Source organism: Corynebacterium sp. ACRPF, assembly GCF_022347395.1.
Taxonomy (GTDB): domain Bacteria; phylum Actinomycetota; class Actinomycetes; order Mycobacteriales; family Mycobacteriaceae; genus Corynebacterium; species Corynebacterium tuberculostearicum_D.
The window spans coordinates 1-111,908 of the sequence record NZ_JAKRNB010000008.1; the positions used below are offsets into that span (position 1 = coordinate 1).

Sequence of the window (111,908 nt, forward strand, 5' to 3'; positions counted from 1 at the left end):
ATTCCGATGGATTGAACACGAAACGCGCGGATATAAGCACCAAGACCTTATATCCGCCCGATTTACCCAACCTGAGCAGCAAGATCACTGTAACTCAGACACACTTTTTGCTACTTAACCCGCGAAAATTTAGCGCGCTTGATGTCCACATTCGGGTTACACTTAATGCATGGCTGATATTAAAGACGACGACCTTCCCGAGATCGACCTGGCAAAAACTGACGGCTACGTCGTCGATGGAACCGATGAGGATGATCCCTCGCTGATCATGCCGGATGGTTCCCCGGTTCAGACTTGGCGGGAAAATTACCCCTACGATGAGCGCATGACTCGTGATGAGTACGAGTCTGTCAAGCGTGCGCTACAGATTGAACTGTTGAAGTGGCAGAACTGGACCAAGGAAACTGGTCAACGCCACATTATTATCTTTGAAGGTCGCGATGCAGCCGGTAAGGGTGGCACTATCAAGCGCTTTAATGAGCACTTGAACCCGCGTGGTGCCCGTACTGTGGCCTTGGAAAAGCCCTCGCCGCGTGAATCTACCTCGTGGTATTTCCAGCGCTATATTGAGCATTTCCCGGCCGGTGGCGAGATTGTCTTCTTTGACCGCTCTTGGTACAACCGCTCCGGTGTGGAGCGCGTTATGGGCTTTTGTACCGAAAGTCAGCATGCGGAGTTCCTCCGTGAGGTGCCGATGCTGGAGAATATGATCCTCGGCTCGGGTATCTCCCTGACTAAGCTGTGGTTCTCGGTTACCCGTAAGGAGCAGCGCACCCGCTTCGCTATTCGCCAGATTGACCCGGTACGCCAGTGGAAGCTTTCGCCTATGGACTTGGCTTCGCTGGATAAGTGGGATGACTATACCCGTGCGAAAGAGGAGCAGTTCCGCTACACGGATACGGAAGAATCGCCGTGGATTACCATTAAGTCCAATGACAAAAAGCGTGCCCGTATTAACGCTATGCGCTACGTGCTGTCCAAGTTCGAGTACACCAATAAGGATCATGAGCTGGTGGGCGAGGTTGATGAGAATATCGTCAAGCGCGGTCGCGACCAGATTGGTGACTAGGTTGATTTAGATTAGCCGCAGCAGGGGCGGGAAACTCGGTAACTCCGAGTTTCCCGCCTTTTGTTTTAGGGGTACTAAAGGGGGGTAAATGCGGGCAATAAGTTTCGGGGGAATTGTTGATTTCTAAAAGGTGTTTTCCCTGCGGTTATGTTACGCAACCGTAGGTATTATTATTGAAAATTATTTGTGTCCTGGGTTGTCCGAAATTTAGCATCACTGTTATCTCAATCTCATCTTGCCAATCGATATGAGTTACAACACCTCAAGGAGATAGTGATGATGAAGAAGCACCTAACCGCTTACCTAACGGCAGCGGCAGTAGTGGCGGCACCAGTGACGGTATCTGGCACGCTTACGGCAGGAGCAGTCGCGCAGGAAGCCCCAGCGCCTGCGCCAGCGGCGGACCACAAGCCGGATGTGTTGGGACGCCCGACCGTCTCGGAGAAGCAGGTATCTGATGAAGAAGGCTACTTTGACAGCGCACACGGCCAAGGCATCAAGATTTACTACCGCACGCAAAAGGTGGCCAATCCGCGGGGAGCAGTGGTCTTGGCCCACGGCGTGTCTGAGCACTCGGGGCGTTACGATTACGTCGCTAAGCGGCTGCTGGATGCGGGCTACAACGTCTACCGCGTAGATCACCGCGGGCACGGCAAGTCCGCCGGCGGCAGCGTGCCACTGGGGCACATCGATAATTTCCAGTACATCTTGGATGATTTCGACCATGTGGTGGACATGGCGAAGGAGGAAAATCAGGGCGTTAAGACCTTCCTGCTGGGCCATTCGATGGGCTCGCTGACCGTAGAGGCCTATGGCATCCGTAACCCGGGCAACGTAGATGGCATCATCACCAATGGTGGTGGCGCCCCGCTGAACCTTTCGGGCAAGAATGTTGCGGGAAAGAACATCACGCCGGATGATATTTCTGAGACCCAAAAGAAACTGGATCCCACCATCTTTGAGCGCCTGCCGCTGGCCCAGCTCACCAGTTTCAATGCCCGCTACGCGCAGAACCTAATCCCGCATCGCACCGAAATTGGTGTGGACTCGCCGGAGTGGAGCAAGGGCATCGTGATGTCCAATCCGTTTACAGATGGCATCTCCACTAACCAAGCGGTGAAAGACGAGTATGCCTCGAGCCCGCTTATCGCACAAAAGACCAGTGCCGGCACCGCCTTGCAGCTGGCGGCAATTGCGAATTATGACGCCGTCAATGCAGACCTCTTCACCGCTCCGACGCTAATCATGCACGGCACCAAAGACGGCATCGTTCCGCCGTACTTCTCTCAGGATTGGTACAACTCCATTTCCTCCAAGGATGTGGAGTATGTGACCTGGGAGGGCCAGAAGCACGAGGTCTTTAATGAGCTGGCGGCCGACCAGGCCCTCGATACGGTCGTGGATTGGCTGGACCGTCACGCCTAGATAGCAAGGAACATAAGCCAGGACTCTTGGTAGGCATGTAGTGCTTGCCAAGAGTTTACGTATCTGTAACCGCCGCGTTGCCCAGGTCAGATAGAAATTGAGTTATGAAAAATAAACTCTATGCTTTCTCTTCTGTCCTGGCGCTTACTGGAGTCTTGGCTGCCCCTATGGCCGCGGCGCAGTCATCGCTGCCAGGTTCGTCCCTTGGTTCTTCATTGGGGTCATCATTCGGCTCTTCGCTTAGTTCTGCACCGGGCTCCTCCGCAGGAGACGATGCGCAGCCGGAGAAAGCCCCCGAGTCGCGGGTGCTGTGGCAGGAAAGCTTCGACGGGGTGGATACCCCGGCATGGTTTACCCACCGCGCGCCGGAGGGGTGGAAGACCGACGTGCACGGCGTGGACTCGGGCGAGGCCCGTTGGAAGGGATGGACTTTTGGCGATATGCGCCACTGGACCTGGGCATCTGGTACCGATATGCGCCATTATTTCACCCAGGCGCATGACACTTTCGCCATCATCGACAACAAGCAGCAGCGCCTAGCCGAAGGCGATTCCATGACCGCCAAGCTGGAAAGCCCGGCCATCCCGGTGGCGGGGCAGGAGCGGGTGAATGTGGAATTCGACCACCATTACCGCCAGGGCAAGGACGGGCAGAATGCCACGGTGACGGTCTCCTTCGATGGTGGGGAAGCACAGGAAATCGCCGCCTTTGATAAGGATGTCTTCTCCAAGCACGAGTCCATTGGCGTGGACGTGCCGGCCGGCGCTAAGAAAATGCAGGTCCGCTTCAGCTACAACAACGGCAATGATGACTGGTGGTGGGCGGTGGACAACGTGGGCGTCGTCAAGCCGCTCGGTGAGCTGCAAGGCTCGCCGCAAGCTACCGTGGACGTGCTTTCCGACGTCCAGGGCGACCCCCAAGACTACAAAGACGCCGTCCGCCAGTTGAACGGCATGGAGGAAAAGGCCGGGGCGCTGGTGCTCAACGGAGACCTCGTGGACGATGGCTCGCAGCAGCAGTGGGATGATTTCTTGGCCGCGCACAGCGAGGTGCCGCACGATTCGGGCAAGGAATTGTGGACCATCGGCAACCACGAAATGTATGGCAAGGAAGGCTCTAAGACCTACCTGGATCGCTTCCTCAAGTACTCCGGCCAGGTCAAGCCGTGGAAGGAAGAGGTGGTGGACGGGGTACCGCTCATTTCGGTGAATACCGAGTTTTATTCCGATATTCTGCGCCACGGCAAGGAGCCGTTCCAGCGCCTCAGCAAGGAGCAGCTCGACTGGCTGGATGAGCGCTTGGCGTATTGGGACGCCAAGGGCACACCAGCGCTGGTCTTTAGCCATCCGCTGCTGCCGCAGACGGTATCGATGTCCCATTCGGCGTGGTACCAGAATGACTTTGAGGACCTCGAGGCGCTTTCCAATGTGGTCAATAAGTACAACAACATCGTGTGGTTTAGCAGCCACAGCCATTCCTCGCTGCACCAAAATAACTGGTGGGGAACCCGCCGCTACGACGGCACCGGCGAGGCCGGCCGCACCGGTTTCCCGGTGGTCAACACCGGCGCCATCCTCAATGAGTATCTGCCGGATGGCGATAATGACGAGACAATAGTCAAGGAAAAGGAAGAGGCCTCCACCGGACTGCGGGTCAAGGTCTTTGCAGACCGCGTCCGGGTGGAGGCCTGGGACTTCAAGTCCGGCGAGATGATTAAATACCAGGACTTCGCGCGGTAGAGCGCAGGCTACGGCCGGCGGCCTAGCGCTTCCATGGCTCGATGGGGTTGCCCTGCCATACGGCGTTGGTGGGCACGCGGTCACCGCGCATAACCAGCGAGCCGGGGCCTACGGTGGAGGCCGTGCCGATGAGCGAGGCCGGCAGCGCCACCGAGTGGGCGGCCAGCGTGGAGCCGTCCTGGATGGTGACGGTATCTAGGCTCATCACGCGGTCCTGGAAAAGGTGGGTTTGTACCACGGTGCCAGGGCCCACGGTGGCGGCCTCACCGACGCGGATGAGGTCCGTTTCCGGGAACCAGTAGGAATCGATCCACGCGCCGCGGCCGATCTCCACGCCGAGGGCGCGCAGCCCCAGGTTGATCTCGCCGGAGCCGTAGGTGTGCTGGAAGAACCACGGCGCGGCGACGACCTCTACGAAGGTATCCTGCAGCTCATTGAGCCAGACAAAAGCGGACCACAGTGGGTGGTCGGCCGCGCGGTGCTTGCCCACGCAGATCCACTTCACCGCGACGGTGACGGCCATGGCCACCGCACCCATGCCCATGAGCACGAGGCCGGAGAGGAGCCAGGTGAGGGGGAAGCCGAGGGCGTCGAGAAGCGAGTCGTAGACGCTAAGGGTCGCCGCGAGCAGCATGGCAGAAAACATCGGTGCCAAAAGGCGCATGGTTTCCACCACGCCGCGGGCGGCCTTGACGGCAATGCCCGGGTTATAGGTCAGCGCCTCGCCCGAGTTGGCGGGGGAGTCCACCTCTACGGTCACGCGGCGCATGCGCTCTGGCGGTGCACCCCACCAGTTGGCGCCGGCCTTTGTCTTCTTCGGGGTAGAAGAAAGCACGGCAACCAGCGAGTTCTTGGATAGCTTGCGGCCGGGTGCGGTGATGCCGGAGTTGCCCACGAAGGAGCGCTTGCCCACCTTGGTCTCGCCGGTGCGCATCCAGCCGCCGCCGAGCTCGTAGCCGCCGATCATGGTGTCATCGGCCAGGAAGGCGCCCTCTTTGACCTCGGTAAGCTTGGGGATCATGACCGCGGTGGAGATTTCCACGTTGGCGCCAATCTCCGCGCCGAGCGAGCGCAGCCACGCTGGGGTCAGCTGGGAGGCATAGAGCGGGAAGAGCTTGGTACGAGCCTCGTCCATGAGGCGCTCGATGGCCCACAGGCGCCAGCCCTTGGCCGAGCGCACGGGTGCTACGCCCGGGCTAATGCCCAGCGAGAGAATGCGCACGCCCAGCCAGGTCTGCAGCATATAGGTGGCAAAGGCCGCCAGCGCGCCAACGGGCGCGAAGAAGATCGCACCGACAAAGCTATCGCCGCCCGTGGAATGCACGAGGGCCAAGACGATGGCCGCGCCTACCGCCAGCGCTACAACCGGTTGGATGGCCAGCAGGACGGAGGTGGCGTCATAAATGGCCACCCACCACGGCCGGCGCTTGGGCGTATGGGATGGGAAGCGGTGCTTGGAGCGACCCACCTTTTGGGCAGGCGAGCCGGACCAACGCTGGCTGTCCTTGATCTTCTTGCGGCCGGTAACGGTGGAACCGGCCTCCACGTGGGCATACTTGCCCACCACGGTGCCAGGCAGCAGCGTGGAGCGCGCGCCCACGCGAGCGCCTTCCTTGACGTCGATGGCACCCACATGCAGGATATCGCCGTCCAGCCAGTAGCCGGAGAGGTCCACCTCAGGCTCGATGGCGGCGTGTTTGCCCAAGGTGAGCAGACCGGTCACCGGCGGCAGGGAGTGCAGGTCCACGCCGCGCTTGACCTTGACGCCGAGCGCGCGGGCGTAGTTATTCACGCGCGTGGCACCGGCCAGGGAGCTCGCGCCGGAGGCATTAGCCCAGCGCTCGGCCGCCCAGATGCGCAGGTGCGTCGAACCGCCGCGCGGGTAATCGCCCGGCTTAATTCCGGCCGTAATAAGACGCGCACCGTAGCCGCCAATGGGGATGCGGCCGACGGGGGTGACAAAGACGATGAGCATAGCGATGACCAGCCACCACGGATAGGCCGCGGCCCACTCAAAGCCCAGCGATGCCGCCACGGTGGAACCCAGCATGAGCCAGGCCAGCCAGCTGGAGGCGGCCAGTGTCATGACGGGAATCTGAATCAGGGTCTGGGCGAGGCGGGTGCCGAAGCCGACCTTGGCGACCTCGCGCATGGGGGCATCGGCAGCCGCGGGGCGCGGTTCGGCTCCTGCAATGAGCTCGGCCAGCGAGCCCAAGCGCGGGTGGTCGTAGAGGTCGCGCACGGCCACGGTGGGGTAGCGCTCCCTGATATGGCCCACGAGGGTCGCGGCCGCCAACGAGGTGCCGCCGAGCGAGAAAAAGTCGGCGTTCTCGTCTTCCACGGACACGCCGAGCGTTTCGACCCACAGCTCCGCGAGCCACTTCTCGGTCTCGGTCAGCGTGGTCGATTCCACGCCCACTCCCGGCAGCGGCCACGGAAGGGCCTTCTTATCTACCTTGCCGGAGGTACGCACCGGCAGTTCTTCCATGACGCAGATGCGCGGGACGAGTGCGGCCGGCATGGTTTCGGCCAAGCGGGCGTGCGCGGCCTCGTGATCGAAGCCCTTGGCCTCATCCTCGAGGGAAACGTAGCCCACCAAGACGGACTCGCCGCCCGGGGTCTTCTGCACGGCCACGGCCGAGTTATAGACGTTATCCAGGGCCGCAACGTTGGCTTCGACCTCACCGAGCTCAATGCGGCGCCCGCCAATTTTCACCTGGTCATCCACGCGGCCGACAAAGTACAGCCCGTCCTCCTCCAGGCGCACATGGTCACCGGTGCGATACGCACGCTGCCAGTCCATCGACTCCAGCGGGGCGTACTTCTCCGCATCCTTGGCCGGATCCAGGTAGGACGCGAGTCCCACGCCGCCGATCACCAGCTCGCCGACGCCGCCCATTTCCACAGGCATGCCCTGCTTATCGACGACCACCAGGTCCCAACCATTCAACGGCAGCCCAATGGACACCGGCCGGCCCGGCAGCATCTGCTGCGCACAGGCGACGACCGTGGCCTCGGTGGGGCCGTAGGTATTCCACATTTCGCGGTCCTCGGTGGCCAGGCGGTCCACCAACTCCTGCGAGCAGGCTTCGCCGCCGACGATGAGCAGGCGGATATTATCCAGCGCCTCGGCCGGCCACAGGCCCGCCAAGGTAGGCACGGTGGACACGACGGTGATATCGCGGCGGATGAGCCACGGGCCCAAGTCCATGCCGGAGCGCACCAGAGATCGCGGCGCCGGGACCAAGCAGCCACCGTGGCCCCAGGCCAGCCACATTTCCTCGCAGGAGGCATCGAAGGCGACGGACAGCCCGGCGAGCACACGATCCTCCGGGCCGAGCGGCCCGTGCGGGTGATTGACCAAAAAGAGGCTGGCCTCGGCATCCACGAAGGCAGCCGCGGAACGGTGGCTCACGGCCACGCCCTTCGGCTTGCCGGTAGAACCGGAGGTGAAGATGATCCACGCGGTGTCTTCGGGGCGCGGGGCATTGCGTTTCTCGGCCGGCTCTTCGGCAGAGGTGTCCGGGGCGTCTGGGCGCGCGGAATCGCGCAGGAAGCGGAAGCCTTCATCGGTAAAGACGCCATCGATATCGGCCTCGCCGAAGACCATCTCGGCGCGCTCGTCTGGGTCATCGGCGTCGACAGGCACGTAGGCCGCGCCCGCCGCCAGGGTCGCCAAAATGGCGAGGTAGAGCTCGCGCTTGCCGGAGGTCATCCGAATGCCGATGCGATCGCCCCGGCGCACACCATTGGCGTGCAGCTCGGTGGCCCACAGCTCGACTTCGTGGATGAGCTCGGAGTAGGTGATGATTTCGCCGTCGTCCAGCGCGGCGGCGTCTGGGTGCATCTCCGCGGTAGTGGTGATGATGTCCCACAGCGTGCGCGGCCGCGGCGCCGCGCTACCTAGAAGGTACTGCTGCGGGACGAACGATTCGGGGCCCGCCATTTATGCCTCGTCCTCGTCCGCGGCAATGATGGACTTGGCCAACTTTCGCAGGTGCTTGAGCTGCTTATTGGTGGACTCATCCAAGGCCTCGTCCTCGGCAGTGGCAACAAGCTCCGCCAGGTCCTTGTGGACCTTCGCGCCCTTCTTGGTGGACGCGACGATCTGGCGGCGGCGATCCTTTGGATCGCGCTCGCGCTTGGCCCAGCCGCGGTCCTCGAGGGCGTCGATAAGACGCACCATGTCAGAGGCATCAATGGCCAGGGTCTCGGAGAGGTAGGACTGCGACGCGGCATCCGCGTCCACCAGGCAGGTAAGGACCCAGTACTCGCGCAGCGTCGTCTGCTTGGTCTGCAGGGCGGCCTCGACGCCATCGCGGGTGCGGCGGCGGAGGCGCTCCAGCTGGAACGACGGGGATTCGAGCAGGGCAGTTGGGATTACAGAATTATTCGTGGAAGCCATACCATCATAATAATCCCAAAAGATTGGTTAAAGCCAATTAATCCGTCTCGATGGGAAGCCCGGCAGCCTTCCAGTTATCCGTGCCGCCATCGACGTTGATGGTGTCCCAGCCCAGCGCATGCTCCAGATACTGGCAGACCTGCATGCTGCGGCCGCCCGCGTGGCAGATGACGTAAATATCCTTGTCCGGGTCGATTTCCTGGATGCGACCCGTAATCTCACTCATCGGGATATGGGTCGCGCCCTTTGCGCGCTCTACCGCCCACTCATCATTCTCGCGGACATCAATGAGCTGAGCGCCTTCTGGTACTTCAGTTGGTTGAACGTTTTTCATGCCTCATACCCTAGTCACGCATAGGGCCTTGTGCTGCTCCGCGTGCCCCAGTGCTAGCGCTGGAACCGCCAGTAGTGGTGCCACTGCCACGGTGGCTGCACAATGTCGCCTTTTCCATGGATTATCGCGAGGACTTGGCTAACAGCTGTGTCGAGGTGGTGCTCGATTGTGGCGGCGGTGAAGTGGAGGGGTTTGTAGCCTCTGTGGACGGCGTCGTTAAGCTTTTGGCGGTCAATTTCGAACCGCTGCCGGTTCTCGCCCTGGTGGTAGGCGTAGCCGTCGACCTCGATGGCCAGATTGTGCTCCTCCAAGAGTAAATCCCAGCGGTAAGGGCCAATGTATCTGTTGTTGTGCACGGTGACATGGGGCCGAAGCGCGCGGGTGAGGCTGCGTTCGGGGACGCTATCAGCGCCGAGGATGGTGTTTTCCATCACGCGCCGGGTGTGCTGCGGGAAGCGCTGAAAATCAAGCATGTGGCCCTCCATTTGGGAGGCGCCGTACTGGCCGGCAAAGCATGCCTCGAGGAAGGCGACGGCGTCTTCCTCCGCCATGATTTCTGTGGCCTGCAGCGGATTGCACACGTTAATGCCATTGAGCTGGCCCAGCGCCTTCGGCTGGGCGCGGCGGCTGCGGAAGTACGGGCTGGTGGCCATCGTTCCCGCGCGCAGGAAATGAAGTGGGAAACCTAAAGCGCGGCCGAGGTAGTGGTGGGCGCACGAGTAGCCGTCGAGCGCCGAATCGGGCCAGCGGTGGGAGACGATTTCCGCGAGTTCGCGCGGCGAGGGCTTCCTATCCGTGTAGAGGCCGTGGCAGATTTTCACGGCTTGGTTGTTGATAGCGCGGTTCGCGGCCCTGCGCGTGGTGAAGATTCTCATGCGCCCACCCCTAGGCGTTCATTTCGATCAATTAGGTCCCCCGAGGCCGGCGGTTTCGGCCTGCTATGTGATCGAATTGTACTGCGGGGTCGGGATGGTGTCGCGGGGAGGGCCTTGCGGGTGCGAAGAAGGGCAAAAAAGGGGCGAAATGGGACAAAAAAGGGGCGTTTCGATCAAATACGGCCTTGAAAACCGCCGCTTTCGCGGTGCTATTTGATCGAAACGCCCTAAGGGCAGCCCGGAGCAGGAAGGCTTACTTGAAGCGAGCCTTTGCCTCGTCGAGGATCTTCTCTGCCTCGGCCTTGTCGCCCCAGCCGGAGCCGGTGACTTCCTTGTTCGGCTCCAGGTCCTTGTAGTGGACGAAGAAGTGCTCGATTTCGTCCTTGATATGCTGCTCCACATCGTTGATGTCCTGGTAGCGCTCCCAGCGCGGGTCATCGATGACGGCGAGCAGCTTGTCGTCGCCGCCGGCCTCGTCGGTCATCTTGAAGACGCCGACGATGCGGGCCTCAACAACAACGCCCGGGAAGACCGGTTCCGGCAGGATGACCAGGGCGTCAAGCGGGTCGCCGTCCTCGCCCAGGGTGTGGTCGATGAAGCCGTAGTCAGCCGGGTAAGCCATCGGGGTGAACAGGTAACGGTCGAGGTAGACCTTGCCGGACTCGTGGTCAACCTCGTACTTGTTGCGGGAGCCCTTCGGGATTTCAATGGTTACTTCAACGCTCACAGCGATGTCCTCCATGGGGGATTGGGTATCAATTACTGCCCATAGTCTAGCGCGTTGCGGATTCGCGCTAGGGTTAAAGGCAATGAAAGCAAAGCATGTTTGGTGGTCAGCGACCGCGCTCGTGGTAGCGGCAGCGGTCGGAGGTACGGCTGCGCTGGGTGTTACCCTCCAGCGCGAATACGGCGATCTCTCGCACGGGGAGGCGCAGGCGGTCGAGGCCCCTAAGGAGCCGTTGAGCGCAGCAGAGCCGGGCGAGGCGAACCTGGATGCGCTGAGCGCGAAGCTGGATGAGCTCGCTAAGAATAAGGACCTTGCCACCTTTGGCGGCGAGGTGATCGATACCGAAACCGGCGACGTGGTGTGGCAGCGCGACGCGGATAAGCAGCTCACCCCGGCCTCGTCCACGAAGGTCCTCACCACTGCGGCAGCGACGTTGGCGCTGGATGAGAATGAGAGAATCACCACCAAGGTCTACCGTGGGTCGAACGAAAAGAACGTGGTCATCAAGGCCGCGGGCGATGTGTGGATGACACACGAACAGCTCGATGTTTTGGCCGAGCAGATTTCGAAAAACGTCGAGCAGGTCGATGGCGTCTACATCGATACCTCCGTGTGGTCCGGCGAGGCGCAGGCCCCGGGGTGGGATCCGGAAAACGTGGATGGCGGCTTCGTCGCGCCGATGGAACCGGCCATGCTTTACGGCGGTCGCCTGGGCGCGACGACGGGGGATGTGCCGAGGAGTCATGAGCCGGCTTTGGATGTGGCTAAGCAGCTAGGCGATCGCCTCGGCGCGGGCAAGGTAGGCATGGGCTCTGTGGCGGAAAACGCGCAGGAGGTGGCAAGCGTGGATTCGCCGCCGCTCGCGGACCGCGCCCGAGAAATGGTGCGCCATTCCGATAATGTCATGGCCGAGGCCATTGCGCGTGAGCTGGCGATGTCCCGTGGCAAGGAAGCCAGTTTTGAAGGCGATACGCAGGCCACGCTCGAGGTGCTGCGGGAGCAGGGATTCGACGTCGAGGGCGTGGATATTAAGGACAATTCCGGGCTCTCGGTGGACAATCGGCTCACGGCCGGGCTGTTGACGCAGCTCATTAATGGTGCGGTCAAGGATCCGCGCCTGCGCCCGCTGGTGTCCTACCTGCCGGTGGCCGGCGGCGATGGCACCCTGTATGAGCGTTATGGCGATTCCGCGGCCAAGGGCTACGTGCGCGCCAAGACCGGCACGCTGACTGGGGTCTCGGCCTTGGCCGGCACCGCGCAGGGCAATTCCGGGCGCGTGTACGCCTTTGCCTTCCTTGTTAATGACGGCGATATCTTGGCCGCCCGCAAGGCACAAGACGCGTTGGCTTCTGCACTGCATGAGTTCTAATAAGCCCTTTTGGCCGCGGGTTTCGCCGCACTTTCTGGCGTGTCGGCGCGGCGTGCGCGCCGCAGGCCTTGACCACGCAGTGGCGGTGGGGCTGTCCGGGGGCGCGGATTCGCTGGCTCTCATGGCGGCGCTCGTGGCGGAGGGGCACGACGTGCTCGCGCTGTGCGTGGACCACGGGTTGCAGGACGGCTCGCGGGCGCAGGCCCAGCGCGCGGCCGAACAGGCGCGAACGCTGGGCGCGCGGGCGCTGGTGCTCAGCGTTGAGGCGGGCGCTGCAGCGGGGGCGGAGTCGATGGAGGCGGCCGCGCGGGCGGCGCGGTATCGGGCACTGGCCGCCGCGTGCGCGGGCGAAGGTCTAGAGGTTGCCGTGGCGCATACGGCCGATGACCAGGCGGAGACGCTGCTGCTCGGCGCGCTGCGCGGGCGGGTGACCGGCATGAGCGAGCGCAGCGAGGTGGAAGGCGCCCGTGTGGTGCGGCCGTTGTTGGGCGTGCGCCGGGCCGATACCGAGGGCGCCTGCACAGAGCTGGGCCTTTCCGCGTGGCAGGATCCGCAGAACGCGGACACGAATTTCCGCCGCGTAGCGCTGCGCCGTGAGGTCATTCCGCAGTTGAGCCGCATCATCGGAGGGGACGCGGTGCCAGCGCTGGCGCAAGCAGCAGGCGACGCCGCGCTTGACGACGCCGCCCTGCGCACCCCACCCACCACCGACTGCGCCGAGCTGGCGGCGATGGCGGAGCCCCGGCGCCGGCGGGCGATCGCGGCGTGGCTGGTCAGCGAGGGGGTAGAGGTAACAAGGAGGGGAGTGGGGGACGTCGGCAAGCTGTGCACCCACTGGCACGGGCAAGGCCCGGTGGCCGTGCGATCGGCGCGGCAGGTGGGGCAGAGGTTGGAAGTAGCCCGTATAGGTGGCAAACTGGCACTATTGTCCGGTCATTAAAGGAGCGCACACGTGCACGACAAGAAAGACTTCGCCGTTCCCGCAAACCGCTACGGTGACGATGTAGAAGCAATCCTCATTGGAGAAGAGGAACTGCAAAACCGCGTCCAAGAACTCGCGGATATGGTCTCGGAAAAGTATGCCGACTCTGAGCAAGACCTCCTGTTGGTCTGTGTGCTCAAAGGCGCCGCATTCTTCCTCACGGACTTTGCGCGCAAGCTATCCATCCCCTCCGAGCTGGAGTTTATGGCCGTATCCTCCTACGGTGCCTCCACTTCTTCTTCCGGCGTGGTGCGCATTTTGAAGGACTTGGACCGCGATATCGCAGGGCGCAACGTGCTCATCGTGGAAGACATCATCGATTCGGGCCTCACCCTGTCGTGGCTTATCCGCAACCTGGAAGGCCGCAACCCTGCCTCGCTGAATGTGGTCACCCTGCTGCGCAAGCCGGAGGTAGTCAAGGCCGATATTGACCTGCTGGATGTGGGCTTTGATATCCCGAATGAATTCGTCATCGGCTACGGGCTGGACTTTGCGGAACGCTACCGCGATCTGCCTTACGTGGGCACCCTCCACCCTGATGTCTATACCACCAACTAAAATCGCGCAGTAATGAAAAACAACAAGATTCTTCGCTACGGCGGGATTGCGGCCCTCATCCTTATCGCGCTGTACGCTTTTACCTTCTTTAGCAACGACGCCCGCGGCTACGTGCAAGCGGATACCTCCGTTGCGCTGACCCAGCTCAAAGACAAAAACGTCGATGAGGTGGAAATCGATGACCGCGAGCAGCGCCTGCGCATCAAGCTCAAGGACGAAATCACGGTAGACGAGCGCGACGGCGTGCAGGAGATCGTGGCCAAGTACCCGGCCCGCGCCTCCGAGCAGGTCTTTAACGCCGTCAAGGATTCCGGTGCCGAAAAGTACCAGACCAATGTCACGCAGGAATCCTTCTTGGGCTCTATGCTCAGCATGCTGCTGCCGATGATCATCCTCTTCGGCGTGCTCTTCTGGCTCATGTCCCGCATGCAGCAGGGCGCTGGTGGCATGTTTGGCATCGGCGGTTCCAAGGCCAAGGAACTGACCAAGGATATGCCGACCAATACCTTCGAGGACGTGGCCGGCGCGGACGAGGCCGTGGACGAGCTGCAGGAGATCAAGGACTTCCTGGATGACCCCACCCGCTACCACGACCTAGGCGCCAAGATCCCGCGCGGCGTGCTGCTTTATGGCCCTCCGGGTACCGGTAAGACCTTGCTTGCCCGCGCCGTGGCTGGCGAGGCCGGCGTGCCGTTTTATTCCATCTCCGGTTCTGACTTTGTGGAGATGTTCGTTGGCGTGGGTGCCTCCCGCGTGCGCGACCTGTTCAAGCAGGCGAAGGAAAATAGCCCCTGCATTATCTTCGTGGACGAGATCGACGCCGTGGGCCGCCAGCGCGGTTCCGGTACCGGCGGCGGCCACGATGAGCGCGAGCAGACCCTCAACCAGCTCCTGGTAGAAATGGATGGCTTTGGTGACCGCGAAGGCGTAATCCTCATCGCCGCCACCAACCGCCCGGACATCCTGGATCCGGCGCTGCTGCGCCCGGGCCGCTTCGACCGCCAGATTCCGGTCACCAACCCGGACTTGGCCGGCCGCGAGCAGATCCTGCGCGTGCACGCGAAGAATAAGCCGCTGGCAGAAGAGGTTGACGTAGCGCAGCTGGCCAAGCGCACCGCCGGCATGTCTGGTGCGGACCTGGCCAACGTGCTCAACGAGGCCGCATTGCTGACCGCCCGCATCGGCGGCAACGTCATCACCTACGACGCTTTGGAAGAGGCCACCGACCGCGTGGTGGGCGGCCCGCGCCGTCAGGGCAAGATCATCTCCGAGCACGAGAAGAAGGTCACCGCTTACCACGAGGGCGGACACACTCTTTCTGCGTGGGCACTCAAGGATATTGAGCGCGTGTACAAGGTCACCATCCTGGCCCGCGGCCGCACCGGCGGCCACGCCATGACCTCCCAGGAAGACGACAAGGGCATGTACACCCGTGACGAGCTCTTCTCCCGTTTGGTCTTTGCCATGGGCGGCCGCGCGGCCGAGGAACTGGTCTTCGGTGCGCCGACTACCGGTGCGTCTTCCGATATTGAAAACGCCACCAAGATCGCTCGTTCTATGCTCACCGAGTACGGCTTCTCCCCAGACCTGGGCACCGTAAAGTACGGCAAGGAACAGGGCGATCCCTTCAGCCAGATGGGTGGCGGCGGCTCCATCGATTACTCCGATGAGGTTGCCTCCAAGATTGATGAGCAGATGCGCTACCTGCTCGAGCGCGCGCACGAGCAGGCCTATGACATTCTGCGCAATAACCGTTACTACCTGGATAAGCTGGCCGAGGCCCTACTGGAGAAGGAAACCCTGCGCCGCCCTGACCTGGAGCGCATCTTCGACGGCATCGAGCCGCGTGAGGCCTTCGACGTCTTCCCAGGTGAAGACGACCGCTTCCCGCGCCAGATTGGCTACGCCCCAGTGAAGACCCCGGTCGAGCTAGCGAAGGAGCGCGGCGAGGAGCTGCCTAAGCGCATGACGCTTCTCGATGCCTCCCGGGCCGCCCGCGAGCGCCGCCTCGCCGGCGAAGAGCCGAAGGGCGAGGTGGGCTTCAACTTTGGTCAGCACGCAGGCGATTACGTCGATCCGGACACCGCCCGCGAGCTGGGCAGCGGACCCGCTAAGGAATCCGCGGAGTCCACGCCGGCCCAGCCTGACCAGCAGGCTCGCGACGGCCAGTCTGCCCCGGCTTCCGAGCCAACCGCCCGTCCGGCCGCACGCCCCGCTACCGGTGGTGGAAAGCACCACAAGCCGGATGCCGGCGCGAATGCCGATGCCGAGACCAGCCAGTGGTTTACCCCTGGCTGGGATGAAAAGGATCGCCGCAAGAACCCCTATGCGCGCGAGGACGACAAGCAAGAAGATAACTAATGCCTGATAATCACATTCCCGCTCGCGCCGCCTTTGACCAAGACCGAGCGGAGGCAGCGGTGCGTGAGCTGCTCCTTGCGGTAGGGGAGGACCCTGACCGCGAGGGCTTGCGCGAAACCCCTGCCCGCGTGGCCCGCGCCTACCGCGAGGTCTTCGCCGGACTGCACGAGGACCCAACCGAGGTCCTGCACAAGACCTTCGCCGAGGACCACCAAGAACTGGTTCTGGTGCGCGATATCCCTATTTATTCCACCTGCGAGCACCACCTAGTGCCGTTCTACGGCGTGGCGCATATCGGCTACATCCCGGGCAAGGACGGCCACGTCACCGGTTTGAGCAAGCTTGCTCGCCTCGCGGATATGTACGCTAAGCGCCCCCAGGTCCAGGAGCGCCTCACCCAGCAGGTAGCGGACGCCTTGGTGGAGGTCCTCGGTGCGCAGTCCGTCATCGTGGTCATTGAGTGCGAGCACCTGTGCATGGCCATGCGCGGCATTCGCAAGCCGGGTGCGACGACGACCACCTCCGCGGTGCGCGGCGGCTTCAAAAATAATGCCGCCTCCCGCGCCGAGGTGCTCAGCCTGATTCGCAGCTAAGTCCCCCGGTTACCACGAAAGCGAGAAGGAGCACGCCATGCAGCAGGCAACCTCGGTATCGGATCTGAGCATCGCCAACCGCACGCTGGTGATGGGCATCGTCAACGTCACGGAGGATTCCTTCTCCGATGGCGGTAAGTGGTTGGACGTCGATGCTGCCATCAACCACGCCCGCGAACTCGTGGCGCAGGGCGCGGACATGATTGACGTCGGCGGTGAGTCCACCCGGCCGGGTGCGGTGCGGGTAGAAGCGGACGTCGAAAAGCGTCGCGTGGTTCCCGTCATTAAGGCGCTGAGTGAGCTGGGCATCCGCACCTCCGTGGATACGATGCGCGCCTCGGTGGCCCGTGCGGCCGCAGCGGCCGGCGTGGACATGATTAATGACGTCTCCGGTGGCCTGGCTGATCCGGAGATGTATCGCGCGATGGCAGAGGCCGGCGTACCCGTGTGCCTGATGCACTGGCGCACGCTGCAGGAAGGCGCCTTTGGTTCCGCGGCCGGTAGCGCCGACCACGGCGGCGATGTGGTGCGCGATGTGCATGAGACCCTCGAGCGCCTGGCGAATAACGCGCTGGCGGCCGGCGTGCGCCGCGATAATATCGTGCTCGATCCGGGCTTAGGCTTCGCCAAAACCCCGCAGGATAACTGGGCGCTGCTCAAGGCCCTGCCGGAGTTCCTCGACGCCGAATTCCCCATGCTGGTAGGAGCCTCGCGTAAGCGCTTCCTCGCCGCCATCCGGGAGGACCGTGGCGTGGAGTCCAGCCCGCTGCTGGCCGATCCCGCGACTGCGGCCGTGACCGCCATCTCCGCCCAGATGGGCGCGTGGGGCGTGCGCGTGCACGAGGTCGCCGTCTCCCGCGACGCCGTCGATGTGGCCGCGGCTTGGAACGCCGGCGATGGCTACAAGGGTGGGGCCAATGCCAGCGGCAGCTATAGCAACGGCGCCGATGGCAATGGCACCATGAAATCCACCGCCCTACCGCGCAACCCTGAGGAGTAAAACATGGCAGACCGCATCGAGCTCACCGGCCTAGAATGCTTTGGCTACCACGGCGTCTTCGAAAAAGAAAAGCGCACCGGCCAGCCTTTCATCGTGGATATCACCTGCTGGTCCGAGTTCGCCGAGGCCGCCGCCACCGATGATCTGACCAAGACCATCAATTACGCCGAGCTTGCCGACGTCGCCGCGAAAATCATCGAAGGCCCCGCCCGCGACCTCATCGAGACCGTCGCCAGCGAGGTGGCCGATACCATCATGGCCACCTTCGAGGGCCTGCATGCCGTGGAGGTCACCCTGCACAAGCCGCAGGCGCCGATTCCGCGCACTTTTGCCGACGTCGCCGTGGTCGCCCGCCGCTCCCGCAAGCACGCGAGGACCCTCTAATGCGTGCGGTGCTGTCTATCGGCTCCAATATGGATGACCGCGTGGAGCTTTTGCGCACGGTATTCGACGAGTTCGCCGGCGAGATCGTCGCCGCCTCGCCCGTCTATGCCACCCCGCCGTGGGGCGTGACGGACCAAGACGAATTCCTCAACGCGGTGCTCATCGTGGACGTCGAGGAGACTCCGAAAGAACTGCTGCGCCGCGGGCAGAAGCTCGAAGAGGCCGCCGAGCGCGTCCGCGTGCGCCACTGGGGACCGCGCACACTGGACGTGGATATCGTCGATATTGAAGGTTATACCTCCGACGACCCAGAGCTTATCGTCCCGCATCCTTATGCCCGCGAGCGCGCCTTCGTGCTGATTCCGTGGTTGGCGGCCGATGCTGGTGCTAGGTTGAGTGGGGAGGGCGTCGCCAAGCGGGTAGCAGCACTCGACCCGCAAGAGCGCGCCGATATTCGCCGGCTGGGCATGATGGAGGAGCTATGACACGGACCTCGCTGGGTGCCCTCATCGGCACCGGGGTCTTTTTCGCCGCCGCGGCGGCCATCCTCACCACGCGCTTTTATGGCTCCATGCTGCAAATCCCGGTAACGGTCTCGGCCACGCTGTGGCTCATGGCCGTCATCTGTGTGGCGCTGACCTGGAAGGTGGATCAAGCCACCGAGGACGAGCATGGCATTGGCCTGGATAATTCGCAGCTCAACCCCATGACCATCACGCAGTTCATGCTGGTAGGAAAGGCCTCGGCATGGACGGGTTCCATCGTGGGTGGCATATATGCCGGCATTGCCGTCTACGTCATTCCTAACGCCGGTACGCTCACTGCGGCCTCCGATGACCTCGTGGGCGTCATTGCCTCTGCGCTCGGTGGCCTCGCGATGGCCGCCGCTGGCCTGCGGCTAGAGCGACACTGCGAGACCCCGCCCCCACCAGATGGGGTACAAGCGGTACATTAGTGAGCATGACTGAGCCGCGCTCTTCTTCTAGCAAAACTCCCGCCAAGACGACCAAGCCGGATCTGGGCCAGATCGGGCTCATCGTCCTCGTGGTGCTGGCCGTTGTAGCCAGCATCGTCATGCTGATTTCCGGCTCTGCCGCAGCTCTTAAGATTGCGCTCATCGCCGCTTTGTGGGCCGCCGTGCTCGGCTTCTTCCTGGTGATGCGCTACCGCCGCCAGGCCGAGGAATCCGTGACCAAGCTGGAGCTGCAGGAGCGCGCTCACCGCGCCGAGCTTAAGCAGGTTCAAGCAGCCGACGGCCAGCCCCTGCCGGATCAGGAGCTGCTCGATGAGATCCGCACCGAGCTGGCTTCCATCCGCAAGCAGATCGAGGATCTTTCCGGCCAGGACTTCACCTATGAACCGGCCGCCCTGCACGCCGAGGCGCGCCGCATCATGCAGCTCGAGGCCCAGACCGCGGCTGCTACTCGCCCTGGCTCTGAGGAAGGCAATGTGGACTTCACCCAGTCCTCTTCCGGCGCCCCGTCTGCCGATGCCATTGCTGGCCGCTTGGGCAACCAGCCATCCGCAGCACACGCCGAGTCCAACCCGCTTAATGACATCATCAGCGAAAAGACCCGTGCGCAGCGCACCTCCGGCAAGACTTCTGGTGCCTCCACCTTCAATACTGGTGGCTTCCAGGCCGTGCGCTGGGATACCGGCGGCGATGATTCCCTGAAGACTTCCCGCACGTCCGCGGCCAGCGAGCACCACGGCAGCCACCGCAAGCCAGAGGCTGCCACCAAGGCAAATCATGAGACCCAGGACATTCCGCAGCAGGCGGCGCCGCAGCGCGATGACCGCGCGGAGTACCCGGGCTCCGGTCAGCACGTGGCCCCAGAAAGGTCCGAGCCGGTGCGCCAGAAGGCAGCCCGCTCCCATCACCGCGCGGCCGCCGAAGAGCCCGATTCCCGTGGCCGCCGCCGCAGCGACGATAAGCGCGAAGGCGCGGTCTCCGTGGCCGAGCTGCTGGCCCAGGCGAAGAAGAAGGATAAATAAATGCGCCCGCCACGCATGCGGGTAGCCCTTTTTGGTCGGAGCCTGGCTGGCTTTACCTTGGCCAATGCCATGGAACGCGCCGGCCATGAGGTGCAGATGCTCTCGGACCCGGCTGAACTTGCCTCTTTTGAGGCCCTCATCATCGCCGTGGGCGATGCCCGCTTAGAAGCCACCGTGGAACTTTTTGAACCCCACGTCCACCACGGGCTTATCGTGTTCCACACCTGCCTCTCGCGCGGTGTCCAAGTGCTAGATCCGCTAGAAACGCGCGGCTGTGTCGTTGCGGCACTCGCCCCATTTGCACTCATGCGCTGGGCCGTGACCACCCTGGACGAGCTGGGCGAGACTGTGGTGGAGCTCAATATCACCGAGTTCCGCGGCGAAGCCGTCGCGCTTTCCGATGCCGAACGTCCTGCCTTTGCCGCCCGCGCCTACTACGCCGAGATGCTGCGCCGCTTGCACATCTCTGCGTCGGTCGATGCTCGTTTCCTCCCCTCTGCAGAGGAAAAGCCCATGGTGGGTGAGGACATGGACACCGAAGAGATCATCGCCGCTTATCGCGGCGCCACCGACCCCGGCCTGCGCCGCAGCTACGTGGAGGTTGCCCGCCGCCTAGGCGAGGTAGACGGCCGCGAGGAGCTGGAAATGTGGGCCCTACAAGAGGAGAGCCGATGAGCCTAGAGCTGGGAAACGCCACCGTTATCAGCGAGATTGAGCGCATCCGCATGGTTGGCAGCGCCTTTCATAAGACTGGCCGCCCGGTGGCCTTCGTGCCGCTGACCAACGGCGTGCACGCCGGCCATATCGCGTTGGTGCGCGCGGCCAAGCACATCCGCGGCGCGGTTACCGTCGTGGCCCTACAGTCCCCGCACGAGGAAGACCTTGAGCTCCTGCGCGCCGAGGGCGTTGACATAGTCTGGGATTACTCGCCAGAGGCCTTGTGGCCGCACGGCCGCCGCATCGCCGTGGCTCCGGCCGACGCCGCGACCGCCCTCGAGTCGGACCTCAGCGAGGATCTCTCGCTGTACCTTGCGCTCATCCTGACGCTTTCGCCTACCGACGTCCTCCTTGGTGAAAAGGACTACGAGCTCCTCCTCGCCATCCACCACGCGGTTCAAGACTTCCACCTGGGTGTCCGCGTGCAGGGCGTGCCCGCCGTACGCATGCCCGATGGCGTGGTGATGAGCTTGCGCAATACCAACGTCCCGGCCGACTCCCGCGACCAGGCTGCGGCCCTATCCGCCGCGCTGACCGCCGGCGCACATGCCGCCGAAGCCGGTGCGGAGAAGGTCCGCGAGGTTGCCGCGGAAGTCTTGCGCGCAGCAGGCGTTGAGCCGGACTACCTCGAGGTGCGCGGCCGCGACCTCGGCACGCCTCCCGAGGAGGGCGATGCCCGCTTGCTCGTCGCCGCGACCATCGGCGGCGTCCGCCTCATCGATAATGTGGGCCTGCCGCTGGGCATCGGATTTAATAATATTGAAGAGCACGAAGCCAAGGCCGAGCTCGAGCGCGAGCAACAGCGCGCGCAGGGTACCGCTTCCCAGCAGCCATCGGAGGACTAATGACCGATATCCAGATCCGCGACCTTGACCCGCGCGATGAGCCCAAAGCCATTTCTTTTGCCATCGAGGGCATGCACCTGCACTGGTTTGTGAAGAACCCGCGCTTTGAGCGCGCCTACGGCCGCTACTTTTGGGATTTAGAGCGCGCCAAAGCCACCGATATCCTGGCCGCCTACGATGGCGACCGTTTCCTCGGCGTGCTGTTGGCCTCCATGAAGGGCAAGCCCGCGCTGCCGTATCCGTGGTGGCGCAAGGCATTTGTTCACGCGGCGGAAATTTTTAATAACCTGCGCCCGGGCGGGCACCGCGATGATTACGATGCCGCCAATCAGGACATGCTGCTCAAGTACTTGGGTAAGCACCCCATTGATGGCGAAATCGGCTTCCTCGTCGCGGACCCCAATTCCGGCGTGAGCGGCGTGGGCACGGCGCTGCTCGAGGCCTTCGAAGCCCGTCACGAGGGAAAGAATGTCTACTTGTTTACCGATGACGGCTGCACGTATCAGTTCTATGACAGCCGCGGTTTCACCCAGGTGGGCGAGCGCACCATCGCGGTCAACGAGGACCGCGACTTGGAGTGCATGCTCTATGTGCGCCGCCTGGGCACGCCGCAGTCTTAGCGTGCCGCAGGCTTAACGCGCCAACGCGCCCATCGGATCCCAGGCCGGCAGGGTGGTGACGGACTCGGACTGCAACGCCGCTTGGTATTGCTCCGGCAGGCGGGAGGGGTGCACGGCGATTTCGAAGACGAACTCGTCGAACCAGTCATCGCCCATGGTCCAAAAGCCCTTATCGGCCTTCTTCGGGCCCCAGGAATTCTCCACGCGCCAGCGATTGACGGTGCCATCGTCTGCGATATCGGCGCCGGTAAAGACCATCGCGTGGGTCATGAGGGACTCGTGCAGGCGCAAACGCTGCGCCTTGTCCAGATCCATCTCCACTCCGTAAAAGGCCTCATAATCGTGCAGGTGCTTGGCCCACACGCCGTGCTCATCATCGGATTGCTGGTCGGTATCGCAGCCGAACCAGACGGGCTGGCCGTCTTCGATGGAGGCACGCGCGGCATCGCGCAGCACCTCCACAGGCGCGTTCAAGTAGGTCACGCGCTTTCCCGCCACGTTGCCCAGGTACTCCACGGTGTAGAGCTCGCCATAGGCATTGCGCGGGTCGTTGACCACGCACACGTACTCGCCTAGGTCCGCCGGCAGGTATTCCCGGGCAAACTCCTGCGGGGTATAGGTGCCGGCGCGGTGGAATTCATCGTCCTTATCGCGGTACTGCCACACAAAGTCCTCGGGTGGCAGGCCAAGGTTGGCGGTGAGGATACGGTAGACGTCGGCAAGCGCCTGCTCATGCGCGCCCTCTTCGCCGCTGCGGATGCGGTGGGCGGCGCGGCGCAGCACGGTCTGCAGGTTGCGGTTAAGCGTCGCCGTGGCCTCGGAAGAGGCGGTCTCCGGCATGGCGTACTGCGGCACCACGCCGTACTTTTCCACCAGGGCGACGAACATGGACCACTGGCCGCCGTCATCGATGGGATCATCCATGAGCTTGGTCACCGTGCGGTCCGTAATCTCGCGGTCCTTCAACTCGGCCATGGCGGTAAGGAACCAATTGGCCTTTTCCAGCTTGTCGAAGAAGTAAATATAGGTCTGGGAGAGCTCAAAGTCCTTGAGCTTGGCCTTGTCCATGAGCCCGCCGCGCAGGGAATTGAGGCCGGCAAAAATCCAGCAGCGGCCGGAAGCCTTCTGGTCGGCCACGCCCCAGGAATCTAGCTTATGGCTGGTTACCGGGGTAAGACTGCGCAATTTCTCACGGTCGAGGCTGAGCTTGTCGACGCCCTCCTGGGCCACCCCATTGCGTACCAGGCGCAGCGTGGCATCGCTGGTGAGCTCGGCATTGGCGGCATGAACCTCGTTCGGGTTAATCTCTGTCATTTCTCGATTCTCCTTAGTTCATCCGGTCCCAGAGGGGAAGCTCAATCGGTTCGGTGGCAAGGGCCTGGGCAAGCGCGTCGCTTAGGTGCTTCTTGCGGACGGCGATGTGGAAGACGTTCTGGTCAAACCAGGCATCGGCCATCGTGGCAAAGCCCTTGCCGGGCACATCCTCACCATCGTCCTTGCGCGGCGGCTTAGAGCCCCAGGAGTTCTCCACGCGCCAGGCACGGTCACCATCGACGCCGGTGAGCACCATCGCGTGGGTGGGAGCGGTCTCGCCAGAGGTAAAACGCTCCTCCTTGCTCATGGAGGAATCGATGCCGTAAAGGCCATCGGTATCTACCAATCCCTCGTCCCATACGCCGTTGAGGAAGGAGAACTGGCGATTGACATCGCAGCTAAACCACACCGGCTCACCGGCCGCCAGGCTGCGCTTGGCAGTTTCCTTCAGCTCGGCCGCGCTGACGTTGAGGTATTCCTGCGGTGCGCCGCCCAGCACATTGGTCTCCTCGGCGCTGCTGAACACGCGATGCTTGGGGTTGGTGGAGCGGGGGTCATCGGCCAGCACCACGTACTCGTCCAGGCGCGGCAGGTACTTATCCGCAAACTCGCGCGGGGTGGAGTGCAGCCGCACGAATTGCTCGTCCTTGGTGCGATACGCCCAGGTAAATTCCTCCGGCGGGGTGCCCAGGTGGATGGCCAGGATGCGGTGGATATCCTTGCGCGCTTGGGCGAGGATGTCTTCGCGCGGGCCGTCCTGGGCGGCGGCGCGGCGCACCACCGTGGCGAGGTCGCGGTTCATCTCCGCGGTATTGCCAGACGAGCGCACCTCCGGCATGACCTCGGCAGGGACGGCGCCGTACTTGGCTACCAGGTTGCTAAAGAAGCACCACCAGCCGCCATCGGCCCCCGCGTGGTCTAGCACCGCGGCGACGGTGCGCTCGTCCCAGCCGGCGTCCTTCTTGTCCAGCAGCTGGTTGAGCACCAGGTTGGCGCGCTCCAGCTTGTCAAAGTACTGCAGGTAAGTGAAAGAAAACTCGAAGTTATCTACATTGAGCTCCTTGGCCGCGCGGTGACGGAAGACGTTCAGCGCCGCAAACATCCAGCAGCGGCCTGAGCGCTTCTGGTCCGATACGCCCAGGCTATCCAGCTTGACTTCGGTGGTGGGGTAGAGGGACGTGATGCGGTCGCGGTCTAGGGCCGCTTTCGCCGCCCCGACGTTGGTGATGGCGTTGCGCGCGATGCGCAGCCGGGAATCGGCCGCGGCCTCCTTGCGCAAGTGGGATAGGTATTCGTTGGTGAGCAAAGTCATAGTTTCGGTTTTAGCAGACCCGAGCCCACAGCGGCGCGGGCGGGTGGAGCTAGAGGTAGGCCGCCAGCTTGCCGACGGCCCCCGGAGTCCCCACTTCCTCCGGCAACCACGGAACCTCGCGCACCGGGGTATCGGGCAGCTGGGCGCGCAGGAGTGCGAGTGCCTCATCCTCGGCGGCGCGCCGGGCGGCAAGGAACTCGCCTTGGTTCTCCGGGGTGCGCCGGTTAACCAGCATGGATCCCACCCGCACACCGTTGCTCGTGAGGTCCGCATGGAACTCGGCTGATTCCAGCACGGGCAGGCTCTCGGCGGTGAGCACGATGTGGAACACGGTGCGCGGGGAGGTAAGCGCGGTGCGCAGCTGTGCAAAGCGCTCGCGGCGCTGGAAAAGCGTGGCGCGAATTTCCTGATTGCGCCGGTCCACCGGGTCATTATCCGCGCCGCTTCCTTGCGACATTCCGCGCACCAGTGAGCCGAATTTATCGGATTTCTCGCGCCGGGAGAGCAATCCGTCGGTATAGGCGGCCATGATTTCCGGCAGGGCCATCAGCCGCGAAGTGTGCCCAGAGGGGGCGGTATCGAAGATGAGGTAGTCGAAGTCCGACTCCTCCACGACCAGCGCCGCGATGCGCTCCAATAGCGCCGCCTCCTGTGTGCCGGGCGATTGCCGGGCTAGATCGAGGTGCTTCTTCACCTCGCCATGGAGGTGTTCGGGCATAAAGCGGCGCATCGAGTTCCCTACCTGCGCTAGGTGTTGCTCGGTCGCGTGCGCTGGGTTGATCTCGATGGCGGACAGGGTAGGGGTGAGGTTTGAGGGGGCGTCGCCAAGCGAGGCACCAAAAATATGCCCCAGGTTATGCGCCGGGTCCGTGGAGACCAGGCAGACGCGGTGCTCACGGGACAGGCGCAGCGCGGTAGCGGTGGCCAGGGTAGTTTTACCCACCCCGCCCTTGCCGCCAAAGAACATGATGGGTGCGGTCTCTAACAACATTGAATATTCTCCAGCGGGGATCTATCCATTCCCATGCGGGTATGCCAGGCGTGGAAATCCTCATAAACCAACGGCAAAAGCTCCAGGGTGTAGTAGCTGGCTGGGTTGGGGATGCCGAGCGCCTCCGAGGCAACCAGCATCAAGAAGAGATCGTCTTCTTGCTGCTGGGCTTTGGCAAAGCTGGCGCGATACGGGGCCTGGTAGTACTCATTGAGCCCGGCCGCAAGTGCCTTAAGCTTGTCGAGCATGCTCGGGCAGTGGGGCGTCAAGGTCACCATCGGTCCACTCCAGCGGGGTCTCCTTGCGGGCGCGGGAAATGGCGCCAACGGCTTCCACAATGACCCAGATGGCGGCGACCACGATGATGACGTCCATGCAGAATAGCAGCCAGTTCTGGCTGGTAAAGAGGGACTTCAGCTGGAGGAGTGCGGCCCACAGTGACATGGCGGTAACGAAGATGAGCGGGATGACCACCGGCCACGTCGGCCGGCGCAGGTGGGTCAGGATGACCACCACGATGGCCAAGGAAAGGCCCGCCATGAGCTGGTTGGTGGTGCCGAATAGCGGCCAGATGGTCATGCCGCCGGATCCATCCGCACCGGCGGAGAAGGTCAGGCCGAAGGCCAAGCCCACCGCGATGACGGTGGCGGCCAGGGCCTTGATGCGCACACCCATGATCTCGCCAATTTCTTGCACCACTAGGCGCTGCAGGCGCACGCCCGAGTCCATGGTGGTGGCGGCGAAGAGGACGGCCATGGTGGCCAAGATGGTGCCGGAGAGGGACGTGGGAATGCCCATGCCCTCGTTCATGAGCGCGCCGCCGCCTTGCACGAAGGCCTCCACCCCGCCGGCATTCCACTCGGAGTAGATCTCTTCCCACTGCTGCAGAGACTTAAAGCCTGCGGTGGTGGCGATGATGGTGCCCAGCGCGAGCAGGCCCTCGCCCACGGCGCCGAAGTACCCCACAAAGCGCACATCGGTTTCCTTATCCACCTGCTTGGAGGAGGTGCCGGAGGCCACCACGCCGTGGAAGCCGGAGATAGCGCCGCAGGCGATGGTGACAAAGAGCAGCGGGAAAATGCCCGGGGTGCCCTCCTGCACGTTGTCGCGCAGCGCCGGTGCGGCAAGCGTAGGGCGGGTAATGAGGAAGGAGCCGTACAAGATGGCCAGTCCCACAAAGAGCTGGAGGCCGTTGATGTAGTCGCGCGGCTGCAGCAACACCCATACCGGCAGCATCGAAGCGATGAAGGCGTAGATGAATAACAAGATGATCCACACGCCGTTGGCGGGGATGCCCAAGACCGTATCTGGTAGGACCACAGGCACGCGGTCACCGATGATCATCAACGCGTAGAGTGCGACAACGCCCACGATGGAGACCAGCGGCAGGTTCCAATTCAGGCGGTAGATGGCCTGGCCGATAAGCAGCGCGACGACGATGGCGCCCCAGGTAGGGATTACGGCCGTAGGCGTGGAGACTAGCAGGTTCGAAATGACCACGGCGAAGGCCGCATTCACCATCAATAGCAGCAGGAAGATGACGATGAGGAAGAGGTTGCGCCCGCGCTTGCCAATATAGCGCCCAGACAACGTGCCGATGGACTGGCCCTTGTGGCGCTGCGACGCCCACAGCGCACCCAAATCGTGCATGCCGGCAAAGAAGACGGTGCCGAGGGTGACCCAGAGAAACGCCGGAACCCAGCCCCAGATGACGGCTACGGCCGGACCAATGATGGGCGCGGCGCCCGCCACGGACGTGAAGTGGTGGCCCCACAGGACGTATTTATTGGTGGGCACAAAGTCCACGCCGTCTTCCATGGTGTGGGCCGGGGTGGAGTAGTTCGGGGATAGCCGAAAAATGCCCTTTCCTAGGAACTTGGAATAGAGCAGATAGCCGGCGCCCATCATCGCAATGCCGATGATGGCGAGAACTAGAGAGTTCATAGTGTGCGTCTCCTCGTGGGCAGTTGGGTGGCGTGTCTCACATGTGCGGATAGTATGCCATAACTCACATAGGTATTAGCCCGTGGGGGAGACCGGCGGGTGGATTTATATTTGGAAGGCGCAGGCGGCGCAGTACCTCATACTGCCGGCAGGGAAAACAACAGCGCGGCCCCAGTTCCAGCGGAGGAACGAGGGCCGCGCGGTAGGTGCTTAAACCAGGTGGTGCTTACTTCTTATCGACGCCGATGTTGCCGTCCTTCTTCCACACCACAACCACTGCTGGGCGAGGGGTGGACTTGCCACCGTCAGGCCAGTGGGAGGTTTGCTTTTCAAAGGTAGCGTCATCGGTTTCACCTGGGTGCTGAACGTTAACCATCACGCGCTCATCGGTGACGATGGGGCCGCAGGTCTCAGCACCTGCCGGGACCGTCAGGAAGCACTTGAGCTCGCCGCGGGTATCGCCTTCAGTGGTCACGGCGTAGAGGCCATCGTTGGACTCAAGGGCGTTGCCGTCGGTGGAGATCCATAGGTTACCGTGGCTATCAAAGGCCAGGTTATCCGGGCAGGAAATCGGGGATACCTTCTCCTTATCAAAGCCGCCGAAGTAGGTATTGGCCTCCTTCGGATCACCACAGACCAGGAAGAGGTTCCAGGTGAACTTCTCGCCAGCGTGGTCATCTTCAATCTCCATGACCAGGCCGTTCTTGTTCTCCTTGATAGGAGCCCACTCCATCGGCTCTTCCTTGTTCTTCTTGGCGTTCTCTCCGGTAGCGCCGCGGTATTTATTGTTGGTCAGGGCGACGTAGACCTTCTCGGAGTCTGGGTGAACCTGCATATCCTCAGGACGGTCCATCTTGGTGGCGCCCACCTTATCGGCGGCCTCACGGGTGTAGACGGCAACCTCTTCGGCAGACATGCCATCAACGTGGGACTCGAACTTATTGTTCTCGGTATCAGAGGTCAGCAGCTTGATCCATTCGCCCTTGCCATCAAAGGCGCCATCCTCTGGCAGCACGCCGGAGCCGTCAATCTCATCCTCTGGGGAGTTGCCCTCTACCTTGGCCACGTACAGGGTACCGTGGTCCAAGATGGTGAGGTTGTGCTCGATGTCGCCCTCTTTGTACTTCTTGGTGGAGATGAACTTGTAGATGTACTCGAAGCGGGAGTCATCGCCGGAGTAGCACACGACGGTGCCATCGGATGCGATGTGGATATTGCCGGCCTCGTGCTTGAAGCGACCCAGCGCGGTGTGCTTGACCGGGGTGGACTTCGGGTCCAGCGGGTTGATTTCTACGAGCCAGCCAAAGCGGTTCGGCTCGTTCGGCTCCTTGGAGACGTCGAAGCGCTTATCAAAGCGCTCCCACTTGCGCTGGGACTCGCCGTCTTCCATGCCGAAGCGCTCCAGGGACTCCTGCGCCTTCTTGTCATCCAGCTTGGCGTGGGCGAAGTACTGGTCAAAGTTCTCTTCGCCAGAGAGCATGGTATTCCACGGAGTGATGCCGCCGGAGCAGTTATTCAGGGTGCCCTTGACCTTCTTGCCGGTCTTATCGGCGGAGGTCTTGACGTAATCGGAGCCGGCAGCTGGGCCCACCAGGGTGAATTCGGTGGTGGCGGTGATGCGGCGGTTGAGAGGGCCGAACTCGCGCTTGAGCTCGCCGGTCTTGCCTACCTTGGATACCTCCACGATGGAGTGGCCGTGACCAGCCCAGCCGATCTTGGCCTGCTCCTCGGTGGGGTTATCCGCATCGTAGTTGGGGAACATCTGCGGCTCGGTGGTGTACTCGTGGGAGCAGACGTAGATAAGGCGGTTGTCATCGTCCGGGTGCTCGATAAGGCCCGCAAAGTCATTGTTGAAGCCGAACTGCTTCTCAGCTGCCTCGGCGGTTTGGTTCTTGTCATCGAATTCCGGCGCGTCCTCAAACAGCGGGTCGCCCCAGGCAATGAGGACGGACTGCTCGTAGCCATCCGGGATGACCACTTCGTCCTTCTCGTTTGGCTGTACTGGGTCGAACTTCATGCCCTCTGCGGAGGTGAGCTCAATGTTCGCCTCAGAGGTTTTGCCGCCCTTGCCCTCGGAGGAGGAAGCCTCGTTGGACGCGTCATCCGGGTTGGAGCAGGCCGCCAAAGCAGCGCCGCCGCCAACGGTTACGACGGACAGGCTGCCCGCACGCAGCGCGGTACGGCGGGAGAACTGGTCAGCAAAGTACGGGTTATTGGACTTGTTCTCGCACTCGCCAAAGCAAGCATTACCGCACTTGTAGGTGCAGGTCAGGCTGGAACGAGAGGAGGCAAAGAGACTAGAGAGAAGGTTGCGGCCTTTAAGCGCCATAGTTACTGCTCCAAATGGGTTGAAAATATTGTTTAGACACGGGGACAGCCATATATATAAGGGGATCTCAGTAACAGTGCGTTGGCGCGGAGGTGACGGTGAAGTGAATTATGCGTAAATCTTTTCCGGGGTGAGGGTGGCATGGGCTAAATCGCGTGCTGCGGTGGGGATCGACTACCCTAGGCTAACGTGAGCGAGCAGAAGAATAATGAAGTAAACGATGTCCCTGAGCAGCTGCGCATCCGCCGCGAGAAGCGCGATCGCCTGCTGGAATCCGGCGTAGAGGCCTACCCGGTCACCGTTGAGCGCACCATCTCTTTGAAGGATTTGCGCCACGATTTCCGCGTAGTGGCCGAGGGTGAAGAGCCGGGCACGGAAGAAGGCGTGACCTACCTGGCCCCAGGCGAGGAAACCGAGGTAACCCACGCCATTGCCGGCCGCCTTATCTTTATGCGCAATACCGGCAAGCTGTGCTTTGCCACCCTGCAAGATGGCGACGGCACCCAGGTGCAGGCCATGCTTTCTTTGGCCGAGGTAGGCAAGGAGCGCCTCGACGCTTGGAAGTCCGATGTTGACTTGGGCGATTTCATCTCCGTGCGCGGCCGCGTAATTTCCTCCCGCCGCGGCGAGCTGTCCATCATGGTTTCAGAGTGGACCATGGCCGCTAAGTCCCTGCGCCCGCTGCCGGTGTCCTTTGCCGATATGGCAGAAGATACCCGTGTGCGCCAGCGCTATAACGACCTCATTATCCGTGAAGAGGCCCGCAAGAACGCCATGATCCGCGTGAAGGTCATGCGCGCGCTGCGTAACTACCTGGAAAGCCAGGATTTCGTTGAAATCGAGACCCCGATGTTGCAGACCCTGCACGGTGGCGCGGCCGCTCGCCCGTTTATCACCCACTCCAATGCGTTGGATATTGACCTCTACCTGCGCATTGCGCCGGAGCTGTACTTGAAGCGTGCCGTCGTCGGCGGCATTGACCGCGTCTTCGAAATCAACCGCAACTTCCGCAACGAGGGCGTGGACCGCTCCCACTCGCCGGAGTTCGCCATGCTGGAGACCTATGCTGCATGGGGCGACTACGACGATTGCGCCCGCATGACGCGCGAGTCCATCCAGGCCGTAGCGCGCGACGTCTTTGGTTCCACCACCGTCACCCTGGCGGATGGCACCGAGTTCGACTTCGGCGGCGAAGAGTGGCCCGAAATCGAGATGTACCCCTCCCTCAATGAGGCCCTGCAGCGCAAGTTCCCGGGCCAGCCGGAGGTCACCATCGATACCGACGTCGAGACGCTCAAGGGCATTGCAGACGTCATTGGCCTTGACGTCCCCAAGGACGGCGGCTGGGGCCACGGCAAGCTGGTGGAGGAAATCTGGGAGGTCCTGTGCGAGGACCAGCTGGAAGGCCCCATCTTTGTCAAGAACTTCCCGGTTGAGACCTCCCCGCTGACCCGTCAGCACCGTTCCAAGCCGGGCGTGACCGAGAAGTGGGATCTCTACGTTCGCGGCTTCGAGCTGGCAACCGGCTACTCCGAGCTGGTGGACCCGGTTATCCAGCGTGAGCGCTTTGAGGATCAGGCTCGCCTGGCCGCCGGTGGCGATGACGAGGCCATGGTGCTGGACGAGGACTTCCTTGCCGCTATGGAACAGGGCATGCCGCCTACGGCCGGCACCGGCATGGGCATGGACCGTCTGTTGATGGCCCTGACCGGCCTGGGCATCCGCGAAACCGTGCTCTTCCCACTGGTTAAGCCAGAACAGAAGTAGCCGCCCAGCGGCCAATCGCTAGCCGTCAGCCCGCGTGGCTGGCGGCTTTTGCTGTACCTGGGCTAGTGTGAAAGCGGCCCGGCGGAGGTATCGCCACGCAGGCGCTTAATAATGTTCTCGGCCGAAATCAGACACATCGGCACGCCCACGCCCGGCACGGTGGTGGCACCCGCGTAGTAGAGCCCGCCGACCTTGCGCGACGCGTTGCGCCCGCGCAAGAACGCCGATTGCCGCAGCGTGTGCGCGGGCCCAATAGAACCGGCCGACCAAGCATGGTAGCGCTCGGCAAAGTCGGCCGGGCCGAGCGTGCGCTTGACGACGACCCTGTCTACCAAATCCGGCACCCCGGCCGTGGCTGCGATGTGGTTGAGGGCGGCGTCGGCAATCGCGGCAACGCGCTCGGATGCCTCTGCGTGGTAGGCGTTGCCGAACCCGGGTGCCTCCGCGGCCGGCACCGGCACCAGAATGAAGAGGTTTTCGTGGCCCGCGGGCGCTACGTTCGGGTCGGTGGCCGAGGTCTTGGACACGTAGATGGACTCCGAGGCGCCCAACGGCCGGGAGGGCTCCGGCCCGGAATAGACGGCGCGGAAATCCAGATCCCAATCCTGGCTAAAAAGCAGCGTATGGTGCGCTAGTTCTGGCAGCTCGCCTTTCACCCCGGCCAAAACGAGCACGGTGCCTAAGCCCGGATTGCGCCGGCCCCAGTAGCGCTCCGGATAGGTGCGCAGCTGGGGTGGTAAAAGCTGGGTCTCGGTGTGGTGCACGTCCGCCGCCGAGACCACGATATCGGCGTGGATGGCGCCCTTATTCGTGCGCACGCCCGTGACCTGCCGGTTGGCGACCTTGATGGAGGTCACCTCCTCGCCCAAGCGGAAGGTGGCGCCAAACTTCTGAGCCTGCCGGTAGATGGCCTGGACCACGGCCGCGAAGCCACCCTGCGGGTAGCGCACGCCCTCCACTAGGTCGGTGTGGCTCATCAAGGAATACAGTGCCGGGGCGGCCGCCGGCTCGGAGGACAAAAAGACCGCCGGGTAGCTCAAGATTTGGCGCAGGCGAGCATCAGAAAACGTTCGGCCCACGTACTGCTTTAGGTTCACCGAAAGCAGAGCCACCAGGCGGGACAACCGGGTGCGGATATCGCGGTGCACCAGGTTCAGCGGCGCGGAGAAGGTGGTGTAAAGGAAGTGCTTGAGCGCCATCTCGTAGGTATCGCTGGCCTGCGCTAAGTATTCCCGGACTTTCTCGCCCGCGCCGGGCTCCAGCGACTCGAAGAGTGCGGCGACTTCCTCGGGGCCGGAGTGCACATCCACCGGCGCATCGCCATGAAAGACGCGGTAGGCGGGGGAGAGGTCCACCAAGTCCAGCTCCGCCTCGGTAGAGGTGCCACACAGCGCAAAGAAGTGATCGAAAGCCTCGGGCATGAGGTACCAGGACGGTCCGGTATCCCAGCGGAAGCCGGCCTCCGCAAAGCTACCGGCGCGCCCGCCTACCTCATCCAGCGAGTCCACGACGGTGACCTCGTAGCCCTCGCGGCCGAGCAAAGCGGCGGTGGCGAGGCCGGCGATGCCGGCTCCAATGACGACGGCGTGCATGATGTTCTCCTTAGTTTTCGGCCGTGGCCGAGGTCTGGCTGCTGTGGCCGCGACGGCGCACCGCGCGGGCCGCGAGCCAAGCCTTGGTGTGGTTCGGAACGGATACCCGCGTAGTGGCAAGCGCCGTAGCCGGGGTGGCGGCGAGGCGATTGGTGAGCTCGGCAAAGATATCCGCCGCCGCGCTCACACCGACCCGCGCGGACGCCGGGAGCAAGTCGATGGTGAGCGCGGCGGTGGCGAGCTCTCGGCGGATCTCTGCGATGAGCGCGGACTTGGAGGTCTCATCAATCCGTCCAGATGGGGCCTGCTGAAAATAGGTGCGTCCCAAAGTGGAGCTATCCTCGCGCAGGTCACGTAGGAAATTAATCTTCTGAAAGGCTGACCCTAGCGCGCGTGCGCCGCGCTCCATGGCGGCGTGGTCGGCAGGGGAGACATTCTCCTCGGCCAAGAAAATTTGCAGGCACAATAGCCCGATGGCTTCCGCTGAGCCGTAGATATAGTCCTGTAGCTCCGACGGGGAATATTCGTGTTGGGTGAGGTCCGCGCGCATGGAGCTAAAGAAGGCAACAAGGTGCTCGCGGTGGAAGCCGCAGCGGCGAGCGGTGATGGCATAAGCGTGCACAATAGGGTCGGTGTGCAGTCGCTGCTGCGGCGCGGCCAGGATGGTGCGCTCGTAGGCATCCAGTGCGGTCGCGGGGTCGGTGTGGGCTTGGGCTGCGGCGCCGTCGACAAGCTCGTCTGCAATGCGCACCACCGCGTATAGGTGGCGGATATCGGCGCGCACCCGCCCGCGCAAAAGCCGCGTGGCCAGAGAGAAACTGGTGGAGTACTGCCCCATAACCTGCGCGGCCGCGCGGGAGGCCGCTTGGTCATAGCGAGTCAACATATCTGTCAACGTAGCATGCAGCCTGTCAGCGGTTCGTGGCGCGTGGCTGCCCCTCGGCAAAGCCGGCTGCAGACTGCACGCCCACGGTGGCGCGCTCGCGGAAGGCGGCCAGGGAATCGGCGCCGGCGTAGGTGCACGAGGAACGCACGCCAGAGATAATCCGGTCCACCAGGTGCTCCACGCCGCCGTGCTCGGGGTCGAGGTAGATGCGGGAGGTAGAAATGCCCTCTTCGAACATCTCGCGGCGGGCGCGCTCAAAGGCCTCGGTATCGGAGTTGCGGCCGCGCACCGCCCGGCGCGAGGCCATACCGAAGGACTCCTTATAGAAGGCACCGTCGGCATCCTTGTGCAGGTCACCTGGGGACTCAAAGGTGCCGGCGAACCAGGAGCCAATCATGACATTGGAGGCACCCGCGGCCAGTGCGAGGGCGACATCGCGCGGGTCGCGCACGCCGCCGTCGGCCCATACATGGGCGCCTACCTCCCGGGCGGTCGCAGCACACTCTAAGACGGCCGAGAACTGCGGGCGGCCCACGCCAGTCTGCATGCGGGTGGTGCACATCGCGCCCGGGCCCACACCGACCTTGATAATGTCCGCGCCGGCCGCTGCCAGCTCGCGCACACCCTCGGCCGTGACGATATTGCCGGCGGCAATGGGAAGCCCCAGATCCAGCGCCTTAACCTTGCGCAGCGCGGTAAGCATGCTTTCCTGATGTCCGTGTGCAGTATCGATGACGAGGACATCAGCACCGGCCTCCGCCAAGGCGCGGGCGCGGCCTTCCACGTCACCGTTGATGCCCACCGCAGCACCGATGTGCAAGCGGCCGTGCTTGTCGACGCCCGGCCTATACATCTTCGCCCTTACCGCACCCTTCCTCGTGAGGATTCCAGCCAAGGTGCCATCCGGGTTGACCACCGGGGCTAGCTTGCGGGAGGTCTTGCGCAGCTTGGTAAATGCCTCCTGTGGGTCAATGCCCACCGGCAGCGTGACCAAGTCGGTAGTCATCAATTGGCCGACGGCGGTGAAGTTATCCTGTCCGCGCAGGTCCTTCGGGGTGATGATGCCGATGGGCATGTCCCCGTCGACCACGATGGCGGCACCATGGGCGCGCTTGTGCAAAAGGTTGCTGGTATAGCCCACGGTGTGGTGCGGCTTGACGGTAATCGGGGTGTCATAAACCAAGTCCGCCGCCTTTACGGAGGCGATGGTTTCTGCGGCCGCTTCCAAGGAGAGGTCCTGTGGCAGGATGGTTAGCCCGCCGCGCCGGGCGATGGTCTCGGCCATGCGGCGCCCGGCCACGGCAGTCATATTGGCCACGATGAGCGGGATGGTATTTCCGGTGCCGTCCTCAGTGGTGAGGTCTACCGATTGGCGCGAGCCCACCTCGGAGTGGCTCGGCACCATGAAAACGTCGGAGTAGGTCAATTCGTATGGCGGGTGGGAATCGTTGAGAAATCGCACTGGAGTGTACCTCGCTTTAGGCTCGGGTGGCGCGGTCTCACCGCGCGGATGAAGACACTAAAACTATACTCCTCGACTTTCCCCGCACCCGCGGCCTCAGTATCCTGTCTGGGTGTCTCAGAAACCAGATCCCCACATTTCCGCAGAGGTAAAAATCAACCTCACCATCCTCGTCCTCGGCGCGATGGTGATGATCCTGAACGAGACCGCCCTGTCGGTGGCGCTGCCCACCATCATGGCGGACTTCGGCATCCCCGCGACCTCTGCCCAGTGGCTGCTTACCGGTTTCCTCCTCACCATGGGCGTGGTCATCCCGACCACCGGCTTTCTCATGGATAAGTTCACCACCCGGCAGATCTTCTTGGCATCGTCGGGCGTATTTCTTGCCGGTACGGTGCTGGCGGCGCTCGCCCCGGCCTTCGGCGTGCTGCTGGTGGGGCGCGTATTCCAGGCGGCCGGCACCGCCTTGATGATCCCTACACTGATGACGGTGGCGATGACCCTCGTCCCGCCGCAGCGCCGCGGCAGCGTGATGGGCATTATCTCCGTGGTGATCTCCGTGGCTCCGGCGCTCGGGCCCACTGTAGGTGGCTTCGTGTTGAGCATGTCTAGCTGGCACGTCATCTTCTGGACCATGGTGCCGCTGCTCGGCCTCATCTGCGCCGCCGGCTATTTCCGCCTGGTCAACGTGGGAGATAAGCGCGATACCCCGCTGGATTTCCCATCCGTCGTCCTGTCCGTCTTCGCCTTTGGCGGATTGGTCTACGCCGTATCGTCCCTGGAAAACATGCTGGAGGGAGATGGCCTCGTAGACATCATCGTCCTCATCGTTGGCCTCGTGGCCTTGGCGCTTTTCACCCGCCGCCAGCTGCGCCTGGCCAAGGACAATCGCGCTCTTTTGGACATGCGCCCGTTTACGGTTCCCAACTTCACCGTGGCGGTACTGGGCATGCTGCTCATGTTTGGGCTATTACTCGGCGTGGTCAATATCCTGCCCATCTACCTGCAGACCTCCCTGGCGGTAAGTTCGCTGGTTACCGGGCTCGTCGTCATGCCCGGCGGCTTGCTCCAAGGCGGCATCTCGCCGATGGTCGGCCGCCTCTATGACATCCACGGGCCCCGCCCGCTCATGATCCCCGGCGCCCTGCTCCTAGCCGCGGGCACGTGGCTGATGACCCTGCTCAACGAGGACAGCGCGGTATGGATGGTCATTGGCATGCACATCCTTTTTGCCCTGGGCATTGCGCTCATGATGACGCCGCTGATGACGACGTCCCTGGCCTCCCTGCCAGACGAGCTCTACTCGCACGGCTCCGCCATCCTCAATACCCTGCAGCAGCTGGCGGGCGCGGCCGGCACTGCCTTCCTGATGACCTTCCTGACCCGTGGCACCAAGTCCGGCGCGGCCCAAGGCATGAACGAGGCCGCCGCGACGGCTCACGGCGCGCACTGGGCCTTCCTTTTTGCCGGCGTGCTTTCGCTGGTGGTCGTCGTACTGGCCCCGTTCCTCAAGCGCGTACCCTCCGCGGAATAGGAACAAGGACAAATTAAGAGGCGCACAGCGGCAGGTTCAGCCGCTCCTCTTCTGCCTTATCGCCCCAGACCAGGAATGCGGACTGGGTGCCTTCCACGGCCATCACGTAGGTCGGAACATCCGCGGTGGTCTCAAAGCTTTGGATGGTGCACTGGTCATTGGAAAGCTCGACCGGTTCGGCGTCGGGAAGCATGGCATCGCGCTCCTCCACGCTGGGGTAGTAGGTCACGATGTAGTTGAACCCATCGCCCACGCAGGAAATCTTGGCCTCCTGGCCAGGCTCCGGCTCGCGCGAGGAGCACTTAGCCCCATCGAAGCCGTCCTGGCCGCTGCGGGAGCCCACCAAGTCCGGGTACGCATCCGCCAAGTTCTGCTCTTTGTCATTCCAGCTGGGGTAGGACAGGAAGAACCACAGCGCGGCCGCAGCAGCAATCGCGGCCACCGCCAGCACCGTGATGAGCGCAATGAGCCCGCCCTTGCCCTTCTTCTTCGGCGCGGGTGCCATCGGTTGCTGCGGCTGCGCCATGGGCTGGGTCATCGGCTGCGGCTGTTGCGGCGGGGCAAACTGCTGCTGAGGGCGTGGCTCCGGCTCCTGCACGCGCGGAATCTGCGCGGTATCGAAATCGCGCTGCGGGTGTAGGTGAGACACTACATCCTTGGCGCTCTCGGCCGTGCCAGTGGGCTTAAATTCTGGGCATTTGCGGGCAACGAGCTCCTCAAACGCCGCCACTGCATCGCCGTGCTCTTCGCCGGACGGACCGGCCGCAGCCAGCACCGAAACCTGGCGTTGCTTATGGACGCCCACCCGGGCCTCCCTTAACCCATGCACCGCAAAATCTGCCCGCCCGCGGGAAACTAGGAAGTCCACCGCACCCGCCAGCGGACCGAAGACGTCGGCGGCCTCCTCGCGGCTGAGATCATTGGGAAGCTCAGAAAGCTGGGTTCCGGAAACCCCTTCGCGCACGATGAATTCCTGCCCATCCGCGGTAGTGCCCGTGCCTACCAGCGGCGCGATGGCTGGGTGGTGCAACCCATGCAGTGCCGTGGACTTGTCCACCACGCCGGTAATTTCCGGCGCGAAGATTTCCACGCTCAGCTGCTGGTGCGTGTTTCCATCTTCGACCGCAAAGAGGGTAGACGATGGCGCCTCATCCAACACGGCCAATTCGTGCAGGTTGTGTTGGGTGGCAAAGAACTCAGGAAGCTGGGGCACGGTCGCGACGTCCTTAAATAGTGGGGAGGGGCAGGGAACAATAAAACGATTCTAGATTACATGCCCATGCCCCTGTTCGCTACCGGCGTACACCCGCGTGAGCTGCGATTATGGCGGATTCTGGCTCTATTGCGGGCATCTGGGAACAAAACCGGAAATTATCGGCGGACTGCCGCGTTAGAGTGGGTATCACATTAGAAGCGAAAGTATAGGGGAATCATGTTCGAGAGGTTTACCGATCGTGCTCGCCGCGTCATCGTTTTGGCGCAGGAAGAAGCACGCATGCTTAACCACAATTACATCGGCACCGAGCACATCCTGCTCGGCCTTATCCATGAGGGCGAAGGCGTGGCCGCCAAGGCGCTGGAATCCATGGGTATCTCCCTGGAGGATGTCCGCCGCGAGGTCGAGGAAATTATCGGCCAGGGCAGCCAGCCGCACACCGGCCACATCCCCTTTACCCCACGTGCCAAGAAGGTCCTGGAGCTTTCCCTGCGCGAAGGCCTGCAGATGGGACACAAGTACATCGGTACTGAGTTCTTGCTGTTGGGTCTCATTCGCGAGGGCGACGGCGTTGCCGCCCAGGTGCTGACCAAGCTCGGCGCCGACCTGCCGCGCGTGCGCCAGCAGGTTATCCAGCTGCTGTCCGGTTATGAGGGCGGCCAGCAGGAGGGTGGTTCCTCCAACGGCCAGGGCTCCGGCCCGGTCGGCGCGGGTGCTGGTGCAGGTGCCGGCGCGGGCGGCCGTGGCGGCTCCGGCGGTTCCGGCGAGCGTTCCAATTCCCTGGTGCTCGACCAGTTCGGCCGCAACCTCACCCAGGCCGCTAAGGACGGCAAGCTCGATCCGGTCGTCGGCCGTGAGTCCGAGGTAGAGCGCATCATGCAGGTGCTGTCTCGCCGTACGAAGAATAACCCGGTTCTCATCGGTGAGCCGGGCGTTGGTAAGACCGCCGTCGTTGAGGGCTTGGCGCTCGACATCGTCAACGGCAAGGTTCCGGAGACCCTCAAGGATAAGCAGCTTTACTCGCTGGACCTGGGTTCCCTGGTTGCCGGCTCCCGTTACCGCGGTGACTTTGAGGAACGCCTGAAGAAGGTCCTCAAGGAGATTAACCAGCGTGGCGACATCATCTTGTTCATCGATGAGATCCACACCCTGGTTGGTGCTGGTGCTGCTGAAGGCGCCATCGATGCAGCCTCGCTGCTCAAGCCGAAGCTGGCTCGTGGCGAGCTGCAGACCATCGGTGCTACGACCCTTGAGGAATACCGCAAGCACATCGAGAAGGATGCCGCCCTGGAGCGCCGCTTCCAGCCAGTCAAGGTGGAGGAGCCTTCCCTGGATGACACCTTCTTGATCCTGAAGGGCCTGCGCGATAAGTACGAGGCGCACCACCGCGTGTCCTACACCGATGAGGCGCTGCATGCTGCAGCTTCCCTCTCGGATCGCTACATCAATGACCGTTTCTTGCCGGATAAGGCCGTTGACCTCCTCGATGAGGCTGGTGCTCGCATGCGCATCAAGCGCATGACCGCGCCGAAGGGCCTGCGCGAGGTCGATGACCGCATCGCTGAGGTCCGCAAGGAAAAGGAAGCGGCCATCGATGCCCAGGACTTTGAGAAGGCAGCCGGCCTCCGCGATAAGGAGCGCAAGCTGGGCGAGGAGCGCGCAGAGAAGGAAAAGCAGTGGCGCTCTGGCGACTTGGAGGAAATCGCCGAGGTAGGCGAGGACCAGATCGCCGAGGTTCTGGCGCACTGGACCGGCATCCCGGTGCTGAAGCTGACGGAGAAGGAATCCAACCGTCTGCTCAACATGGAAGAGGAGCTGCACAAGCGCATCATTGGCCAGGACGAGGCGGTCAAGTCCGTCTCCCGTGCCATCCGCCGCACCCGTGCAGGCCTCAAGGACCCGCGCCGCCCGTCCGGCTCCTTCATCTTCGCCGGCCCGTCCGGTGTGGGTAAGACCGAGCTGTCGAAGTCCCTGGCTAACTTCCTCTTCGGTTCGGATGATGACCTCATCCAGATCGACATGGGAGAGTTCCACGATCGCTTCACCGCTTCCCGCCTCTTCGGTGCCCCTCCGGGATACGTTGGCTACGAAGAGGGTGGCCAGCTGACCGAGAAGGTTCGCCGCAAGCCGTTCTCTGTCGTGCTTTTCGATGAGATCGAGAAGGCCCACAAGGAGATTTACAACACCCTCCTGCAGGTGCTGGAAGATGGCCGCCTTACTGACGGCCAAGGTCGCGTCGTCGACTTCAAGAACACCGTTCTCATCTTCACCTCGAACCTGGGCACCCAGGACATCTCGAAGCCGGTGGGCTTGGGCTTTACTGGTTCCTCCGAAAACGATGCGGATGCCCAGTATGACCGGATGAAGCAGAAGGTCAACGACGAGCTGAAGAAGCACTTCCGCCCAGAGTTCTTGAACCGTATCGATGACATCGTCGTCTTCCACCAGCTCACCCAAGAGCAGATTGTGGAGATGGTCGAGCTACTCATCGGCCGCGTGGCCAAGCAGCTGGATGAGCGCGATATGGGCATCGAGCTCACACAGAAGGCCAAGGACCTCCTGGCTAAGCGAGGCTTTGACCCGGTCTTGGGCGCTCGTCCGCTGCGCCGCACCATTCAGCGCGAGATTGAGGATCAGCTCTCTGAGAAGATCCTCTTCGGCGAAATCGGCGCCGGTGAGATCATCACCGTCGACGTCGAGGGCTGGGACGGCGAGTCCAAGGACAACACGGGCGCGAAGTTCACCTTCAGCCCGCGCCCGAAGCCTCTGCCGGAGGACACCGAGGAGCCGCAGCTTGACGGTGCCGAGGTGCGCGAAAACGACGCCGACTCCACCGATGCCGGCGAGCCCGACACCATCACCCCGGACGTTCCGGGCGATGGCGGCTCCACCGCCGCCGGAACCGACCTAGAGTCCGGCTCCGACTCCGATGACGACGGCCACAACCCGCCGCCAGCAGGCGCCGGTCAGCCGATGTAAACAAGAACACGAGTTAAGACCACCCAGCATCTCGCTTTCTGCGAGGCTGGGTGGTTTTTCGTTGCGTGCAGTTTTCTTATGCTCAGGATCTCTAGCCAGCACAATTGGACGGCGCCGGTTTCCCGTCGAAGCGGTCAAAGAGGTACTTCAAGCCCACCGGGATGTTGATGTAGAGCGGTAAAGCGTGGTCGGCGCCTGCACCTGGAATTGTCGCGGTGCCGGGCGCGGCTATGAAGTCCACGGTTCCACCCATCTGGCAATATGCCCCGGCGGCTGCGCGGACCTGCTCGTGTGGAATGAGGTCATCATGTGGCGAGCTAGCGATCATCGCCGGGCCCTTCAGCGGGTGCTTGCCTTGGTTCTGCCGCAGCAAAGTTTCTTTGAAGATGGGCTTGCGCTCTACCAGCTCGGATAGCGATTCCCCGGTGCGAGTGAGCTGGCGGGTACTGCTAAAACCCCACATGAGGATGGAGTCACCCGTACAACTGGTGGCCGCCGAGCGCAAGAAGTCGATGCCGCGAGGATTGAATTCTTCTAGTACGGCGTCGCGGAACTGGGGGTCGCGCTCGGCAAAGCCATTGATGGCGTATCCCAGCACGTGGACGATGGAAGAGCCGTCGATGGCCTTCATGACCTTGGGCAGGTCAGCCGGCGGGGCGCCGGAGTAGGTTCCGGCCACGTTCAATTCGGGCGCATAAGAGTCAGCGAATTCCGCAGCGGCTAGCGAAGCGCCGCCGCCCTGCGAGTAGCCCGCAAACCCAATAGGGGCGTCCTGCGGAGCGTGCGCCAGTTCCAGGCCGGAGCGGGCGGCATCGAGCATGGCGTGTGCTTCCTCAATGTGATTGACATAGGTGTGGTGGCCTGGCATGCCCAGGCCGATGAGATCCGCGACTATCACTCGGGCGCCATGGTGGAGCGCACCCATGTAGAAGCCGTACTCGTAGTTCGCGTTGATGGTGGGGGAGCCGACCTTGCTCAGCCCTACCGAACCTAAGCCCATGCCCGCCCGCGATGGTGCACACTGGTCCCCGGCGCCGCGAGTGCCGGGCGCAAAGATGATTGTGGGCCGTTCGCCTTTCCCGCGCCACGGCGCCTTGGGCTCGTACAACGTTGCCGAGGCCTGAATCGGCCGACCATCATCCGTAGTGGTGTCATACGTGAACGCCTGGCCGCGGCCGATGCCATCGAGTACGTGCGGCGAAGGCCGAGTCGAGGTTACCGCCGCATTTGCGGCCGGCGGCAGCAGGAGGGAGCCGAGGATTAGTGAACAAACTGTGAGGAGTCTCATACAAATCTTTTCCATGCCCAAAACCTACTGCGCAGTAGGAACGGTGGAAGTGGAATTGCTAAAATAAATGCTCATGGGACTTCAGTATCGTTCAAGAAAAAAGACCGGCAAGAATAGCTGGATCAACGTCTCCGGATCCGGCGCGTCGATGTCTACCAAGGTAGGGCCGGTCACATTCAATTCCCGCGGCGGCATGTGGGTGAACCTGCCGGGTGGATTCAATTTCCGCGGCCGCTGGCGTTAACCAGATCACACCTTCGGGATCGCGACCTGCGATTATAGCCGGCCATTATTAACGCCCTAAATAGGGAGGTGGAACAGGCCGGCGTCGTTTTGCTCGGCGAGGCCGTCGGCAAGCAGCGAAGCCAACGCCCGGGAGCGCTGTGCCGCATCGGGCCAGACCACGTCAATTTCGGACTGCGGCACCGGCCGCTCCGCCGCGCGCAGCACGTCCAGAATCTTGCCGCGCACCTGTCGGTCCGTGCCGACGAATTTTTGCACGCGCTTTTTCGCCCGCGCCTGCTCCTCTGCACTGGGCTGCGGCCGGCCAGCGAGCTGCCACGCACAGCTCGCGCGCAGCGGGCACTGCTCGCAGGAAGGATTCTTCGCCGTGCATACTAGCGCGCCCAACTCCATGAGCGCGGCCGAAAAACGCGGCCCATTCTCGGCCGGCAACAGCTCCGCCACGGCCGCTAATTCCCGCTTCGACGGTTGCGGCGCCAAGAACCTACCGTCCTCCGCGCGCGCATACACCCGCCGCACATTGGTATCGACCACCGGCACGTTTATCCCAAAGTGGAAGCACGCCACGGCCCGCGCGGTGTAGTCACCGATGCCCGGCAGGCGCAGCAGCTTATCGACGTCCGCCGGCACTTCACCCTCGCCAATGGCCGCCGCGCACTCCCACAGGCGCAGCGCACGCCGCGGATAGCCCAGCTTGCCCCAGGCGCGCAGTACCTCCGCCCGGGTGGCCTGGGCAAAGTCCGCCGGGGTGGGCCAGCGCCGCATCCATTCCTCCCACACCGGAGCCACGCGCGCGACCGGGGTTTGCTGGCTCATGACCTCGCTGAGCAGCACACCCCACGCGCTCGTGCCAGGCCGGCGCCACGGCAGGTCGCGTTCATTGGCATCGAACCAGGAAAGAAGAGCTTGCGAATCCATCGTGGGAGATAGTCTAGGGCATTAGAATGTGGCCTATGCCTTTACGTAATGTTGCCCACGAACCGCAGGCCGTATGGAAGGCCCTCAAAGCGGGAAATCAGCGTGTATTAGACGGCGAGACCGTCGACGTGCGCGAGATTTATAACCGCGAGGGCCTAACTCACGGCCAGGACCCCCGCGTGGTGGTCATTTCCTGTTCCGATTCCCGCGCCCCTATCGAGCACGTCTTCAATATCGGCTTCGGCGATGCCTTTGTCATCCGCACCGCGGGCCACATTCTTGACGACGCCGTCCTAGCCTCCCTCGACTACGCCCTCGCCGCCCTCAAACCCAACCTGCTGGTGGTCCTTGGCCATCAATCTTGTGGCGCGGTGGGCGCGGCTACCGGTTTCGTGGCTGGCGGCGAGCTGCCCACCGGCCTGCAGCGACCCATTATTGAGAAGGTCGCCGCCTCCGCCTTGGTGGCGGGCCCGAATGCCACGACTGACGACGTCGAGCGGGAACACACCCGCCAGACCGTCGCCCAGCTGGTGGCCAGCGTTCCCAACGTGCGCCGCCTGCTGGATGAGGGTGCCTTGGGCGTTATCGGCGCGCGCTACCTGCTGGAAGACTCCAGCGTGGAAACCCTGCAGACCCTCGGCGTGAAGTAGTACAGCCTGACACGCGGCGCGGGCTTAGCGCACCGGCCCGCGCCCACCGCTTAAAATTGACAGCGTGACGCAGAAAAAGCCCCTACCTGAAGAGATCTACAAGCGCCGCCGCGTGGCGGCGCTCATCATCGTGCTCGTGCTGGCCGTGGTGCTGATCTGGGCGGCCGTGGCCGCCTTCGGGGGCAGCAGCGAGGAGCCGGCCGATACCGCCGCACCTGCCCCTACGTCCGCAGATGAGGAAACCTCCTCCTCTGCCGCCCCCGAATCCTCCGGGACCGTCTCGGAGACGAAGACGTCGGCCGAGGGGGCATCGGAAAGCAAGGCGGCCGAAAGCGAGCCGTCGAGCGCTGCGCCTGCAAGCTCCGAGGCAGCCAAGAAGACCTGCGAACTCGCGGATCTCGATGTCCGCACCTCCATGTTGAACTACTCCGTGCCGGAAGGCGAGCTGCCGAAGTTCTTCATGACCGTCACCAACCCCACGGCCGCGGACTGCAAAATCGACCTAGATAAGAATCTGCTGCGCTTCGAGGTCTACAAGATGGCCGATAACGAGCGCGTGTGGTCCGATACGGATTGCTATGCCTCCGTGCAGACCGGCTCGCAAACCTTCCCGGCCGGCAAGGACGTGAAATTCGAGGCCGAATGGTCCCGCCAGGCCTCCAAACCGGGCGAGTGCACCGACCGCCCCGCGGCCGAGCCCGGTGCCTACTTTGCCCACACCGTCATCGGCGATAACTCCTCCCCGCCGCAGGACTTCACCCTGCGCTAGGCGCTACCCTGACACCGCGGCGATGGCCTGCCCCAGCGTCGCCACTTGGCGCACCTGCATGCCTTCGACCGGCTCGATATCCCCGCGCGGGACGAGCGCGTGCTTGTAGCCCAGCCGCGCGGCCTCCATCAAGCGCCGCTCCACATTGGGCACCGGCCGCAACTCGCCGGCCAGGCCCACCTCGCCGATGACCACCGTCTTGGCTGGCAGCGGCTGTTCGTGCAGCGAGGACCACGTGGCCAGCGCCACCGCCAAATCCGTCGCGGTTTCCGTAATCCGCATGCCACCCACCGTGGCGACATAAGCATCCTTATCGTTGGTGCGTTGGCCGGCGCGCGCCTGCAGCACCGCGAGCACCATCGGCACGCGGTTGGAATCTAGCCCGGTCACCACGCGCCGCGGGTTCTTTGCTACCGGGTCCACCGTCAGCGCCTGCACCTCCGCGAGTATCGGCCGCACGCCGTCCATTGCGACCGTTACGGCCGAACCATCCGGCGTCGTGCCGCGGTGCGATAGAAACAGCCCGGAAGGGTCCGCGACTTCCCGAATGCCGCCGGCCGTCTGCTCGAAGCACCCCACCTCGTCGGTGGCGCCAAAGCGATTCTTGATGCCGCGCAGCATACGCAGGCTGGATTGGCGGTCGCCCTCGAAGTTCAAGACGACGTCGACAAGATGCTCCAGCACGCGCGGGCCGGCGACGTTGCCATCCTTGGTCACGTGGCCCACCAGCAGCACCGGAATGCCGGTGGATTTCGCCAGGGAGGTCAGCGCGGCCGTTACCGCGCGCGATTGCGCCACGCCGCCCGATACGCCCTCCACGCCCACGGCGTGCATGGTCTGCACCGAATCGACGATGATGAGGCTCGGCTTGAGCTTATCCACGTGGCCAAAGACCGCATCCAAGTTGGACTCGGCCGCCAAGTACAGCGATTCCTGGAGCGCCCCGGTGCGCTCGGCGCGGGAGCGGACCTGGCCGGCCGATTCCTCGGCCGTCGCATAGAGCACGGTGCGGCCGAGCTGGGCCCACCGCGAGGCTACTTCCAGCAGCAGCGTGGATTTGCCCACGCCCGGCTCGCCGGCCATGAGCACCACTGAGCCGGGCACAATGCCGGTGCCTAGCACGCGGTCGAGCTCGCCGATGCCGGTGCGCACCGTCTTGGTCGCCTGCGCCCCAATCTTGGTAATCGGCTGCGCCGGGCTCGACGGCGCTACGCCCTTGCTTGCCGACGCCCCCGCTGTCCCAGGCCCCGCCACCACCGGGGCCCTTTCCTCCAACGTGCCCCAAGACCCGCAGTCGGGGCAGCGCCCCAGCCATTTCGGCGAGACATAGCCGCATTCGGAACAGGTATGGATGGGGCGAGTTTTCTTGGCCATGGCCTCTAGCCTAAAACACGCAAACGCCTCCGGCCCGAAACGGGCTGGAGGCGGTGATTTTGGGCGGCGTGGCTTAGTTCTTTGGAGCCTCGGAGGAGTAGCCCTCGGAGGACTCGACGTCGCGGTCGAATTCGCCGGACTGCATCTGGGTGGCGGCAATGGTGGCGTCCACGTCGATGGAACCATTGGAGAACTCGAAGGTAACCGGGCGGTCGCCGGCGTAGCCAAAGTCATCGTTCTTCAGGGAGGTGGCGATGTACTGGACGGTCTCAGAATCCTGCTGGGTGGTCGCGTCCAGGTTCTTCTGGGAATCCGCGATGATGGACTGGTCGCGGTGCAGCGGCTGAGCCTTGTCCATCTCGACGCGCTGGCCGTCGACCTCTACGGACTCCAGGGAGATGACATCGGTATCGTAGCCCTGGTTTACGGCGGTGAACTTCAAGGCAGCGGTGCCGTCCGGTTCTACCAAGATGGTGACATCGCGAACCGCAACCTTGTTGTCTTCCGTGCTTGCAGAAGCGCCATCGACCGCAGCCACCTTGTCAGCGGTCTGGGTGACGTGACCCGCCGAGCAAGAAGCCAGCGCCAGAGCGGAGACGGCGGTTACGGAAATAATGGCACCGCGGCGGGCGGCGGACTTCAGGGACTGCACGTTGAGCATCCTCCATCAATTGCGATCACAGGGCTTGTCAACGCTTTAGCCTAGTCCCTTTGGCAATAAAGTACACAGTTAGTCCCAAACCGGGCGGGTAGACCATGGGGGTATACGGGGGTATCCGCAGGCGGGGCGGCCGCTCGTGATAAAATGGCGGCCTTAGTCAACCGGGATTAAACGGGAACACAAGGAGTGGCAATGGAGTATAAGGTCGGCGAGGTCGTCGTCTACCCGCACCACGGTGCGGCCGTCATCGAGGATATCGAGACCCGCGAGATGGGCGGCGAGACGCTGGAATACTTGGTGCTGCACATCAACCAGTCCGACCTAGTCGTCCGCGTGCCCATCAAGAACGCCGATAACGTCGGCGTGCGCGACGTCGTGGGCAAGGAGGGCCTGGAAAAGGTCTTTTCCGTGCTGCGTGACGAGGACGTCGAAGAGGCCGGCAACTGGTCCCGCCGTTATAAGGCTAACCAGGAGCGCCTCGCTTCCGGCGATATCAATAAGGTTGCCGAGGTTGTTCGCGACCTGTGGCGTCGCGACCAGGACCGCGGCCTTTCGGCCGGCGAAAAGCGCATGCTGGGCAAGGCCCGCACCATCCTGGTGGGCGAGCTGGCGCTGGCCAAGCCGGTCGATGAGAAGAAGGCCGACACCATGATGGAGGAGATCGATGCCACCATCGAGCGCCACCGCGCGGCCGGTTTGGTAGACGATAAGTCCATCACCACCGATATCGACAACGACATCGATCTCGATGACCTCTCCTTCGACGACGAAGACTAAACCGCGCGTCATCGCGCTCATCGCGGCCGCCGGCCAGGGCACCCGCCTCGGTGCCGAGGTGCCCAAGGCTTATGTCGAGCTGCGCGGGCGCACCCTCCTGGAGCGCTCCGTGCGCGCGCTGCTGGCCTCCGGCGTGGTCGATGAGGTCATCGTGCTGGTCAGCCCAGACATGGAGCCCGAAGCCGCCCGCATCATCGGCCGCATCGACACCGCAGACGGCAAAAACGCCACCAACGCCGCGCCCATCCGCCTCGTGCACGGTGGCAGCGAGCGCGCCGATTCCGTGTGGGCCGGCCTCCAGGCAATCCCCGACGACGACGCCGTGGTACTCATCCACGATGCGGCCCGGGCGCTGACTCCGGCGGCGATGGTGCGGGACGTCGCCAAGCGCGTGCTCGAAGGCGCCCCAGCGGCCGTGCCCGTGGTTCCCGTGGCCGATACCATCAAGGAAGTCGCGGCCGACGCCGTGGTGAGCACTCCCGACCGCTCCCGCCTGCGCGCCGTGCAAACCCCGCAGGCTTTCCGCCTGTCCGCGCTGCGCCAGGCCAACCTCGATTATTGGGCCGAGCAGCCCGAATTCACCGCCACGGATGACGCCAGCCTCATGGAATGGCACGGCGAGCGCGTGGCAACCGTGCCGGGCGATACCCTGGCGTTCAAAATCACCACGCCCATCGATCTCACCCTGGCCCACGCCCTGACCGAGGAGACCCATGACTAACCCGATTATCCCGCGCGTTGGCATCGCCACCGACGCCCACCAGATCGAGGCCGGCAAGGACTGCTGGATCGCCGGCCTGCTCTTCGAGGGCGATGCTGGCTGCGAAGGCCACTCCGATGGCGACGTCGTAGCGCACGCGCTTGTCGACGCCCTCTTATCCGCTGCCCACCTCGGCGACCTTGGCTCCTTCGTGGGCGTCGGCCGGCCCGAATACGACGGCGTTTCCGGGGCGAAACTGCTGCGCGAATGCCGCGAACTGCTCGAATCCGAAGGCTTTATCATCGGCAATGCCGCAGCCCAGCTCATCGGCCAGACCCCCAAGATGGGCCCTCGCCGCGAAGAGGCCGAAGCGGTACTGAGCGAAATCCTTGGTGCCCCCGTGTCCGTCTCCGCCACGACGACGGACCATATGGGCTTTACCGGCCGTAAGGAGGGCCGCGCGGCGGTTGCCACGGCCGTCGTCTGGCGCGCCTAGCCCACCACACTAACCCCGCGCACGCGTCAATTAGACTGGGTGGCGTGAGTACTTTGCGCATTTATGACACAGCCACCCGCAGCCAACGCGATTTCGAGCCGATTCGCCCCGGCCACGCCTCCATTTACCTGTGCGGCGCCACCCCGCAGGCCCAGCCGCACATCGGGCACCTGCGCTCCGGCGTCGCCTTCGACATCCTGCGCCGCTGGCTGCTCGCCCAAGGCTATGACGTAGCCCTGGTGCGCAACGTCACCGATATCGATGACAAGATCCTCACCAAGGCGGCCGAGAATAATCGACCCTGGTGGGAATGGGTGTCCACCTATGAGCGCGAGTTCACCAAGGCCTATAACACCCTGGGAGTCATCCCGCCTTCTGTCGAGCCGCGCGCGACCGGCTTTGTCACCCAGATGGTCGACTATATGCAGCGGCTTATCGACGCCGGCTTTGCCTACCCCGCCGACGGCTCCGTCTACTTCGACGTCGCCGCCTGGACCAAGGCCGAAGGCTCCGATTACGGTTCGCTGTCTGGCAACAAGGTAGAGGTAATGGAGCAGGGCGAAGGCGAGGATTCCGCCAAGCGCGGCGCCCAGGACTTTGCCTTGTGGAAGGCCGCGAAGCCGGGCGAGCCCAGCTGGCCCACCCCGTGGGGCGACGGCCGCCCTGGCTGGCACCTGGAGTGCTCGGCCATGTCCACCTATTACCTGGGCTCTAATTTCGATATCCACTGCGGCGGCCTGGACCTGCAGTTCCCGCACCACGAGAACGAGATCGCGCAGTCGCATGCGGCCGGCGATAAGTTCGCCAACTACTGGATGCACAACCACTGGGTGACGATGTCGGGCGAGAAGATGTCGAAGTCCCTGGGCAACGTGCTGTCCATCCCGAATATGCTGGAGCTGGTGCGCCCGGTGGAGCTGCGCTACTACCTGGGCTCGGCACACTACCGCTCCGTGCTGGAGTACTCCGAGACCGCGCTTACCGAGGCCGCCGCTGGCTACCGTCGCATCGAAGACTTCCTCGGCCACTTTGACGATCTGGAGCTTGGCGAGTGGACTCAGAGCTTTGAAGACGCGATGAATGATGACATCGCGGTGCCCAAGGCCCTGGCGGAAATCCACACCACCGTCCGCGCTGGCAATAAGGCGCTCGCGGCCGGCGATGAGGCCGAGGCGCGCACGCTGGCTGGCCAGGTCCGCGCGATGGCACACGTACTTGGCTTTGACCCGCTGGAGTGGGAAGATGGAGCGCAAGCTAGCGGGGCGGATGCCGCGCTGGATGCGCTGGTACAAGCTGAGCTGGAGCGGCGCACCCAGGCGCGCGCGGACAAGGACTTCGCTACTGCCGACGCCGTCCGAGACCGCCTCGCGGCCGCCGGCATCACCATCACCGATACCCCAGACGGCCCGACCTGGTCGCTGGCGCAGCGTTAAGCACTCCGAAAGGACATAAATTATGGCACGTACCCACGGCCGCGGTGGCGCGGGAATCCGCAAGACCAATAAGAAGGGCGCAACCAAGGGCTCCGGCGGCCAGCGCCGCAAGGGCTTGGCCGGCAAAGGCCCGACGCCCAAGGCAGAGGACCGCATCTACCACGCCAAGCACAAGGCCAAGCTGGAGCGCGACCGCCGCAACTCCGGCCGCCACCAGAAGGAGACCGCCGAGATGGTTGTGGGCCGCAACCCGGTCATCGAGTGCCTGCACGCCAAGGTGCCGGCCACCACGCTCTACATCGTGGCCGGTACCCGCAATGACAAGCGCTTGTCCGAGGCCGTGGCCATGTGCAATACCCGCAATATCCCCATCATCGAGGTGCAGCGCCACGAGATGGACCGCATGACCGGTAACGGCATGCACCAGGGCATCGGGCTGCAGATCCCGCCGTATAAGTACGCCGACGTCGACGAGCTCATCGCCCGTGCGGCCGAGAACGCACGCCCAGGCATGTTCGTCATCCTGGATAACATCACCGATCCGCGCAACCTCGGCGCGGTCATCCGCTCCGTGGCGGCCTTCGGCGGCGACGGCGTCATCATCCCTGAGCGCCGCTCCGCGTCCGTGACCGCGGTGGCGTGGCGTACCTCGGCCGGCACGGCGGCGCGCCTGCCGGTCGCCCGCGCGACGAATATCACCCGCACCGTGCAACAATTCCAAAAGAGCGGCTACCAGGTCGTCGGCCTCGACGCCGGCGGCGAGCACACACTGGATACCTATAACGGCGCGACGGATCCCGTAGTCATCGTCATCGGTTCCGAAGGCAAGGGTATCTCCCGCCTCGTGCGCGAGAACTGCGACGTCATCATGTCCATTCCGATGACCGACTGGGTCGAGTCCCTCAATGCTTCCGTCGCGGCCGGTTCCGTGCTCTCCGAATTCGCACGCCAGCGCCGCGCGGCCCAGTAACCTCCAGCGAGGTTTCTAGCCGCTTTCCGCCCAGGGTGGCAGCCACTTAATGGTTCCATTCACCCTGGCCAGGCGGCCGCGCAGCGGCGGGGCGTTGGGGTCATCGTCGTTGACGCCGTTGTGATACGGGCAGGCGATGGTGAGATTTTCGGGGTTGGTCTCACCGCCGTGGCGCCACGCGGTGAGGTGGTGGACTTGGCATTCATCGGCGGGGTAATTGCACTGCGGCCACGGACAGGTGGGGTTTTCCGCGGCGGCCATGGTGCGCTGCTTCGGCGAGGCGAGCCGCTCGGTGCGGTACAGGTTCACCGGGCCTTTCACGGGGTGGATCAGAGTCACATAGCCGTGCGCGGTAAAGGCGCGACGCACCAGGTCCGCGCCGGTCATCCGGGCGCCATTGGTCAGCTGCAGGGTGATGTCATCGCCCGCGGTGTCGACGACGCGATCGAGCTCGTCTAGGCGCAGCACCACATTGGTGGTCACGGCCGTGGGGGAGGCCGCGGCGGTGCCTTGAAAAATCTTGCGCACCGAATCGAGTGGGGCGTCCTTATCGAGCGCGGCGTGCATATCCGCGATGTCCGCAGACTTGCCGGTAATCGTCATGGTCCACGGCCCATCGGTGCGGCGGTAGAGCTTGACACCGGGCTTGCGTTGCGGTGGGCCTTTAATCTCACGCACGCGCTGGCGCCCCTGCTTGTCGACGTCCGACGCATCCCCCTTCATCCCACATAGCTCCCGTCGCAGCGCCCAGGCCTGGCGCTTACTCTTCAGCTTGGTGGCGTGGCGCTCGATGGCCAGCAGCGCGGTGAGGCTGTGCTCGTTGGTGCGGGCCGCGGCGATGGATTCGCGCTGGAGCCGGCGAAAGGCGGTGGGGCCGAAGTAGGTATCGGCGAGGGTAAGGAGGCGGGCGGCGGTGGTGTCGGGGCAGCCGGCGTCGATAAGCGCGCGCTTAGTAAGGCCGTGGCAGTCGGCGATAATGTCCATGCCGGCGGCCAGGCCTGTCAAGAATTTCTGTAGCGCGTTCACGGCTCCACACGTTAAGTGCGGGTGCACGCCGGCGCGCGGTGCGCTGGGTGCGGGTGTGGATAACTAGGCCTCGGCGTCGTCGAGGCCGAAGAACTCGCGGACCTTATCCACAGCGCGGAAGGAATCCGTATTTGGTCCTATGCGTGGGTCGGTTTTCATGCTAGAGGGAATCACGTGGCCGAGGCCCTCCATGGTCCACAGCCCGACGGGGAAATCGCCGTCGTATGCGGTGGCGGTGACATCCGCGGTGGGGTGGTAGTCGCGGGGTGGCTGGCAGCCATTGGCCAGCGCGAAGTGTTCGGCGGTGGCCGGCGCGGAAAGCACGCGGCCGCGGGTACGCTCGGCATCCAGCCCGGCGACCCCGCCCTCATACGGCGCATACGGGTCGGCGGTGCCGTGGAAAAACAGCAGCGGCGTGGGCCGGTAGCCGTCCGGGTTACTGGGTGCGTGGTTCTTGCCCTCGCCCAGGGTGGAGGCGAAGATGCAGGCGCGGGTGAGGCTAAAGGGGGCGTCGAAAAGCAGGCGGAGCACCATCTGCCCACCATTGGAATAGCCGCAGGCAAAGGTGCGCTTGGTGCCGAACTCGCGCTGCATGGTGCTAACCAGGTAAGTGCTAAAGGCAACGTCATCGACGTTTTCCGCTCGGGCGGTGACTGGCAGGATGCTGCGGCAATCGTTGAAATGGCGGTCGACGCCGTCGGGGTAGACGAGGACGGTGTTGGTGGCGTCGGCAAGCTCGTCGAAGGTGCCGTTGGTAAAGCGGCGCATCACGTTCCCGGATTGCAGTGAACCGTGGAAGAAGAGCAAGAGGTCAGGGTGCGGGCCGGGGTTTTCCGGCGCGATGACGAGAAAACGGCGGGTGCGGCCATCCACATCCGCGGTGCGGCGGTGTACGTGCATAGCCGCCCAGTCTAGTCGGCGTGGTGCTCTTCGGCGGTGCTGTGGCAGTCGGCATGGAAGCGGTGCGCGGCAACCTCGTCGCGCACCGCGTTCTTGTTGCGCTGCCAGCCAATGAGGCGGCACACCAAGTAAATGACAAAGGAAATGGTGGTGACGAAAACCGAGACCGGCAGGCCGGGCGCGAGCGATAAGACGAAGCCGCCGACGGCCGAAACTTCGGCGAAGATGGTCGCCCACATGACCGCACGCAGGGGCGAGGAAGTAATCTGCACGGCCGCCGCGCCGGGGGTGATGAGCAGCGCCATAACGAGCAGCGAGCCGACGATTTGTACCGACTGCGCGGCCGCGAGCCCCACCAGCACGGCGAACGCAACCGAGATGAAACGGGTGGGTACGCCGGCCGCCTGGGCCATGACCGGGTCGGCCGAGGCGAAGAGCATGGGCCGCCATAGGATGGCCACGGCGGCGAGGATGACCACGGTGGTCGCGGCCAAAAGCCACACCGAGGCGGAAGAAACGCCGACGATCTGACCGGTGAGCAACGTCATCGCGGTATTCGCGTTGCCGGGGTAGAGGTGTAAAAACAGCACCGAGAGGCCTAGGCCAAAGCTCATGACCACGCCGATGGCGCTGTCTTGCTGGCCCTTAAAACCCAGCACGGCGAGGATGATGGCGGCCACGATGGCACCGGCTACCGCGCCGAAGCCCAGGTTGAGGCCGAAAAGCAGCGCGGCCGAGGCGCCCATGAGCGCAAGCTCGGAGGTGGCGTGGACGGAAAAGGACATCTGGCGCAGCACAATGAGCGAGGTCATCACGCCGGAGAGAATGCCCAGCAGCGCGGAGGCGATGAGCGAGGACTGCACAAAGTCCACGCTGAGCAGGTACTGGGTGTCTTCTACAAAGCTAGACAACGATAAGTCTCCCATCGACGTTTAAGACGTTGACCTTGGAACCGTAGAGCTCGGAAAGGACATCGGAGCGCATGACCTCATCCACCGTGCCGAAGGTATGGCCGCCGGGGGCGAGGTAGAGCACCTTATCGGTCACGCCGAGCACCGGGTTGATGCCGTGGGTGACAAACATGATGGAGGTACCGCGCTCGTGGCGCAGCGTATCCAGCTTGTCCACGGTGGCTTGTTGGCGCGCCGGGTCGAGCGAGAGCAGCGGCTCGTCGGCGAGGATGAGCTCGGGGTCGTTGGCCAGCGCCTGGGCCTGTCGGATGAGCTGCTGTTGGCCGCCGGATAGCTGGCCCACGCGGCGGTCGCGCAGGCCGGTGGCGCCCACCTCGGCGAGGAGCTCGTCGACGCGGTGGCGGGGCGGGCGGCGGCGTCGGAAAGCGCCGTGGGCGAGCGAGAGCGAGACTAAGTCGCGGGCGCGCAGGGGCAGGTCGGCCGGGAACATGCGTTGTTGCGGGATGAAGCCGACGCGGCAGTTAACGTCGACGCTGCCGGCGGTGAGCTTGCGGGTTCCCAAGATGGTGCCGAGCAGGGTGGATTTGCCCACGCCATTGGGGCCCAAAACGGCGATAAACTCGCCGCGGTCAACGGCGAGGTTAAGGCTGGACCACAGCGGGGCAACCGCTGCGTCATGGAAGTGGATGAGCACTAGAGCTTCCCCAGGGAATCGGTGACCTCGTCATAGTAGGTCCAGAATTCTTTGCCATCCGGCGGGGTTTCGCCGATTTCGACGATAGAGACGTCCGCATCCTCCGCGGCGGACTTGATGCGGCCGGCGGTATCGGTTTCGGTCTGTGGGTTAAAGATGAGCAGGTCTAACTTGTCCTCTTTAATCGCCTTGGTGAAGGCAGCGAGGTCGGCCGCGGTGGGCTCGCCCTCAGAAATGGTGGCCTTGCGGTAGCCCTCTGGGGTGACATCCTTGCCGGAGGTGTATTTCATGATGTAGTCCGCAATCGGCTCGGTCTGCGCGTAGGAGAGGTCGCCCGGCAGTTCCTTGAGCTTGTCGCGCAGGCGGTCGACGTGGGAGTCCACGCGCTCGGTGCTGGCGTTGGCATCGGTATTGAGCTCGTTGATCTGGTCAGCGATATTTCCTGCGACCTCGTCGAGCGCGGCCGGGTCGTACCAAATGTGCTCGTTGCCCTCGATGTTGGTGACCTTCTCCGGGTCCTTCTTGGCGGTGGCCTTGGCGGCGTCGATGGTCATGACATTGGGGTCATCGGCCAGCTTGCCGTGGTCGGTGAGCGGCAGGGCGGAGACGATGTTGTCCTGATCGGAAACGGCCTGGTAAATCCAGGAATCGTAGCCGCCGCCGTTGACCACGAGCAGGTCCGCGTCCTCGGCCTTGGCGATATCGGCCGCGGAAGGCTCGAAGTGGTGCGGGTCAACGCCGTTGCCCTCGACGATGGGCTTGACCTCGATGTCCACGCCGGAGGCGGTATCGGCCACGGCCTGGGCGACGTCGGCCCAGATGGAGGTGGACGCGACGATGGAGATCTTCTTCTGGGCGCCCGGCTCGGCGGCCGAGTCCTCGGTGTCGGAGGAGCAGGCGGTGGCGGTCAGCAGGAGGCCACCGGCCGCGAGGAGGGCTGCGGATGCGCGAAGTGAGGTATGCATAGTTTCCAGTGTGCGTTTGATGGGAACCATTGTCAATTGAATATGTATTGAAAATACAGCCGCGGGGTATGCTTGCGGTCATGGTGAAACGCAGCCCCACCCGCAAAACGCTGGCCTCGCTGGCCGCCGAGCTGGGTGTTTCGCGCACGACGGTATCCAATGCCTATAGCCGGCCGGACCAGCTTTCGGCCGCAACACGCGAGCGCATCCTGGCGGCGGCGAAGGCGCGGGGGTATCCCGGGCCGGACCCCACGGCCCGCAGCCTGCGCACCCGCCGCGCGGGCTCGGTGGGCGTGCTGCTGACCGAGCACCTGTCCTATGCCTTCGAGGACATGGCCTCGGTGGATTTCCTGGCCGGCATGGCAGAAGCCTCGGCCGGCGCGCAGACCACGCTCACCCTCATCCCGGCCGGTCCGGAGGGCGAGGCGGAGGCGGCCAGCCTGGTGGGCTCGGCCGCGGTGGATGGCTTTGTGGTCTACTCCGTGGCGGCCGGGGACGCCTACCTCGAGGCGGCGCGCGGCCGCGGGCTGCCGGTGGTGGTCTGCGATCAGCCGACGGATTCGGGCCTGCCGTTCGTGGGCATCGATGACCGCGCGGCGATTGCCCCGGCCGCCCGCGCGCTGGTGGAGGCCGGCCACCGCAAGATCGGCGTGCTGGCGATTCGCCTCAAGCGCGAGCGCCACGATGGCCCCATTTCGTGGGGTGAGCTCCAGGGCGCCGATATGCACGTGCAGCGCGCCCGGGTCATGGGAGCCATGGACGTCTTTGCACAGGCGGGCATCGCGCCCGAGACCGTGCCCGTGGTTACCCAGCACATCAACGATGCGCAGACCACGCGTGCGGCCGCGCAGTTGCTTCTCGACGCCCACCCAGACCTCACCGCCGTCCTGTGCACCACCGACTCCATGGCGCTGGGCGTGATGACCTATGCGCGCGAGCGGAGCATCGACGTCCCCGGCGAGCTGTCCGTTACCGGCTTCGACGGCATTGATGCGGCGCAGCGCCTTGGCTTGACGACGATCGTCCAGCCCAATAAGGCCAAGGGCGCGGCCGCCGGCCACATGCTCGCCAAGCTTATCGCCGGCGCGGAGGGCTCGGACGCGAGCGAAGCCGCGATGCTACGGCGCGTGCTGCAGACCAGCTTCGCGGCCGGGCGGACGGTGGCTCCGCCGCGCTAGGTGCCGCTTCGCTAGGCAGCGGCGCGTTAGGCAGCGCCGCCGTTGTCGGGGCGGCCGACATGGGCCGCGCGGGCGGCGGCGAGCTCGGTGAGGAAGTGGGCGACGGCGTCGACGTCGGCAAGCTGCACTACGGCCGACGTATCGCCCTCGCCGACCTTGACGCCAACGTCTGGCGGCTGGTGCAGGGCGCGGAAACCGTCCTCATCGGTGACGTCATCGCCCAAGAAGACCATGGCGGTGGCTCCGGTGCGCTCGCGCAGGTTCTCAATCCACGTGCCCTTGGTGGCCTGGGTGGCGGAGAACTCCACCACGGACTTGCCGGCCGTGCGGGGGAAGCCGCCCGGATCGAGCGCGAGGGCGGCTTCATAGGCTTGGGCGGCAGCTTCTGGATCGGAATCCTCGAGCGCGCGCAGGTGCAATACGCGCTGGAAGGGTTTGACCTCGATATCCGCGCCGGGGAAGCGCTCCATGATCGCGCGGATCTCGGCTTCCTTGGTGGCGAGGTGCTCGCGCATCGCGGGGGTCAGTTCCGTGTCCTCCCACGAGGACTCGGCGCCGTGGGAGCCGCCGAAGAGAACGGGCTCGCGCAGAGGGCACACGCGCTTGAGGCCTTCGAGGTGGCGGCCGGAGAGCACGGCCGCGGTGGTGTCCGGCAGGTGGGCCAGTTTATCCAGGGCGCGCAGTGATTCCTGGTTCATTTCGACCTCATAGATGGCCGTGGCGAAGGGGGAGAGCGTGCCGTCGAAATCCGAGACCACCGCGAGGTGCTCGGCGGCGGCAAGGGCCTTGATGGCAGTTGAAAGCGTCATGGCCTCCAGCCTACGCAATTAACCGCCCAGGGAAACCAACTTGATAGACGGCGAGTCCACCTCATCGGTGACCAGTTCCAAGACGAGCTGGTTATTGGAATTGACGGTGTAGTGAAAATCGTGGTCCGCGGAAATCAGGTTGCGCAGCAGGTTATCGGCCCACACGGACGCGCCGTGGCAATCTTCGGCGGTCTCGTCAAACTCCACCTCATCGAAGTGGAGGCGGTTGCCCTCGCGGATGTTTTGGCGCTCATCATCGGCGGAATAGGTCACCTTGCCCACCATTTGGGCGCACCCGGTGGTGCCCACCATCGTGGATTGGCCAAAACTCAACGTGGGTGCCTGCGGGATGGATTCCGGGATGGTGGAGGCGGCATCCGGGGTGGTGTTGATGGAGACTACCTGCCACTGCTTATCCAAGATCTGCTCATCGCCAGGGGCTTGGGGCTCCTCGTCGCCGGAGCCGCAGCCGGCCAGTAATGCGGCGGCGCAGGTCGCGGCAATGGGCACTGCGGCCAGGCGGGGAAAGCGAGACATCATGCGCCCGCCCCCTGTTCTTCTGCTTGGCGCAGGCAGCCCAGGAAGGACTGGGACCATAGCTGCACGTCGTGCTCGGTGACCTGCTGGTGCATGGTGAGCATGCGCTGGGTCATGGTGGAGGGGGCGTCGTCAAGCGCCTTGAGCGCATTGAGCAAGGCGGCCTTGACGGACTCGATATCGAAGGGATTGCACAGGTAGGCCTGGTTGAGCTCATCGGCCGCGCCGGCGAACTCGGAGAGCACCAGCGCGCCCGAGCCATCGTCGTGGCAGGCCACGTATTCCTTGGCTACCAGGTTCATGCCGTCCTTGAAGGGGGTCACCAGCATGACATCGGCCATGCGGTAGTAGCAGCGCAGGAGACTCTTGGCCACGCCGCGGTGCTGGTAGTGCACCACCGGGTGACCTACGCGGGCGAAGCGCCCGTTGATGCGGCCAACGGCTTCTTCCACCTTGGAGCGGGTGGCCTTGTAATGGTCGAGGCGCTCGCGCGACGGCGTGGCGAGCTGCACCAGCGTCACCTCCTCCGGGTCGAGCGCGCCGGTGTCCAGCAGCTCCTCAAAGGCGGTCAGCCGCTGCAGGATGCCTTTGGTGTAATCGAGGCGATCCACGCCCAAGATAATGCGCCTGGGCGAGCCCAGCTCTTCGCGCAGCTTGGCGACGTCCCCCTTCTCCTCCCCAGTGAATGCGGCAAAGTCCTTCGCGGCGATGGAAATGGGGAAGGCGCCCACGCCGATGGTGCGCCCCTGCGGCAGGCGAATATGCGCGGTGACCTCGCGGGTGCTGGCCTCGCCTTGTACGTCGAGGCCCTGGCGGCGGGCAAGCTCCAAGAAGTTGCGGGTATTGGCCTCCAGGTGGAAGCCGATGAGATCCGCGCCAAGCAGCCCGCGCACGAGCTCCTCGCGCCAGGGCAGCTGGCGGAAGAGATCGGCGGAAGGGAAGGGGATGTGCAGGAAAAATCCGATGGTGAGATCCGGGCGCTTCTGGCGCAGGATGCCAGGCAAAAGCTGCAGCTGGTAGTCCTGTACCCACACGGTGGCGCCTTCGGCGGCGACCTCGGCTACCTCGTCTGCAAAACGCAGGTTGACCTCGCGATAGGCGTGCCACCAATCGCGGTCATAGGTAGGGGTGACGATGAGATCGTGGTAGAGCGGCCACAAGGTGGCATTAGAAAAACCCTCATAAAAGCCCTCGAAATCGGACTCGGTGAGCTTGACTGGGTGCAGCAGCACGCCGGTATCGGTGCGGAAGGGCTCTGGCGCGGCATCGGCCACACCGGGCCAGCCCACCCAGCATCCCTGGTGTGATTCGAGGACTGGAGACAATGCGGTGACCAGACCGCCCGGCGAGGGCGTCCAGGTATGGCTGCCATCGGGCCGGGTTTCCAGATCTACCGGCAGGCGGTTGGCCACCACCACGAAGTCATTGCCACGCTCACTCATGGTGCAAGAATAACTTAAGACTTCTTAGTGGACTTCTTCGTTGCCTTCTTGGAGGCCTTCTTCGTCGCCTTTTTGGTGGCCTTCTTTGTAGCCTTCTTGGTCGACTTCTTCGTCGATTTCTTGGTGGACTTCTTAGTCGACTTCTTCGTGGACTTTTTGCTGGATTTCTTGGTCGACTTCTTGGGAGCGGCATCGGCTTGCTCCGCCAGCACCTTCTTGTGCACCAGGCCCTTTGGCTCCACGCCCAGCATGGACATCAGGGTCACGCCGTCGAGGAAGTCCTGCGCATAGGTGGCCACGATGCGGCGGGCTGCGCGGGAGGTCTCCTCCTCAAGGGCGTGATTCTGGTCAGCCTGTGGGTGGGTGTCTTGGACCTTGGGTGGCACGACGTGTCCTCCTGAACGTTGTGGAAACTACTTATGCGCTTGCAAGAAAAGCTATCAGAGCAAATATTGTACGCTACCGGCGGCGTTTAGGGCCGCTCGGGTCCGGATTCGGTGCCCGGTTGCTCCGGTTTCTGGGCACGAAAGGTTTCGGTGCCGGGCACGGTATAGGTGGTCTTCTCGCGCTGCTGCGGCTGCGCCGGCCACTGGGAATCTTCCGGCCACAGGTCCGCGGCCGAGTGGGTATGCGGCGCATGGTTTTGGGCCTCGTGGCGCGGGTGCTGCTGCGGCGGCTTCGGCCCGAGCTTGGGTGGTAACTCCGGGCGATTGACGCGCGGGGCAAACGGGGACATCGGCACGCGCGGGATGCGCGGGGCCTTGCGGGCCAAGTGCGTGGCCTTATGGAAGGAGAAGCGGCCGATGCGCTTGAAGGTGGTGTACGGGCGGAAGTACTGCGGGCGGCGCAGGCGGCGAGCCACACGCTCGCCCAGTACTACGCCGGCGGCCAGGGCGCCGGAGATGGCCAGCGCCATCGCCATATTGGTAAAGCCGGTAATCATCTGCTCATTGAGAGAGGCGTACATGCCGCGGTAGAGCATGAGGCCGGGCAGCATCGGCGTATAGCCCACGATCATGGTGATAAGCGGCGGAATTCCCCAGCGGCGCGACATCAAACCGCCGGCGAGGCCAACGACCACCGCGGAAAGACCAGAGGCAATCACCGGGCCGACGCCGAAGGGCACCACCACGAAGTAATAGAAAATCATGCCGGCTGCGGCCGTAAGGCCAGACATGGTGATCTCAATCCAGGCTGCGCCGCAGGCCAGCGCAAAGGCAGCAGAACCCGTGCCGCCGAGCAGCACTAGCAGTGGAATTTCGTGGTAGACCGGTGGGGCCAGCGTGGCCAGCGGCGGCAGGTTAAAGCCCAGCGAATCGGCCAGCTGGATGCCCACACCGACGCCGGCGATGATGGCGCCGGTAGATAGCAGCGCCTCAAAGAAGCGGGCGGAGGAGGTAACGGGGGCGCGCGTGATGCCGTCGACAAGCGATTGCACCAACGTCAGCCCCGCCACCAGCACGATGATGCCGGAGGCAATGATCTGCGTGGGCGAGAAATTAATGCCGAAGGAGGCTGCGACGTTGTACAAAATGGCGGCCGGGAAGACGGCGAAAAAGCCGCCGACCGCATTCTGATAAAAGGGCGGCAGGCGGTAATTGGCCAACCAGGCGTTCAAGCCCATGATGAACGCGGAGACCACAAACGCCACCACGCCGACGAGCAGGTCGCCGCCAAGCATCATGGAAATCAGGCCACCCATCGCGCCCCAGCCGAGCATGACCGTGGACGGCTTATAAGGCGCTGGCATGCGGTCGATCTCGTCTAGGCGCTGCTCCGCCATGGCCGGCGGCATCTGGCCGGAGTGGATGGAGCGAATGAGCTTATCGACGGCCGCGAGCTTGGAGAAATCCACGCCAATGCTCGGCACCACGCGGAATACATGCAGGTTTTGGCGCTGCTCGCCGGTGCCGATGGTGGTGTGGATGGTGATGGTATTCATCAAGATATCCACGTGGCAGTAGTGCAAGCCATACGACGACGCTGCCAGGTGCACCTGGGCGCGCGCATCCGAGTTGGCGGTGCCGGCTCCGATGAGGATTTCACCAATGCGAGCGGCGATCTCCATAACGCCGGTGACTTGGGCGGCGTCATGGAGATTGACCGGAGCGAGTGGGGATGGCGGCGGTGCGGCTTTAGCCGCGTCGATGATGGCTACCTGGCCCGAGGAAGCGCGCAGGCGCTCCCGCATAGCGGACAAAAATGACACGGAAATAACCCTCGAAAAGCGCTGGGAATGTGGGATTGATTCTGCCTGAACTTTAGCTCCTGCACCCTGTCAATGCATAGATGGGGGACCGGCTTTCCCCTCGGCGGCGGTGCTCGGGTACTATGCAACGAGCGGGATTTCTCCCGCGGTGCTGGAGTGGCGCAATTGGTAGCGCAACGCACTTGTAATGCGTAGGTTGCGAGTTCAAGTCTCGTCTCCAGCTCAAAAGGAGGCTGGGCCCCGGTGTGGGCCTAGCCTTCGGTGGTTTTTGAGGGGGCGTCGATAAGTCGAAAAAGCCGGTCGACCATGCGCTGGCGGTTAGCGGGGGATAGCTTGCGCTGGTTGAGGTGATCGTGCACCCACAGGCCGGTACTAAGAAGCATGATCAGCAGATTATCCTCGTCCGTCTCGGCGGCGGAAGGATCGACCATCCAGCGCGCATCCACCTCGGCCCACTGGGCGGAAAAATCCGGGTGGGTCTGGGAATGAACGCACATCAAAAGCTTGATGAGCGGATCATTTTTGCCCATTGACAATACGAGCGCACGGGAGCGCTCGGCCCAGCTGAGCTCGCTTGCCGGGTGGCCGCCGGCCAGCTTCTCGAGTTCTGCTTCCCAGCGTGCGGCGCAAAATCCATGGCAGTCTACGAGCAGATCATGGCGGGTAGGGAAGTGATAAATGAGTCCGGACTTGGACATGCCCGTCGCCTGCGCCAGGGAGTCGTAGGTCAAGCCAGAGACGTCCTCGGCGGCGATGATGTCGAGCGCAGCTTCAAGGGCTGCGGTCTTTTTGTTGAGTCGCGGCATAGGGATCTCCTGATTTGGGGTTATCGCGGAAACACCAGGCGGTTATCGCGGCTAGGAGCAAGGCGAAGCAAGCTAGGCCGCCGATGGTGGAAAGATATCCGGCATTGTAGGCGCTCGCGGCGGCCGCGTGGGAAGCGGGGTGATACAGCGCGTCGGTACCCAGTTCCGCAAGGTGGGGCGGCAATTCGCGGGCCATGAGGAGAGGGACGAGGGTGCCGGTCAGTGCAATGGAGATCAGGGTGCCGAATTCATAGGAGACCGCCTCTACGCCAGAGGCCATGCCGGTGCGATGAAGGGGAGCGGCATTGATGATGGCAGTCGAGGACACGGACATGGCCAGGCCCGCGCCGAGGCCGGTGAGCACTAGGGCGGAGACGAGTAGGGGAAGCGTTTCACCCCGGCTCACCACCACCAGGGCCATGCCTGCGGCCATGAGCAAGAATCCGCCGCTAATGAGTGGGAGGAACCCCACGCGGTGCAAGGTGGCACCACCCAGGATGGAGGTAGGGATGGCAGAGAGCGCCATGGCAGAGATGATGAGGCCGGCGTGGAGGGGTGAGAGGGCGTCGACAAGCTGCAGCTTTTGGGTACTCAGCAGCTCCAGGCCGGCGAGGCCGAACATGGCGCCCCCGGCCGTTATGGCCCCGCCGCTGAAGATGCGGGAACCAAAGATGTCGAAGGTCAGCAGGGGATCTGACAAGCGAGCCTGGCGGCGGCCGAAGGCGAGCGCGCCGCAGATGAAGACGATGCCTGCGGCGGCACTCACCGGCCAATTGTCTGCCAGGGATTTAATGGCCAGCACCAGGCTGGTGAGAGTGATTAGGGAATACAGGGACGAGGGGAAGTCCCAGTGTTTATGGGGGTTCGGAGCGTTTGGTGGGGCAAGGAGCAAGGTCAGCGCAATGGCCACGACCACAACCGGGACATTGAGCAAAAAGACCGAGCCCCACCAGAAGTGCTCCAAAAAGAAGCCGCCCACGGTGGGGCCAGCCGCCGCACCGATGACGGCGACAGAACCCCAGATGCCAATGGCCGTGTTGCGCTCCACCTCATCGGGAAAGGTCAGGCGAATGAGCGCTAGGCTCGACGGCATCATGATGGCGGCGCCGCAGCCCAAGAAGGCGCGGCCTAAAACCAGCGTCCAGGCGCTGGGGGAATAAGCGGCGAGCAGGGAAGCGCCGCCGAAGACGGCCAAGCCGATGAGGAACATCCGCCGGTGGCCGGTGCGATCGCCCAGCGTGCCGGCGCCAAGAAGGAGGCCGGAGAGCACCAACGCGTAGGCGTTGATAATCCAGAGTTGCTGGGTATCGGTGGTGTGCAATTGCTGCGATAGCTGCGGCAATGCGGTGTAGAGGATGGAATTATCCAGCCCAACCATGAGTAACCCCAGAGAGATGACGGCGCAGAAAGACCACCGCTGGGCGGCCGTGGAGGCCGCAGTGGCGTGGTCTTGTGCGCGGGGCGGGTGGATACTCATAGCGCAGTAAACAGTACCGAACGGTCGTTACAGTTTGCAGCTGAAGATAGGTTAGTATTACCTTCCTCACAGCTGGGCGTAGTGTGTGAGTGTATAAGAGAATAGTGGACTTTCCTGCGGTCTAAGTAGCACAGTGGTATTAACACCAATTAAGAGTTAAGGATGATTTTTAATGGCACGTAACTATGCAGGACAGCTAGTTGACACCCTGGAAAAGCAGGGTGTCGAGCGCATTTATGGCCTCGTCGGTGACTCCCTGAACCCGATCGTGGATGCCGTTCGTCGCTCCTCCATCGAGTGGATTCACGTCCGCAACGAGGAAGCAGCAGCCTTCGCTGCTGCGGCAGATTCCCTGACCACCGGCAAGCTGGCTGTATGTGCCGCATCCTGCGGCCCGGGCAATACCCACCTGATCCAGGGCCTGTACGACGCCCACCGCAACGGCGCTAAGGTGCTGGCACTGGCTTCCCACATCCCATCCCGCCAGATCGGCTCCAAGTTCTTCCAGGAGACCCACCCAGAGGCAATCTTCCAGGAGTGCTCTGGCTACTGCGAGATGGTCAACTCCGCTGAGCAGGGCGGCGTTGTCCTGCACCACGCCATCCAGTCCAGCATGGCCGGCAATGGCGTTTCCGTCCTGGTTATCCCGGGTGACGTTTCCATGCAGGACGCTGAGGATGACTCCTTCGTCGAGTCTAAGATCTCTGCTGGCCGCCCGGTCGTCTTCCCGGATCCGGCCGAGGCCGCTGCCCTGACCCAGGCCATCAACGAGGCTGAGTCCGTCACCCTCTTCGTTGGCGCCGGCGTCAAGGACGCCCGCGAGCAGGTGCTCAAGCTGGCGGAGAAGATCAAGGCGCCCATCGGCCACGCTCTGGGTGGCAAGATGTACATCCAGTACGAGAACCCGTTTGACGTAGGCATGAACGGCCTGCTGGGCTACGGTGCGGCACACGAGGCCACCCACGAGGCTGACCTGCTCATCCTGCTGGGTACAGACTTCCCGTACAACGACTTCCTGCCGGATGCCAACGTGGCACAGGTGGACATCAACGGCTCCCACATCGGCCGCCGCACCAAGATTTCTTACCCGGTCACCGGTGATGTAGCCGCCACCATCGAGAACATCTTGCCGCACGTGGATGAGAAGAAGGACCGCTCCTTCCTGGATAAGATGCTCAAGAAGCACTACGGCAAGCTGGAGCACGTCGTTGAGGCTTATACCTCCAACGTGGACAAGCACACCCCGATCCACCCGGAGTACGTTGCTGACCTCATTGACAAGAACGCCGATGAGGATGCTATCTTCACCGTCGATACCGGCATGTGCAACGTGTGGGGCGCTCGCTACATCACTGCCAACGGCAAGCGCGAGCAGATCGGCTCCTTCCGCCACGGCACCATGGCCAACGCCCTGCCACAGGCACTGGGTGCACAGGCCGCTAACCCAGGCCGCCAGGTCATCACTTTCTCCGGTGACGGCGGACTGTCCATGCTGATGGGTGAGCTGCTCACCGTGAAGCTACACAACCTGCCTATCAAGATGTTCGTATTCAACAACTCTTCCCTGGGCATGGTCAAGCTGGAGATGCTGGTGCAGGGTCTGCCGGAGCACGAGACCGACCACGAGTCCGTCAACTTTGCCAAGATTGCAGAGGCTTCCGGCATCAAGCACTTCCGCATCGAGGATCCGAAGGACGCACCGGAGCAGATCAAGAAGGCGCTGGCTTATAACGGCCCGGCTCTTATCGACGTCGTTACTGACCCCAACGCCCTCTCCCTGCCACCGACGCTGACCATCGAGCAGCTCATGGGCTTCTCCAAGGCTGCCACCCGCACCGTTTTGGACGGTGGCGTTGGGCAGATGATCACCATGGCAAAGTCCAACCTGCGCAATATCCCGCGCCCGCAGGACTTCTAAATAGCGCACTGCGCTAGCTGCCACGCCCTTCCTCACCTGGGGAGGGGCGTGGTTTTCTTTTGCTTCGACCAGGCCGAGCATCCACGTTCACAGGATTCAGACAGAAACTCTTCAGTAGGCTGGAAAGCAAGCGTGCCATGATGACGTGTTAGAAAATCACAACCTTTAAGGGAGTCTGAGGAGAACATGGAAGACACTAAACTCGCCAAGGTTCTTGTCGTCGATGACGAACCCAATATTGTGGAGCTGCTTACCGTATCACTGAAGTTCCAGAACTTCGAGGTATTTAGCGCCAATTCCGGCAACGAGGCGCTGCGCATTGCCCGCGAGGTAAACCCAGATGCCTACATCCTGGACGTCATGATGCCGGGCATGGACGGCTTCGAGCTGCTGGGCAAGCTGCGCCAAGAAGGCCTGGACGGCCCGGTGCTCTACCTCACCGCTAAGGACGGTGTGGACCAGCGCATCCACGGCTTGACCATCGGTGCGGATGATTACGTGACGAAGCCCTTTAGCCTGGAAGAAGTTATCACCCGCCTGCGCGTCATCATGCGCCGCGGCGGCGCAGCGGAAGAATCCACCAACGATGCCACCATGAGCTATGCAGATCTGACGCTCAATGATGACACCCATGAGGTCACCAAGGCCGGCGAGCTCATCGAGCTTTCGCCCACCGAGTTCAACCTCCTGCGGTACCTCATGCAAAACAAGGAAGTGGTGCTATCCAAGTCCAAGATTTTGGACAATGTGTGGCACTACGATTTCGGCGGCGATGGCAACGTGGTCGAGTCCTATATCTCTTACCTGCGCCGCAAGATCGATACCGGCGAGACGCAGCTGATCCACACCGTGCGCGGCGTGGGTTATGTACTGCGCACCCCGCGCTCCTAAAGTGCTTAAGTGATGGAAGATTCACAGGAGACCCAGGACCAGGCACCTGCACCGGCAGCGGCGCGCCCGCAGTCCATGTGGCATGAGGGCCTGGGGCAAGGCGAAGGGGAGAAAAAGTCCTCCAAGCGGCGGATGTTTTCCCAGATTCCGCAGGCCATGCCGCTGCGGACGTGGCTGGTCATCCTCCTCGTCGTGGTCTCCGGGCTCGGCATTACGGGCTCGTCCTTTGCGGTGAATTCCATCATGCGCAACGTCCTCTTCAACAACGTCGATGATGAGCTGCGCGCCGCGTCGACCACATGGGCGCGCGATATCAGCAATGACTTTTTCATCGGCGATCACACCAAGCGCCCGCCTACCGAATACGTGGTGCTGAACTACCTGCCCGACGGCACCATCCGCTACTCGGGGCCATCCTCGACCACCCCGAATGCGGAAAATATCCCGCTCGGTGGGTATCCCACCACCGTGGGTTCCATCGAGAACAACACCAAGTGGCGCGCGCTCGCCTTCGCGGACTCCAATGGTGTCATCACGGTCATCGCTAAGGACATGACCCACGAGAAGGAAATCCTGCACGGCCTAGCCATGGTCCAAGTGACCATTGCCGCCATCGCCCTGGCCGCCATTGCGGCCGTGGGGTTCTGGTTTATCCGCAGGGCGTTGCGGCCGCTGCGGGTGGTGGAAAAGACGGCGTCGGAAATCGCGGCAGGCGACCTAGACAAGCGTGTTCCCAAATGGCCGCTGCACACCGAGGTGGGCCAGCTGGCCGCCGCACTCAATATCATGCTGGGGCAGCTGCAGCGCTCCGTCGTGCGCGCGCAAGAGAAAGAGGAACAGATGCGTCGCTTCGTCGGCGATGCCTCGCATGAGCTGCGCACGCCGCTGACCAGCCTGCGTGGCTATACCGAGCTCTATCGCTCCGGCGCCACCAAGGACGTGGATCTGGTCTTTTACAAGATCGATGATGAGTCCAAGCGCATGTCCCTGCTGGTAGAGGACCTGTTGGCCCTTACCCGCGCCGAGGGCACGCGCCTAGACCTGCACCCCGTAGACCTGCTGGAGCTGGCCCTGTCCGTGGGCTCTTCCGCGCGTGCGGCCTTCCCCGGCCGCGAGATTAAGGTGGCCAATGACGCCAAGTCCATCCCGGTGGTTAATGGCGATGCCAGCCGCCTGCACCAGGTGCTGCTCAACCTGGTGACCAACGGCATCCGCCACGGCGGCGATGAGGCCACGGTGACGCTGCGCCTGCGCCGCGAGGACAATGATGTGCTGGTCGATGTCAGCGATGACGGCAAGGGCATGTCCCAGGAAGATGCGGCGCACATCTTCGAGCGCTTCTACCGCGCGGATACCTCGCGCACCCGCGATACGGGTGGCTCCGGCCTGGGCCTGGCCATCGTCCACTCTCTGGTGGAGCAGCACGATGGCAGCATTAGCGTCGACTCCGAGCTCGGCCGCGGCACCACCTTTACGGTGCGCCTGCCCGCGCTTGCCGACGCCCCCTCTGAGACCTAGTCCTCCCGAATGCCTTCCTCGTTGCAGCCGAGGTGCTGACGGATGCGGGCGGCCGCCTCATCCATCGCGGCATCGTCGGTGTTCTCAGCGTCGAAGGCCTTGGCAAAGTCATACTCTTCCATCTTCTCGGTGGGGAAGAGGTGGATATGGGTGTGCGGGACATCGAATCCGGCGATGATGTAGCCGGTGCGCGGGGTATCAAACGCGGTCTTGATAGCGCCGCCGATTTCCAGGGCGACCTCGTTGAGGTGGGCCCAGGTCTGGGGATCCAGGTCGGTCCACTTATCTACTTCCTCGATGGGCACGACCAGGGTGTGGCCGTAGCGCAGCGGCTCGATGGAGAGGAAAGCCACGCAGGTCTCATCGCGGTAGACAAAGCGAGCGGGTAGTTCACCATTAATGATCTTTGTAAATACAGAAGCCATGTGTGCCAGGCTACCCGCTAGTTATGATGGTGGGCATGCGCATTCTCGTAATTGGTTCGGGCGGCCGTGAACACGCCCTAGTCAAGGGCCTGTCCGCCGACCCTAAGAGCACCGAAATCCACGCCGCGCCAGGCAGCGCGGCCATGTCCGCCCTCGCTACCGTCCACCCGGATTACTCCCAGGTAGATGACGCTGATCGCATGGTAGAGCTCGCCCAGAGCATCGCCGCGGACCTCGTGGTCATCGGCCCTGAGGTTCCCCTCGTCGCCGGCGTGGCCGATGCCCTGCGCGCGGCCGGCATCGCGGTCTTTGGCCCCAACAAGGACGCAGCCCAGATCGAGGGATCCAAGGCCTTTGCCAAGGACGTCATGGAATCCGCCGGCGTCAAGACCGCCCGCGCGGAGCAGCTGCGCCCGGGCGCCACCGAAGACGACATTGAGGCCGCGCTCGACCGCTTCGGCCCGCAGTTCGTTGTCAAGGATGATGGCCTGGCCGGCGGCAAGGGCGTCGTGGTCACCCCAGACCGCGCCGCCGCCCGCGCCCACGTCGATGCCGTCCTCGCGGCCGGCAACCCGGTGCTGCTGGAATCCTTCCTCGACGGCCCCGAAGTCTCTCTCTTCTGCCTAGTCGATGGCGAGACCGTCGTCCCGCTGCTGCCAGCCCAGGATCACAAGCGTGCCTATGACAACGACGAAGGCCCCAATACCGGTGGCATGGGCGCCTACACCCCGCTGCCGTGGCTGCCGCAGGACGGCGTGCAGCGCATCGTGGACGAGGTCTGCACCCCTGTGGCCAAGGAGATGGCGCGCCGCGGCACCCCTTATTCCGGTCTGCTTTACGCCGGCCTGTCCTGGGGCGAAGAAGGCCCGGCCGTTGTCGAGTTCAACTGCCGCTTCGGCGACCCAGAGACCCAGGCAGTGCTCTCCCTGCTCAAGTCCCCGCTGGCTGAGGCCCTCCACGCCACGGCCACCGGCACCCTCTCCGAGCTCCCGCCACTGGAGTGGGAGGATGGCTTCGCCGTCATCATCGTCATGGCAGCCGAGGGCTACCCGGCCTCCCCACGCAAGGGCGATGCCATCACCGGCGCCGCCCTGGACGATCCGCAGCGCGTCCTCCACGCCGGCACCGTGCATACCGACGGCGCCTACCGCACCGCGGGCGGCCGTGTGCTCAGCGTGCTGGGCAAGGGCTCCACGCTTGCCGACGCCCGCGCAGACGCCTACGCCACCGTCGACGGCATCGAGTTTGCGGGTGGCTTTGTGCGCCGGGACATCGGCAAGCGAGCAGAAGACGGTGAGATTTCTCTCTAACCTTTCACCCCGCGGCGGGGCAGGCATGGAATAATAGCCACGTGGCTGAAAAGAAGAAGATTTCCAACGTCCTGTCCTCCCGCTATGCCTCTGCGGAGCTGTCCAATATCTGGAGCCCGGAGCATAAAATCATCTTGGAGCGCAAGCTCTGGATTGCGGTCATGCGCGCCCAGAAGGATCTGGGCGTAGACATCCCCGCCAAGGCCATCGATGCCTACGAGGCCGTGGTAGAGGACGTGAACCTTGAGTCCATCGCGGAGCGCGAGCGCGTCACCCGCCACGATGTGAAGGCCCGCATCGAAGAATTCAATGCGCTGGCCGGCTACGAGCACATTCACAAGGGCATGACCAGCCGCGATCTCACCGAGAACGTGGAGCAGCTGCAGATCCATACCTCGCTGGAGATCATCCGCGATAAGGCCATCGCCGTGGTCTCCCGCATCGGCCGCCACGCCGCCGAGTACCAGTCCCTGGTCATGGCGGGCCGCTCCCACAACGTGGCCGCGCAGGCCACCACCCTGGGCAAGCGCTTCGCTACGGCCGGCGATGAGATGCTGCTGGCCATTGAGCGCGTCGAAGATCTTTTGGCACGCTACCCGCTGCGCGGCATCAAGGGCCCGATGGGCACCTCCCAAGACATGCTCGATCTCATGGGTGGCTCCGAGGACAAGCTCGCCTCCCTGGAGACGGCCATCGCGGATTACCTGGGCTTCCACCGCATCTTCAACTCTGTGGGCCAGGTCTACCCGCGCTCCCTCGACTTCGACGCCATCTCCGCCCTGGTGGAGCTCGGCGCCGCCCCGTCCTCGCTGGCTACCACCATCCGCTTGATGGCCGGCAACGAGACGGTCACCGAGGGCTTCAAGGAAGGCCAGGTCGGCTCCTCCGCCATGCCGCACAAGATGAACGCCCGTTCCTGCGAGCGCGTCGGCGGCCTGCAGGTCATCCTCCGCGGCTACCTCACCATGGCCGCAGACCTCGCTGGCCAGCAGTGGAACGAGGGCGATGTTTTCTGCTCCGTCGTCCGCCGCGTCGCGCTTCCCGACGCCTTCTTTGCCCTCGACGGCCAATTCGAAACCTTCCTCACCGTCCTCGACGAGTTCGGTGCCTTCCCGGCCATGATCGACCGCGAGCTGGAGCGCTACCTGCCCTTCCTGGCCACCACCCGCATCCTCATGGCGGCCGTGCGCGCCGGCGTGGGCCGCGAGACCGCCCACGAGGTCATCAAGGAAAACGCCGTGGCCGTCGCGCTCAATATGCGCGAAAACGGCGGCGAGCAGGACCTGGTCCAGCGCCTTGCTGCCGATGACCGCCTGCCCATGGACGAGTCCGACCTCGAGGCCGCCCTAGCCGATAAGCATGCCTTCATCGGCGCCGCCGAGTCCCAGGTCAGCCAGGTGCTCAACCGCATCAACGCATTGGTAGGCGAGCACCCCAAGGCCGCGGCCTATACCCCGGGCGAGATCCTTTAATTCGAACCGCACCGGGCGCCTTCCTGTCGCGGTGCGCCCTGCCTGTCGCGGTGCGCCCCACTTTTCGCATTTCGATCAAATAGTCCCCGAATCCCACGCGGATTTCGGGGCTTATTTGATCGAAACGTGCTCGCTACCCCTGGGCGCTAGAATAAAGGTCATGCGACCTGAGCTTTCTTCTTATAACCATCTTGCCTCCGGCAAGGTCCGCGATATCTACGATGTAGACGAGAACACCCTGTTGATGGTGGTTTCGGACCGCATCTCGGCCTACGATCACGCCCTCGAACCGGCCATCCCGGACAAGGGCCGCGTGCTGACCGCAACCTCGAAGTTCTTCTTCGACTCCATCGATTTCCCCAACCACCTGGCCGGCCCGCTCGATGATGAGCGCATCCCCGCCGAGTGCCTCGGCCGCGCGATGGTGGTCAAGAAACTGGATATGCTGCCCTTCGAGTGCGTGGCCCGCGGCTTCCTCACCGGTTCCGGCCTGAAGGAGTACAAGGCCAACGGCACCGTGTGCGGTATCGAGCTGCCGGAGGGCCTGGTTGAGGCTTCCCGCCTGCCCGAGCCCATCTTCACCCCGGCCACCAAGGCAGAACAGGGCGAGCACGATGAGAACGTCTCCTTCGACTACGTGGTGGACAAGCTGGGCGCCGAGCGCGCCGAGGAGCTGCGCGCGGCCAGCCTCCGCATTTACTCCGAGGCCGCCGCGCTCGCGGAGGAGAAGGGCATTATCCTCGCCGATACCAAGTTCGAGTTCGGCCTAGACCAAGACGGCACCCTCGTGCTGGCCGATGAGGTCCTTACCCCAGATTCCTCCCGCTACTGGCCGGCCGATTCCTACGTGGAGGGCGAGGTCCAGCCGTCCTTCGACAAGCAATACGTGCGCAATTGGCTGACTTCCGACGCCTCCGGATGGGATCAAGCCGCTGACGGCACTCCGCCCCAGCTTCCCGACGACGTCGTTTCCGCTACCCGCCTGCGCTACATCGAGGCCTATGAGCGGCTTTCCGGCGAGCGCTTTGCGGACTTCCTCTCGCCCGAGGCCTAGCTCTCGCTCTACGGGGCGCCACGCGTACAGTGGGGCGGCATGAGCAACGAGAATCTTTCCGCCCCCGTGGCCGCCGTCCACCCCGTGACCCGTTCCTTCCACGGACGCGAGTTCGTGGATAACTACGAGTGGCTGCGCGATAAGGAATCCCAGGAAACCCTGGATTACCTCAACGCAGAAAATGATTACACCAAGGCGAAGACCGCGCACTTGGATGAGATGACGGAAAATATCTTCCAGGAGATTAAGTCCCGCATCAAGCAAACCGATATGTCCGTGCCTTCTCGCCGCGGCGATTACTGGTATTACGGCCGCACCGAGGAGGGCAAGAGCTACGGCTACTCCTGCCGCCTCCCAGTAGAGGAGGGGGCTGACCCATGGACTGCCCCGGTTATCCCAGAGGAAGGCACCCCGGCAGGTGAGGAGATTATCCTCGACGCCAACGCGCTGGCGGAGGGCAAGGACTTTTTCGCCCTCGGCGCCGCCTCCATCTCTGATTCCGGCCGCTACCTGGCCTATTCCGTGGACTTCGCCGGCGACGAGCGCTTCGAGCTCTACATCAAGGACTTGGAAAGCGGCGCGCTTCTCGACGACCACCTCAAGGGCATCTTCTACGGCGCCACCTGGGCCGGCGACGGCTATATCTTTTACACGACCGTCGACGAGGCATGGCGCCCTGACGCCATCTGGCGCCACAAGGTCGGCACCGCGCAGTCCGAAGACGTGCAGGTGTTCAAGGAAGAAGACGAACACTTCAACGTCGGCATCGGCAGCGCTCGCTCCGATAAATACCTCTTCCTTGGCGTGAGCTCCAAGGTGACCTCTGAGGTGTGGGTCCTCGAAGAAGACAACCCCGAGGGTGAATTCCGCCTGCTGTGGGAGCGCGAATCCGGCGTGGACTACGACGTCGACCACGCCGTCGTTAAGGGCGAGGATTACTGGATCGTCACCCACAACGCCACCGGCCCCAATTTCGAGGTCGGCTATACCAAGGCCAAGGATGAGCTGCCCGCCCTACGCGAGCTGCCGACGCTTCTGCCGCACGAGGAAACCACCCGCATCGAGGGCGTGGACACCTACCGCGATCAGATTGTGGTGGGCTACCGCCGCGGCGGCATCGGCCGCGCCGCCATCATGCGTGTGAACGACGGCTTTAGCGAATTCGAAGAGCTCAACTTCGACGAAGAACTCTTCACCGTGTCTGTATCCGGTAACCCCGAGTGGGACGCACCGGTGCTGCGCGTGAGCTACGTGTCTTTCACCCAGCCCTCCCAGCTCTTTGATTACCGCGTGGATACCGGCGAATTTACCCTGCTCAAGGAGCAGGAGGTTCCCGGCGGTTATAACCCGGATGACTACGTGGCCTACCGCCTGTGGACCACGGCTGCCGACGGCACCGAAATCCCCGTCTCCATTGTCCACCGCGCGGATCTCGACCGCACCCAGCCGAATCCGACCCTGCTCTACGGCTACGGTTCCTATGAGGTCAGCGTGGATCCGGCTTTCTCCGTTACCCGCCTGTCCCTCATGGATCGCGGCATGATCTTCGCCGTGGCCCATGTCCGCGGTGGCGGCGAGATGGGCCGCACCTGGTACGACGACGGCAAGATGCTCAAGAAGAAGAACACCTTCACCGATTTCATCGATGTCGCCGATGACCTCATCGCCCGCGGCGTGACCACCGCGGATCAGATGGTGGCCGAGGGCGGCTCTGCCGGCGGCATGCTCATGGGCGCGATTGCCAATATGGCCCCGGATCGCTTCACCGCCATCCAGGCCGTCGTGCCGTTCGTGGATCCGCTGACCTCCATCCTCATGCCGGAGCTACCACTCACGGTCCCTGAATGGGAAGAGTGGGGCGACCCGTACCACGATCCAGAGGTCTATGACTACATGAAGTCCTACTCGCCGTATGAAAATATCGAGGCTAAGGACTACCCGGACATTCTGGCTATCACCTCGCTCAATGACACTCGCGTACTCTACGTTGAGCCGGCCAAGTGGATCGCCCAGCTGCGAACGACGGCCACCGGCGGCGAGTTCTTGCTCAAGACCGAAATGGCCGCAGGCCATGGCGGCGTGTCCGGGCGCTATGAAAAGTGGCGCCAGAATGCCTTCGAGTACGCGTGGACCATCAACAAGGCCACTGGCTTGGAGAAGTAAAACCCGGATAGGGGGCCAACGCGCGAATCCTGAATTCCTGTGCGATAATTTTCCTTATGAATGGCCACCTTCTGGTATCTATCTCCAGCATCTTTGATGACACACGGAAGCAGGCTAGCCGGCTCCTCTCGATCCTTGATCGAGAGGAGATTCCTGTTTCCCTGCTGATTGCCCCGCATATCGACGGCAACTGGCACCTCGCCAAAGACAAAGACACTAAGAAGTGGCTCCAAGACCAAGCCGATGCCGGCCGCGTTCTTATCCTGAACGGTTTCGATCGCTCGGTGCAGGGCCGCCGCGCGGAATTCGCCAACCTCGATTCACACGAGGCGAAGCTGCGCCTCGCCGGAGCTACCCGCCAGATGGCCAAGATCGGCTTCGAGCCCACCATCTTCGCTCCCCCTCGCTGGCGCATGTCGCCCGGCACCTTGCAAGTCTTGCCGCAGTTCAAGTTTGAGGTAGCGGCCTCCACACGCGGCATCCTCCAGATTAATTCTGGTAAGTTCCACCAGGCCCGCAACCTTTCTTTCGGTGAAGGCTTTGGTTCCGCCAAGTGGTGGCGCAAGAACATTATTCGCGCTGCTGAGCGCTCCGCCCAGCGTGGCAATACGGTCCGCCTTTCGGTTTCCGGCCGCAACCTGGATGACCGCAAAGTAATCAATGACTTCGTCAAAGCCGCCGACCGGGCCATCAACGCCGGCGCGACCCCTGCCGATTACGGCGCATACCTTCCGAAATAGTCCGGACATTCCCTCGCCAGAGGCTCCGCGGAGCATCTGACGAGGGATTTTTGCTGCCTAAGCCCAGCTTCGCGAGTTTCGTCCATATAAAAGTCCATTTCCGTCGACGAAAGCGGTGGTTTATATGGACGAAAATCGTGAAATTGCTGATCTCAGCTGCACCAGTGCGAAGCAGTATCTGCTAGTGGCAGGCTGTCTCATGCATTGCGAAGTTGAGAAATGCAGACAAAATGCATTTACACTTTGAAGGGTGTATCTCTCTCCCTTACTATCTCGACCCCGTGTGCTGCTTGTGAGCCTCTGCATCATTCTGCTCGCATTAACTGCGATTGCCGGCGGATTCAAGCCTCGCGAGGGAGGAGATATCCCTACCTACGACTTGAGTGATGACCCCGTTATCGAGGGAGAAGGACTAACTTTTTCCTTTGAGGGAGTGGGTACGCGCCAGCAAATCATAGAGCCCAAGGAACTGACTGTTATAAAGGTGAAAATTACGAATCATCTGGATAGGGCGTTTTATCCTCGTGAGGTGCTGGGCACAAACCCGGAGGGGCGATTTTCTAAGCAGAGCGGGGAAAAGTTCAGTGTGTTTCGGGCAGGGAGTCGTCGGGGCGGCAGCATTTTGGGGCCAAGTATGAGTGCCCAGTATGAAATTGAGAAGTCCGGAAATGATGGTTTCTATCTATTCGATATTGTGCCAACCCCTAACTATCGAGGTTTCGTAAACAGTACGCTTCAAGGGAAACCACTGGCGAAGGTGCATTTCTAATGAAGCAACTGAATACGCCTATTTTGCGCAAGATTCTGTGGGGCCTTGTCATCATTGGCCTAGTGGTGGGTAGTGCGTATTTTCAGGATTTTTCTCGGGTCGAGCGGGTGAGCGAACATCGAGTAAAGATTAAAGGCGAGCTCAATGAAAAGGTCGCGGTAAACGGATTTGGAGAATTCCAGGTTAAGGGAATGCAACCATTTTCGAATCTGGAAGATGCCCACTCTGAGGGAATCTTCGTGCAGATTGAGGTTGCACAGAAGTTGACTCTGGAAAACACGGGGAGAGCAAGCTATTCCTTGCTAAGTAGGCAAGACAATGTATTTCTTTCTGTAGCGCACACGGGAAACTGTAATCCCAACACCCGCTATGTTGTGGTTTCTTGCCGCCCCATTTTTGAAATACCTGTGGACCAGCTGGAAGGAGCGGAGCTTGTGATCTCATTGACCCGCTGGGACGGGAAGTTCAACTTTGCTGAACCACAAATCCGAATTCCATTGCAGGTTGATTCTGAAAAGGCGACAAGCTTGGCAGAGGAAGCACAGGGAAGGACCATCCATCTTCCTGAGTTTGACGAGGGAGTATTGCTTGATTAGGCGGTTCGCATTGTTGTTTTTCGGAAGCCTAACCCTACTTTTGTCTTCGGGCTTACCGCTCTATTTCTTCTTCGGCAACGGGGGTAGCAGTGAGGCGGACTGGAACGGTCGGGTTGGAGAAATGTGGGCTTTAGGGCCTCAATTTGGAAGCGGGTTAGGTGGTCAGCCCGAGATTGGTGTTAAGTCGGCTGAAATTATGGAAACGTCTTACGCGGTGGACACCTATGGCAATAAATACAGGGTATTCGCCGCTGAAATTACGTGGAATGATGCTTCCGTACAGTCAGAGTTCTCGTGCAAAGTTTCCTATATTAATGACCGGAATCAGCAAGAATGGCGGTTAAGAACTACTGCTCCTGCTGTGGAATACGGAGGCGAAATTGAACTTCCGAAGACATTTGTCCCTCGTGGCAGCTTCTTCTCAACACACAGAGAAGACGCATGCGGAATTTTGCGCGACCAACAATTTTCGGCAAAACATCACCGTGAGCAGGACGGACCGGCTTCTCCCTCAGAGCAAGATACGCGCAGAAGCGTTACCGAGTACATTCCGCTGCCGGAAGATTTAGAAATCGACCGGATCATCGTTGAAGTAAATAAGCCAGGAGACGTTGACGGAGACAAGTCAGAGTTTGCCGTTAACTAAGTCCATTGTGGTTTGCGTAGCCGATTAATGATGCTCCCTTGGCACCGGTCTGCGGTCACGCAACTGAGGACGGTGATGACTGCAAGTGCTAAGACTTTTCCGAACGGAAGCAGCGAATATTTGATGTAAAACCGCGGCCTAGGCGCAGTAATTGGCCCGAAAATAAGATCTAACAGCCAGCGCCACAGGTTTTCCGGAACCCAAAATAGATTGAAGTAGAAGCAGAGGAGCGCTACTGCAAATGGTCCTATTGAGAACAACAAAAGTACTGTTTCACGAGTGGCCTGAAGGAACGTAAACGTTTGCCGGGATACCAATTGTGGGGCCATTGCCCACTCGTCCCGTGTTTGGGGAAAGGGTGAGTTCTCGTCCAGAATAATGCTTTTACGCAGGACTAATTGGACAAATATTATCCACGAAACGGGCAGCACTAAGACTGTCGAAAATAGAAAAGCGATGCCTTCCTTCAGTGGTTCCACGCCAGAGAAGAAGTCTTTTCCGGATTCCCACCAATCCCAGAAATGAAATTGTTGTGGCCAAGAGTATTCACCGGCAGCAAAGTTTTTCAGCCAGGTAGTAAGGGTAAATGCCCACAACACTTCACAGTAGGCCAATAACCATGCGCACACGAGATTCTTACGTCCCAGCCCCGACCACCTCAAAAGCATCCGCACTATGACGGCCGCGCAGAACACCACAATAGTTGAGCGTTCGTCATAGCTGGGGTCGACTTGGAGGGAGTCGAAGTATTCAGCGCTTCCTGCCCGCAGCTCGATGATCGGCATTCGGCGATCGATAAAGTCATCCTCATACCAACCAGTGGATAGGTATATAGCGATAAATGGAAGTATTAACGCACCGGTGGAATGGAGGAGGTATCTAAATCGATTTTCTTCGGGTACCGCGAATTTTAGGTGGACTAGATCCTTTTCGATGATCCATATGGCAACAATTGCCCCAGACATGATGGCGAGAGCGGCAAAAGGGAGGGTCAGAGTACTGAGAATCGGATGGATAAATGTCAGGGCTACGGAGCCCCATAGAAGGATCCTGTTCAGTGCAACGGCCAAAACTAAGGTGCCAAATAACGCGAGCCAATTGTTCTTGAGGACGCGGAGAAAGTCTTGGGGAACGTAGCGGAGCTCGTCCGCCTTCCGCCGAAAATCAGAAGCTACTTCCTGGATCATTTGCTTTGACACATGGAGCGCAGAGAAGCGCTCGGGGTAGGGGATAGGGCAGATTCAGGATACATCTTTTGAGGCCTAACTGAATGGAAAGTCCCTGCTCTACATAGGAAGAGCAGGGACTTCTATAGGCCGGCAAAGGTGATTAGCGCTGCAGGCTAGTGATGAAGTTCTTCACTTCCTTTGGCAGCATGACCCAGATGGGGGCCGGGATGGCTTTGTGGAGGTTGCCGGTCACGGCGAGGAAACCAGGGATGGCGACGAGGCCGGCGATGGCGGCGATGGCGGCGGCGATGCCTGCACTGACGGAGCTGGTGCTGGAGCTAGAGCCGGAGGCAGGCTTATCCGGCTTTTCAGAAGGGTTATCGGAGGGCTTGTCCTCTGGCTTACCTGGCTCATCGGAAGGCTCGTCTGCAGGATTGTCTGCAGGATCGTCTGGCTGGCCGGCGGAGTCGTCCTCGCCGAGGGTGAAGCCGACCTTGACCGGGTCGTGGTCGGAGGCGCGGAATGGGGAGTCATCGTAGAAGTCCACGATGTTGTAGTTGCGGCGGGAGTATTCGAAGGCGACGGGTTCATCGGCGTTGATGTTCCACACTTGGGCGTCGTCAAGCGTGCCGGTGGCAACCTTGTTGGCCAGCACGTGGTCGAGGGTGCCAAGCAGGCCGGAGAACTGGTAAGAGGGGTCAGCCTCGTACTTTTCGGCAGGGACGGTGAATCCATCGTTGCGGAAGACATCGAGCGCCGTCTCGTGGGTGTAGGTATTGAAGTCACCCAGGGCGAATAGCGGCTTATCCTTCCAGTCCTCTTGCTTGTGCAGCGCATCGAGCACGGCCTGGGCCTGCGCATTGCGGACGTTTGGGTTATTTCCCTGGCCGTCGCCGGAGTCGGCGTCGCCCTTGGCCACCGAGCCCTTGGACTTGAAGTGGTTGGCCACGGCAACGAAGGATTCCTCGCCCTCCTTTAGTGGCTGGAATTCCTGGGCGAGCGGTTCGCGGGCGGTGCCAGTGAAGCGATCATCCTGGAAGATGCGGGATTCGCCGACGGGCTTGACCACATCCTTGTGGTAGATGAACGCGGTGCGGATGACATCCGGGGAGCTTGGTACGGCGTCTTCGGAAGGGGAGGGGACAAAGCCCCACTTGTCGGAGCCGGCCGCCTCGTTGAGCTTTTCCGTCAGGTGCTTGAGTGCCTTATCGCGCTGGGCAAAGTCGCCGGTGACGGCGTAGCCATCTTCGATCTCGGAAAGGCCGATGACATCGGCATCGAGGCCGTTGATGGCCGCGACAATCTTGCGCTCCTGGTCTTCCAGCGCGGATTGGGTATAGGCGCCGCGGGTCTTGCCGCGATTGACGGTGACCTTATTGCCCTCGCGATCGGTGTAGGCACTGCCGCCGAATTCCTCGCCCAGGGAGGTGAAGTAGTTCAAAACGTTGAAGGCACCGATGGTGTATTCGCCCTTGACATCATCGACGGCGCGCAGCTCAGCCTCGCGGGAGTCCTCCCAAGAGATGGGCAGGTCCGTGCCCTTGGTAGTGCCGGTAACCGGGGTGGTGGGCTGGAAGCGCCACTGCTCATGAGAAAAGCCTACGATGACCGGGTGCTGGAAGGAGACGGTGTCGGTGGTGCGCAGGGATTTGATGGTGTGGGCATCATCCTGGGCGATATATGGCAGCGGGGTTTCCTGGTCGGTCTTTAAGTAGTCGCGGGTGCGGCCATCGTCCAAGGTGACCAGTTTATCGGCGTTGTCCTTGGTCAGCTTCTGGATATCGGAATTGGGATCCGTGGAAGGGGAGAAGATATCGGAAGGCTGGCGGAAGGCTTCCTTGCCAGGGGCAAGGCCAATCTCGCCATACTGGTTGAGGGAGTAGTTATTGGTTACGGTGTGCTCGCCGGGCTGGATGAGCATGTGCTCGAAGGGCTCGCGGGCCTCGCTGCCATCAGGAAGCTGGTCCACCTTGAGTGGGGTGACCTTCTCTAGCGGGGTATCGAGCTGCGTGACCGCGGAGGCGGTGATTTGGGTGGAGCCATAGAACTCGGAGACCTTGCCGGTGACTGCGACGGAATCCTCGAGGTCTGGGTACTGATCGGCTGGCTTATCGCCCATGTACACGAAGAGGGCCTGGGAGGCATCGGTAGCCTCGGTGCCGGTCCCGCCCGTCTGGATGGTGAAGCCATTGAGGCCACCCTCGCTCCACACGCCGGTGACAACACCCTCGGTGGTAACGGTCTGGTCCTTGAGCGGGGACTCAGCGCCGGTGCCTTGGATATCCGCGATGGCGGTCACGCCCTCGGGAGCTGGCTGCTCGGGCTCGGCCGGCTCCTCAGGCTGCGGGGCGGGGGCTTCGTTACCGGAGTTGGTCGGGGTAGGCGCTCCGGTGGTGAAATCGGCGGCGTTGTCATCGCTATCGGTGCCCTCGGCATCGCGGGAGGCGGACTTGGCATTGGACAGTCCAGCGGCGGCGGTGCCTTCCTTGAGGGAGGCGGCGCCGTAGCCGATGGCGTCGATGGGGGTACCGGTGGCGTCGGCAAGCTGCACGGAGCCCTTAGAACCGGACATGTTGAGGCTGCCCTCGGCATCTGGGGCAGGCAGGGCCTCGCCCGCGCCATTGCCGGCCGCGCCCTGCACCAGGAAGTAGCCGTGCGGGGCGACGGTGCCGGAAAGCTCCACCTTGCCGCCGGTATTGCCGGAGGCGGAGAAGTACTCCACGGTGTAGCCGGTCAGGTCAATCGGGACATCGGTGGGGTTATAGAGCTCGATGAAGTCATGGGTGAAGGCAGCGCCCTTATTGCCGCCTCCTCCGTAGACTTCGGAGATGACGGCAGCGGAGCCATCAGCGGCGGCCGTGGCGGTAGGAACGGCAAGGGCGGCAGAAGACAAGGCGGTGGCAAGTGCCAGCGCGCCGAGGCGGCGAGAAGACATAGATTCAACCTTAAAAAGAGAGCGACAGTGTGCGTCGTCTATTAGTAGAGCACCGCGCCGGGCCAGGCTGGAGCGCACGCCGAAGTTTGCCAGAGCGTCGTTTGGGGTTCACGTAGAGTTTGCCCAACCGGGGTGAAACCCACACTGCGGGGGGTGAGTCTAGGTAAAAGGCGGGGGTGCCAACTAAACTAAGCCGCGCAGACCAAAGCCCCATACAGTAAGGCAAATATTTCATGGCTCGTGTAGTTGTCAATGTCATGCCCAAGGCGGAGATTCTGGATCCGCAGGGCCAAGCCGTCGTCCGCGCGCTGGGTCGCATCGGGGTATCCGGTGTCAGCGATGTGCGCCAGGGAAAGCGCTTCGAGCTCGAGGTCGATGACTCCGTCACCGCAGAGGACCTAGATAAGGTGGCCGCCACGCTGCTGGCCAATACCGTCATCGAGGACTACGAGGTTATTGGGCTGGAGGTCAAGTAAGTGACCGCCACAATCGGAGTAATCACTTTCCCCGGAACCCTGGATGATGTGGATGCCGCTCGCGCTGCCCGCACCGCCGGCGCAGAGGTAAAAAGCCTCTGGCACGCAGATACCGATCTGCACGGCGTGGATGCGGTAGTAGTGCCGGGCGGTTTTTCTTATGGTGACTACCTGCGCTCGGGCGCGATTTCCGCGCTCGCGCCGGTGATGCAGTCCGTTATCGATCGTGCGAAGCAGGGCATGCCGGTGCTCGGCATCTGCAATGGCTTCCAGATCCTTACCGAGGCCGGCCTGCTGCCGGGCGCGCTGACCCGCAATAAGGGACTGCACTTCCACTGCACCGATACCTACCTCGAGGTGGCCAATTCCACCACCGCATGGACCAGCGAGTTTGAGCAGGGCCAGAAGATCCTGGTGCCGGCCAAGCACGGCGAGGGCCGCTTCCAGGCCGGCGATGATGATATCGCCCGCATCGAGGGCGAGGGCCGTGTGGTCTTCCGCTATACCGATAATTACAACGGTTCCGTCAACGGCATTGCCGGTGTCAGCGATGAGTCCGGCCGCATCGTGGGCCTTATGCCGCACCCCGAGCACGCCATTGACACGCTAACCGGCCCATCCACCGACGGACTGGGACTTTTCGTATCCGCCATCAAGGCCGTCGCCCAAGCGCCGGCGGTTTAAGGAGGCCATTTTCATGACCGTTCATAATGACACCGTAGAAAAGGCGCAGTCCACCCCGGACGAGCAGCAGCCCTACGCGGAGCTCGGCCTGAAGGAAGACGAGTACCAGCGCATCCACGATATCCTGGGCCGCCGCCCTACCGATGCGGAGCTGACCATGTACTCCGTCATGTGGTCCGAGCACTGCTCCTATAAGTCTTCCAAGACGCACCTGCGTTACTTTGGCGAGACCATGACCGAGGAGATGGGGGAGAAGATCCTCGCCGGCATCGGTGAGAACGCCGGCGTGGTGGATATCGGAGACGGCAACGCGGTGACCTTCCGCGTGGAGTCCCACAACCACCCCTCCTACGTGGAGCCTTACCAGGGTGCGGCCACCGGCGTGGGCGGCATCGTCCGCGACATTATGGCCATGGGCGCTCGCCCAATCGCCGTGATGGACCAGCTGCGCTTTGGCCCTGCCGACGCCCCCGATACCAAGCGCGTCCTGCCCGGCGTGGTCTCCGGTGTGGGTGGCTACGGCAACTCCCTGGGCCTGCCCAATATTGGTGGCGAAACCGTCTTTGATGAGACCTATGCCGGTAACCCACTGGTCAATGCCCTGTGCGTGGGCACCCTCAAGGTCGATGACCTGAAGCTGGCCTTTGCATCTGGCAAGGGCAATAAGGTCATGCTCTTCGGCTCCCGCACCGGTCTGGATGGCATCGGCGGCGTGTCCGTGCTGGCCTCCGATACCTTCGAGGACGGCGCCGAACGCAAGCTGCCGGCCGTGCAGGTGGGCGATCCCTTCGCAGAGAAGGTCCTCATCGAGTGCTGCCTGGACCTCTACCACGCCGGCGTGGTCGTAGGGATCCAGGACTTGGGCGGCGCGGGTCTGGCCTGCGCCACCTCGGAGCTTGCGGCCTCCGGCGATGGCGGCATGGAGGTCAACCTCGATAACGTGCCGCTGCGTGCGAAGGACATGACTGCGGCCGAGATCCTCGCCTCCGAGTCCCAGGAGCGCATGTGCGCCGTTGTGGCTCCGGAGAACGTGGCGAAGTTCCGCGAGATCTGCGAGCACTGGGACGTCACCTGCGCCGAGATTGGCGAGGTCACCGAGGGCAACCACCTGGTCATCCGCCACCAGGGCGAGGTCGTCGTGGACGCCCCGGCCGGCACCATTGCGGATGAGGCTCCGGAGTACGACCGCCCGTATGCCCGCCCGGAGTGGCAGGATGAGCTGCAGAAGTACCAGGGCACCGACAAGCGCGGCCTGGTTGAGTCCCTGCAGAAGCTCGTGTCCTCCCCGGCGCTGTGCTCGCGCGATTTCATCATGAACCAGTATGACCGCTACGTGCGCGGCAATACCGTCCAGTCCCACCATGCGGATGCCGGCGTGCTGCGCATCGATGAAGAGACCGGCCGTGGCGTGGCCGTGTCCGCCGATGCTTCCGGTCGTTATACCAAGCTGGATCCGAACATGGGCGCCCGCCTCGCGCTGGCGGAGGCTTACCGCAACGTCGCCGTCACCGGTGCGAAGCCCGTCGCGATTACCAACTGCCTAAACTACGGCTCCCCGGAAAACCCCGACGTGATGTGGCAGTTCCGCGAGTCTGTGCATGGGCTTGCCGACGCCGCCGTGGAGCTTTCCATCCCCGTCTCCGGCGGCAATGTCTCCTTCTACAACCAGACCGGCGAGGAGCCGATCCTGCCTACCCCGGTGGTAGGCGTGCTGGGCGTTATCGATGACGTGCACAAGGCCATTGGCAATGAGCTCGGCACCGTGGACGAAAAGGAAGTTCTTATCGCCCTGGGTGAGACCAAGGACGAGTTCGGCGGCTCCATCTGGCAACAGGTAAGCGCCGATACTTCCGATGCTTCCTCCCTCAATGGCTTGCCGCCGCAGGTGGATATGGCCAACGAGAAGCGCCTGGCTGAGTTCTTCCACGGCAATGAGCTGCTTACCGCCGCACACGATCTGTCCGAGGGTGGCCTTGCCGTGGCCGCTTTTGAGATGGCTAAGCGCGCTGGTGCGACTGCCGACGGCGCCGGCCTCGGCCTCAACCTGGACCTTTCCGCAGTCCACGAGGATGAATTCGTCGCGGCCTTCTCCGAGTCCGCCTCCCGCGTGCTCGTGGCCACCACCGCCGACCGCGCCGATCAGGTCCTCGCCCGCGCCGGCGAGCTGGGCATCCCAGCCGCCATCGTTGGCGAGACCACCGAAACCGGCGCCCTCACCCTCGGTGGCGAGTCCGTCGCCATCTCCCAGCTGGTCTCCGCCTGGTCCGCCACCCTGCCGGACCTCTTCGACCACGCCGTGGGCGCTAACTCCGTAGTGGAGTAAGCCGCTTCGCAGTCCCGCAGCTCTACGACGCGGCCACGCGAAAAGTCCAGCCAAAGCTGGGCTTTTCTTGTTTTGCTCCATTAAACTACCGGTGCAACCGCAGTATTCGTCGAGAGCTATGTAGAAGGTCCTTGAAAGGCGATCGTCTGCGCCCGTACACTTACGGTATCGTAAGTATCCGTTGTGAGGTAGCAGAAGGGACGCGCCGCCGTGGCACAGATGCATGCAGATAGCGCGCCGGGGCCGGGCCTTGTCCAGCGCACGTACTGGATGGCGGACCGCGGTCCCAGGCCGCTAAGCCGTGGCTGGGGACATGCGATTGCAGCATTGCTGTCGGTGATTGCCTCCACCGTGCTCATTACCTATGCGTGGATGACACTGCAGCGGTGGCAGGGGCTTGGTGTGACTGTTTACGGAGTGGGGCTGGTGGGTCTCTTTGGCGTCTCGGCGCTGTATCACCGCTACCCGTGGGCGAGTACGCGGGCCGTGCAGTGGTGGCGGCGGGCGGACCACGCGACCATCTCGGTGTTTATTGCGGCGACGTATACGCCGCTGTGCCTCATCGTGTTATCGCCGGTACAGGCGGCATGGATGCTAGGTGTTGCGTGGGTAGGAGCGATTCTCGGCGTGATTTTGAACCTGGTGTGGATTAGCCATCCGCGCTGGTTAGACGTGGTGGTCTACCTAGCACTGGGGTGGCTAGTGCTGCCGCTTCTCCCCACGCTGTGGACGCAGGCGGGGGCCGCTGTGGTCTGGCTGCTCTTTGCCGGCGGCGTGGTCTACTCGCTCGGCGCGCTGGTCTATGGCTTTAAGTGGCCAGGGCGCAACGCACGCTACTACGGCTACCACGAGCACTTCCACACCGCGACGATTGCGGCGGCGGTGGCGCACCTAGTAGCGGTGTGGATGGTCGTGGTTCAGGGGGCTGCTTAGTCAGCGTCGGGGAAGAGCTTCGCAGGATCTGTGTCAGTGCTGATCGCGGCGGCTAGCAGAATGCGTGCTTGGGGAGCGCGTAAGGTGCCGGAGGAGATGACGCCGGCGTCGGCAAGCGTGGCACCGCCACCGGCCCCGCCGTAGATTCCCTCCACCGGGCCGTGATCCACGCGGGTGGTGAGCACGACTGGAACCTTCTTGGCCGCAGCCTTGGCGGCTTGGGCTAACTCGTCGCCGATATTGCCGGCGCCCATTCCCTCAATCACGATGCCTTCGGCGCCGCTGTCCAAGGAGCGCTGGATAAGATCGGCCGGCGCGCCGGGGTAGGCGGCGATGATATCGACGCGGGTATTGCCCAGCGGCTGATGCTTTAAGGCCTTCGGGCGCTGAGGCTGCTTCTTGCCGTTGTTATTGGCAAAGCCATAGGCCTTGGTGGTGTCGGACTTGAAAGCGCCGCGGGCTGGGATGACGTGGTTTGCAAAGGCAATGAAGGTACCGCGACCCTTGTTGGAAGGGTCAGTTACCGTCTTGACCGCGAGCGCCAAGTTGTCCGGACCGTCCGGATCCGGGTCATCAAAGGGGCGCATCGCTCCGGTAAGGGCCACCGGCTTATCGCTGTCCTGGAAGGTATCGACGGCGATGGCAGTCTCTTCCATGGAATCGGTGCCGTGGGTGACCACTACGCCATCGACATCATCGCGCTGTAGCTCCTTATTTACGGGCTCGATGATGGTGTCGGTATCGTCCAAGGTCATCGCGGAAGAATCCAGCTTGGCAATATCTTTGACCTCTAGCGTGAGCTTGTCCTTGTCAAAGGTGCCGGAAAGGGGCTCCACCAGCTTGGAGCCGGTGACGGTGGGAACCACCGCACCTTTCTTATCGTGCGTGCTGGCAATGGTGCCGCCGGTAGAAAGGACCACCACGTGGCCCTCGGCGGTGGCGCGTGGCCCCTCGTGTTCCGCTGCAGTGGTTTCGGTAGTTTCTTCCGTGGTTGCAGACGTGGAACTGGTGGCGCTGTGCGGCGCGGAAGATTCGGGCGCCGCGGTCGTAGTCTCCTCTTCTGGGCGGCTATCCGGATTTTGGCAGGACGCCAAGAGGAATGCGGAAGTTACTAAGGCAAGGCCGGCGCGGGCCGAGCGACGCATTGTTGAGGTGTGCATATTCCCTCGTTTCTGTGTGTGGGAGGCGAAAGCGGGCGGCGGGAATCGTCGGCCGCGTATACGTCCATCTAAAGCAGAAGCGCGGGACGTCCGCTGCCACTATGGACTTGCTAACACCGAAACGAGGGGAGAGCAGCTAGTCGATGTGCTGGTTCGATGGCGCTACCACTAGCGGTTTTGGCGAGTACTTGGCGCGCAGCTCGCGCAGGAGGGTCGCGTGCTCGGCCAGGCGCTTGTCTTCCTCGGTGTGTGGGTGGAAGGGGCGGGCCACCTGCGGCTGGCCATCGTGATCGAGGGCGATATAGGCCACGGTGGCGTGAATGGCGGTTTGCAGGTGTTCGCGGCCGCCGCGGGGGTTGCCGGAGCGGACGTGGATAGACATCTGCATCGAGCGGGTATCGGTGCGCATCATGCGGGCGTCGACCTCGATGAGGTCACCGATGGAAATCGGGCGGTAGAAGCGGATGCCGCCGGCGTAGACGGCCACGGTGCGCTCGGCGGACCACTCCATGGTGCAGGCAGCGCCAGCCTCGTCGATCCACTGCATGGCGGTGCCGCCGTGGACCTTGCCGCCCCAGTTGACGTCGGTGGGCTTGGCTAGGAAGCGGTTGACCATGCGCGGGGCATCGGAAGGCCCGTCGTAGGTTTGCTTTTCCATCTCCGCCTCGATGGCCTGGCGCAGCTCAATGCGGGACTTGGCGGCCTCTTCCACGCGGCACTGCTCATCGGTCTCCGGGACGAAGGGCGGCACCGGGGTGGACTTGCCGGTGGCAGGGTCCTTAGCTACGAAGATGACCAGGCAATCGCAGGCGCGGGTGAAAATTCCTTCGCGCGGGTCGGCAGAGAGCACCTCGTTGACAATGTGCATGGAGGAACGCCCGGTCATAGCGATGCGCGAGCGGACCTCCACGATGTGCCCGGAAGGGATCGGCCGGGTGAAGTGGATATGGCCCACGTATGCGGTCACGCAGTACTGGCCGGACCACTGCACGGCGCAGGCATAGGCGGCCTTATCAATCCATTCCAAGACGCGTCCGCCGCTGATGCCGGGGGCGCCGGCCATGGTGACGTCGGTTGGCGATGCCATAAAGCGCAGCGTCAGCGCCGGCGATTTCTGGTTTTCCGCAACGGAAGGCGTAGGTGACATAAACAACAAGATAACAGTAGCTATGATGTAGCTATGAAAAAGCCCGTCGATCCTGCAGCCACCCGCGCGGCCGTCATGGCCATCAAAGACTGGATTGCCGCCCCGGCGGAGCACGATAAGCCTGGTAGGGCCCTGCTTGCCGACGCCGTCCGCCGCACCGCCCGCACCCTCGAGGCCGACGCGCCGGGCCATTCCGTGGAACTGCGCGTACCCCCATTTGTTGCGGTGCAATGCATTGAAGGACCCCGCCATACCCGCGGCACCCCACCCAATGTGGTGGAGACCGACCCGGAAACCTGGCTGCGCCTCGCCACCGGATTGGCGGACTGGGAAGAGGCCGTAAGCACTGGTCGCGTCGATGCTTCCGGCTCCCGCGCGGGCGAAATTGCGCAGTGGTTGCCGCTTATTCCGTTAGTTTCCGGCGGCGCGACAGGCTAATATAAACGCCGTGGTAGAAGTACATACTCCTAGTATCACCAATCTTGACGATCATAATGAGCAGGAGCCCCGCGAAGAGTGCGGCGTCTATGGCGTGTGGGCTCCCGGGGAGGAAGTCTCCAAGCTGACCTACTTTGGTCTCTTCGCCCTGCAGCACCGTGGCCAGGAGGCTGCCGGCATTGCGGTGGGCGATGATGACCGCATCGTCGTCTTCAAGGACATGGGCCTCGTGGCCAATATCTTTGATGAGTCCACCCTGTCTGCCCTCCAAGGAAACGTAGCGGTGGGTCACACGCGCTATTCCACCGCCGGCGGCAAGGAATGGTCCAATGTCCAGCCGATGTTTTCTACCTCCTCCACCGGGGTAGATATTGCCCTTGGCCACAACGGCAACCTCGTCAACTATTTGGAGCTGCGTGAAGAGGCCGTGCAGCGCGGCTTGATTAAGCCCCATGAGGAGTCAGTTTCTGACTCCATGTGCTTGTCTATGTTGCTTGCCGACGGCGTAGATGAAGAAACCTCCGTCTTCGACTCCGCCCGTGACCTGCTCCCGCGTGTTAAGGGAGCGTTTTGCCTGACCTTTACCGATGGTCACACCATGTACGCCGCGCGCGACCCGCACGGCGTGCGCCCGCTGGTCCTCGGCCGCTTGGCCAAGGGCTGGGTGGTGGCCTCCGAGACCTGTGCGCTTGATATCTGCGGCGCCCAGTTCATCCGCGAGATTGAACCTGGTGAGCTCGTCGCCATCGATGAGGCTGGCATTCGTTCTGTGAACTTCACGCCGGCCAAGCGCCACGGCTGTGTCTTCGAATACGTCTACTTGGCCCGCCCGGATAGCGATATCAAGGGCCGCTCCGTCAACGCCTCCCGCGTGGACATCGGCCGCCGCTTGGCCCGCGAATACCCGGCCGAGGGCGCGGACCTGGTCATTCCGGTTCCCGAATCCGGCAACCCGGCCGCCGTGGGCTATGCCCGCGAATCCGGCATCACCTTCGCCCACGGCTTGGTCAAGAACGCTTATGTGGGCCGCACCTTCATCCAGCCCACCCAGACCCTGCGCCAGCTGGGCATCCGCTTGAAGCTCAACCCGCTGCGTGAAGTCATCAACGGCAAGAAGCTCGTCGTGGTGGATGATTCCATCGTCCGCGGCAATACCCAGCGCGCGCTCATCCGCATGCTGCGCGAGGCCGGCGCCGCCGAGGTTCACGTGCGCATCGCCTCCCCGCCAGTGAAGTGGCCGTGTTTCTACGGCATCGACTTCGCCTCCCCGGGCGAGTTGATCGCTAACGCCAGCCCCTCCGACGATCCGGAAACCGTCTGCGCCACTATCTGTGACACCATCGGCGCCGATTCCTTGGGCTTTGTCTCCATTGAGGAGATGGTGGCCGCCACCGAACAGTCCCGTTCCGAGTTGTGCACCGCCTGCTTCTCGGGCGAGTACCCACTTGGCCTGCCCGCCGGAAACCCCAATGCAGACGCCGTGCGCACCTTGCTCGGCACCGAATAACAAAGGACACCTGAAACCATGAGTGACAATACTTACGCAGCAGCCGGCGTCAGCATCGAAGAGGGTGACCGCGCCGTAGAACTTTTCGCCCCGCATGCTAAGCGTGCCACCCGCCCTGAGGTTCTGGGCGGCCTTGGCGGCTTTGCTGGCCTGTTCAAGCTCGGCGATTACAAGGAGCCCATCTTGGCCGCCGGTTCCGACGGCGTCGGCACCAAGCTGGCCGTGGCCCAGGCCATGGACAAGCACGACACCATCGGCATCGACCTCGTCGCCATGTGCGTGGATGACCTCGTTGTCTGCGGCGCGGAGCCACTCTTCCTGCAGGACTACATCGCCGTGGGCAAGGTCGTGCCGGAAAAGGTAGCCGAGGTAGTCAAGGGCATCGCCGAGGGTTGTGTGCAGGCCGGCGCCGCGCTGCTGGGCGGCGAGACCGCCGAGCACCCCGGCATGATGGAAGAAAACGAATACGATGTCTCCGCCACCGCGGTCGGCGTCGTTGAGGCCGATGGGGTACTCGGCCCAGACAAGGTCCGTGATGGCGACGTGCTCATCGCCATGGGCTCTTCCGGCCTACACTCCAATGGTTACTCCCTGGCCCGCCACGTCCTGCTGGAGCAGGCTGGCATGCCTCTCGACGGCCACGTGGAAGAGCTTGGCCGCCCCCTCGGCGAGGAGCTGTTGGAGCCCACCCGCATCTACGCCAAGGATTGCCTGGCTTTGGCCAGCGAGTGCTCGGTCTCCACCTTTTGCCATGTCACCGGTGGTGGACTGGCTGGCAACCTCGAGCGCGTCATTCCAGAAGGTCTAGCGGCCGATATTAACCGCGCCACCTGGACCCCGGGCCAGATCTTCAAGCTCATCTCCTCGGTGGGCAAGGTGGAGCTGGCGGAAATGGAGAAGACCTTCAACATGGGGGTCGGCATGATTGCTGTAGTCAATCCCGAAGACCGTGACCGTGCCCTGGCAATGCTTACCGCACGCCACATCGATGCGTGGGAGCTGGGCACCGTCCGCTCCGCTACCGGCGAGGATCCGCGCGTGGTCATGCACGGCGAGCACCCCAACTTCTAGCAGGGCCCTGCCCCTGCCAGCGGGGGAGGGTATGAGGAAGGGCCCTAGGAGATTTCTCCTAGGGCCCTTGAGTTATCCGACGGCGAGCGGAAGATTAGCGTTCGTCGCGGTCGTCATCATCCCATTCGTCGACGTAGTCGGCGTATGGGTCATCCTCTTCATAATCGCGGGAGTCACCCTCTTGCTGTGCGGCGAGTTCCCGTTGCAGGGACTCGATATCCATCTCGGGTGAGTTGTACTTGAGCTGGCGTGCAACTTTGGTCTGCTTTGCCTTTGCGCGTCCGCGTCCCATGTGCATGACCCCCTTGGGTTAGTAGGGCGCGCCAGGGATTCTTGGGCGCCCCATCGACTTGTCTATTGAGTATCTTCCTGTAAGACACAATAGCCTGTGTGACGAAAAAATTCCGCACCGCCCCCTAGCTAGTGGGAGATCTAACGCCCGCGCAGCCGGTTTACTGCCTCACGCCCGGCCTTGGGGCCCTCATCCTCGGGGATGGAGGAAGGATCGATAGACGCCGCGGTATCGCCCACTTCTAGGGTGCCGGCGTCCAGCGCAGAGCGCTTCACTAGGCCTAGGGCGATGGGGCCGAAATCGCAGTCATCCACAATCGTGCCGATGCGGCCTACCTTACGTCCATTGAAGGTAATGTCATCGCCCACATTTGGACGTTGCGGCGCGGAGCCGTCGAGGTGCAGCTGCACCAATAGGCGAGGGGAGCGGCCCAGATTTTCTACGCGCGCCACCGTTTCCTGGCCGCGGTAGCAGCCCTTATTGAGGTGAACGTGGGCCGGGTTATCCACGCTGCGGCTGATCCACTGCGGCACCTCGTGGGGGATGGACTTATTATCCAGATCCGCTGCCAGCTCCGGCTCGCGGGCACGGACGCGCTCGGCGGTAAACGCCATGAGCCCCGCTAGCCGTGCACCGGATTCCTCCAGGTGGTTCGTTGACTCGACCAAGGATTCCCGCGGAATGCCCAGGTCAACGCGCTTGATTCCCGGCCACTGGACCTGGCGGGCAAACTCCACCATGGGTGGAAGGGAAACATCGGCCTCACCCAGGAGGGTGAGGATGGCGATATCGGCTTCCTCTACGGTGACCTCGGACCAGAAGACCATCATGGTGAGGAACTTAAAGAGGGAGTCGAATTGCGCCGCGGGGACGTCGATAAGAAAGGCATCTTCGGTCCGCACGGTATCCATGTGGTGGAGGATGTGGCCTTGGATGTCTAGGTCGAGGGCGCCGGCGGTGAAGCCCACGGGGGCGTCGTCAAGCTTCTGTGAAAGTAGATTATTAAGAAACTCGGCGGCGTCCTTGCCGCTCACGCGAATGACGCGGCGCTGGGAGCGGTCAATGACGATGGTGCCGCCATCGGCGGCCCGTTGCTCGCCCAGCGGATTGCCATAGTGCCAGGCCACGCCCTGGGCATCGAGTACGGTCGCGTCCTGGTGCTCCGCGGCACCGGCGCGCTGCAGAAGAGGCGAAGAATAACTCACAACTACCGATGGTAGGGCATAATCAAATGTATGAAGTTTTCGCCGCGAAAAGAGCCGGTCATCTACGTTGTGGAGCCCTTTGGAGGGTCGGTACGCAGGCACATGCCCACGCTGCCTCTTATCTACGCCGACGATGCCGCGGTCACCCGCGGCGATGGCATCTTTGAATCCCTGCTCGTGCGCGGAGGCAAAGCCGCTAACCTGCAGCGCCACGCGCAACGCTTCTGCGATTCAGCCCGCACGATGAACCTGCCGGAGCCGCCCATGGACAAGTGGGAAGAAGCCACCCGGCTCGCCATCGCGGACTTCTGCGGGGACGAGCAAGGCGATGCTAAATGCACGTGGACCTATACCCGCGGGCGCGCCTCCACGGGGCGGCCGAGCGCGTGGGTTGTTGTGCAGCCGATCGAGGACAAGGTGCTAGAGCAGCGCGCCCACGGCGTCGCCGTCATGACAAGCCCCCGCCTGTGGCACGTGGCGGAGGAATTGCCCGCCAAGACGCTCAATTATGCGGCCACCATGGCGATGCTGCGCATGGCGCGGGAGAAGGGCTTTGAGGACCTCATCCTCACCGATCCGGACACCGGAGAAATTCTTGAGGGCGCCACCTCTACCGTGGTGGCCGTCAAGGGCGAGAAACTGCGCACTGCGGCCGGCCGCGGCATCCTGCCCGGCACCACGCAAGCGGCGCTCTTCGCGCACGCCAAAGAGAAAGGCTATCGCTGCAAGGCCAAGCCGCTGACCGTGGAGTATCTGGAAAAGGCGGACTCGGTGTGGTTGGTGTCCTCGGTGCGCGTTGCTGCGCGCGTAACTAGGCTCAATGACAAAAAATTGAAGGCCCCGGATAACGTGGACGTCATCCGAGACCTTATAGATGCAGCGCTTGGGGCTTAGCCGGCGATGCGGGTGAGCTCCGCGGACATGTAGGGGCGCATCTCGCCATCAACCATGCGCTCGTCTACCCAGCCCAGATTGTTATTGGGCATGAGGCCGTACATGCGCTTGCCTGGGCCCAAGTTCTTCGGGCCGGTTTCCGTAACCATGGTGGAGGCGGATTCCAGCTGCCATGCGCGGTCATTGAAGGGTTCGCCGTAGAAGATTTCCATGATGCCGGTAGAAGAGGTGTAGGTGACCTCGATTTCATCCTTTTCCGAGATACGCCAGAAGCCGGTCTCGCGCACAGACGGGCCTTCTGGCTTGCCCTCGGTATCGATCTTCCAAGTGCGGGAGCTAAAGGTCAGGTAATTCTCGCCGTCGTGGGCGATGACCAGCTGCTGGCCAAAGGTGTACTCCTGGCCCTTCGTATCGTGGGCCTGGCCCTCGCCTTGCCAGACGCCCACAAGGGGGAGTAGTCCCAGCAGGCCGTCGTGCAGCGATGGGCCCTGGCGCAGGTTCGCGGTATCGTCCGGTACCGGGGTATCGCCCAGCTCGAGAGCGGGGATATTGCGGCTAGCGGCGTCCTTCCACTGCTCGGCAGCCTGGTTCACGGCATCGTTGCCATTGAGCTTTCCAGGATCATTTTCCGGGTGGGAAGCCGCGGTGGTCTCGATGTTTTCAGGGGTGGTTTCATTATTATTTTCGCTCATGGGCGTCCAGCCTAGTCGTGCACCCGCCTTCTTAACTACTAGACTTGGACCTCGTGCACGCATTGATGATCTCGAATCCAAACTCGACCTCACAAACCAACGCCCTCTTCCGCCAAATCGTTCCCTGCCTACAATCGGTAGAGGGCCTGCATCTCAAGGTGCAATTTACGCATTACCCTGGCCATGCAGAAGAGATGGTCAAGGGAATGACCAGGGATGACTACGACGTCATCATTGCTGTGGGCGGAGATGGAACCGTCAACGAGGTAGTCAACGGGCTCCTCGGCCCGGCGGATGAGCAGTGTCCCGATCCGCAGTCCATCCCGGCGCTGGCCGTAATTCCTACCGGCTCCGCCAATGTCTTTGTGCGCGCTCTAGGGTTCCCCAACACCCCAATGGAGGCTACCCATGTGCTGGCTCGCATGCTCGACCGGGATCTGCGCCGCACCATTTACCTAGGAACGTGGAACGAGCGGTGGTTTGCCGTCAACGCCGGCTTCGGTTTGGACGCGGATGTCTTGGCACGCGTGGATCGTGCCCGCGAACAGGGATTTTCGGCCACTCCGCTGCGCTACCTCAACGTTGCCATTCGGGCTTGGAGCCGTGCGCGGAAGAACCCGCCGCATATTGCAGTCAAGGCCGAGTCCAGCAGCGGCGAACAGCTGCGCAAGGACGATGTGCCACTGCTGTTTACCTCGAATACCAACCCGTGGACTTTCCTGGGCCCGCTGCCGGTAGTGACTAACCCGCGCAATTCCTTCGATGAGGGCCTTGCCCTGTTTGGGTTGGAGGAGTTTAGCGGGCTCGGCGGCGTTGTCGGCCTGTTGCACCTCTTCGGTGCTGATAAGCGCGGATGGCTCAATAAGCTCACCAAGGAAAAGACGGTGGCCTTCGACGACGCCATGCGGGTAGAGCTCGTCTGCCGCGAACCACAGCGCTTCCAAGCCGATGGAGAATCGGAGGGGCGCTTTGACGCGGTTACCTTGGCCTCCGTGAAGGATGCCATTGAGGTATTCGCCCCGCAGGATAGGCGGGAGGCCCATCAGCGCACGATGAAGGAAGTTCTCCGGGACTTTATTCGCCTGCGCTAGTCTGCGGCGCGGGGCCGACCCGGTGCTTGGTATCGGCGGCCTTCTTTTCCGCCTCTTCTACGGCCTTTTGCTCCGAGCCTTCAATCTCCAGCGGGGAGAGCTGGGCCAGCTGCACCTTGATATTGCGGCGCTGTACCTCGAAGGAAATGGTTCCTCCCTGCATCTTTACCGCGGTCGCTTGGGCCGGAAGCGGCAGCTGGCGGGTGTCGAAGTTGAGGGAAAAGGCCTTTTGTAGGCGCTCATCGTCCGTGTCATAGACCTGCATGCGAAACTCCGGACCAACCAGGCGGAGGGTGACCTTGGCGGTGGACTTGTGGGCGTCGCCAGGCAGGGTGCCCGTTAGCTCTGCTTCTGCAGAGGTGCCACCGGAGGGGGAAATATCGTCCGGGTTGGCAATCGAGAGATCGGTAATCCCTAGGAGGCGCCCCAAAGCGACGCCATCCAAGGAAATGCCGCGCGAGTAGGTGGAGACGGGTGCGCCCTCAATATCGCCGTTCATGACCTGCTCTGGGGTGACGGTGATATCGCGCAGCACGGTCGAAGCGTTGACCATGCCCAGCTTGGGCACCTCCACGTCCAGCGCCTTGACCTCGAGGTAGGGGATTTCCTTTGAAGCCGCAGCCCACACGTAGGGGGTGCCGCCGATGAAAACATCCGGCGTATTATCCAGCCGCGAATTGGCTTTCACGGCTTGTGCCACCTTGTGTTCCGTGTGCATAGCCACGCAGGCGTCTGCCACCCAGGCCGCAATGAGCACGCACACTACGAGGAGGACGTGCACGATGCGCCGGTCAATCTTTAGAACACTCACCCCTTCATTCTTACCCTACGTATTCTGGGGCCTATGACTAGCAATGCCTTTAAGATTACGGAAGAAAACCTGCCGGACGCCCCGGAGCTGGCTCGCCGCGTAAAAGCGCTGGCTGAGCAGGCAGAACGCCAGGATGGGATGGCGCCACTTTCGGAGCAATTCCTCAACGGTCTTAGCGATTCCCGCCTGGAGCACCGCCACCTGGTGGCCTGGGTAGGGGAGGAGCCGTGCGGCGTAGCCGGTCTGGAGGGCTCTACCGCCGAGCTATTTATTGCCCACGATTACCGCGGGCAGGGCTTTGGCGCCGCTCTTTACGACGCCTCCGCTAAGACCCCCAACCTCCACGCCTGGGCCCACGGAAACCTGCCGGCGGCACAGGCGCTGGCGCACTCCCGCGATCTGCAGGTCACCCGCAAGCTGGTGGTCATGGGTATCGGGGGAGAAGAGCTCGCAGCGGCCGCCCGCCCTGAAGGCCTGCCTCTGACCGCCCTGAATTACACCGAGGCGGTGGATAAGTGGGGCAAGGACTTTGTGGAAGAGCAGTGGCTCAAGGTCAATAACGAGGCCTTTTCTTGGCATCCCGAACAAGGCGGCTGGGATCTCGATCGGCTGCACCGTGGCATGGAGGCAGACTGGTTCGACCCCGCAGACCTGCTTTTCCTGTGGGATACGGCGGATGAGCCGGCACTGGCCGGCTTCCACTGGACCAAGTGGCATGCGGAGGAAACTCCGGGCTTCGGTGAGGTCTACGTGGTGGGCTTGGCGGAAGACTACCGCGGTAAGAAGTTGGGCGGTCCGCTGCTGCAAATTGGCCTGCGCCGCATGGTGGAAAAGGGTGCTCAGCGGGTAATTCTTTATGTAGAAGCGGATAATGATCCGGCGTTGAAGGCGTACGAACGCCTAGGCTTTGAGGTTGATGAAGAACACGTCGTTTGGGGCGTGTGTGACTAACGTCATGGGGTGCACGACGTTTGTTCACCCAGTGTTTACCTCTTGGCACCCTTTTGGTCAGATCCTGCGGATAGCTTTACACCCTGTGAGTTAACCGCACCTGTGCGCCTGCATCTCGCCCCAGAAGGCAGAGCGGGATGCAGGAAGTATCTCTCTAGGAGATGCGGTTTCCTCGGACAATCAATCTCTGATCTGCACCGGAAAGGGTTTTCCCGTGATTCGCAACTTCAAGCGCACTGCCGCAATCTTCGGCATCGTAGCCGCAACCTCTACCGCTCTCGTAGCTTGCTCTGAGGAGTCTGGCTCCTCCTCCGATTCCGCTGGCGGCGAGGACGTCTCCGGCGAGCTCGTCGGCGACGGCGCATCCTCCCAGCAGAACGCAATGTCCTACTTCCAGACCGCGTTCTCCGAGGATCACCCAGACGCTTCCCTGTCCTACAACGCTTCCGGTTCCGGCGCCGGCGTTGAGGCCTTCACCAATGGCCAGGCTGACTTCGCTGGTTCTGACTCCGCTCTGAAGGAAGACGAGGGTGAGGTCGAGGCTGCCGCTAAGCGTTGCGATGGCAACGAGGCATGGCACCTGCCAACCACCATCGGTCCGGTTGCAATCGCCTACAACCTGGGTGACACCGAGATCAACCTCTCCACCGAAACCCTGGGCAAGATCTTCAAGGGCGAAATCAAGAAGTGGAACGACAAGGCCATCGCTGCTGACAACGAGGGCACTGACCTGCCGGACAAGGACATCACCGTCATCTTCCGTTCTGACGAGTCCGGTACCTCCGCAAACTTCCAGAAGTTCCTGAAGGCCGCTACCGGTGACTGGGACTCCGAGGGCAAGCAGTTCCCAGACGCTGTTGGTGAGGGTGCTAACGGCTCCTCCGGCGTTGCTGACCAGGTTGCAAGCATCGATGGTGCTATCACCTACGTCGAGGCCGGCTTCGCAGACCAGAAGGAAGGCGAGGGCGTCAAGAAGGCCAAGATCGACTTCGGCCACGGCCCGGTTGAGCTGTCCACCGAGTCCGTCAACAAGGCTCTGGAGAACCTGGAGTTCAAGGAGACCGACTCCGAGCACAACATGGTTGTTGACTCCGAGGCACTGTTCTCCTCCGACAACGAGGGTGCATACCCGCTCATCCTGACCACCTACAACATCGTCTGCTCCAAGGGCTACGATGAGGAGACCTCCAAGCTGGTCAAGTCCTTCTTCACCACCGTCCTGGATCACCAGGATGACCAGCTGGCTGAGCAGGGCTTCATCCCAGTTGAGGGTGCTCACCTGGACAAGCTGAAGGCTGCTGTTGACGCTCTGCAGTAAGCGCTAAAGCTGTAAAAGCTTAATACCTCCCGCCCCCACTGCCGCACACGATTCGCGCTTTGGGGGCGCAGGTATGTAACGATATTTTCCATTTTTAACGCTGAAAAGGATTAACAGTCTCATGGCAGACAATAATCTCACCACGGCTCCAGAGCAGACGGATGCAAACGCCACCTCTGCCGAGCGAGTCTCCAACAGCGGACACGACGAGGTAGCTACCACCAGCTCCAATAGCGGCGTTAAGCGCCCAGGCGACCGTGTCTTTGAATTCCTGTCCACTGCTTCGGCAACCCTCATCACCGTTATGATTGCCGCCATTGCCGCCTTCCTGCTGTGGCGTGCGGTTCCCGCCCTAGGCGTTAACGACGGCGGCATCATGGGCTTCTTCACCTACGGCGGCCGCTGGGAGACCACCGATACCTCTGCGATGAAGTTCGGGATCCCGACCATGTTCGGTACCACCGTTCTCATCTCCGTCTTCGCCCTTCTGCTGGCTATGCCGGTGGCCCTAGCCATCGCCATCTTCCTGTCCAACTACGCGCCTGCCCGCTTGGTTAAGCCGCTCGGCTTCCTCGTGGACATGCTCGCTGCAGTTCCGTCCATCGTCTACGGCCTGTGGGGTTGGCAGGTTCTTGGCCCGGCACTGTCCGGTTTCTACTCCTGGATGGAATCCTGGGCGGGTGGATTCTTCCTGTTCCACGTCTTCGATAACTCGCCGTCGTTTGCAACCGGCCGCAACCTGTTTACCGGTGGCATCGTGCTTGCCGTGATGATTCTGCCGATCATCGCTGCTACCGCGCGCGAGGTCTTCGTGCAGACCCCTCCGGGCCAGGTGGAATCCGCCCTGGCTCTGGGCGCTACCCGCTGGGAAGTTATCCGCATGACCGTTCTGCCGTTCGGTATGTCCGGCTACATCGCCGGCTCCATGCTCGGCCTGGGCCGTGCACTGGGTGAGACCATGGCGCTGTACATGGTTGTCTCCCCGCTGATTGACTTCCGCTTCTCGCTTTTCGACGGCGGCACGACCTTCGCCACGGCCATCGCCCTGGCATCTGCTGAGTTCGGTAACGAGATGCGCGCTGGTGCCTACATCGCCGCCGGCCTCATGCTGTTCTTGCTGACCTTCGTGGTCAACGCCATTGCCCGCGCCATCGTGAAGAATAAGTAAGGAGGGGAGGATCAATGACTACGACTACTAATGCCAAGCCTGCCTCCCAAGGCGGCGCGACCTTCCTGGACATCTCCGGCTCCCGCAAGATGACCAATAACATCGCCACCGCGGTGGTCTGGGGCGCAATGATTCTGGCCATGGTTCCGCTGGTGTGGGTTCTGTGGGAACTCATCGCCCGCGGCAGTGGCGTCATCCTCAACCCTGAGTGGTGGACCGCCTCCCAGCGCGGCATCATGAATAGCTCTGCCGGCGGCGGTGCCGCTCACGCCATTGTGGGTACCTTCGTCCAGACCATTCTGGCCTCCATTATCTCTATCCCGATCGGTATCTTTACCGCCATCTACTTGGTGGAGTACTCCAAGGGCGGCTGGCTCGGCCGCATCACCACCTTCATGGTAGACATCCTGTCCGGCGTGCCTTCCATCGTTGCGGCCCTGTTCATCTTCGCCATGTGGATTACCCTGTTCGGCTTCGGCCGCTCCGGCTTCGCCGTGGCGCTATCCCTGGTGCTGCTGATGATTCCGATTGTGGTGCGCAATACCGAAGAGATGCTGCGCGTGGTCCCAATGGACCTGCGTGAGGCGTCCTTCGCTCTCGGCGTTCCGAAGTGGAAGACCATCGCCCGCATCGTTCTACCTACCGCACTGTCCGGCATCGTCACCGGCATCATGCTGGCGATTGCCCGCGTGATGGGTGAGTCCTCGCCGGTGCTGGTCTTGGTTGGTTCCTCCTCCGTCATCAACTGGGATGCTTTCAAGGGCTCGCAGTCCTCGCTCCCGCTGATGATGCTGGATATGTACAAGGCCGGCGCACAGCCCGCCGTACTGGACAAGCTCTGGGGCGCAGCGTTGACGCTGGTTATCCTCATCGCCGTCCTCAATATTGCGGCCCGCATCGTTTCCGCGAAGTTCTCGGTTAAGAAGTAAACGCCGTACCACTCGATTCCGCCATACACTTGCTAGAGGAGAAACTCCCAAATGTCTAAGCTCGCGCTCAATGACGTGAACATTTTTTACGGCGACTTCCACGCCGTGCAGAACGTGAATATGCAGATCCCGGCCCAGGCCGTGACCGCATTCATCGGCCCTTCCGGCTGTGGTAAGTCCACCGTGCTGCGCACCATTAACCGCATGCACGAGGTCATCCCCGGCGCCTACGTTAAGGGCGAAATCCTGCTCGATGGCACCAATATCTACGGTCCGAAGGTTGACCCGGTATCCGTGCGCAACACCATCGGCATGGTCTTCCAGAAGGCTAACCCGTTCCCCACGATGTCCATCGAGGACAACGTGGTGGCAGGCCTGAAGCTGTCCGGTGAAAAGAACAAGAAGAAGCTCAAGGAGGTCGCGGAGAAGTCCCTGCGCGGCGCCAACCTGTGGGATGAGGTTAAGGACCGCCTGGATAAGCCAGGCGGCGGCCTCTCCGGTGGTCAGCAGCAGCGTCTGTGCATCGCCCGCGCTATCGCCGTGGAGCCAGAGGTATTGCTCATGGACGAGCCTTGTTCCGCACTGGACCCGATTTCCACCCTCGCCGTGGAGGACCTCATCCACGAGCTGAAGGAAAACTTCACCATCGTGATCGTGACCCACAACATGCAGCAGGCTGCCCGCGTATCCGATAAGACCGGCTTCTTCTCCCTGGAAGCAACCGGTAAGCCGGGCCACCTGGTGGAGTTCGATGACACCACCAAGATCTTTGAGAATCCTTCTCAGAAGGAGACCGAGGATTACATCTCTGGCCGCTTTGGCTAAAGAGTAAGAGAGATTGTCCGAGAGAAGGGGGCCGGTTCGAAAGAACCGGCCCCCTTCTTTGGTGCTTAAATCCGTCTAACGGCGGAATTGACGCTCGAGGTCAGCCATCCGTGCTTCGAAGTCGGCGTCCTTTTTGTCCTCTTCTAGCTTCTTGGCATAGTCATTGGGCAAAAGACCCGTGGTCAGATAGATGATGTGGCCGGCCACGGAGACGCAGTGGTCTGCATAGCGCTCGTAGTAGCGCGTAATTTGCGAGGTCTCTACTGCCTCGCGCACGGTGCCCTCCCATTCGCGCTGGGTCAGGATGCGCAAGATGTGGGAGTTGATATCATCCACCGCGTCATCGTCGGCACGGAGATTGATGGATAAATCCGCATCAGGGGTGACGAGGATATCGTGCAGCACTGACCCCATTTCTTCAGTGAGGCGGTACATCTCCTCGAAGTAGCCGATGTAACTCGCCGGTACCACGGCGTCAGGGTGGCGGCGGCGCGCGGAGTCCGCTATGTGCTGGGCTAAACGGCCCATGCGGTAGAGATCCTCCACGATATAAATCGAGGAGACCACCTGACGGAGGTCCTGTGCCATGGGGTTTTCCAGGGCCAAGAGTTTTACGGCACGCTCAGAGCACCTAGCGCGGAACTCATCTAGCTCCTCAGTCATGGTGAGAGCATCTTCCGCGGAGTCCAAGGCGCCCTGCAGCAGCGCCACGGAGGCCTTATCCATGATGTCGCGAACGGTATCGCACATCACGATGAGGTCGTGGGAGAAATTGTCTAGGTGTTCCCTGTAAGCGGCACGCATGCCAAAGATAATAGCGAAAAATTTCGGCCCCTGCGCAACTTAAGTGGAGCATAAATGCGAGTTTCCTGGGTGCCCCTAGCTGCTCTTATATCTTTGTTAGGTTATCCGCCGGAGTTCATAATGTCAGCGGCAACCGGAACGCAATCGTCCTCTGGATCGTCGAGCCAACCATCCGGCAAAGCCACCTTGGATGGCGAGCCCTGGCGGCCGCGGGCCCCGTCGGCGTCGGCAGCCAGGGCATCGGACTCTGCCCAAGGTGCAAGTAGCTCACGCAAGGCATCGAGGGAATTGACCTTGGCTAAGCCCGCGCGGACCTGGCCACCAACCGGGAAACCACGCAGGTACCAACCGATGTGTTTGCGGATATCGCGGGAAGCATTGTCCTCGCCATCGTGCTCCGCCAATAGCTCCGCGTGGCGGAGGATTACCTGGGTGACCTCGCCCAGGGTGGGCTCTGCCGGAATGGACTCGCCGCGCAGCGCAGCGCCGAGCTCGGCAAAAAGCCACGGGCGGCCGAGGCAGCCGCGGCCTACCTGCACGCCGTCGCAGCCGGTCTGTTCCATCATGCGGCGGGCATCCTCGGCACGGAAGATATCGCCATTGCCCAGCACTGGCACGCCAGTATCCGCCAGATGTTCCTTGAGGCGCGCGATTTCGTCCCATCGGGCTTCGCCAGAGTAGCGCTGAGCGGCGGTGCGGCCGTGCAAGGTAACGGCGGCGGCACCGGACTCGACGGCGATGCGCCCGGCGTCGAGATGCGTATGGTGTTCGTCGTCAATGCCCACGCGCATCTTTACCGTGACCGGAATATTGGTGCCCTCTGTGGCCTTGACCGCGGCGGAGACGATATTGCCAAAGAGGCGTCGTTTATAAGGCAGCGCGGAACCGCCACCGCGGCGGGTCACCTTCGGAACCGGGCAACCAAAGTTCATATCGATGTGGTCCGCCAGGTTTTCGTCGACGATCATCTTCGCGGCCTTATACGTATATTCCGGATCCACCGTATAGATCTGGAGGGAACGGGGATCCTCCTGCGGCGCAAAGGTGGTCATGTGCAGCGTCTTTTCATTGCGCTCTACCAAGGCGCGGGCGGTGACCATCTCGCAAACGTAGAGGCCCGACACCGTGCCGGTGCGCTGCAGCTCCTGCTCGCGGCACAACGTGCGGAAGGCAACGTTGGTTACCCCCGCCATCGGGGCGAGGATGACGGGGGAGGAGAGATCGTAGTGTCCAATGCGCAAATTCACGCCCCAATTGTGCTAGTTAACGGGGGAAAATAGCAACCGGGCCCACAGTGGCGCCGTTCCCTATTTTTGCTTTATGGGGTAAAGGTCACACAGAAGTGGTGGAAATCTTGCAAAGATTCGCTAATGTGGGCTGTGTAACTAATTAGAACGGCCGTTATTTTGGCTGGCCCCTTAATGAAGGAGGATTACCCTTGTCAGAGAGAATCGCGTATGCCCCATTCGAGAAGCTCGTAGTTTCCGCTGAAGAGGCTGCTCAGCACGTCAACCACGGTGACCGCGTGGGCATTTCTGGCTTCACCGGTGCTGGCTACCCCAAGGGTCTGCCCACCGCCATTGCAGAAAAGGCCAAGGCTCTCCATGAAAAGGGCGAGGAATTTAAGATCGACGTCTTCTCCGGCGCTTCCACTGCCCCGGACTGCGATGGTGTTCTGGCGGAAGCTGAGGCGATTCGCTTTCGCTCTCCTTATAACTCAGATCCCACCCTGCGTAAGCAGTTTAATGATGGCACCGCTCTCTACCAGGATATCCACCTGTCTCACTCGGGCCAGCAGGTAGAAGAGGGCTTCTACGGTGACTTCCAGGTAGCCATTATTGAGGCCGTGCGCATTACCGAAGAAGGCCACGTGGTGCCGTCCTCCGCAGTGGGCAATAACCTCGAGTTCATCGAGGCTGCGGATAAGATCATCATCGAGATCAATGAGTGGCAGTCCATCAACCTCGAGGGCATGCACGATATCTATCGCATTGAAAAGCTGCCTAACCGCCAGCCAATCCCTATCACTAAGCCGGGTGACCGCATCGGTACCACCTACATGGAGGTGCCGGAGGACAAGGTTGTTGCAGTGGTAAAGACCGATGCCCCGGACCGCAACGCACCATTCAAGGAACCGGACGAAGTTTCCGAGAAGATCGCCGCCAACTTCATCGAGTTCCTCGAGGGGGAGGTCGCCGCTGGTCGTCTTGAGTATGACAAGTTCATCATGCAGTCCGGCGTGGGCAACGTCCCCAACGCCGTGATGGCCGGCCTGCTGGATTCCAAGTTTGAGAATATTCAGGCCTATACCGAGGTCATTCAGGACGGCATGCTCGATCTCATCGATGCGGGCAAGATGACCATGGCTTCCGCCACCTCCTTCGCGCTGTCCCCGGACTACGCGGAGAAGATGAATGAGGAGGCAGAGCGCTACCGCAAGCACATCATCCTCCGCCCACAGCAGGTCTCCAACCACCCGGAGGTCATTCGCCGCGTCGGCCTGATTTCCTCCAATGGCATGATTGAGGCCGATATCTACGGCAATATCAACTCCACCAACGTATCCGGCTCCCGCATCATGAACGGCACCGGTGGCTCGGGTGACTTCACCCGCAATGCTTATATCTCCACCTTCGTTTCCCCGTCCGTGGCCAAGGACGGCGCAATTTCCGCGCTGGTTCCGTTCGTGTCCCACACGGACCACACCGAGCACGACACCATGGTCATCATTACCGAGTACGGCGTGGCTGACCTGCGTGGCCTGGCGCCGAAGGAACGCGTGGAGAAGGTCATCTCCGTGGCGCACCCGGATTACCGTCCGTTGCTCGAGGAGTACTTCAACCGTGCCAAGGAAAACAAGTTCCAGCACACCCCGCATGACCTGAAGACCGCCTTTGACTTCCAGGTCCGCTTCATGGAGAAGGGCGATATGCGCGGCTAATGTAGCCACTCCCCGGCAGGCGCTCAGCGGCGAGCTGGGCGCCTTTCGCTTGCCGACGCCCCCTAATTAGGACTTTGCAAATACCGCAAGCTAAAATGTAGCGACGTTGGGCCTTTAGCTCAGTTGGTAGAGCTACGGACTTTTAATCCGCAGGTCGTGGGTTCGATCCCCACAGGGCCCACAACTGGAGCCACCTTTTTGGGTGGCTCCTTTTAGTTTTTCACCATCTTCTTAATGGCGCGCATGGCCTCTTCTAGCTTCTCGGTGGCTACTTCACCGTCCTCGGCGGCGGCACCGGCCACACAGTGCTCAATATGGTCTTCCAGGAGCGCTAGCGAGACATTTTCCAACGCCGACTTCACCGCCGAAATCTGGGTAATGATGTCGATGCAGTATTGGTCTTCCTCGACCATCCGGTGGATGCCGCGCGCCTGCCCCTCAATGCGCTTGAGTCTGGCGAGGTAGCGATCCTTGCTCTTAGAATCCGCGTTATATCCGTGCACGTGCGGCTCGTGGCAGGAGCACGTTTGATGCTGGTCAGACATGGTTCCTAATCTTTCTGGGGGAGCGATTTTGTAACTAGGTGAGGTCTCCAGTATATTTCTAGAAGTCGCCTTAGCGCGACGGGCCCCCATCGTCTAGCGGCCTAGGACACTGCCCTTTCACGGCAGCGGCACGGGTTCGAATCCCGTTGGGGGTACCAACACGAAAGTGTTGGTCCGAATTAAATATTCGATTGGCCTTGTGGCGCAGTTGGTTAGCGCGCCGCCCTGTCACGGCGGAGGTCGCGGGTTCAAGTCCCGTCAAGGTCGCAGAATGAGCAGCAATCGCTTCGGCGGTTGCTGCTTTTGGTTTTGCTAGGCTGGCGCCATGGAGCCATATGTCGGAATCGCTGTCTTTGAACTCGCCTCCGAAAGCTCGGAGCACTCTAACTTCTTCCGTGAGGACTTCTTCCTCATCTATGCGGACTCGGATGAGGAGGCGCACCGCAAGGCCGTTGAATGGACTCGCGAGCAAGAATATGAGGGCCTGAAGCTGCGCCACATTGTCGACGTCGCACCCGCCCTCTACGGCCATGTGGATCGAGATTGTGACCTCTATTCGCGGCATTTTTCCGCGCTGGAAGACTACGAGCGCTTCGAGATGAACTTGAGCGGAAACGATCCGCTTTCACCGCCTAAATAGCGTTCTGACGTGCTGATTTGGTGAGTCTTGGGAGTCTTCTGTAAAGTATCTATCCGTGCCCAAGAGCACACACATAATTAAAAATGGCCCTGTGGCGCAGTTGGTTAGCGCGCCGCCCTGTCACGGCGGAGGTCGCGGGTTCAAGTCCCGTCAGGGTCGCGGAAACCTTCGGGTTTCTGGCCAGATAGCTCAGTCGGTAGAGCACACGCCTGAAAAGTGTGGGGTCGCCAGTTCGATCCTGGCTCTGGCCACAATAATGGCTCCTCGTAAGAGGGGCCATTTTTGCTTAGTATGGGCACATGGAACACGCTATTGCACACCAGACCGATAAGTCCCGTTACGTCCTTACCGTGGACGGCGTCGAGGCGGGCGCGTGCCACTACGTAGATGCCGGCACGACCCGCGAGTTCAACCACACGGTCATTAAAGATGCTTTCCGTGGCCAAGGATTGTCCGCGCCGCTGATTAAGGCCGCGCTTGACGACGCCCGGGGCGTCGGCAAGCAAGTCATTGCTTCCTGCTCCGCCGTGGCGCACTTTATAGAAAAGAATCCCGAATACCGCGACCTGTTGCGCCCAGAAGGCATATAAAAAGCGGCCCACAGTTGCCTGTGAGCCGCTGGGAGAGAATTTAGATGTAGTAGTCGGGGTCGACCAGTTTGATGCGCTCATTCGGGTTGCGCGGACGGTTCTTGGCCGGAATGCCCACCGCGATATTTTCGGCGGGAACATCCTTCGTCACCACGGCATTGGCGCCAATGGCCGATCCTTCACCGATCGTAATGGGGCCGAGCACCTTGGCGCCCGCACCGATAGTGACATTGTCTTCGATAGTGGGGTGGCGCTTGGTCTGGGTGAGCACCTGGCCGCCGAGGGTGACGCCATGGTAGAGCATGACGCCATCGCCAATCTCGGCGGTTTCACCAATGACGATGCCCATGCCATGGTCAATAAAGAACCGGCGGCCGATAGTGGCGCCAGGGTGGATCTCCACGCCGGTAAAGAAGCGGTTAATCTGCGCCAAGATGCGCGCGGGCCCGCGCAGCCCACGCTTCCACATCCAGTGCGAAATGCGGTGAGACCACACCGCGTGGAGGCCGGAGTACACTACTGCATTTTCGACGTCGCCACGCGCGGCCGGATCGTGATCTCTTGCATTTGCTAAGTCTTCACGGATGTAGCTCATAATGTTCATGCCCACATAGTACTGGCATAAAAAAGGCACCCGCCAAGGTTGGCGGGTGCTTTTATTCAAGCGAAGTAATTTAAGCTTCGCGGATGTCCTCGAAGAGGATGGTGGAGACGTAGCGCTCACCGAAGTCCGGCAGGACAACCACAATGGTCTTGCCCTCGAACTCTGGGCGCTCCGCCAGCTTCAGAGCTGCGGAAACGTTGGCGCCGGCGGAGATGCCAACCAGCAGGCCTTCCTGGGTAGCCAGGTCGCGGGATGCCTTGATGGACTCCTCGGTGGTGGCGGTAAAGACTTCGTCGAGAAGCTCGCGGTCAAGTACCTCAGGAACGAAGTTAGCGCCGATGCCCTGAATCTTGTGCGGGCCAGCGTGGCCTTCAGACAGGACAGGGGAGTCGGACGGCTCGACCGCAGCCAGGTGCAGGTCTGGGTTCTTGGACTTCAGGAAGCGACCTACACCGGTAACGGTGCCGCCGGTGCCTACGCCCGCAACGAAGGCGTCAACCTTGCCCTCGGCGTCTTCCCAAATCTCTGGGCCGGTGGTTTCCTCGTGAATCTTCGGGTTTGCCTCGTTAGCGAACTGTGCAGCCAAGATGGCGTTATCGGTCTCGGCGACGATTTCATTCGCCTTGTCGACGGCGCCCTGCATGCCCGCAGCGCCCGGGGTCAGCACGATTTCTGCGCCGTAGGCACGCAGCAGCACCTTGCGCTCATTGGACATGGTCTCCGGCATGGTCAGGATGACCTTGTAGCCCAAGGTGGCGCCAGCCAGGGCCAGGGCGATGCCGGTGTTGCCGGAGGTGGCCTCCACGATGGTGCCGCCTGGCTTGAGCTGGCCGGACTTCTCGGCCGCTTCAACGATGGCCTTGCCGATGCGGTCCTTCACGGAGTTAGCCGGGTTAAAGGACTCAACCTTGGCAAGCACGGTGGCGCCCTTGCCCTCGGTGAGGCGGTTCAGGCGGACCAGCGGGGTGCCGCCGATGGTTTCCATAATGTTGTTGTAGACAGCCATTCTGTGGACTCCTTTGGGAATCAGATTTGGGTTCAAATCGCGTACAACGCAAGCGTACACTACACAAGTAGACCAGTCAGTATATAAATTCTAGACCGGGCATTCGGGCATTTCATGTGGGATTGCGGCGCCGGATAAGCCGAGGGCGATTTCGAATTACCCCCACATGCTGTCTATACTTCCACTCAGTTGCCCGCTGGTCCCCAAATTCCCGGGGGAGGACGGGTACACCTGCTTGGTTACCCCCGACGAGGAAAGAGTCTCATGGAGTCGCATCGCCTCAAAGATGATGAAGAATCCGTACGCGCGGCCCTGTCGTCCCTGAAGACCGCTACAGGTATTCCGGTGACGATGTACGCCACGCTGCTGCCCGATAATCGCCTGCAGATCACGCAGTGGGTGGGGCTACGCACCCCAGCGCTGCAGAATCTGATCATTGACTCCGGCGTCGGTGTAGGTGGCCGAGTGGTCAGCACTCGCCGCGCGGTAGGTGTATCCGATTACACTCGTGCCACCACCATTTCGCACGAGAACGACCGCGTGATCCAAGATGAAGGCCTGCACTCCATCGTGGCAGTGCCCGTTACTGTGCAGCGCGAAATTCGCGGCGTCCTCTACGTAGGCGTGCACTCCCCAGTTCGTTTGGGCGATAAGGTCATTGAAGAAGTGACGATGACCGCGCGCACCCTCGAGCAAGACCTGGCCGTTAATTCCGCCATGCGCCGTGCCGATGGGTCCAAGGGCGGAGCCGCCCGCGGCCACGTCATGAACGGCGCCGAGTGGGAACAGGTCCGCTCCACTCACTCCAAGCTGCGCATGCTGGCGAACCGCGTAGAAGACGAAGAGCTGCGCAAGGAGCTAGAGACGCTGTGTGACCAGATGGTCTCGCCGGTGCGCGTGAAGCAATCCACCAAGCTCTCCGCCCGCGAGCTCGACGTGCTCTCTTGTGTGGCGCTAGGCCATACCAACGTAGAAGCGGCCGAGGAAATGGGTATCGGCGCAGAAACCGTGAAGTCTTATCTGCGCTCGGTAATGCGCAAACTCGGTGCGCATACCCGCTACGAGGCCGTTAATGCTGCCCGTCGTATCGGCGCATTGCCCTAAGAACCGGTAGCGTAGGCAGTTGTGAAAGATCAGTTTATTGTTTCCGGCGGTGCCCGCCTAGAGGGCACCGTTAAAGTAGATGGCGCGAAAAATAGCGTCTTGAAGCTCATGGCCGCATCCTTGCTGGCGGAGGGCACTACGACGCTGACCAACTGCCCAGAAATTCTGGACGTCCCCCTCATGAAGAAGGTCCTCGAGGGGCTCGGCTGCGAGGTAGTCATCGAGGGCTCTGAGGTCCGGATTACTACCCCTGCACAGCCGCAATCCAACGCGGATTTTGACGCGGTCCGCCAATTCCGCGCATCCGTCTGCGTGCTCGGGCCTTTGACCTCCCGCTGTGGCCACGCGAAGGTAGCGTTGCCTGGTGGTGACGCGATTGGTTCGCGCCCGCTCGATATGCACCAAACCGGCCTAGAAAAGCTCGGCGCCACCACCCGTATTGAACACGGTGCCGTCGTGGCAGAGGCTACGCACCTGCGCGGTGCGAATATCCGCCTGGACTTCCCGTCCGTAGGCGCAACCGAAAATATTCTTACCGCTGCGGTCCTCGCCGAAGGGGAAACCGTTCTCCATAACGCGGCTCGCGAGCCGGAGATCGTCGATCTGTGCACCATGCTCAAGTCCATGGGTGCCGATATCGAGGGCGAGGGAAGCTCGGTGGTAACCATCCGCGGCGTCGATAAGCTGCAGCCCACCCAGCATGAGGTTATTGGTGACCGAATTGTGGCCGGCACGTGGGCGTACGCTGCTGCCATGACCCAGGGCGATATCACCGTGGGTGGAATTTCCCCGCGCCACCTGCACCTGCCGCTGGAAAAGCTGAAGTCTGCCGGTGCGGAACTAGAGACCTATGAGAATGGTTTTCGCGTGCGCATGGATCAACGACCACAGGCTGTTGACTACCAGACACTGCCATTTCCGGGATTTCCCACCGACCTGCAGCCGATGGCTATTGGTATCTCTGCCATTGCGGACGGAACGACCGTCATTACGGAGAATGTCTTTGAATCCCGCTTCCGCTTTGTGGATGAAATGCTGCGCTTGGGTGCCGACGCCCAGGTTGACGGTCACCATGTAGTAGTCCGCGGTAAAGAACGGCTCTCTTCTACTCACGTGTGGAGTTCCGATATTCGTGCGGGTGCGGGTCTTGTACTTTCTGCACTGTGCGCGGATGAAACCACTACGGTCCACGATGTCTTCCACATCGACCGCGGATACCCCAACTTTGTAGAAAACCTGCAGCGCCTCGGCGCCACAATTGAAAGAACTCAAGAAGAAGAACTCTTTTAACGACGCCCCCAGCACACCGTTTTTCGTCGTGTGCTGGGGATTTGTCATTGTTGGAGGGGTTGGACTACATTAATCCAAGTCGCCGCGAGGTAGCCGGGAGGTTACTTTTGAGCGAATTTCGTGCGGACTTGGTTCAAGGATTTGACAGGGTTCATTGAGTTGAGTAAGTTTGTACGAGCCGCCAACGAGAGGTTAACGGTAGGTTAATTTTTTGTGGTGTGCGGATGATGTTTGAGAACTCAATAGTGTGCCAATGTACTTTTTATTTTTTGTGTGCATGGTTGTGTGTTGATTGGTTTGTCTGCC

At 62.2% G+C, this 111,908-nt stretch carries 103 protein-coding genes and 6 tRNA genes; 64 read left to right on the top strand and 45 right to left on the bottom strand.

The window, feature by feature from the left end; genetic code table 11:
• Positions 1 to 169: 169 nt before the first annotated feature.
• From ppk2 to MHX61_RS04860, 3 genes are all read left to right on the top strand, one after another.
• Entirely contained in the window at positions 170 to 1,069 is a 900-nt protein-coding gene (gene ppk2 / locus MHX61_RS04850; RefSeq protein ID WP_023019951.1) for a polyphosphate kinase 2, read from the top strand.
• 276 nt (positions 1,070 to 1,345) lie between these two features.
• The gene (locus MHX61_RS04855) at positions 1,346 to 2,494 is read left to right on the top strand and encodes an alpha/beta hydrolase (protein ID WP_239193240.1); all 1,149 of its coding nucleotides are present in this window, start codon (positions 1,346 to 1,348) and stop codon (positions 2,492 to 2,494) included.
• Positions 2,495 to 2,598: 104 nt separating this feature from the next.
• Entirely contained in the window at positions 2,599 to 4,233 is a 1,635-nt protein-coding gene (locus MHX61_RS04860) for a metallophosphoesterase (RefSeq protein ID WP_239193242.1), read from the top strand.
• Between the two features lie 22 nt (positions 4,234 to 4,255).
• On the opposite strand, the gene MHX61_RS04865 is transcribed toward MHX61_RS04860, so the two are convergent.
• The 5 genes from MHX61_RS04865 to MHX61_RS04885 all read right to left on the bottom strand — a co-directional run bounded on the left by MHX61_RS04865 (position 4,256) and on the right by MHX61_RS04885 (position 10,574).
• Positions 4,256 to 8,179 (bottom strand): Pls/PosA family non-ribosomal peptide synthetase, encoded by a 3,924-nt coding sequence (locus tag MHX61_RS04865; protein WP_239193244.1) that lies wholly within the window; start codon positions 8,177 to 8,179, stop codon positions 4,256 to 4,258.
• Positions 8,180 to 8,638: a MarR family winged helix-turn-helix transcriptional regulator gene (locus MHX61_RS04870; protein ID WP_005325642.1), complete on the bottom strand. Its 459-nt coding sequence runs from the start codon at positions 8,636 to 8,638 to the stop codon at positions 8,180 to 8,182.
• A 37-nt stretch (positions 8,639 to 8,675) separates the two neighbouring features.
• Positions 8,676 to 8,972 (bottom strand): rhodanese-like domain-containing protein, encoded by a 297-nt coding sequence (locus MHX61_RS04875; protein WP_049377914.1) that lies wholly within the window; start codon positions 8,970 to 8,972, stop codon positions 8,676 to 8,678.
• 53 nt (positions 8,973 to 9,025) lie between these two features.
• A complete protein-coding gene (locus tag MHX61_RS04880) occupies positions 9,026 to 9,847 on the bottom strand; it encodes an endonuclease domain-containing protein (RefSeq protein WP_239193246.1) in 822 nt (273 codons plus the stop codon).
• Between the two features lie 253 nt (positions 9,848 to 10,100).
• Positions 10,101 to 10,574, bottom strand: coding sequence for an inorganic diphosphatase (locus MHX61_RS04885; RefSeq protein ID WP_005329894.1), 474 nt, complete (start codon positions 10,572 to 10,574; stop codon positions 10,101 to 10,103).
• Positions 10,575 to 10,656: 82 nt separating this feature from the next.
• Between MHX61_RS04885 and dacB the strand changes: the two genes are divergently transcribed.
• The 13 genes from dacB to MHX61_RS04950 are packed head-to-tail and all read left to right on the top strand — an operon-like array spanning position 10,657 to position 21,998.
• Positions 10,657 to 11,943, top strand: coding sequence for a D-alanyl-D-alanine carboxypeptidase/D-alanyl-D-alanine-endopeptidase (gene dacB, locus MHX61_RS04890; RefSeq protein ID WP_239193254.1), 1,287 nt, complete (start codon positions 10,657 to 10,659; stop codon positions 11,941 to 11,943).
• Positions 11,933 to 12,883 carry a tRNA lysidine(34) synthetase TilS gene (gene tilS, locus MHX61_RS04895; protein WP_239193256.1) on the top strand — a complete coding sequence of 317 codons (951 nt, stop codon included), beginning with the start codon at positions 11,933 to 11,935 and terminating at the stop codon, positions 12,881 to 12,883. The genes dacB and tilS overlap by 11 nt, the downstream gene beginning before the upstream one ends.
• Before the next feature lie 12 nt (positions 12,884 to 12,895).
• Positions 12,896 to 13,483 (top strand): hypoxanthine phosphoribosyltransferase, encoded by a 588-nt coding sequence (gene hpt, locus MHX61_RS04900; protein WP_200435727.1) that lies wholly within the window; start codon positions 12,896 to 12,898, stop codon positions 13,481 to 13,483.
• A gap of 12 nt (positions 13,484 to 13,495) precedes the next feature.
• Positions 13,496 to 15,844 (top strand): ATP-dependent zinc metalloprotease FtsH, encoded by a 2,349-nt coding sequence (gene ftsH, locus MHX61_RS04905; protein ID WP_239193258.1) that lies wholly within the window; start codon positions 13,496 to 13,498, stop codon positions 15,842 to 15,844.
• The gene (folE, locus tag MHX61_RS04910; RefSeq protein ID WP_005325658.1) at positions 15,844 to 16,437 is read left to right on the top strand and encodes a GTP cyclohydrolase I FolE; all 594 of its coding nucleotides are present in this window, start codon (positions 15,844 to 15,846) and stop codon (positions 16,435 to 16,437) included. The genes ftsH and folE overlap by 1 nt, the downstream gene beginning before the upstream one ends.
• Before the next feature lie 37 nt (positions 16,438 to 16,474).
• On the top strand, positions 16,475 to 17,437 hold the full coding sequence (folP, locus tag MHX61_RS04915; RefSeq protein WP_204610942.1) for a dihydropteroate synthase: 963 nt from the start codon (positions 16,475 to 16,477) through the stop codon (positions 17,435 to 17,437).
• A 3-nt stretch (positions 17,438 to 17,440) separates the two neighbouring features.
• Positions 17,441 to 17,821: a dihydroneopterin aldolase gene (gene folB / locus MHX61_RS04920; protein WP_204610943.1), complete on the top strand. Its 381-nt coding sequence runs from the start codon at positions 17,441 to 17,443 to the stop codon at positions 17,819 to 17,821.
• Positions 17,821 to 18,306, top strand: coding sequence for a 2-amino-4-hydroxy-6-hydroxymethyldihydropteridine diphosphokinase (gene folK / locus MHX61_RS04925; RefSeq protein ID WP_204610944.1), 486 nt, complete (start codon positions 17,821 to 17,823; stop codon positions 18,304 to 18,306). The genes folB and folK overlap by 1 nt, the downstream gene beginning before the upstream one ends.
• Positions 18,303 to 18,776, top strand: coding sequence for a DUF3180 domain-containing protein (locus MHX61_RS04930; protein ID WP_005329908.1), 474 nt, complete (start codon positions 18,303 to 18,305; stop codon positions 18,774 to 18,776). Before folK ends, MHX61_RS04930 begins: the two co-directional genes overlap by 4 nt.
• Positions 18,777 to 18,781: 5 nt before the next feature.
• Entirely contained in the window at positions 18,782 to 19,816 is a 1,035-nt protein-coding gene (locus MHX61_RS04935; protein WP_204610945.1) for a DUF6779 domain-containing protein, read from the top strand.
• On the top strand, positions 19,817 to 20,491 hold the full coding sequence (locus MHX61_RS04940; protein ID WP_204610946.1) for a hypothetical protein: 675 nt from the start codon (positions 19,817 to 19,819) through the stop codon (positions 20,489 to 20,491). It abuts the gene before it with no gap.
• Positions 20,488 to 21,378 carry a pantoate--beta-alanine ligase gene (locus MHX61_RS04945; RefSeq protein WP_239193260.1) on the top strand — a complete coding sequence of 297 codons (891 nt, stop codon included), beginning with the start codon at positions 20,488 to 20,490 and terminating at the stop codon, positions 21,376 to 21,378. Before MHX61_RS04940 ends, MHX61_RS04945 begins: the two co-directional genes overlap by 4 nt.
• Positions 21,378 to 21,998, top strand: a complete 621-nt coding sequence (locus MHX61_RS04950) for a GNAT family N-acetyltransferase (protein ID WP_239193262.1) — start codon at positions 21,378 to 21,380, stop codon at positions 21,996 to 21,998. Before MHX61_RS04945 ends, MHX61_RS04950 begins: the two co-directional genes overlap by 1 nt.
• Before the next feature lie 12 nt (positions 21,999 to 22,010).
• Here MHX61_RS04950 and MHX61_RS04955 read toward each other — a convergent pair whose 3' ends face one another.
• From MHX61_RS04955 to MHX61_RS04980, 6 genes are all read right to left on the bottom strand, one after another.
• The gene (locus tag MHX61_RS04955; protein WP_239193264.1) at positions 22,011 to 23,312 is read right to left on the bottom strand and encodes an aminopeptidase C; all 1,302 of its coding nucleotides are present in this window, start codon (positions 23,310 to 23,312) and stop codon (positions 22,011 to 22,013) included.
• 13 nt (positions 23,313 to 23,325) lie between these two features.
• The gene (locus MHX61_RS04960; protein WP_239193266.1) at positions 23,326 to 24,624 is read right to left on the bottom strand and encodes an aminopeptidase C; all 1,299 of its coding nucleotides are present in this window, start codon (positions 24,622 to 24,624) and stop codon (positions 23,326 to 23,328) included.
• A gap of 49 nt (positions 24,625 to 24,673) precedes the next feature.
• Entirely contained in the window at positions 24,674 to 25,615 is a 942-nt protein-coding gene (locus MHX61_RS04965) for an ArsA family ATPase (protein WP_239193268.1), read from the bottom strand.
• The gene (locus MHX61_RS04970) at positions 25,606 to 25,863 is read right to left on the bottom strand and encodes a cory-CC-star protein (RefSeq protein WP_005329921.1); all 258 of its coding nucleotides are present in this window, start codon (positions 25,861 to 25,863) and stop codon (positions 25,606 to 25,608) included. Before MHX61_RS04970 ends, MHX61_RS04965 begins: the two co-directional genes overlap by 10 nt.
• Positions 25,847 to 27,559 carry a carbon starvation protein A gene (locus MHX61_RS04975; RefSeq protein ID WP_239193270.1) on the bottom strand — a complete coding sequence of 571 codons (1,713 nt, stop codon included), beginning with the start codon at positions 27,557 to 27,559 and terminating at the stop codon, positions 25,847 to 25,849. The genes MHX61_RS04970 and MHX61_RS04975 overlap by 17 nt, the downstream gene beginning before the upstream one ends.
• A 226-nt stretch (positions 27,560 to 27,785) precedes the next feature.
• Positions 27,786 to 29,888, bottom strand: coding sequence for a PhoX family phosphatase (locus MHX61_RS04980; RefSeq protein WP_239193272.1), 2,103 nt, complete (start codon positions 29,886 to 29,888; stop codon positions 27,786 to 27,788).
• A gap of 189 nt (positions 29,889 to 30,077) precedes the next feature.
• On the opposite strand from MHX61_RS04980, the gene lysS reads away from it, so the two are divergent.
• Complete coding sequence (gene lysS / locus MHX61_RS04985; protein WP_005325682.1) at positions 30,078 to 31,655, top strand: lysine--tRNA ligase; 1,578 nt, start codon at positions 30,078 to 30,080, stop codon at positions 31,653 to 31,655.
• 62 nt (positions 31,656 to 31,717) lie between these two features.
• On the opposite strand, the gene crtI is transcribed toward lysS, so the two are convergent.
• Genes crtI through MHX61_RS05000 form a run of 3 tightly spaced genes read right to left on the bottom strand, consistent with a single transcriptional unit; the run spans position 31,718 to position 35,595 of the window.
• Positions 31,718 to 33,247, bottom strand: coding sequence for a phytoene desaturase family protein (gene crtI, locus MHX61_RS04990; RefSeq protein ID WP_239193274.1), 1,530 nt, complete (start codon positions 33,245 to 33,247; stop codon positions 31,718 to 31,720).
• 10 nt (positions 33,248 to 33,257) lie between these two features.
• Entirely contained in the window at positions 33,258 to 34,133 is an 876-nt protein-coding gene (locus tag MHX61_RS04995; protein WP_239193276.1) for a squalene/phytoene synthase family protein, read from the bottom strand.
• A 25-nt stretch (positions 34,134 to 34,158) separates the two neighbouring features.
• Positions 34,159 to 35,595 (bottom strand): GuaB1 family IMP dehydrogenase-related protein, encoded by a 1,437-nt coding sequence (locus tag MHX61_RS05000; protein WP_239193278.1) that lies wholly within the window; start codon positions 35,593 to 35,595, stop codon positions 34,159 to 34,161.
• 112 nt (positions 35,596 to 35,707) lie between these two features.
• Between MHX61_RS05000 and MHX61_RS05005 the strand changes: the two genes are divergently transcribed.
• A complete protein-coding gene (locus MHX61_RS05005; protein ID WP_239193280.1) occupies positions 35,708 to 37,129 on the top strand; it encodes an MDR family MFS transporter in 1,422 nt (473 codons plus the stop codon).
• Positions 37,130 to 37,142: 13 nt separating this feature from the next.
• Here MHX61_RS05005 and MHX61_RS05010 read toward each other — a convergent pair whose 3' ends face one another.
• Positions 37,143 to 38,342: a serine/threonine protein kinase gene (locus tag MHX61_RS05010; RefSeq protein ID WP_239193282.1), complete on the bottom strand. Its 1,200-nt coding sequence runs from the start codon at positions 38,340 to 38,342 to the stop codon at positions 37,143 to 37,145.
• 219 nt (positions 38,343 to 38,561) lie between these two features.
• On the opposite strand from MHX61_RS05010, the gene MHX61_RS05015 reads away from it, so the two are divergent.
• Complete coding sequence (locus tag MHX61_RS05015) at positions 38,562 to 41,324, top strand: ATP-dependent Clp protease ATP-binding subunit (RefSeq protein WP_204610971.1); 2,763 nt, start codon at positions 38,562 to 38,564, stop codon at positions 41,322 to 41,324.
• 91 nt (positions 41,325 to 41,415) lie between these two features.
• On the opposite strand, the gene MHX61_RS05020 is transcribed toward MHX61_RS05015, so the two are convergent.
• The gene (locus MHX61_RS05020) at positions 41,416 to 42,612 is read right to left on the bottom strand and encodes a lipase family protein (RefSeq protein ID WP_239193284.1); all 1,197 of its coding nucleotides are present in this window, start codon (positions 42,610 to 42,612) and stop codon (positions 41,416 to 41,418) included.
• Positions 42,613 to 42,685: 73 nt separating this feature from the next.
• Here MHX61_RS05020 and MHX61_RS05025 point away from each other — a divergent pair, with 73 nt between their 5' ends.
• Positions 42,686 to 42,856 carry a DUF4236 domain-containing protein gene (locus MHX61_RS05025; RefSeq protein ID WP_080970400.1) on the top strand — a complete coding sequence of 57 codons (171 nt, stop codon included), beginning with the start codon at positions 42,686 to 42,688 and terminating at the stop codon, positions 42,854 to 42,856.
• A gap of 56 nt (positions 42,857 to 42,912) precedes the next feature.
• Here MHX61_RS05025 and MHX61_RS05030 read toward each other — a convergent pair whose 3' ends face one another.
• Entirely contained in the window at positions 42,913 to 43,773 is an 861-nt protein-coding gene (locus MHX61_RS05030) for an A/G-specific adenine glycosylase (protein WP_049377888.1), read from the bottom strand.
• A gap of 35 nt (positions 43,774 to 43,808) precedes the next feature.
• On the opposite strand from MHX61_RS05030, the gene MHX61_RS05035 reads away from it, so the two are divergent.
• A complete protein-coding gene (locus MHX61_RS05035) occupies positions 43,809 to 44,423 on the top strand; it encodes a carbonic anhydrase (RefSeq protein ID WP_179386976.1) in 615 nt (204 codons plus the stop codon).
• Between the two features lie 64 nt (positions 44,424 to 44,487).
• Entirely contained in the window at positions 44,488 to 45,192 is a 705-nt protein-coding gene (locus tag MHX61_RS05040) for a hypothetical protein (RefSeq protein WP_204610976.1), read from the top strand.
• Between the two features lie 3 nt (positions 45,193 to 45,195).
• Here MHX61_RS05040 and radA read toward each other — a convergent pair whose 3' ends face one another.
• Together radA and MHX61_RS05050 are read right to left on the bottom strand one after the other, a co-directional pair.
• A complete protein-coding gene (radA, locus tag MHX61_RS05045; RefSeq protein ID WP_239193286.1) occupies positions 45,196 to 46,566 on the bottom strand; it encodes a DNA repair protein RadA in 1,371 nt (456 codons plus the stop codon).
• Positions 46,567 to 46,639: 73 nt separating this feature from the next.
• The gene (locus MHX61_RS05050) at positions 46,640 to 47,227 is read right to left on the bottom strand and encodes a hypothetical protein (protein WP_239193288.1); all 588 of its coding nucleotides are present in this window, start codon (positions 47,225 to 47,227) and stop codon (positions 46,640 to 46,642) included.
• Between the two features lie 192 nt (positions 47,228 to 47,419).
• Between MHX61_RS05050 and MHX61_RS05055 the strand changes: the two genes are divergently transcribed.
• The 5 genes from MHX61_RS05055 to rlmB are packed head-to-tail and all read left to right on the top strand — an operon-like array spanning position 47,420 to position 51,603.
• Positions 47,420 to 48,004 (top strand): CarD family transcriptional regulator, encoded by a 585-nt coding sequence (locus tag MHX61_RS05055; RefSeq protein WP_005325718.1) that lies wholly within the window; start codon positions 47,420 to 47,422, stop codon positions 48,002 to 48,004.
• The gene (ispD, locus tag MHX61_RS05060; RefSeq protein WP_239193290.1) at positions 47,976 to 48,725 is read left to right on the top strand and encodes a 2-C-methyl-D-erythritol 4-phosphate cytidylyltransferase; all 750 of its coding nucleotides are present in this window, start codon (positions 47,976 to 47,978) and stop codon (positions 48,723 to 48,725) included. The genes MHX61_RS05055 and ispD overlap by 29 nt, the downstream gene beginning before the upstream one ends.
• A complete protein-coding gene (gene ispF, locus MHX61_RS05065; protein ID WP_204610983.1) occupies positions 48,718 to 49,200 on the top strand; it encodes a 2-C-methyl-D-erythritol 2,4-cyclodiphosphate synthase in 483 nt (160 codons plus the stop codon). The genes ispD and ispF overlap by 8 nt, the downstream gene beginning before the upstream one ends.
• Positions 49,201 to 49,244: 44 nt before the next feature.
• Positions 49,245 to 50,633 carry a cysteine--tRNA ligase gene (gene cysS, locus MHX61_RS05070; protein WP_239193292.1) on the top strand — a complete coding sequence of 463 codons (1,389 nt, stop codon included), beginning with the start codon at positions 49,245 to 49,247 and terminating at the stop codon, positions 50,631 to 50,633.
• Between the two features lie 22 nt (positions 50,634 to 50,655).
• Positions 50,656 to 51,603 (top strand): 23S rRNA (guanosine(2251)-2'-O)-methyltransferase RlmB, encoded by a 948-nt coding sequence (gene rlmB / locus MHX61_RS05075; protein ID WP_005325725.1) that lies wholly within the window; start codon positions 50,656 to 50,658, stop codon positions 51,601 to 51,603.
• Between the two features lie 15 nt (positions 51,604 to 51,618).
• Here rlmB and MHX61_RS05080 read toward each other — a convergent pair whose 3' ends face one another.
• The 5 genes from MHX61_RS05080 to MHX61_RS05100 all read right to left on the bottom strand — a co-directional run bounded on the left by MHX61_RS05080 (position 51,619) and on the right by MHX61_RS05100 (position 56,099).
• Positions 51,619 to 52,629: an HNH endonuclease signature motif containing protein gene (locus tag MHX61_RS05080; RefSeq protein WP_239193294.1), complete on the bottom strand. Its 1,011-nt coding sequence runs from the start codon at positions 52,627 to 52,629 to the stop codon at positions 51,619 to 51,621.
• A gap of 63 nt (positions 52,630 to 52,692) precedes the next feature.
• Positions 52,693 to 53,529: a PHB depolymerase family esterase gene (locus tag MHX61_RS05085; protein WP_239193296.1), complete on the bottom strand. Its 837-nt coding sequence runs from the start codon at positions 53,527 to 53,529 to the stop codon at positions 52,693 to 52,695.
• An 11-nt stretch (positions 53,530 to 53,540) separates the two neighbouring features.
• A complete protein-coding gene (locus MHX61_RS05090; RefSeq protein WP_239193298.1) occupies positions 53,541 to 54,455 on the bottom strand; it encodes a metal ABC transporter permease in 915 nt (304 codons plus the stop codon).
• Positions 54,433 to 55,134: a metal ABC transporter ATP-binding protein gene (locus MHX61_RS05095; protein ID WP_239193300.1), complete on the bottom strand. Its 702-nt coding sequence runs from the start codon at positions 55,132 to 55,134 to the stop codon at positions 54,433 to 54,435. Before MHX61_RS05095 ends, MHX61_RS05090 begins: the two co-directional genes overlap by 23 nt.
• A complete protein-coding gene (locus MHX61_RS05100; RefSeq protein ID WP_239193301.1) occupies positions 55,134 to 56,099 on the bottom strand; it encodes a metal ABC transporter solute-binding protein, Zn/Mn family in 966 nt (321 codons plus the stop codon). Before MHX61_RS05100 ends, MHX61_RS05095 begins: the two co-directional genes overlap by 1 nt.
• Before the next feature lie 80 nt (positions 56,100 to 56,179).
• Here MHX61_RS05100 and MHX61_RS05105 point away from each other — a divergent pair, with 80 nt between their 5' ends.
• A complete protein-coding gene (locus MHX61_RS05105) occupies positions 56,180 to 57,277 on the top strand; it encodes a LacI family DNA-binding transcriptional regulator (protein WP_208853871.1) in 1,098 nt (365 codons plus the stop codon).
• Between the two features lie 26 nt (positions 57,278 to 57,303).
• On the opposite strand, the gene otsB is transcribed toward MHX61_RS05105, so the two are convergent.
• The 5 genes from otsB to MHX61_RS05130 form a co-directional block, all read right to left on the bottom strand.
• Entirely contained in the window at positions 57,304 to 58,086 is a 783-nt protein-coding gene (gene otsB / locus MHX61_RS05110; RefSeq protein ID WP_200435758.1) for a trehalose-phosphatase, read from the bottom strand.
• Between the two features lie 18 nt (positions 58,087 to 58,104).
• Positions 58,105 to 58,626, bottom strand: coding sequence for an META domain-containing protein (locus tag MHX61_RS05115; RefSeq protein WP_005325746.1), 522 nt, complete (start codon positions 58,624 to 58,626; stop codon positions 58,105 to 58,107).
• On the bottom strand, positions 58,623 to 60,065 hold the full coding sequence (locus MHX61_RS05120) for a trehalose-6-phosphate synthase (RefSeq protein ID WP_239193302.1): 1,443 nt from the start codon (positions 60,063 to 60,065) through the stop codon (positions 58,623 to 58,625). Before MHX61_RS05120 ends, MHX61_RS05115 begins: the two co-directional genes overlap by 4 nt.
• Before the next feature lie 14 nt (positions 60,066 to 60,079).
• Complete coding sequence (locus MHX61_RS05125) at positions 60,080 to 60,451, bottom strand: hypothetical protein (protein WP_005325749.1); 372 nt, start codon at positions 60,449 to 60,451, stop codon at positions 60,080 to 60,082.
• An 86-nt stretch (positions 60,452 to 60,537) separates the two neighbouring features.
• Positions 60,538 to 62,274 (bottom strand): threonine/serine exporter ThrE family protein, encoded by a 1,737-nt coding sequence (locus tag MHX61_RS05130; protein WP_239193303.1) that lies wholly within the window; start codon positions 62,272 to 62,274, stop codon positions 60,538 to 60,540.
• Positions 62,275 to 62,424: 150 nt separating this feature from the next.
• Here MHX61_RS05130 and MHX61_RS05135 point away from each other — a divergent pair.
• Positions 62,425 to 62,497, top strand: a tRNA-Thr gene (locus MHX61_RS05135).
• 28 nt (positions 62,498 to 62,525) lie between these two features.
• Here MHX61_RS05135 and MHX61_RS05140 read toward each other — a convergent pair.
• Both MHX61_RS05140 and MHX61_RS05145 read right to left on the bottom strand, forming a co-directional pair.
• The gene (locus MHX61_RS05140; protein WP_239193305.1) at positions 62,526 to 63,080 is read right to left on the bottom strand and encodes a TetR/AcrR family transcriptional regulator; all 555 of its coding nucleotides are present in this window, start codon (positions 63,078 to 63,080) and stop codon (positions 62,526 to 62,528) included.
• The gene (locus tag MHX61_RS05145; protein WP_204610999.1) at positions 63,046 to 64,557 is read right to left on the bottom strand and encodes an MFS transporter; all 1,512 of its coding nucleotides are present in this window, start codon (positions 64,555 to 64,557) and stop codon (positions 63,046 to 63,048) included. Before MHX61_RS05145 ends, MHX61_RS05140 begins: the two co-directional genes overlap by 35 nt.
• 172 nt (positions 64,558 to 64,729) lie before the next feature.
• Here MHX61_RS05145 and MHX61_RS05150 point away from each other — a divergent pair, with 172 nt between their 5' ends.
• The 3 genes from MHX61_RS05150 to MHX61_RS05160 all read left to right on the top strand — a co-directional run bounded on the left by MHX61_RS05150 (position 64,730) and on the right by MHX61_RS05160 (position 68,884).
• Entirely contained in the window at positions 64,730 to 66,475 is a 1,746-nt protein-coding gene (locus MHX61_RS05150) for a pyruvate dehydrogenase (RefSeq protein WP_204611000.1), read from the top strand.
• Positions 66,476 to 66,661: 186 nt separating this feature from the next.
• Complete coding sequence (locus MHX61_RS05155) at positions 66,662 to 67,366, top strand: response regulator transcription factor (protein ID WP_150850895.1); 705 nt, start codon at positions 66,662 to 66,664, stop codon at positions 67,364 to 67,366.
• A gap of 12 nt (positions 67,367 to 67,378) precedes the next feature.
• Entirely contained in the window at positions 67,379 to 68,884 is a 1,506-nt protein-coding gene (locus MHX61_RS05160) for a cell wall metabolism sensor histidine kinase WalK (RefSeq protein ID WP_239193346.1), read from the top strand.
• Here the strand turns inward: MHX61_RS05160 and MHX61_RS05165 are convergent.
• Positions 68,881 to 69,309: an HIT family protein gene (locus MHX61_RS05165; RefSeq protein ID WP_005325778.1), complete on the bottom strand. Its 429-nt coding sequence runs from the start codon at positions 69,307 to 69,309 to the stop codon at positions 68,881 to 68,883. The two genes, MHX61_RS05160 and MHX61_RS05165, sit on opposite strands and share 4 nt — an antisense overlap.
• Positions 69,310 to 69,344: 35 nt before the next feature.
• Here MHX61_RS05165 and purD point away from each other — a divergent pair, with 35 nt between their 5' ends.
• From purD to MHX61_RS05205, 8 genes are all read left to right on the top strand, one after another.
• Positions 69,345 to 70,619, top strand: coding sequence for a phosphoribosylamine--glycine ligase (gene purD / locus MHX61_RS05170; RefSeq protein ID WP_239193307.1), 1,275 nt, complete (start codon positions 69,345 to 69,347; stop codon positions 70,617 to 70,619).
• Between the two features lie 41 nt (positions 70,620 to 70,660).
• On the top strand, positions 70,661 to 72,091 hold the full coding sequence (gene purB / locus MHX61_RS05175) for an adenylosuccinate lyase (RefSeq protein ID WP_005325782.1): 1,431 nt from the start codon (positions 70,661 to 70,663) through the stop codon (positions 72,089 to 72,091).
• Between the two features lie 160 nt (positions 72,092 to 72,251).
• The gene (locus MHX61_RS05180) at positions 72,252 to 73,145 is read left to right on the top strand and encodes a phosphoribosylaminoimidazolesuccinocarboxamide synthase (RefSeq protein ID WP_239193309.1); all 894 of its coding nucleotides are present in this window, start codon (positions 72,252 to 72,254) and stop codon (positions 73,143 to 73,145) included.
• Between the two features lie 39 nt (positions 73,146 to 73,184).
• Entirely contained in the window at positions 73,185 to 75,308 is a 2,124-nt protein-coding gene (locus tag MHX61_RS05185; RefSeq protein WP_204611003.1) for a S9 family peptidase, read from the top strand.
• Positions 75,309 to 75,364: 56 nt separating this feature from the next.
• Complete coding sequence (locus tag MHX61_RS05190) at positions 75,365 to 76,048, top strand: DUF2334 domain-containing protein (RefSeq protein ID WP_005325788.1); 684 nt, start codon at positions 75,365 to 75,367, stop codon at positions 76,046 to 76,048.
• A gap of 283 nt (positions 76,049 to 76,331) precedes the next feature.
• Entirely contained in the window at positions 76,332 to 76,817 is a 486-nt protein-coding gene (locus tag MHX61_RS05195) for a hypothetical protein (protein ID WP_204611007.1), read from the top strand.
• Positions 76,817 to 77,413, top strand: a complete 597-nt coding sequence (locus tag MHX61_RS05200) for a hypothetical protein (protein WP_150850749.1) — start codon at positions 76,817 to 76,819, stop codon at positions 77,411 to 77,413. Before MHX61_RS05195 ends, MHX61_RS05200 begins: the two co-directional genes overlap by 1 nt.
• A gap of 10 nt (positions 77,414 to 77,423) precedes the next feature.
• Positions 77,424 to 78,059: a hypothetical protein gene (locus tag MHX61_RS05205; protein ID WP_204611009.1), complete on the top strand. Its 636-nt coding sequence runs from the start codon at positions 77,424 to 77,426 to the stop codon at positions 78,057 to 78,059.
• Here MHX61_RS05205 and MHX61_RS05210 read toward each other — a convergent pair.
• Entirely contained in the window at positions 78,056 to 79,246 is a 1,191-nt protein-coding gene (locus MHX61_RS05210; protein WP_239193311.1) for a hypothetical protein, read from the bottom strand. The genes MHX61_RS05205 and MHX61_RS05210 overlap by 4 nt on opposite strands.
• Before the next feature lie 142 nt (positions 79,247 to 79,388).
• Positions 79,389 to 82,163 carry an ExeM/NucH family extracellular endonuclease gene (locus tag MHX61_RS05215; RefSeq protein ID WP_239193313.1) on the bottom strand — a complete coding sequence of 925 codons (2,775 nt, stop codon included), beginning with the start codon at positions 82,161 to 82,163 and terminating at the stop codon, positions 79,389 to 79,391.
• Positions 82,164 to 82,396: 233 nt separating this feature from the next.
• Between MHX61_RS05215 and purS the strand changes: the two genes are divergently transcribed.
• The 4 genes from purS (at position 82,397) to MHX61_RS05235 (ending at position 86,579) form a co-directional block, all read left to right on the top strand.
• On the top strand, positions 82,397 to 82,639 hold the full coding sequence (purS, locus tag MHX61_RS05220; RefSeq protein ID WP_239193315.1) for a phosphoribosylformylglycinamidine synthase subunit PurS: 243 nt from the start codon (positions 82,397 to 82,399) through the stop codon (positions 82,637 to 82,639).
• Positions 82,640 to 83,323 (top strand): phosphoribosylformylglycinamidine synthase subunit PurQ, encoded by a 684-nt coding sequence (purQ, locus tag MHX61_RS05225; RefSeq protein WP_005325791.1) that lies wholly within the window; start codon positions 82,640 to 82,642, stop codon positions 83,321 to 83,323.
• 13 nt (positions 83,324 to 83,336) lie between these two features.
• Positions 83,337 to 85,646 (top strand): phosphoribosylformylglycinamidine synthase subunit PurL, encoded by a 2,310-nt coding sequence (gene purL, locus MHX61_RS05230; RefSeq protein WP_239193317.1) that lies wholly within the window; start codon positions 83,337 to 83,339, stop codon positions 85,644 to 85,646.
• A gap of 219 nt (positions 85,647 to 85,865) precedes the next feature.
• Positions 85,866 to 86,579, top strand: coding sequence for a hemolysin III family protein (locus tag MHX61_RS05235; RefSeq protein ID WP_239193348.1), 714 nt, complete (start codon positions 85,866 to 85,868; stop codon positions 86,577 to 86,579).
• Here the strand turns inward: MHX61_RS05235 and MHX61_RS05240 are convergent.
• On the bottom strand, positions 86,576 to 87,739 hold the full coding sequence (locus MHX61_RS05240; protein ID WP_239193319.1) for an asparaginase: 1,164 nt from the start codon (positions 87,737 to 87,739) through the stop codon (positions 86,576 to 86,578). The two genes, MHX61_RS05235 and MHX61_RS05240, sit on opposite strands and share 4 nt — an antisense overlap.
• 136 nt (positions 87,740 to 87,875) lie before the next feature.
• Positions 87,876 to 88,886, bottom strand: a complete 1,011-nt coding sequence (locus tag MHX61_RS05245; protein ID WP_239193321.1) for an acyl-CoA thioesterase — start codon at positions 88,884 to 88,886, stop codon at positions 87,876 to 87,878.
• A gap of 33 nt (positions 88,887 to 88,919) precedes the next feature.
• Between MHX61_RS05245 and MHX61_RS05250 the strand changes: the two genes are divergently transcribed.
• From MHX61_RS05250 to purM, 3 genes are read left to right on the top strand one after another with little or no spacing between them, the layout of a single operon-like run.
• Positions 88,920 to 89,324 carry a sterol carrier family protein gene (locus MHX61_RS05250; protein WP_204611021.1) on the top strand — a complete coding sequence of 135 codons (405 nt, stop codon included), beginning with the start codon at positions 88,920 to 88,922 and terminating at the stop codon, positions 89,322 to 89,324.
• A 10-nt stretch (positions 89,325 to 89,334) separates the two neighbouring features.
• On the top strand, positions 89,335 to 90,831 hold the full coding sequence (gene purF / locus MHX61_RS05255; protein WP_239193323.1) for an amidophosphoribosyltransferase: 1,497 nt from the start codon (positions 89,335 to 89,337) through the stop codon (positions 90,829 to 90,831).
• Positions 90,832 to 90,849: 18 nt separating this feature from the next.
• Complete coding sequence (purM, locus tag MHX61_RS05260; protein ID WP_239193325.1) at positions 90,850 to 91,902, top strand: phosphoribosylformylglycinamidine cyclo-ligase; 1,053 nt, start codon at positions 90,850 to 90,852, stop codon at positions 91,900 to 91,902.
• Between the two features lie 94 nt (positions 91,903 to 91,996).
• Here the strand turns inward: purM and MHX61_RS05265 are convergent, their stop codons facing one another.
• Complete coding sequence (locus MHX61_RS05265) at positions 91,997 to 92,194, bottom strand: DUF3073 domain-containing protein (protein WP_005330028.1); 198 nt, start codon at positions 92,192 to 92,194, stop codon at positions 91,997 to 91,999.
• 140 nt (positions 92,195 to 92,334) lie between these two features.
• Complete coding sequence (locus tag MHX61_RS05270; protein ID WP_239193327.1) at positions 92,335 to 93,399, bottom strand: folate-binding protein YgfZ; 1,065 nt, start codon at positions 93,397 to 93,399, stop codon at positions 92,335 to 92,337.
• Positions 93,400 to 93,429: 30 nt separating this feature from the next.
• On the opposite strand from MHX61_RS05270, the gene MHX61_RS05275 reads away from it, so the two are divergent.
• A complete protein-coding gene (locus MHX61_RS05275) occupies positions 93,430 to 94,293 on the top strand; it encodes an aminodeoxychorismate lyase (RefSeq protein WP_239193329.1) in 864 nt (287 codons plus the stop codon).
• Here MHX61_RS05275 and MHX61_RS05280 read toward each other — a convergent pair.
• A complete protein-coding gene (locus MHX61_RS05280) occupies positions 94,290 to 94,985 on the bottom strand; it encodes an FABP family protein (protein WP_239193331.1) in 696 nt (231 codons plus the stop codon). The two genes, MHX61_RS05275 and MHX61_RS05280, sit on opposite strands and share 4 nt — an antisense overlap.
• A gap of 53 nt (positions 94,986 to 95,038) precedes the next feature.
• Here MHX61_RS05280 and MHX61_RS05285 point away from each other — a divergent pair, with 53 nt between their 5' ends.
• Positions 95,039 to 96,076, top strand: coding sequence for a diacylglycerol kinase family protein (locus MHX61_RS05285; protein WP_239193333.1), 1,038 nt, complete (start codon positions 95,039 to 95,041; stop codon positions 96,074 to 96,076).
• On the opposite strand, the gene MHX61_RS05290 is transcribed toward MHX61_RS05285, so the two are convergent.
• Positions 96,060 to 96,887 (bottom strand): DUF2993 domain-containing protein, encoded by an 828-nt coding sequence (locus MHX61_RS05290; RefSeq protein ID WP_005330041.1) that lies wholly within the window; start codon positions 96,885 to 96,887, stop codon positions 96,060 to 96,062. The genes MHX61_RS05285 and MHX61_RS05290 overlap by 17 nt on opposite strands.
• 33 nt (positions 96,888 to 96,920) lie before the next feature.
• Here MHX61_RS05290 and mshD point away from each other — a divergent pair, with 33 nt between their 5' ends.
• The 5 genes from mshD (at position 96,921) to pstB (ending at position 102,078) form a co-directional block, all read left to right on the top strand.
• Positions 96,921 to 97,838: a mycothiol synthase gene (gene mshD, locus MHX61_RS05295; protein ID WP_239193335.1), complete on the top strand. Its 918-nt coding sequence runs from the start codon at positions 96,921 to 96,923 to the stop codon at positions 97,836 to 97,838.
• A 214-nt stretch (positions 97,839 to 98,052) separates the two neighbouring features.
• Positions 98,053 to 99,156: a phosphate ABC transporter substrate-binding protein PstS gene (gene pstS / locus MHX61_RS05300; protein WP_204611029.1), complete on the top strand. Its 1,104-nt coding sequence runs from the start codon at positions 98,053 to 98,055 to the stop codon at positions 99,154 to 99,156.
• Positions 99,157 to 99,277: 121 nt separating this feature from the next.
• Positions 99,278 to 100,324 (top strand): phosphate ABC transporter permease subunit PstC, encoded by a 1,047-nt coding sequence (pstC, locus tag MHX61_RS05305; RefSeq protein WP_049378494.1) that lies wholly within the window; start codon positions 99,278 to 99,280, stop codon positions 100,322 to 100,324.
• A gap of 14 nt (positions 100,325 to 100,338) precedes the next feature.
• Complete coding sequence (gene pstA / locus MHX61_RS05310) at positions 100,339 to 101,253, top strand: phosphate ABC transporter permease PstA (protein ID WP_204611030.1); 915 nt, start codon at positions 100,339 to 100,341, stop codon at positions 101,251 to 101,253.
• A gap of 51 nt (positions 101,254 to 101,304) precedes the next feature.
• Complete coding sequence (gene pstB / locus MHX61_RS05315; RefSeq protein ID WP_005325820.1) at positions 101,305 to 102,078, top strand: phosphate ABC transporter ATP-binding protein PstB; 774 nt, start codon at positions 101,305 to 101,307, stop codon at positions 102,076 to 102,078.
• 75 nt (positions 102,079 to 102,153) lie between these two features.
• Here the strand turns inward: pstB and phoU are convergent, their stop codons facing one another.
• Both phoU and dusB read right to left on the bottom strand, forming a co-directional pair.
• Positions 102,154 to 102,882, bottom strand: a complete 729-nt coding sequence (phoU, locus tag MHX61_RS05320; RefSeq protein WP_239193337.1) for a phosphate signaling complex protein PhoU — start codon at positions 102,880 to 102,882, stop codon at positions 102,154 to 102,156.
• A 101-nt stretch (positions 102,883 to 102,983) separates the two neighbouring features.
• Positions 102,984 to 104,129 carry a tRNA dihydrouridine synthase DusB gene (dusB, locus tag MHX61_RS05325; RefSeq protein WP_040425422.1) on the bottom strand — a complete coding sequence of 382 codons (1,146 nt, stop codon included), beginning with the start codon at positions 104,127 to 104,129 and terminating at the stop codon, positions 102,984 to 102,986.
• Positions 104,130 to 104,320: 191 nt separating this feature from the next.
• Between dusB and MHX61_RS05330 the strand changes: the two genes are divergently transcribed.
• Together MHX61_RS05330 and MHX61_RS05335 are read left to right on the top strand one after the other, a co-directional pair.
• On the top strand, positions 104,321 to 105,823 hold the full coding sequence (locus tag MHX61_RS05330; RefSeq protein WP_005330051.1) for an acetyl-CoA hydrolase/transferase family protein: 1,503 nt from the start codon (positions 104,321 to 104,323) through the stop codon (positions 105,821 to 105,823).
• A 108-nt stretch (positions 105,824 to 105,931) separates the two neighbouring features.
• Positions 105,932 to 106,004: transfer RNA gene (locus tag MHX61_RS05335), tRNA-Lys, on the top strand.
• Positions 106,005 to 106,035: 31 nt separating this feature from the next.
• Here MHX61_RS05335 and MHX61_RS05340 read toward each other — a convergent pair.
• Positions 106,036 to 106,368: a metal-sensitive transcriptional regulator gene (locus MHX61_RS05340; protein WP_005325826.1), complete on the bottom strand. Its 333-nt coding sequence runs from the start codon at positions 106,366 to 106,368 to the stop codon at positions 106,036 to 106,038.
• 82 nt (positions 106,369 to 106,450) lie between these two features.
• Between MHX61_RS05340 and MHX61_RS05345 the strand changes: the two genes are divergently transcribed.
• The 6 genes from MHX61_RS05345 to MHX61_RS05370 all read left to right on the top strand — a co-directional run bounded on the left by MHX61_RS05345 (position 106,451) and on the right by MHX61_RS05370 (position 107,598).
• Positions 106,451 to 106,526: transfer RNA gene (locus MHX61_RS05345), tRNA-Glu, on the top strand.
• Positions 106,527 to 106,561: 35 nt separating this feature from the next.
• Positions 106,562 to 106,635: transfer RNA gene (locus tag MHX61_RS05350), tRNA-Asp, on the top strand.
• Between the two features lie 58 nt (positions 106,636 to 106,693).
• A complete protein-coding gene (locus MHX61_RS05355) occupies positions 106,694 to 107,008 on the top strand; it encodes a DUF4288 domain-containing protein (protein ID WP_239193340.1) in 315 nt (104 codons plus the stop codon).
• Positions 107,009 to 107,093: 85 nt separating this feature from the next.
• A tRNA-Asp gene (locus MHX61_RS05360) sits at positions 107,094 to 107,167 on the top strand.
• A 19-nt stretch (positions 107,168 to 107,186) separates the two neighbouring features.
• A tRNA-Phe gene (locus MHX61_RS05365) sits at positions 107,187 to 107,259 on the top strand.
• A gap of 48 nt (positions 107,260 to 107,307) precedes the next feature.
• A complete protein-coding gene (locus tag MHX61_RS05370) occupies positions 107,308 to 107,598 on the top strand; it encodes a GNAT family N-acetyltransferase (RefSeq protein ID WP_239193342.1) in 291 nt (96 codons plus the stop codon).
• A 40-nt stretch (positions 107,599 to 107,638) separates the two neighbouring features.
• Here the strand turns inward: MHX61_RS05370 and epsC are convergent, their stop codons facing one another.
• Together epsC and cysK are read right to left on the bottom strand one after the other, a co-directional pair.
• Positions 107,639 to 108,202 (bottom strand): serine O-acetyltransferase EpsC, encoded by a 564-nt coding sequence (gene epsC / locus MHX61_RS05375; protein WP_034668818.1) that lies wholly within the window; start codon positions 108,200 to 108,202, stop codon positions 107,639 to 107,641.
• Between the two features lie 70 nt (positions 108,203 to 108,272).
• Positions 108,273 to 109,208, bottom strand: coding sequence for a cysteine synthase A (cysK, locus tag MHX61_RS05380; protein ID WP_239193344.1), 936 nt, complete (start codon positions 109,206 to 109,208; stop codon positions 108,273 to 108,275).
• Between the two features lie 264 nt (positions 109,209 to 109,472).
• Between cysK and ramA the strand changes: the two genes are divergently transcribed.
• Both ramA and murA read left to right on the top strand, forming a co-directional pair.
• Entirely contained in the window at positions 109,473 to 110,312 is an 840-nt protein-coding gene (ramA, locus tag MHX61_RS05385; RefSeq protein ID WP_005325834.1) for an acetate metabolism transcriptional regulator RamA, read from the top strand.
• Between the two features lie 21 nt (positions 110,313 to 110,333).
• Positions 110,334 to 111,602, top strand: a complete 1,269-nt coding sequence (murA, locus tag MHX61_RS05390; protein WP_005325837.1) for a UDP-N-acetylglucosamine 1-carboxyvinyltransferase — start codon at positions 110,334 to 110,336, stop codon at positions 111,600 to 111,602.
• Positions 111,603 to 111,908 lie beyond the last annotated feature (306 nt).

Bases quoted from the DNA above. Each gene is read 5' to 3' on its own strand.
- MHX61_RS05105 (WP_208853871.1), top strand. From the start codon at position 56,180: ATGGTGAAACGCAGCCCCACCCGCAAAACGCTGGCCTCGCTGGCCGCC.
- MHX61_RS05275 (WP_239193329.1), top strand. From the start codon at position 93,430: ATGAAGTTTTCGCCGCGAAAAGAGCCGGTCATCTACGTTGTGGAGCCC.
- folK (WP_204610944.1), top strand. From the start codon at position 17,821: ATGCGTGCGGTGCTGTCTATCGGCTCCAATATGGATGACCGCGTGGAG.
- cysK (WP_239193344.1), bottom strand. From the start codon at position 109,208: ATGGCTGTCTACAACAACATTATGGAAACCATCGGCGGCACCCCGCTG.
- MHX61_RS05140 (WP_239193305.1), bottom strand. From the start codon at position 63,080: ATGCCGCGACTCAACAAAAAGACCGCAGCCCTTGAAGCTGCGCTCGAC.
- radA (WP_239193286.1), bottom strand. From the start codon at position 46,566: ATGGCCAAGAAAACTCGCCCCATCCATACCTGTTCCGAATGCGGCTAT.
- folB (WP_204610943.1), top strand. From the start codon at position 17,441: ATGGCAGACCGCATCGAGCTCACCGGCCTAGAATGCTTTGGCTACCAC.
- MHX61_RS05015 (WP_204610971.1), top strand. From the start codon at position 38,562: ATGTTCGAGAGGTTTACCGATCGTGCTCGCCGCGTCATCGTTTTGGCG.
- MHX61_RS05085 (WP_239193296.1), bottom strand. From the start codon at position 53,529: ATGCACGTACACCGCCGCACCGCGGATGTGGATGGCCGCACCCGCCGT.
- MHX61_RS05165 (WP_005325778.1), bottom strand. From the start codon at position 69,309: ATGGCTTCTGTATTTACAAAGATCATTAATGGTGAACTACCCGCTCGC.
- purM (WP_239193325.1), top strand. From the start codon at position 90,850: ATGAGTGACAATACTTACGCAGCAGCCGGCGTCAGCATCGAAGAGGGT.
- ispD (WP_239193290.1), top strand. From the start codon at position 47,976: ATGACCTCTCCTTCGACGACGAAGACTAAACCGCGCGTCATCGCGCTC.
- MHX61_RS05340 (WP_005325826.1), bottom strand. From the start codon at position 106,368: ATGTCTGACCAGCATCAAACGTGCTCCTGCCACGAGCCGCACGTGCAC.
- MHX61_RS05250 (WP_204611021.1), top strand. From the start codon at position 88,920: ATGAAAAAGCCCGTCGATCCTGCAGCCACCCGCGCGGCCGTCATGGCC.
- ppk2 (WP_023019951.1), top strand. From the start codon at position 170: ATGGCTGATATTAAAGACGACGACCTTCCCGAGATCGACCTGGCAAAA.
- folE (WP_005325658.1), top strand. From the start codon at position 15,844: ATGCCTGATAATCACATTCCCGCTCGCGCCGCCTTTGACCAAGACCGA.
- MHX61_RS04870 (WP_005325642.1), bottom strand. From the start codon at position 8,638: ATGGCTTCCACGAATAATTCTGTAATCCCAACTGCCCTGCTCGAATCC.
- MHX61_RS05090 (WP_239193298.1), bottom strand. From the start codon at position 54,455: ATGGGAGACTTATCGTTGTCTAGCTTTGTAGAAGACACCCAGTACCTG.
- MHX61_RS04880 (WP_239193246.1), bottom strand. From the start codon at position 9,847: ATGAGAATCTTCACCACGCGCAGGGCCGCGAACCGCGCTATCAACAAC.
- MHX61_RS04980 (WP_239193272.1), bottom strand. From the start codon at position 29,888: ATGGCGCTTAAAGGCCGCAACCTTCTCTCTAGTCTCTTTGCCTCCTCT.
- MHX61_RS04865 (WP_239193244.1), bottom strand. From the start codon at position 8,179: ATGGCGGGCCCCGAATCGTTCGTCCCGCAGCAGTACCTTCTAGGTAGC.
- MHX61_RS04930 (WP_005329908.1), top strand. From the start codon at position 18,303: ATGACACGGACCTCGCTGGGTGCCCTCATCGGCACCGGGGTCTTTTTC.
- pstB (WP_005325820.1), top strand. From the start codon at position 101,305: ATGTCTAAGCTCGCGCTCAATGACGTGAACATTTTTTACGGCGACTTC.
- MHX61_RS04955 (WP_239193264.1), bottom strand. From the start codon at position 23,312: ATGACAGAGATTAACCCGAACGAGGTTCATGCCGCCAATGCCGAGCTC.
- MHX61_RS05155 (WP_150850895.1), top strand. From the start codon at position 66,662: ATGGAAGACACTAAACTCGCCAAGGTTCTTGTCGTCGATGACGAACCC.
- MHX61_RS05280 (WP_239193331.1), bottom strand. From the start codon at position 94,985: ATGAGCGAAAATAATAATGAAACCACCCCTGAAAACATCGAGACCACC.
- rlmB (WP_005325725.1), top strand. From the start codon at position 50,656: ATGGCACGTACCCACGGCCGCGGTGGCGCGGGAATCCGCAAGACCAAT.
- MHX61_RS04875 (WP_049377914.1), bottom strand. From the start codon at position 8,972: ATGAAAAACGTTCAACCAACTGAAGTACCAGAAGGCGCTCAGCTCATT.
- epsC (WP_034668818.1), bottom strand. From the start codon at position 108,202: ATGAACATTATGAGCTACATCCGTGAAGACTTAGCAAATGCAAGAGAT.
- MHX61_RS05100 (WP_239193301.1), bottom strand. From the start codon at position 56,099: ATGCATACCTCACTTCGCGCATCCGCAGCCCTCCTCGCGGCCGGTGGC.
- ftsH (WP_239193258.1), top strand. From the start codon at position 13,496: ATGAAAAACAACAAGATTCTTCGCTACGGCGGGATTGCGGCCCTCATC.
- dacB (WP_239193254.1), top strand. From the start codon at position 10,657: ATGAAAGCAAAGCATGTTTGGTGGTCAGCGACCGCGCTCGTGGTAGCG.
- MHX61_RS05185 (WP_204611003.1), top strand. From the start codon at position 73,185: ATGAGCAACGAGAATCTTTCCGCCCCCGTGGCCGCCGTCCACCCCGTG.
- MHX61_RS04940 (WP_204610946.1), top strand. From the start codon at position 19,817: ATGCGCCCGCCACGCATGCGGGTAGCCCTTTTTGGTCGGAGCCTGGCT.
- MHX61_RS05120 (WP_239193302.1), bottom strand. From the start codon at position 60,065: ATGAGTGAGCGTGGCAATGACTTCGTGGTGGTGGCCAACCGCCTGCCG.
- MHX61_RS05180 (WP_239193309.1), top strand. From the start codon at position 72,252: ATGCGACCTGAGCTTTCTTCTTATAACCATCTTGCCTCCGGCAAGGTC.
- MHX61_RS04935 (WP_204610945.1), top strand. From the start codon at position 18,782: ATGACTGAGCCGCGCTCTTCTTCTAGCAAAACTCCCGCCAAGACGACC.
- MHX61_RS05190 (WP_005325788.1), top strand. From the start codon at position 75,365: ATGAATGGCCACCTTCTGGTATCTATCTCCAGCATCTTTGATGACACA.
- MHX61_RS05030 (WP_049377888.1), bottom strand. From the start codon at position 43,773: ATGGATTCGCAAGCTCTTCTTTCCTGGTTCGATGCCAATGAACGCGAC.
- ispF (WP_204610983.1), top strand. From the start codon at position 48,718: ATGACTAACCCGATTATCCCGCGCGTTGGCATCGCCACCGACGCCCAC.
- MHX61_RS05020 (WP_239193284.1), bottom strand. From the start codon at position 42,612: ATGAGACTCCTCACAGTTTGTTCACTAATCCTCGGCTCCCTCCTGCTG.
- purS (WP_239193315.1), top strand. From the start codon at position 82,397: ATGGCTCGTGTAGTTGTCAATGTCATGCCCAAGGCGGAGATTCTGGAT.
- MHX61_RS04860 (WP_239193242.1), top strand. From the start codon at position 2,599: ATGAAAAATAAACTCTATGCTTTCTCTTCTGTCCTGGCGCTTACTGGA.
- folP (WP_204610942.1), top strand. From the start codon at position 16,475: ATGCAGCAGGCAACCTCGGTATCGGATCTGAGCATCGCCAACCGCACG.
- MHX61_RS04975 (WP_239193270.1), bottom strand. From the start codon at position 27,559: ATGAACTCTCTAGTTCTCGCCATCATCGGCATTGCGATGATGGGCGCC.
- MHX61_RS05370 (WP_239193342.1), top strand. From the start codon at position 107,308: ATGGAACACGCTATTGCACACCAGACCGATAAGTCCCGTTACGTCCTT.
- MHX61_RS05355 (WP_239193340.1), top strand. From the start codon at position 106,694: ATGGAGCCATATGTCGGAATCGCTGTCTTTGAACTCGCCTCCGAAAGC.
- MHX61_RS04965 (WP_239193268.1), bottom strand. From the start codon at position 25,615: ATGTTGTTAGAGACCGCACCCATCATGTTCTTTGGCGGCAAGGGCGGG.
- crtI (WP_239193274.1), bottom strand. From the start codon at position 33,247: ATGCACGCCGTCGTCATTGGAGCCGGCATCGCCGGCCTCGCCACCGCC.
- purL (WP_239193317.1), top strand. From the start codon at position 83,337: ATGACCGTTCATAATGACACCGTAGAAAAGGCGCAGTCCACCCCGGAC.
- MHX61_RS04950 (WP_239193262.1), top strand. From the start codon at position 21,378: ATGACCGATATCCAGATCCGCGACCTTGACCCGCGCGATGAGCCCAAA.
- MHX61_RS05025 (WP_080970400.1), top strand. From the start codon at position 42,686: ATGGGACTTCAGTATCGTTCAAGAAAAAAGACCGGCAAGAATAGCTGG.
- MHX61_RS04960 (WP_239193266.1), bottom strand. From the start codon at position 24,624: ATGACTTTGCTCACCAACGAATACCTATCCCACTTGCGCAAGGAGGCC.
- MHX61_RS04945 (WP_239193260.1), top strand. From the start codon at position 20,488: ATGAGCCTAGAGCTGGGAAACGCCACCGTTATCAGCGAGATTGAGCGC.
- pstA (WP_204611030.1), top strand. From the start codon at position 100,339: ATGACTACGACTACTAATGCCAAGCCTGCCTCCCAAGGCGGCGCGACC.
- MHX61_RS04995 (WP_239193276.1), bottom strand. From the start codon at position 34,133: ATGTTGACTCGCTATGACCAAGCGGCCTCCCGCGCGGCCGCGCAGGTT.
- ramA (WP_005325834.1), top strand. From the start codon at position 109,473: ATGGAGTCGCATCGCCTCAAAGATGATGAAGAATCCGTACGCGCGGCC.
- MHX61_RS04855 (WP_239193240.1), top strand. From the start codon at position 1,346: ATGATGAAGAAGCACCTAACCGCTTACCTAACGGCAGCGGCAGTAGTG.
- MHX61_RS05055 (WP_005325718.1), top strand. From the start codon at position 47,420: ATGGAGTATAAGGTCGGCGAGGTCGTCGTCTACCCGCACCACGGTGCG.
- MHX61_RS05115 (WP_005325746.1), bottom strand. From the start codon at position 58,626: ATGATGTCTCGCTTTCCCCGCCTGGCCGCAGTGCCCATTGCCGCGACC.
- MHX61_RS05200 (WP_150850749.1), top strand. From the start codon at position 76,817: ATGAAGCAACTGAATACGCCTATTTTGCGCAAGATTCTGTGGGGCCTT.
- MHX61_RS05160 (WP_239193346.1), top strand. From the start codon at position 67,379: ATGGAAGATTCACAGGAGACCCAGGACCAGGCACCTGCACCGGCAGCG.
- MHX61_RS05145 (WP_204610999.1), bottom strand. From the start codon at position 64,557: ATGAGTATCCACCCGCCCCGCGCACAAGACCACGCCACTGCGGCCTCC.
- MHX61_RS05235 (WP_239193348.1), top strand. From the start codon at position 85,866: ATGCATGCAGATAGCGCGCCGGGGCCGGGCCTTGTCCAGCGCACGTAC.
- MHX61_RS05150 (WP_204611000.1), top strand. From the start codon at position 64,730: ATGGCACGTAACTATGCAGGACAGCTAGTTGACACCCTGGAAAAGCAG.
- MHX61_RS04970 (WP_005329921.1), bottom strand. From the start codon at position 25,863: ATGCTCGACAAGCTTAAGGCACTTGCGGCCGGGCTCAATGAGTACTAC.
- MHX61_RS05215 (WP_239193313.1), bottom strand. From the start codon at position 82,163: ATGTCTTCTCGCCGCCTCGGCGCGCTGGCACTTGCCACCGCCTTGTCT.
- otsB (WP_200435758.1), bottom strand. From the start codon at position 58,086: ATGACGCTTTCAACTGCCATCAAGGCCCTTGCCGCCGCCGAGCACCTC.
- MHX61_RS05035 (WP_179386976.1), top strand. From the start codon at position 43,809: ATGCCTTTACGTAATGTTGCCCACGAACCGCAGGCCGTATGGAAGGCC.
- phoU (WP_239193337.1), bottom strand. From the start codon at position 102,882: ATGCGTGCCGCTTACAGGGAACACCTAGACAATTTCTCCCACGACCTC.
- MHX61_RS05265 (WP_005330028.1), bottom strand. From the start codon at position 92,194: ATGGGACGCGGACGCGCAAAGGCAAAGCAGACCAAAGTTGCACGCCAG.
- MHX61_RS05245 (WP_239193321.1), bottom strand. From the start codon at position 88,886: ATGTCACCTACGCCTTCCGTTGCGGAAAACCAGAAATCGCCGGCGCTG.
- MHX61_RS05240 (WP_239193319.1), bottom strand. From the start codon at position 87,739: ATGCACACCTCAACAATGCGTCGCTCGGCCCGCGCCGGCCTTGCCTTA.
- MHX61_RS05210 (WP_239193311.1), bottom strand. From the start codon at position 79,246: ATGATCCAGGAAGTAGCTTCTGATTTTCGGCGGAAGGCGGACGAGCTC.
- tilS (WP_239193256.1), top strand. From the start codon at position 11,933: ATGAGTTCTAATAAGCCCTTTTGGCCGCGGGTTTCGCCGCACTTTCTG.
- MHX61_RS05050 (WP_239193288.1), bottom strand. From the start codon at position 47,227: ATGCTCAACGTGCAGTCCCTGAAGTCCGCCGCCCGCCGCGGTGCCATT.
- pstC (WP_049378494.1), top strand. From the start codon at position 99,278: ATGGCAGACAATAATCTCACCACGGCTCCAGAGCAGACGGATGCAAAC.
- mshD (WP_239193335.1), top strand. From the start codon at position 96,921: ATGACTAGCAATGCCTTTAAGATTACGGAAGAAAACCTGCCGGACGCC.
- purD (WP_239193307.1), top strand. From the start codon at position 69,345: ATGCGCATTCTCGTAATTGGTTCGGGCGGCCGTGAACACGCCCTAGTC.